The following is a 108199-nucleotide window of genomic DNA, read 5'->3' as shown; positions in this document are numbered from 1 at the left end:
TCATGCCGAACGCCGCCCTATGGGGTTGGCGACGACCGCATGGTGCAGTTCATCGATGCGGGTGTGGACACGGTCCAAGTTGGCGCTTTGGCGATCCTGTTTCGCCGCGATGGCATCCATGTCCTTGGTCAGGTCGGTGAGCCGCGCGGCGATCACCTTGATTTCCGCCAGGGCGTCCGCGACGGCCTGGCGACCCTGCTTATCGTTGGCGATGTCTCGTTCCGCGCGATCCATGCGCGCGACCAGCACGGCAAGGCCGCTGGCCAGCACCGCCACCTTGGCGGACGGCGTGCCCTCGGCCTCGTCGTCGTCCGGCGGCCGGCGGCGGCCCGCCTTGCGGTGGGCCAGGGCAGACACCGCCACGGCCAGCGTGGACACCAGCATGCTGACCACCGGGCCAGCACCCCCTACGCCCTCCATCTCCATTCAGTCCCCCATCTTTCGCCCCACGGGGCAGGCATGAAAAAGCCCGCCGGAGGGCGGGCGGTTGTCGCGAACGGCGTTCGTACCCCGCTTTTTTGGTCAGGCGGCCGGCGGCATGCCGGTCAGGATCCAGGCCATGCGGTCGGCTGTGATCAACCCCCGGTCCACCCAATCCTGCAGCTGCCCGGCGGTGCGGGCGCTGTCCAGGTCCACGTATTGGGTACCCGCCCCAATCAGCAGGTTGCCCAGAGCCGGGCCGCCGGCCGTGGGGTGGGCATCCTCCACGATGGCCGCCCACTCCGCCGGGGTCAGCAGCCGCACCACCAGGTCGCTGGCGGACATGCGGCGCGGGTATTTCACCGCCATGATAGCCCGCCAGGTCACCGCCTCATCCGCCGTCAGAGGGCGCACGGTCCAGGACGTGCCATTCCAATCCGCCGTTTCCGTGCCGAGGGCGAATGCCGGCGGGTCCGGCGGGTCGAACGCGAAGGCGCCGATGGGCGCGTCGAACTCATCCACGGGCAAGGTGCCGGCACGCGTGGACACCAGGTTCAGCAGATCGGCATCGGCGCCGGCCACCAGGGCGGAGGCGTCCACCCATGCGGCATGGGCGGGGTTGGGGGCCGCCTCATCATCCGGCCCCGCCGCAAGGGTGTCCGGCGGGCAGGGTGAGGCGATCAGCGCCACAGCCGCCTCATAGGCGTCCGCCGCCGCCACCAGGGACCGCGCCGCGGCGTTCACGGCCAAATGGCGGGCGATGGGGGCGCATTCCTCTTCCACGAGGGTCAGGGGGGCGGCGACGCAGCGGGGCCAGCCGTCGATGATCCCCCACCGGTGCAAGTACCGGCCGTTGGGGTACAGGTCGCGCATGTCGGTTGAGCGCAGCATGGGCAGCCTCCTTAAGCGTAGCGGGTGTAGCCGGCGCGGGTGGTGGTGGCGGCACAGCCCCAGCGGATGCGCTTGCCCGTCACCCCGATGCCCTGTAGGCAGATGTTGTTGAGGCCGTCCGCCACCCCCGTCACATCCATGGTGGTGGTATTTTCCACGTCGGTGGCGATGTGCTGGACATTCGCCACGGTCACACTGCCGTTGGGCAGGCGGCTGTAGCGCACGCGGATTTGATAGCCGGCGGTTTCCGTGGGTGCCGCGCTGTCCTCCACCGCCACCACGTCGAACGTCACCTGGCCCTGGTCGTATTCCGATACCGGGATCCTGGCCAGGATGGTGGGCGTGTTGTCGTTGGTGGGCGCCTCCGGGAACACGATGTGGTTGGGGTCGACGGGGCGCACCTTGTCACGGTTGTCCAGGATGGCGTCCCGCAGGACCAGCGCGGGTAGGCTGGCCACCACCTGGGCACTGGTGCCGACGGCGAAGGCGCCGGCCGCCGCCGCCACCTGTTGATGGTTGTCGCTCGTGCTGCCCGCCAGGGCCGCCTGATAGGCGGCGCGGACCAGGCCGCTGAACACCGCCGTCCCATCACCCTTGCTGAAATAGTACTGGCGGGTGTCGGGGTCCCAGGCCATGGCCTGGACGGATGACAGTGCGCCCCCCAGGGTGACCTTGGCGCCGCCTTGCATCATTTGCCGTTCGTCCCGGTACATGATGGCGATCTGTTCGGGCGAAATCTCGGTGGCGGACATGCGGGGCAACGTCAGGGCGCCGCTGGCGGGGCTGGTGCCCTGCGCCGTGACGCCGATGTACAGCGACGCGCTGGCGTTGTTGATGCTGCCCAGGCCGCTGATGTTGGCGACCGCGACGCGGACACCATCCTGCCACAGCTCCAAGGTGTTGTTGGCGCGCCGAACCCAGGCGAGCTGGGCCCAGACATTGGCCAGCAGGGCGCGGGAGGAACTGGCGCTGAAGGTGAGGGTGCCGTCTGACAACACCACATACGGTTGGCCCGCCGTATTGGCGCCCACGACGACGCGCGCGCTTTGGGCGGTGCTGTCCCGGCTGATCCAGACCTGTGTGTTGCCGATAACGCTGGGGCATACCCAGATCACGCCGCTGGTGGCGCCCGCGCCGTATTCGTCCGCCGATGTCCAGGGACGCGTCAGGTAGTTGCTGACACTGAACCCGGACCAGGCCGCCAGTTCCGCATTCTGCGGACTGGTGGCCACCAGCTGGCGGGTCAGGATGCCCTTGACCTGCAGGGCCACCGCCTTGGTCGACCGATCCGGTTCGGCCAATTGCACGGAGCAATTCTTGTACCCGATGGTGTGGCCGGAACCGTTATCCGCGACCAGGTTGATATAGGTAGTCGCCCCCTTGGCGGTGAACTGCAACCGGATAGCCCCGGTTGTCGTGCCCGTCAGGACCTGGCCCAGATCGTTGTTGTTGATGGATGATCCGGCGCTGACGACGGCCACCGTCGACGTGCCACCCACCGCGTCCACCGTCACCAGGTAGGTTTGGCCCGCCACCGTGGCGATGGTCTGATAGGCCAAGCCGTTGGTCGCCGTCGTGTTGGTGATGGTCAGGGTGTTGCTGGACGCCGCCAGCGTGGCGCCCTGATACGCCGTCCAGCCGGCGGTGGACGTGAACGTACCATTGGTCACCAGCTCCCCACTGGCGGTGATGCTGCCCGTGGCCGTGGTGGACAGGGCGAGGCGGCAGTCTCCCGGCATCCAGCCAGTATTGAACGCCCCACCGCCGGCGTAGGCGTTCCCACCGGCCGTGATCATGGCTTGCAGGCCGGCGGCCGGGTTCACCGCGTCCTCGATGAAGCGCCAGACACCAGCGGCGTTGCGCACCGCGCCGGGGATCACACCGGTCATGCCGCTGCTGTCGGGGCGGGACATAGCGCCCGCGGAACCGGATGTCCCGGACCCATACAGGTACTGGAACCATGCCGCGCGGGAGGCGGAAGCGTAGGGGACGGGACCGATATCAATGACGTTGCTGTTGCTCGCCAGGATCGCCGCTATCCGCTCACCTTCCAGCACCGCGATACCGACATAGCCGCCGGTCGCCGCGATATTGACCGTGCCGGCGGGATGGATGGCGGAAAACCCGTTGGTGTGGGCCACGATGACGCTGTGCTTGGCGCGCCCGGTGGCATCCAAGGCCGCGCCGGGCTGCACCGTGATCGCCAGGTCCGTGCATTGGGATGAGCCGATGGCCGGGCCGATGACGGTGCTGCCCCCGGCACCCGTGTTGCGGTCGATCACGCGATAGCGATCCGGCCGGAAGGTGCCGCCCACATGGGCGTACCAGCAGGCGTCAGCCACGAAATCCCAGACATACAGGTCGCCGTCCGTGCCTGTGTTGCTGGTCCGGTACAAAATCCCGTCGCGCATGATGACGCGATTGACGGCGCCATATCCCCGCAGGGACAGGCCCAAGGTGAACACCATCCACATGGCGGGCGCGGCCTGGTCACAGTCATAGATGACCAGGGTCCCGCTGGTGTAGACGACGATCAGCGACAGGTTGGGGAAGTCGCGCCGCGCCCCGCGTGTGCCGCTGGCGACCTCGCTCACCCAACTTTGCCAGGTGCAAGTTTTCGCCCAGGCGCCGCCGTCGCGGTCACGCGACCGGTCATAGACGAACATGCATAGGATGGCGCCGTCCGCGACCTTGCCGGCATAGGCCCCCAGGTTGGACAAGCCGCTGACGGCCACAGCCGCCTGCGCGGATGCCAGGGCCTGTGCGGCATATCCCTGGACGATGGCCACCAGGGCGTTGACCGACTGCATCACCAGGCTGGGGCTGCTGTTGCCGATCTCGATCAGCACGTCGGAAAAGAACTGGTCCCACAGGGCGGCGTATTGGTAGCCATCCGCGCCGCTGAACATGGCGGCGGTATAGGTGCGGCCGTTGAAAACGGACATCAGATCAACTCCCGGAATGTTGGGGACCAGGTCCAGCGCTTGAAGCTGGTATTGGCGACGCCATCGCCAGGCATGCTGGACAGCGCGCAATAGAACATCTGACGGGCAAGCACCCACGGCGGGGCATCCGGGTCCATGACCACGAACACCTCTTGTCCAATGCCCCGCATCATGAAGTCGTGATAGACCCCCATCGCGTCCCCCTGGGTCTGGAACTGCATCGGCAGCGTCAGCTCGCGATAGCGGGGGCGGACGTCGACCTGGCGGGCACTGGCCCGGGTGGTGCGGTCCTGCGACGGGTCGATAATCCGGATGCTGTTGCCGTAGGCGAAATTGACGGCGGGGCGGTTGGCGGCACCAAACATGACGCGTCCCGCCTGCCAGTAGCCGGCGGGGTTGGTGGGGTCCGCGATATCCACCCACAGATAGCGGCCAAACACCGGCGTATCGAACAGCAGGAACGTGATGGGCATGGTGGGATAGGCGGTCTTGTCCACCCCATCCCAGGGGAAGGCGCCCCAGGGCAAAGACCCCCAGGGAACGGTGGGTAGCCAGAACTTGGCCGGGGTGGGCGTGAGGACGGGGGACGACAGGTCCACGTTGTTGCTCATCCCCACCTGGTAGGTGGCCGCAGTCGTGGCATTATGGTTGACGATGGCAAGGCATGTGACGGCCTTCAACGCCCCCAGGTCCCATTTCAGGCGGGCATAGGCGCCCGCCGCCCCCATGCCGGTGAAGCGGGCGACCTCCGTCGGGTCCTGCGTCAGCAGATTTTGCACCGACAGGCCACCCGTCTCCACGGAGGCCGCCGTGCCGGCGCTGGTCAGGGTTCCGACCCGGGATTGGTCGTTCAGCAGCAGGACAGCGTTGCCCACGGGATCAGCCCCTTACCGTCAGTTTCATGGTTTCGTCGTTGCCGCCGCCGTCCACCGTTATGACGGTGAGGTTGTGGCCGGCGGACAGCATGTAGCGCGGGCTGGTGAGGCGGACGGTGCAGCCCACGTCCAGCCCCTGCGTCAGGGGCACGGTGACGATGAAGGGCATGGCGGCGTTGCCGTAGACGATAGACCTGCGGTCGCGCTCCGCCTCCGCATCCGCCTTGTTGACGAAATGCGTCTGCACATCGGCGTCGTAATACAGCAGGCAGGCGGCGGCGACGGACGCGTTGGTTTTGGGGTCGGTCCACAGCATGTCCGCCAACAGCCGGGGCTGGTCCGCCGCCGGGGTCGCCGCCGCGATAAGGGTGGCCGTGGTCAGGCGGGTGTAGTGATGCTCATAGCTCAGCCGGATGTTGCGCAGGCGCCGCGCCGCGGGCTGGGGCGTCAGCTCGACAATCTGCCGCTCGGTGAAGCTGTAATCCGCCACCATCTTGGGTGGGTCATACCGCCCCAACTGCATCAGGTTGTTCAGGCCGAAGCCCCAGAACGCCCCCACCGTGTCCGCAAGCTCATCAATGATGGCGCGCACCGTGACCTGGCTGCCGCCATCCGCCCAATACTCCAGGGGGGCCGGTTGCAAGGCGTTGAAGGCGGCAAAGCTGGCCAGGTCCAGGTCCGCCGTGGTGAGGCCGGCGGAGGTGGTCAGGAGGAACTTCACCAGGTCGGCAAAGCTGCTGATCCAGGTGCCGCCGGGGGCGACGCCCTGGCAGGACAAGGTGAAGTCGCTGGACGTGGCCACGCGCAGGCGGACCAGCCCCGCCGCCTTACACGTCGCATAGTCGAACCCAGTCAGGTCCGCCGCGATCAGGGCGGCATAAGTCGCGTAATCGCCCTTGCTGGACGGCAGCGGCTTGCCGCCATCGCGCAGGTCGAAGACGGAGGAATAGCCGTCCGCGTCGATCAGGTAGACCAGGTTGGCGGCATCCACCAGGATGGGCGTGAACTGCGGCGGCTGGCCCAGGCACCGGGGCTTGTACCGCCCCTTCATCTCCGCCGTGCCCTCCGCCCCGCCCGTGCCGGCGAACGTGTGGGGCAGGGCGGAGACGTCGAACAGGGCGGATCGGTCCAGCGTCTGGATCTGGCAGTCATTGCCCACCACCACCTGGTCAATGACCCCGGCGCGCAACTGCGCGAAGTCCGCCAGGGTCGGCTTGGCCTTGGTGGTCCACAGCAGGCGATAGGGGCGGCCTTCCCAGCTGTAGGCCGCCAGGCCGTCCAGCTGCCCATTGTCATTGGCCAGGGTGATGGTGCCGCTGGCGGGGGTGGAATAGCCGCCTATGGACGTGCCGGTGCCCAGGCTGCGGCTTTCCGCCAGAGGAATGTCCAGGAAACGGCGATAGTACGTGTTCGCGGGCGCATCCCCCGGTTCGGTCACAAAGCCCGTATCGCTGAAATACAGCGTGCGGGTGCCACCGATGGCTGGGTCATAGGGCTGGACCTCCAACAGGTAGGGCATGGCTTATCTCCGCCCGATGGTGACCATGCCGCCCACGCCGGCGGGGCTGCGAACGGCGTTCGCGACGGCCCGAACCTCCCCCGCCACGGCGGACAGGGCGCGGCTGTTGTCGTCATTGCCCTGTCCGGTTTGATCAACCAGCCGTTCCAGGGCCGCGACCACCCGATCAAGGCGAGCCTCGATCCCGGCCGTACCGCCACCGGTGGCGCCGAGGTTGGAGGCGGTGGGCATCACGCCGTTGGGCCAGACCTTGGTTCCCGTAGGCATCCACGCAATTTCCGGCCCACGCTCACCCACGATGGCCCACCCGCCGGGGTGGTAGTCGGTGCCGCCGGCATAGGCGTATGTACCGCCCATCGTCTGCGCCGTGCTGGCGGTGTTGTAGGTGATCTTGAGCGACCACCTGTTCAGGTCATCCAGGACGGCCCGGGTGAGGTTGTAGATGTTCAGTCTATCGACGTTGCCGCGATAGACTTGGGTGATCATGTCGCCGAGCGTGTTGCCGTTGGAACTGCTGCCGCTCAGATCGCTGACGTTGTCGGACACGGTGCCGGTGGACGCGTTGATCAGTTCCAGCTTGCTGATTTGGCCGTCGTTGTTGCTGTCCAGCTTCCTCCAGATGGAGTTCAGCACATCGTTGGTGGCAACGCCGGACAGCACGCCGTTGAACGTGTCCCGCGTCAGCAGGCCGCTGGTGTTCGCCGTCAGGGTGTTGAACCACCCGGACAACTGCCCCGCGATGGCCTGCGCGGAGGGCGGGGCGGTGCCGTTGACGCTGGCCACGATGGCGGCACGGGCCGCCTCCACCGCGCTCACCAAGTTGTCGCCGTTGGTGTCCAACGTCTTGAACCAGGCTGTCAGCGTGGCGTCGCTGGCCTTGCCCGACAACACCGTCTTGAAGGTGGCCTCGGTAAGGGTGCCGTTGGTGGCGCTGGTCAGGGTCGTGAAATAGGGCGCCAGCTGCTGCGCCACCTGGGCACCGGTCGGCGTGGCGACGCCCTGCAGGCCCGCCAGCAGGGCGATGCGCGTCTGTTCCACCTGGCTGATTGTGCCGTCGCCGTTCACGTCGATGGCGGCGTAGATGCTGGCCAGGTCGCCGCCACCCGGCAGGTTCAGCAGCCGGCCGATGGCCAGAAGCTGGCTGGTGTTCGCCGTGCCCCAGGTCTGGAATTCAGCCCAGGTGATCTGGCTGTCGCTGTTCGCGTCCGCCGCCGCCAGGTAGACGGCGGCTTGGTTGGTGTTGGCCGCGATCTGCCCCAGCAGGGCCAGGCTTTGGTCGTTATAGCTCTTGGTCGCGGGCAGAGCGGACAGTTGGGCCAGAACCGCATTGATGGTGGCCGTGGTGTCGGTGCCCGACCCCATCGTCTTGATTATGTCCTGGATGTAGGTATCCGCGTATTGGGTGATGTTGCCCAGGGCTGTGCTGTTGCCGGCCTGGGCAAGGCCCAATTGCGTCTGATAGGCCGTCTTTGCATTGCTCAGCTGGTCCGTGGGCGACAGGTAGCTGGCGACGCCGCCCGACTTCGTCTTGTCGATATAGGCCTGGATGTTGGCGCCCGCGCTATACAGCTGCGACGCGGCCTGGCTGGCGGCGGAGGCGCTGGACTTGTAGGCGTTGGTGACGACGCCGAGCGCGGATGTGTAGTCCGACGCGCTGATCTTGCCCCGGGTCAACAGGTCGGTCATCGCGTTGAACGCGTCGCTGAACGTGCCGGTGGCATCGGCGCCCGTGGACGCCGCGGCGTTCAGGGCGTCAATATCGCCCGCCACGGCGGTGATGATGGCGTCCAGCCCGCTGGAACCCGACAGCGCCGCCGTCAGGGCCTGGACACCCGTGGGCGTGATGCCCAGGGCATCGAGGTAGGTGGATTTGCCCTGCGCCAGGGCCTGCGCCTTGGCGGCCGCCGCCGTGGTGTCCGTGGCATCGGCCACGGCCGCGCTGTAGGCCTGAACCTGGCCCGTCAGCTCCGGCACCAGGGTGATCAGCTTGGCCACTTGATCAGCCGACAGGCCGGCACTGGTCACCACGTTCTGGAACAGGCGCGCGAACGTCTTGTTGACCTGGTCAATGGCGTCCTGACCACCGCCCTCCGCCTGGACGTCGGTGAGGTACTGCGCCCGTTGCGCGATCAGTTGCTTTTCGGCATAGGCCGCCTGTTCCGCCGCATCGCCTGCCTGCAGGTACATCCCCGCCAGGTCATTCAGCGTGCCGGACAGCAACTGCGCCTTGGCGTTCTTCGCCGCCGCCGTCACGTCATCGATGCTGATCCCGAATTCCGCCAGGTAGGGCAGGGCGCCCTGGACGGCGCCGTCGATCTTGGCGACGGCCTGCTGCGCCGCGTCCAGCGTAGCCGGAGCGGGAGTGATGCCCAGAATGGATTTCAGCCGGTCGCTGGTTGCCTTGTTCGCCGCGTCGGTATCCAGCCCCAGGGACTTGGTCGTCTCCCGGAAATCCTCCAGCGACTGGATGGTGCTGACGATGGTGGTCTGCGCCTGGACCTGGACGTCATCCGCCGCCGCCAGGCCCTTGGAGTATGAGGCCAGCGTGTCGCGGAAGCTCTTGGCGAAGGCGATATCGCTGTTCAGCTCATCGCTGGTGGTCGCCTTGGTGTTCTCCAGGGCCTTCTTGACGTCATCGGACAGGGTGCCGGTGTGATCGTCCTGCAAGAGGCGCTTGGCGAAGTCGGCAATGGCGGCGTCGCCATCGTCGAACACCTTCTTAACGCCGTCGACGAAGACGTTGATCTTACCGCCGATGGTTTCGATGTAGTTGCCGTTCAGGAACCCGCTGTTCTGGGTCAGCACCAGTTGCGACAGGCCCGCCGTCTGGGCCGCGCTGTTGATCGCGGTCACGGCCGTCTTGGCGTACTGTGTCGCCTGCGACTTGTCGGCGCCGTTGTCCACGCCAACGGGACCCACGCCCACCACCTGGCCCGCGCCCAGGTTGGCCTGTGTGATGCCAATCTGGCCCACGGGACCTACGCTTTTGCCGGGGCCGAAGATGCTGCCCAGGATGGAGCCGGGGATACCCCCAGGAAGGCGCCGAAGATGCTGCTGTTACGCTGCTGAATGTCCGATTGACCGAACAGGTTGCCCAGCAAGCCGGCAACGGCGGCGGACGCACCCGCGATGCCCAGCGTTCCCGCCCAATTGATGGACCCCAGGCCGGACAGCCAGCCCCCAGACTGCGCGGCGGAACCGGCGGCGGCCCCCGTTCCGTTGCTGGACGAACCACCGATGTCCAGGTACTTCAACAGGCCGGTGCCGGTGTTGATGGCGAGCGGGTTATCGTTCGCGGCGCTCCCGCTGGACGTGCCGGAACCGGCGCCGCCTTGGGTATTCCCCGTGAGCTTGGTCAGATCGCTGAGCGTGGGCAGCTTATTGTCGCCCGACAGCCAGTTCTTGAGCGGGTTCAAGGCCGCCAGCTTCAAGCCGGCCGTCTCGATCTCCGCCACAAGGCCATGGAACACGTCTTTCCATGAGGCCGTGGCATCCGACGCGGTCACCACCTTCTGGACGATGGCGTCGAAGGTGCTGTTGCCCAAGTCGCTGAACGTCTGATAGGCGGCGGTCAGGCGCTCTTGCTCCACCGTCAGGGCCGCCGTCTGGCCGGCGGCGTCGATCAAAGCCCGCGCCGTCGCGTTCGCGGCCCCGGTTTCTTTGTCGAACAGGACCGGCTGCTGTTCGCGGAGCTGTTGCTCCTCCTTCATACGGGCCAGGAGAACGGCGCGGGCAGCGCTGTCCATGCCGAGAGTGGCGATTTCAGTCTGGAGATACGCGTTGTTGTCGTTGGCGGAGCGCAGGGCCGCATTGGCGGCGGCCGTCTCCCTATCCAACTCCTGCTGCTGTAGGGATGCCTCGATTTTCTTGCGGCGCAGATCAATGTCCTGCGCCGTCAGGGGCATGCCGGCGGCGAGGGCGTCATTCCTCGCCTTTTCGACCATAGTTTCCGCCTGGATGGCGATGGTCAAATCCGTCACGGCACGGGCGCCGAGAGCGGACGCCCCCGCCAAGGCGGTCTGCTGCGCGGTCGATACCTGCAACTGCGCCATCTGCTGCGCCAGGGCAACATAACTTTCCCCGGCCGCCAGCTTCAGGCGCCGCTGGACCTCAGCCTCCTGATTTTCCGCGATGATCTTATTGGTCAGGGCCTCTTTGGCGACCTGCAACACCGTCGCCTCTTTCAGGCCGGCGGCGGTGGAGATGTCATAAGCCTGGGCGACAGCAAGGTTGCCGCTCAGCGTCAGCTTCTGAACCTGGTAATTGTCGTCATAGGCGGTACGCAGTTGCGCCACCACCCCCGCGGCGGCGATATCGCCCGCCGCCTTGGCGGCCGTGGCGGTGCGCCCCTTGTCCAGGGCTTCCTTTTCGGCGGTGATGCGCGCTATCGCGGCCTGCCGTTCGTTGGCATTGGCCGCCAGGGCCTGGGCATTCCGGGTGTAGTCCTCGGTCAGGCCCTGGAGATAGTCGCGATCCTCCTTCGTCAGATCGCCGTAGCTGTTGCCCAGATAGCTGGCGGTGTTGCCGTTGGCGGCAGGGGACAGGGGCGTCCAGGTGATGGTGGGGCCACCGGTGTTTTGGCGTCCCGCGTAGGCCTCCAACGCCCCCGTGACGCCGTCGACCATCTGGCTGAACAGCTTATCGGTGGAGACGCCGAAGATGCTGGGGCCGCCATTCGCGGCGTCCACCAGCAAGGCCTTTGAGGCATTGGCCGCCTTGGCGCCCGGGTCATTGGCCGCCCACTTCGCAATGTCGGTGAAGCTGTTCGCCACGGACCGCGCGGCCTTTTGCGCCCAATCCGTCTTGGCGATGTGGTCGACCATCTCATCCCAGGCGCGGGCCACATCGTGGAAAGCGTCCCCCAGGTCGGATTTGATGCTCTTGGCGGCCCCGCCGTACTGCCGTTGCAGGGCGGCAACCGCCGTCTGGATAACCTGCAGGCGCTGATTATGCTGGTCCATCACCAGCACGGACGCGTACTCATCCGGCGTCAGGAACTTCAGCTCCTGGTCCAGGGCGCGCACTCCGGCGGCGCCACCGGCCAGGCCTTCCGCCAGTTTCGTCGCCCAGCCGGCGATGTCCCCGCCCTTGGCCGCCGCGACATCGCCGGCCAAGGCCGCCTCTTGCTGGATCAGCGCGGCGGAACTGTTGTTGTTCCGCACCGCCACGATGGCGGACAGGGCGGAGTTGGCGTCGGTGCGCGAGATATGATCCTGGTCCGCAACGGCAAAGCCGATGTTGCGCAGCTGGTCCGCCGTCACCCCCGCCAGCGGGTTCAGGGTCTTCAGTTCAACCGCGAAGGCGCGCGTCTCGCTGTTCATGGAGGCGATGCGCGACCCGACGACGGCGGCGGCGGCACCGATGGCCAGCAAGGGACCGGCGACCAGCGCGGCCGTCGCCGCGACATTGGCGAAGGCCGGCGCGGTCTGCAGCGCCTGGGTCAGCGCGACCTGACCAAGGGGCAGGCCGGCACCCACGGACTGGAAGAAGTTGATGAAGCCGGATTGCAGGATCTGAACCTGCGTTTTGGAGAAGGCGGCACCATCCCCCAGGCGCCGCAACATGGCCGCCTGTTCCTCATCCGTGATCAGGCCATTGGCGTGGGCAGCGGTAAGCGTCTTGCGCGCCTCGGCAAGGCGCAGTTCCGCCGCATAAACGGGATCGATGCTGGCCTTAAGCGCGCTGAAATCCGCCGCTTCCTTTGCCTGGGCGGCGGCCAGGTCGCGCGCGGCCTTGATGGCGGGATCATACGCTTGGGCCACGCCCACCAGGATACGACTGCGGTTTTCCTCACTGGCCCCCACGGCGTCCAGAACCGCCTTGGCCTTGGCCATTTCATCGTCAAAGCGGGCCTGCGCCGCATAGGCGGGGTCAATGGACCGCTGCAACAGGTCATAATTCCGGGCCGCCGCCGCCTGCGCTTGCGCGGCAGCCGCAGCAGCAGCGGCAGAAGCGGCGGCTTCCTTGGCCTGCGCCGCCGCCAGGTCATTCGCCGCCTTGATCGCAGGGTCATAGGCCTGCGTCACGGCCGCCAGCACGCGGGCGCGGTCCGCTTCGCTAGCCCCCACGGCGTCCAAAACAGCCTTGGCCTTGGCCATTTCATCATCAAAGCGGGCCTGCGCCGCATAGGCGGGGTCAATGGACCGCTGCAGCAGGTCATAGTTCCGTGCCGCTTGCGCTTGCGCTTGGGCAGCAGCAGCAGCGGCGGCGGCGGATGCAGCGGCTTCCTTGGCCTGCGCCGCCGCCAGGTCATTCGCCGCCTTGATCGCAGGGTCATAGGCCTGCGTCACGGCCGCCAGCACGCGGGCGCGGTCGCTTCGCTAGCCCCCACGGCGTCCAGCACAGCCTTGGCGCGGGCCACCTCATCCGTGAAACGGGCTTGGGCGGCATAGGCCGGATCGATAGCGCGTTGCAGGGCATCGAAATCGCGCGCGGCCTGCGCTTGCGCCGCGGCGGCGGCGGCCTGCGCGGCGGCGGCCTCACGGGCTGCAGCGCCACCAACCCCGAACTTGGCCGCTACCTGGTCTTCCAACTCGGCACGGCGGGTGAGGCCGATCAAGCCTTGCTGGTTGGCTGCCTGGATCACATCCAGGGCGTCGGACATCTGACGGGCCTTGGCCACGGCGGGGTCAAGCGCACCCTCCAAGCGCGACAGGCTTTCCGACAGGGCGTCGGCCTTGGCGCGCTGTACCTTGGCGGGCAGCGTATCCAGCGCCGCTCCGGCCTTGCCGACGCTATCGACGAAGGCACCCCCCATCTTGGTGGCGCTTGCCGCCGTGCTGTCGATTTCCTGGCGTAGCTGGTCGAACCCCTCACCCTGATAGCGGAAGGTGTAGGTGGTACCGGCCACGGATCAGCCCCCCATCGCGTTGGCGATCAACGCAGGCAGTTGGGCGCCCCACGCCTGGTGCGCGCTGTCCAGGGCCAGCTTGCGCGGCATGTGCACGGCAGGGACCAGGATGAACATCACGGCGGAGGTAAGGCCCCGCCCGCTCTTCAGGCGCCGTGCGCCGGCATTGTTCAGGCGCCGTTTCCCGGCCGTCAGGTTGTCCATCACCAGCAGGCCGACGCGCCCGGACCTTCCCAGGGCGCTGACACCGGGCACGAAGCGCAAGCGCCGCCCGTAGAAGGCCTCGACATCCTTGGGCCGCATGCGCTTGCGGGGAACCGCGTCCGTGGGGATGGCCAGGAAGAAGCCGTTGGGCGACCGGATGGTCAGGCCCTCATTCAGGGCCTTGATCAGCCCCAGAACGCCGCCGTCCTGGGTCCCCTTCTTCGCCGCGATATAGACATAGCCCGCCGCGCGCGCGCTGGGGCCGGAGGGATAGACCTTGCTGCGAACGGCGTTCGCGACCCGGTCGGACAGCCCCGCCGCGCGGACCTGACGGCGCACTTCCTGTTTCATGCCGTCCGTCGCGGCCGCCACGCCGGCACGCACGGCGCGCCGCAGCTGGCGCTTGGCGTCCTCCATCGGCGCGGAGAAGGGATGGTCGGCGCGGGCCATTATGCGGACCATGGATCTTCCAACAAAAAAGGCCGCCGGAGGGCGACCTTGGTTGACGTGCTACGCGCGAAGATTGTTAACTTGCGAATTTCATCAATTGGAGGGGAATTATGATCAAACAGGCTTTCTTTGCAGCCACAGCTTTCACCATTTTTTCTACGCAAGCAGTGGCTGCCCCACCTACCGAGGTTTGTCAGAAATTCATGAGCGTTATTGACGGAAAAATGAGACTTGCCGCTTATGTTGCAGCATCTGCTGCCGGAGATAACAGTACCGCGCGCGCCACGACGGCCTACACGCTCGCCCAGAACCATATAACGGTTGCGCAAATTAATCTTACGGCAGCGCTTTCTTTGGGATGTCCAGCGCCGACCCGACCGATTACCGATGCAGCCTACCAAACGCAGGCCCTCAACTGCCATATCGCGATCATGCAAGGCGAGAAGAACCCCGCCGCATGCCGGATAGACACATGGCAGCCGGACCAATGAGCACTCGCTCATGCTGAACGAAGCCGAGCCGCAATCTCTTCTCCCGTCAGAGCAAAGCCCGACAGCAGAAGAGTAAGGATAGCGCCTTGCTGTTCATCCGTGCCGGCACACATGTGGCGGGCCTGGAAGGGGGCGATCTTACCGTCTTCCAGCGCCCGTTTCGCCGGCTCAATCAAACGTTCCAACATGCGCAGGTCGTACTGAACCGGACCGTGCGGTCACGCCCGTGGCCGACGCAATGGCGTCAGGCGACAGCCCCTGGGCTGCCAGGTGTCTATAGTGATGCGCGCGTCCGAGGGCGGCGGGGCCGGGCTGGGGTGGCAGGGAGACGGGTAGGCGCACCTCCGGCAAACCCAAGTCCCGCCAAAACTGTTGCGCCGCCTGAGGGCCGAAGGTGCAGCGCACCTCGCGTACCGCCAGCAGCTTGCGGTAGTCGGCATCGGTCAGGATGACGCGCGGCGGCTCGCGGGGCGCCTCCATCTCATACCGGCCGGTGCGGCGCAGGGCGGGAAGGACTTCGGCCGTCACCCATTTCTTGAAGCGCTTCGCCGCCGGCTTGCGGCTGGTGAGGATGAGGCTGTAGAGGCCGCTTTCATTAATGATAGTCGCGGCCTGGACACCACCAAGGGTGTCGGCATTACCGACACCCTTTTCATCTGCATCCAAGCGACCCGCCGCATCCCGAGGGTTCCCGATTTCGAGCACGCCGCAGACCTCATTGAGATACCACCACGGTGCCCCATTTCGGTCCAGTACACGAACGTTGGCACCCTCGAAGGTGAAGGGGATTACAGTGCTCATTATCGTTTCCATGGTTAAGCCGCGCGCGGGACGCCACCGAACAAGCGTTCGACGTCCGCCTGAACCAGCGCCAGCAGCTTGTCATTGATGTCATCGGAGAGCCCGGCCATGCATGGCTTCAGCGGATCGTGCATGGATTGGCCCAGTTGGGTGTGGACCATGAGGTACGCTTTGACGGCCCACGCCGCCGCCGTGGTGGCCGGCAGACGGAAGATGGCAAACAAGATTTCATCCGCCTCTTCCATCCAGGCGGTGAATTGACGGTTGTCTTCCTCGGTTTCGGCGGGCGCACGCTCTGTCCGGACTTGCAGGGCCTGCCAGCGGGATAGCAGGGACCACACTTGCGCATCGGCCGGTTCCGCAGCTACGACCGGAACGGCAACGGACGAAGCCGCAATAAGTCCAACGGCCGCCACCGATATGGCAGAACGCCGGTTCATTGAAATTGCAGGGAATGCGGCCATTTTGCAGCCTCTCGATTGCGTTTTAGTGCCAGATGTGGCACTTTTCCGCTCACAGATAAGCGGAAACGGACCAGTGCCGTCAAGCGCTTTCAGTTCAATAATGGGTGGAAAGTGATCACATCTGACCAGATACGCGCCGCTCGCGCCCTCATCCGCTGGTCTGCCGAAGACCTTGCGGCGCGCAGCGGCGTGGGACTTTCCACGATACGAAGGATGGAAACGGCTGAGGGAATACCCTCCGCGTCCGGAAAAAACCTTGCTGCGGTACAAAAGGCCCTGGAAGCTGCCGGCGTCCTCTTCATTCAAGAAAACGGCGAAGGACCTGGGGTGCGGTTGCGGAAAAACCTGACCCTGGACATGTTCGCCGGCTCCGGAAACGCCGCTCCGGAGTTCCAGAGGATAACAGCACGAGACGACGGGCTGGTGATCGTCACCAACCCGCCGTACCCGTCGCGCAAGAAGTGAAGCGATCACTCGCCACCCCCCAGTATTTCCGCCGCCGCCGCATCCATCACGTCGAACGCGTCCAGCATGACGGCCGCCTGTTCGGCCGCACCCCCGCGCTCCGGCAGATGCCCAATGACGGGGATGAGGCCGGCCGCCATGCCGGTGATACGCCCCGGCTGGGGGCGGGCCGCCTGCCACAGGCTCAGCATGGCGTAATCGTCCGGGGTAAGCAGCCGCTTGGGATTGCGCGCGTAGACATCCCCCAGGACATCCCAGCCATCGTCGCCCGCTACTTCTTCGAGGCCGTCTGCGAAGCCGCCGGGTCGGAGGCGGACGTAGACGGCGATGCGGAGTTTTTTTCCGCGTCCGGCCCCAGGTTGATCAGCGACAGGGCCTTCCAGCCGATGATGGCCACCTCATCATCGGTCAACACCTCCATCGTCGCCGGGGTGCACTGGTCATTGCGCCGGGCGAACAGCTCCGGCCGGGACCAGCCCACCAGCATGGCCTGGACGGTGTAATAGGGCGCCACCGTCAGGTAGTGGGATCGGGCGCCCATGGCGGCGGCGTATTCCCCGCCCATGCGGTTGACGATGGACAGGACGCGGCGCCACTCCGGCGCGTCCTCATCATCGTCGGGCAGGTCGAATTTCCCACCCGCCTTCACGCGGTCGACCAGCTCCACCAGCTCATCCAGGCTGTCCGGTTCCAGCGCCCGCAGGTCCGCCAGGACAGCCGCGAACAGGTCCGCATCCATCGGGTAGACCAGGCCGGCGGATCGCAGGTCGCGCGCCCACGCCGCCCGCTGGGGCAGGTTGGGCACGCGCAGGCGGTAGGTGGGCCGGGCGGGGTTGGGCGTGCCGTCATCCAGCATCAGGGGCGTGTCGGCCATGGCGGCGCGGGCGTCATCCAACGCCTTGCGCATCTCTTCCAGCCGGGTTTCCGGCATCTTGCCTTCCGTCTGCGCCCGGGTCAGGGCCTTGTCCAGGTTGATGACCTTTTCGGCCATGGGATCGAAGGTGTAGGGGGTACGCGATGCCACGGGGAGCATGTGGGGTCCTCTTTGGGTCGGGAGTTCGGGAGCGTCGGGAGGAAGTGGGGTGGCGCCGCTCCCGACAGCGCCACCCCCGCCCGCGCGGGCGTCTCGGGGTTCAGTAGAAGCAGAGGATGTGGGACGCGCTGTCCAAGCCGTTGGGGGCGAACGGTACGGTCACGGCGACCACGCCGGACTGGTCCGTGGGCGTCTCGTTCAGGAACTGCGCCTGGGGGACCGTCAGGGCCACACGGTTGCCCGGCGTCGCGCCCATGCGGGCGTGCAACGGCCATAGCGTCTGGTTGCGGAAGGCCTGGTACAGGTTCCGCGTCGCCGTCAGCACTTCCTGGGGGTCGATCTGGCCACGCTGCTTTCGGCCGGTGATGATGGCGGGGTCGAAGCCCTCCAGCCCGTTGGGGTTGGGGGGAACGACGACGTTGTTGCCCAGGTCCAGCGTCAGCTGGGTCACCGCCGCCGCCACGCTGTTCAACGTGTGGGCGCCGGCACGCCACACCGGCGGCCGGGTGGTGTTCAGCGTGGGGTTGGCCGGCACCGCCGCGTCCGTCTTGGCGATGCAGAAACCGGTGAACTTGAACTTGAGCTTGGCCGGCTTGCCCGCGTTCCATTCCATGCTGACGGCGGCGGCAACCCCCACCATCTGGTAATAAATGCCGTCGCGATAGATGCCGTGCGACATGGTCGGGATGGCGCCCGACCCTGGGTAGTAGGCGACATTGGCCGGCAAGGCCGCCGTGGTGGTGTTGTCCAGGACGGGGTTGAACGTGTCCGTCAGGCTGGCGACCTTGCCGACGGTGTAATCCCAGATGAAGGTGGTTGCGCCGGCGGCCGGGTTGGTGGCCAACGTCAGCGGCATGCCGCGATACAGCTGTGCCGTGGCGGCGAAGCCGGTACCCAGGGTCAGGGTCTTGGCCGTGCCGGCGGATGCGGCGGCGGCGGCGATGGGGGCGGCGGTGATGACCTCGGTATAGCCGGCCGCCTTCAGGAAGGGGCCGCAGTCCGGCGGGGTGCCGGCGGCGCCGCTGCCCTTCAGGTAAACGTCAACGGACCATTCCGCATACATGCCCGGGACGATGGGCGCCTGGGGGTCCAGGCTGCCCGTGCCTTCGTTCGTCTCGATCAGCTGAACGTTGGGGGTGGGGCCGGTCAGGCTTTCGCCCAGCAGGGCATTGGCCCCGGTCGGGCTGGCCCACATTCCGGACGTGGTTTCCACCACGCCACAGAGCAGGAAATTGCGAGTACGCAACGGCATGGCCTATTCCTCCAGGTGATCGGCCTGGACATCCACGGCCGGGGTTGCGGGTTGGGCTGACAGCGGCAGCTGCGGCGCGTCGTCGGGCGGCGGAGCGGGGATGACGACGACGCCATTGGCGTCGGTCACGCTCCCGTCCGGGTTGTGGTAGTAGGTCGCGGCATCCAGGCGCGGGGGCGCCGCCGCTGGCGTGGTGTCCATCGGTTGTTCCTCTCGGGTCAGGTCAGGCATGGGTCAGGGGGCCAGGGCCGTGGGGTCGCCCGGCTTGGTCCAGAATTCGACGTCGATTTCCACCAGGACGCCGACGATATAGGGGACATCCTCGGTACCCGCGTCGTCGGGACCCCCGGCGCGGACGGTGCTGTTCACCGCCAGGCCACCAAGGGTCCAATCCGTCTCGATCAGGCCGCGGACACCCTCGGCAAGGGCGATGGCGGCCCTATCCGCCGTTTCGTCGTCATCACCGACGACCAGCCCTTCGACGTGGAAGACCTGGCGGTTCACGACGTGGGCGGATGAGGCCTGCTCACTCTCGAAATCGCCCCGGTTGACGCGATAGGCGGGAAACCGCGCCGCATCGATGCCGTTGCGGCGCCCACGGAAGACGGCAGCCGTGCCATCGCCCACCGGAACGGTGGCGAGGCCGGCGCACAAGGCCTGCGTGATGCGCTCCAAGACGGTCGGGTCGGTCATTTCACGGCCACCACCCACATCAGCGGATCATCATCGGGTCGCGACGCCTTGGTGACGCGGTAGGCGACGCCGGAGACCTCCAACTGGTCCCCTTCGGCGATAACGGGCACCTCCGCCACGCGGATTTCATAGGTCTTGCCCCCCGCGATGACGCGGGCACTGCCGATGGTCAGTTCCCGGTCGGGGGTATGCGGAATGGGGCGGCATGGGACGCGAACGCCGTTCGCGCCGATGACGAAGGCGTTGTCGACGCCGAAGGTTTCCGCCACCGGTGCCAACAGCGCCGCGTCCCAGTCGATCATTCCGAGGCACCCGCGCGGGCGGAAAGGAAGGCCGCCACATCTTCCGGCAGGTCAGACAGCTCAACCTGCCAGCCCAGGAAGGCCGACAGCGCGGCGACGGGGTCGCCGGACATGCGCGTCAGCGCCGCCTTGACCATCTCACGCCGTGTCGCCACGTCGGCAGGGCCGGACGTGAAAGCGGTGGGGTAGGCCGCCAGGCCGCGCCTGACCAGGTCCGCCGCCTCGGCACGCGGCAGGGACGCACTGGAGCCGGCCGGCACCGTAATTCGGTTGGCCGGCGTGCCCAGGCGCAGCGTGGCGATGGCCTTGACGGTCACTTCATCGGAGGCAGCGGCGACGGCAGGCGCAGCGACCGTTTCGGGGGGCGCCACGTCGGGGGCGGCGTCGGGGGTTTTGGCCATGAAGGGCACTCCTTAAAGCCGAAGGGCACCACCAAGCGGGGCGCCCTTCCGGTTGAGACAAGACGGTTCGGTCAGAAAACGGTGGCGCAGCCCACGGCGTTGACGCGGTAGGGCACCGTCAGCGGCGCGGACTGCGTCAGCAGCCAGCGAACCGCCGGGTCCTTTTCCAGCCAGCTCTTGGGCGCGAATTTCAGCTCCGGGTAGCCCAGTTCCTCATCCTGGATGGCACCGAACTGCTGAACACCTTCCAGCTGGTCACTGCCGAAGATGACGGTGCCATCGGGCAGGATGGGCTTTTCGATGCCGTCGACGGGATCGATGTACCAATCGTTGTACAGGTACAGCTCGATGTTCCCCCAGTTGCCCATGTACTGGCCGCCGGTCTTCGGCTGAGGCCCGACCTCGATGGAAGTCTGGCCCGCGCGGGGGAAGAAGATGGCATCCTTGATGTTCTGGTCCGCCTTGAACAACTTCCAGGGGCCGGGGGTGAAGACCAGCTTCGTGACCACGGCACCGGACAGCTTCAAGGGCAGCAGTATCCATTCCTCCAGATCCTCGGTGGGATACACCCCCGCCTGGCCCCAGCGGTTGGCGCCGGTCAAGGCGATTGACAGGGAGGGGTCGCGCTGGAAGTCCACCAGGGTGGTGGGAAAGCCCTCACCCTGGACCAGAACCTTGCCGTCCAGCAGGGCGTCGGCCGCCATCACTTCCAGGCCACGCGTCAGCATGTCCAACTGGTCCTGCATCGCCAGGGCCAGGTTGGCCTTGGAGCGATCCGCCGGCTTCAGGTCGCCGCCGATGCGCTCCCCGCGCGTCCGCTTCAGGTTGGCACTGGGGTCGAAGCGACGCTTGTCCTTGATGTACGCCGGCTTGAACGTGTCGGTGTAGAAACCGTTGTTGTCCACCACCTTGCCCTGGACCAAGGGGCTGCAGAACGGGGCGATGCGACGCTTGCTCTTGACGACGTCAAAGCTGATGAACTCGGTGGGCGACGTCGCCTCAGAGGGGAAGAACATGTCCAACAGGAAGTTGGACGGGGTGATCAGGCTCTGAACCACACGGATCAGCACCTGGGTAGCGTAAATGTCCATGATGTCTACCTTGCTGTTGCCTACCCAGGCGGGTGGCGCGGTTGAGGATGGCCCGGTTGCGGCGATCAGGCCGGGATGGTGCCGGTCAGGAAGATGCCCTGGGTGCGCAGCCCCGCCGACACGCTGGCCACGGTATGGCCCGCGCCCAGGGTCACGGCGGCGGCGTTGAAATCACCCGTCAGATAGACGGGGGCCAGCGTGTCGCCGCCGGTGGCGTCCGCGTCCTCCGCCAGGACGCAGTTGGGAACCTGCGACCCGTCCGTGGCCGCCTTGGCGGACAGCTTGTACTTCTCAGTCGCGGTTGGAACGGTGATGGTGAAAGTGTCATTCACCGCGAAATCCGTGGCGCCATCGGCGATCACGAACTTGACCTGGTCCGCGAAGGTGGCACCCACCGCCACATCCCCCAGCACGTCGCCGGTGGGGTCAAAGACGCGGAAGGTGCCACCGTTGGCGGCGGCGGCGATGCAGCGGGCGACGTAGGCGCCCTGTTGCGCGTTGGCCAGCACGGGCGTGGTGGCGTCCAGGGTCAGGGTACCGTTGCCCACCATGCCGCCGTTCGCGGCGGAGGTGGCGGTGCCGAACATGACGGCGCCAAGCACCATGCCCCGCGTATAGGCGGTGCCGGCGACCAGGGTCACGGTTTTGGTCTTGCGCTGGATATCACCCGCCAACAGCTGGTCGGGGCTCCAACTGGTACGGCTGTAGCTCGGGGCGGAACTCATGGCCTTGTCTCCTTGGGCTCGGGATGGGTCGGGGATCAGCGGCGGCGCGGCTGAACCGGCGCGATGCCGGCCGCCGCCAGGACCTCGGCGGCCAGCTTGGCGGCTTCGTCACCGCCCTGGGCTCCCGGGGCCGGGGCGTCGTCACTGCCGACGGTGGGGCTGAATTGGCGCATCAGCTCACCGAAGCCCTTGGCGCTTCCGCCGCCCTGCTGCCGCCCCTTGGCGGCGGCGGACAGCAGGTTGACGGCCTGATCGGCCGTCAGGTCGGTGGTGAAGGCCAGGCTCGCGGCCATGTCGATGCGATCCGCCGCATGCTCACTGGCGAAGATGGCGCAGCAGCGCGCCCGCTCCGCCTTGACGGCGGCGGCGACGGCCTCCTGGTCGTCTTCCTCGTCGTCTTCGCGGTTCGGATCGTCTTCCTCGCCACCCCCCTCGCTATCGGCCTTGGCCTTCGCGGCTTTGGCGTCCGACAGGCGCTTGGCCAGGTCGGTGGCGGACATGCCGGCGGACGCAACCGCCGCGCTCATGGTCACGGCGTCATCGGCCGTGATTTCGCCCGCCGCCAGGGCGGCGCTGACGGTCGACAGGTCGGCCTTCTCCGGCCCGCCGCCCTTGTTGGACGCCAGGTGTTTGAACGGGTTCTTCATCGGGGTCACTCACGGTTTGAGGGGCGGGCCGCGCGCCCCGGGGGCTAGGTGCGGCCGGAACGGGAGGCGATCAGCGCCTTGAAGGCATCATCGGGCGACATCACGGCATCGGCCAAACCCTTGGACACCGCCTCCGCCGTGCCCAAGAGGCCGCTGAAACACAGGGCCTCGGTCGCCCATGCGTCATCCGATGTCAGGGTAGCCCCCGCCGCCGCACGGCCGGCGGCGACGCTGTCGCAGAACAGGCGGCGGGTGGCATCGATATTGGCCGTCCAACGGTCGCGGACGGCCTGGGGCAAGTCCTGGTAGGGGTTGCCGTCCACCTTATGGCTGCCTGAGAACACGAAATTCACGGCGATGCCCATCTTTTCCAGCATGCCGGCATAGCTGACATGGGCGATGACCACACCGATGGACCCGACGCCCCCGAGCTGGGGGACGGACAAGGAACTGGTGGAGCTGGCCAAGGCGTAGGCGGCGGAGTAGGCGTAATTGCCAACGATGGCCACCACGCGCTTGGTGCTGGCCTGCTGAGCCTCGCGCATCCAGGCCGCCAGCTCGAAACATCCGGCGGCTTCGCCGCCTGGGCTATCGACGTATAGCGCCACGTCCTGGACCGCTGGGTCCGATAGGGCCGCCTGGATCTGGACGCGCAGGCAATCATAGCCCGTCGCCCATGACGACCCGATATAGCCCAGGCTGCGCACCAGCACCCCCAGCACGCCGATGACGGCCACGCCCTCCATCACGTCATAGAGGCCAGCCCCAGGGGCGGCATCGCACAGGGCGACACAGCCTTCGGGGACCTTCGACGGCATGGCGGCGGACAGGAAGGACACAAGCTCCCCCTCATGGCCGGGGGCGATAGCCGCCTGGATGATCGCGGCACCGGGCAAGGTTTGCATCATTCCTCCACCTTCGCGGGGGCGGCGGCCCCACCGCTGGTCATGGTCGCCACGTCGGCCCAGCTGGGCTGGGGCAGGTTCAATTCCTCATAGAAGGCGCGTTCCCGCGCCCGCTGGTGCGCGACTTCCTGCCAATCCAGGCCCTGTTCAGCCGCCTCTTGCTCCAGGCTGGACAGGCCGGCAGCCATGCCCAGGATGGCGCCCTGCCGTTCCTTCACCGGATCGACCCACCCACGGCCGGGGCCGATCCAGCGGCAGGAAACCCACGCGGCGCGCGCCTCGTGGAAGCCGGGGGCGCCACGGGGCAAGTCGAATTCGCCCCTGGCGAATTCCTCTTCCAGCCATGCGCCGAAAAGGGGCGTGCAGAAGCCGGTGGCGAACGCCGCACGCCGGGTGCTGAACGTCTTCCACACCTCCAGCAGGGCCGCACGGGCACTGCTGTAGTTCACCTGTGACCAGTCGCCCGCCAGCTGTTCATAGCTCTGGCCCGTGCCCGCCGCGATGTTGCGCAGGGCCGCCGTCTCAAACGCGTTGAAGGCGGGGTTGGGGCGCGCGGCGGCGGAGAACGTCAGCTTCTCACCCGGGAACAGCGTCGGGATGCGCACGCCGCCCAGCTTGATTTGCCGCTGGTCATGGAATTCCTTGCGCGCGTCCTGATAGCCCCTGAGCTTTGAGCTATCGTCCATCGCTTCCTGCAACAGATCGTGGTCGAAGGGACTTTCCAGCACCGCCACCATGATGGCGTTCAGAACGGCCGCCTGCAGCTCGACCTTGTCGTACTTGTCCACCATCTTCAGGCGTTCCAGAACCGGGGCCAGGCGCGACACGCCGCGCGTCTGGCCCGGCTCTTCCACGTCGAAGAAATGGATGGTCATAGGCCGGCCCCAGGGGGTTTCCCTCGGGTGGCGATCCCAGGTGTAGGCGTCCGCCATGCCGGGACCGGGGATATCCCAGGGGTGACGCCGGCGGATGTGATAAGCCAGCGCGGCGCCGGTATCCGGGTCGATTTCCACCCCGCCGCGAATGGTGTCCTGATCCATCAGGTTGTTCGGGCTGGACACCCGGTCGCTGTGGATCACCTGCAACGCGGTCGCGTACAGGCCGCCCCGATCCGGCAGCCACCTGACAGCGGCGAAGGCATCCCCATCAACGCAGTACTGGCGGTAGGCCTGGCCAAAGAGCATCCCCAGGGCGGTATGCCGGGATGCATCGGCGTAGAAGCCGGGATCGTTGGCGTATAGATGAAACCGCCCCTCGATATAATTGGCGAAATCGAAGGCCCATTTGGGATCCACGCCCAGGGCGCGGTAGTGCGGCTTGTAGGACAGGCGGAAACCCGCGCCGATGACGTTATCCATCTCCCGGCGGATGGCGCTGGACGCCCACCCGCTGTTGCGGGCGATGTCCCGCACCCGGGAGACGATTTCATCCCGTTCCGGCAGGTAATTGGCGTCCGGCGACCCCATGGAAGCCACCCATCCCGCCAGTTCCTGGCTGAAACGGTCGGCCGCCTGGTAGGCCGTCGCCGCCTGGGCAGCAGAACGGGCCGGCAGCCGCTGCATCGGGGTGCCGTCCGGATTGATGATGATGGGCTTCATCGCGAGAACATGGGCCGCATGGGACCGGCGCGACCGCCGATGCCGAGTTTCGCCTTCAGTTCAGCGATGTGAATGCGCAGCGCGGTAATGTCGGCCGGGGTGTAGCGGGCAACCCGGCCGGAGCCGTCGCGCACTTCTTCCAGGGACGCGCCCATGGTGGCCTTGTGCAAAGCGGCTTCGGCCTCGCACAACTGCCGGCGCAGGGTATCAGGGTCGGTGGTCATGCCAGCCTGGAAACCTTCGTCTTGACGGCGGCCGTCGCCGTCGCCGGAGTTGGCGCGGACGCCGGGGTGCGAACGGCGTTCGCGGCAACGTCCGCGACAGCCATAACCGTAACCATGGGCCGTTCGGGGTCGAACAGGTCGCCCTGGCCAGCGGTGGGCGGTGCGACTTCCAGGGTGGCGGCAAGGACTTGCCAGTACACGTCGGTATGCGCCTTCCACTTCAGGCGTACCGCCGCCGCCTCGGCATAGACCTCGGTGTCCAGCACTTCGTTGCCGACAGCCTTTTCAACCTTGTGCCAACGCCAGACGGAAAAGCCGCGTTTCTTGTCGCGCTCTTCCACACGCCGTTCGTTGCAAAGCTGTTTCCAGAACTCATCCCCCATGCCGGACGGGTAGCCGCAGTAACCCCGTTCCTGGGGGTCATCCTTGCGCAGCTGCTTGTAAAGGCTGGTCTTGATGCGGGCGCCACCCACCAGCCACAGCCCCCGGTCGCGTTTGACCTTGCGGCCGGCCACGGTGATTTCCTCAGGCGCGGCCTTGGCAACGTCGGGGGCATCGTCCGACTTGGCGCCCTTAACCGCCATAACGCGGTCCCGCGGCGCGCTCTTGACCCAATCCTTGACGTCGTTCGTATAGGCGCCCGCATCGATGGCCAGCATGTCCAGCGTGCGGTGATTGCCGAAGCTGTCCGGCCACGTCTCTTGCAACAGGGCATCCAGCGCCTCGCGGGCGGCAGCCGTGCTGATGTGGCCCGGGATGACGCGATAGTCCACCGTCCAGCGTTGCAGGTTGCCGCCGAACGCCTTGATATGCACTTCCACCCGGTCACCCTGGCAATCCGCCCCCGCGATCAGCATCAGGCCACCAACGGGGATACGACCGCGCACCAGGCCGCTTTCCGGGCGCTCCGCACGGTCGCGCAGGACTTCCCATTCCGGGGCGTCACCGGCGGTTTCGTATGCCTGGCCTATCCAGTCGTTCAGGAACGTCTGTTCCGCATCTGGATTGCCGCGCGAGTTGAAATAAGCCTCGGAGATGCGGGCCCATGTGGTCAGGGGGCTGTAGGCGGACCAGATATAGAGGCCGACATTGGGACTGCCCGGGTTGTCCGCCGTCCAGACGCCCTGCCGCACCATCTCTGCCCTGTGATGCTGCAAGATTGGAAAGCCGCAGCTGGGGCAGGTGAAATGGGCATTCTCGGGGTGGTCCCTATCCAGGGACGGGAGCATGTTCTCGAATTCGAGCGGATGGCGGAATTGGCATTGGGGACAGGGGACGTGAAACTGTTCCTTGGTGCTGTGCTTGTACGATTTGCTGATTTTGCAGTTGTGCGCTTGGGTCGGCGTGGAAACCTTGAAGATCTTCGCATCCGCGAATGCGATGGATCGGCTGTCCGCCTGGGTTTCCGGGTCCCCCTGGTCGTTGGGCTGCCACTTGGAAAGATCATCCTGAACCTGCGCGCTTACCGAGTGCGAGGACAGCTGCGCGGACGAGTTGGCACCAGAGAAGATGATGGCACCCGCACCATCGCGCCGCTCCAGGATTTCGGCGCTATCGCCACCGTCCCGGCTCGCGTCCGTGGGGAACAGGTTCTTAAGCTTGTCGGTACGCCGCAGCATCGGCTTGAGCTTCAGGCGACGCCATTTCCGGACGTTGCCGTCATTCGGATGCGTCACCATCATGAACCGTGGGTCCAGGGCCATGGTCCCCAGGACGAAGACCTGGCCAATGATGGTGCCGCCCAACTGCGCGCTCTTCTTCAGGACCACCGTGCGGGCCGGGTGCTCGAACGACAGCACTTCCAGCAAGCGGGTGAAGAACGGGAAGCGGTCGGGATCGTACGGGCCGGGGAACTGGCTTTCCTTGCCGAAGGTGATGTTCTCGACCGCCCACTGTTCAAGGTTGACAGGCGGCGCAGGGCGAATGGCATCGGCCATCACGCTCAGAACAAGCCGTTCCGGATTGGCGAGCATGATGCTCATGGCGCTTCCACCAGTTCAGGCATCTTCATTGCCTGCCTTTCCAGGGCTTCTGCGAGGGTGTTCCGGGTTTTCCGCCAGGCCTTCTGCACCAGGATGCGCACCTTGGCGCGGTCTATGCCCAGTTCCTCAACCAGGGTGTCCACTATCGCCTGGTGGTGATTGTCCAGTTCGGTCATGAGGCCCGCAATTTGACGGCCGAAGGACATCTCGGTCTTTTCCCGGTCAACCCACCGGCCGGCTTCCTTGGCCAACTGGATGCGCCCAAGGGCGACCTGCTGTTCCTTGTGCTCAGCCGAGGCGGCGTCATAGCGCGCCTTGACAGGATCATCCTTCCCCGCGCCCCGAGGTTTGGACACCCCCGGTTCGCGCGGGCTCGACGGGATGTCGAAAAGGGAGGTGGGGGGCGCATCAATCGGGGCGTCCTGCCGCAGCTGCTGCCCCAGGTCCAGGTTGGACCCCAACTGACGCATGGCGACGGGGACGTTGATCCGGGCGGTACGGCCGATGCCAATCAGGGCGTCGTCAGTCAGCTTCCCACGGGCGATCCACTGCGACACGGCGGCAGGCGTGCGGTTGACGAAGGCGGCGAACTCGCCCTTCGTCATCTCCGTCCGTTCCATCGTGTCGATATCTCCAAGGCTAAGCTGTTGACGACTTTAGGCAATTAATTCACGCGCCTGACTTACGAACCCTCGGGGCTCTGTGCACCGTATTGGGTTTTGGCCAGGAGGGACCCGTTGGAAGGCCTCCGCTGCGCACGACAGGCCGGAAACGAGTGCGCCCGGTAACCTTTCGGCACCGGGCGCACTCGTAAACCGTGCATCACTTTCTTTTGGACCCAACCGCCAATGAAAACGCCCCGGGCCAAGGGCCTCGGGGCGTTCACAGCTACAGCGTAGCGTAAGTACCATGTCAAGAAATCTGCGCAGTGTCAAGCCGTGTCAACAAGATGTAGCGTCGCCACTTAACAGGGCCGCAACGGTTGGGGCATCGGCGCCGGCCTTGGCCCGGTAGCCCTTGGCGTGGAAGGCGTCCTCGAAGGCCTGCATCCACCGGGCTTCGGCCGCTTGGATCACCGGCATGTCGTCACCCCAGGGCCAGTGCGCCTTGGGGTTGGCCAGCCAGGGCTGGCGAGGCGAGCGGGCGCCCGTCAGGGTGTGGGTCTGGAGCTTGCCCACCAGAGCATCGGCCACACGGCCCACGGCATCCCACCAGCACAGGTACGCCGTGCGGGACACCCACACGTCCCAGGGGCGGTACGTGGCGTAGTCCAGAGCGCTCAGGTACTCATGCCCCCGCCGGTCCCGGATGACGATCCGGCGGTCGCGCCCCCCATCGGTGCGGCGGGTGGCGGGCACCAGGCGGCACAGGGGATTGGGCCGCCAGTCCGGCACGGTCGCCAGCTCAGCGTACCCCTGGACCAGGATGCGGTCGGAACGAGTGAGCACTGACGCCACGGCGGCATGCACGGCCCCAGCGTCTACCGGCTCATCCTCACCATCCCACAGCCAGCCGCCGCCACTGCCCGCGCCCTCATAGCTGGTGGTCTTGTAACCCAGCATGTGGTCCACGCTCCACCCGCCACGGCCTGCGTGCGCCCGTTCTTCGGCGTATGCCCAGCACAGAAGCGCCTCGATGCCAATGGGCTGCCCAAGGGGATGCATGCCGACAGCGGCCAAGGACAGCGATTTGGAGTGTTCCACCATGTTCCGCCTCTTGTTCCTCTATTTGTTCCGTATAAGGCATTGATTTGATTGAAGAGTATTGAGAACGGAACAACGGAACACAGCCGCTGACCCGACAAAGCGCACGCGCATCCACGCGCATGCGCGGCACGCTATATGGGCGGCGCCCGGCACATCTCGTTCCGGAACGCCATGTATCGTGTAATATCAACGCGTTGCGCGGAACATCCGCCGGAACATCCGGCAGAACATGGCGGAACAGGTCGCTTGGGGTGTTCCAGCCAAGCCGGCCGTGCGAACGTCATTCGCGGATCGCTCCCCCGGCCAAATCTGTCTCCGGCGGGGCCACGGGGGCCACGGATGGCGGCGGCAGGAAGCCCTCCGGAATGGCGACCCCGCGCCCGCGCGTGCCCGCGAACCACAGGGGCGAGGGCCACCTGGATATGTCGGGCAGCAGCCGGGAAAGGGAGCGCACCCACCCGCGCCCCTGCCACTTCTGGCCCACCCTGCCGCTGAATATGCGCTCCAGGCCCGAATGCCGGGGCGCGACCACCAGGTAAAACCTGTTGCTCTTGCCCAAGCGGCCCTCAACATCAACCTCCAGCCGCAGTCCGTGCCTGGCCAGCGCGGCGCGGTTCTTGTCCTCAGGGTCCGTCTCGCTGAACGCTTCGGATATCATGTTGCCAATGGTTGTTCGCTCACCCTGCCGCCAATCGGCGGTCTCATAGGTCATTAGATGAGACAGGCACTGCTGCGCGTCGCTGTCCTCGACATCCTCTTCCTGAGTGAACGCGATGTGCTCCGCCAGGTCCGCCACGGCTTGCTCCAGCGTGTCGCTGTCGGGCGGATAGTCGTGCAGCAACAGGTCGCGCCCCGCCAGCAGCCCCGCCAATAGGTCGGCTTGGCGCCCGTCACAGCCCGCCATGATCAGGGCTGGACGGTACAGCGCGACGGCCTTGGCGAAGATGTCCCACCGCGTTATGGCGCGGGCGCGCAGGCGGGCTGAATTGGCGTGCGCCCACGCGATGGCGGCGATCACCTTGGCCTCGCCGGTCGGGTCGCCCACGCGCTTGACGATTTCGAACGCGTGGATACGCGACCTGTCCTGGGGGGTCAGGGCCGGCGGATTGATGCCCGCCAGGATGGCGCAGCCTGTGACGGTGCTGGCGTTGGCGATTTGCCCTGGGCTGCCACGCACGATGGACGCGCCTTCACCGCCGGACATGCGGCGGATGAGGCCGATGGCCTTGGCCACGGGGCCTTCCGATCCGCCGTCGCCCTCCGCCTCATCCAGCAGGGCTACGCGCGCCTCACCGCCTAGCACGTTGCGCACGCCCGCTTCGGTGAAGTCATTGAACAGACTGCCCATGGGGCCAAGAATGGCCGCCGTCAGCTCCAACAGGCGGCTTTTGCCTGACCCATGGGCGGCGATGATCAGCCCATGCACGCGCCACCCGGGAAAGCCGCCTAGCAAGGCCATGCCGATTAGCCCCAGGTACAGCAGGCGGTCCCGACGGTTGGCCCAATTCCACAGGTCCAGATGGGCCGACAGGATGGTGCCGTCCTCGATCCCTGCCACCTTGTCGAAGGCGGGGCGACGCATCTTGGGCTTTGCCGGATAGACGGAATTGCCGTCCCGGAAGCCGGCGGAATGCCACTTCCCCTGCACCCCGGGTGGGGCCGCCCCTTTCGCCGCTGCGACCAAAGGCAAGTCGCTGTCCCGGGGGGCGACGGCGGCCGTATAGATCGCGTCGCCACAGTGCAGCACGGGCGCCCTACGGCCATCCCGCCCCGGCGCGCTGGCCCATACCCCCAGGCCGCGCAGCTGTACCGTGGGGTCATACAGCCCCACCGCCTCAGACGCGCGGATCAGGTGCCCGACCACGCCACGGATCACGAAATCCTCGGTCGGGTTGCCCTCCTTATCCAGGCGCCGATAGTTGCGCACCATCCAGCCCGGTTCGCCTGAGAACAGCGACAGCAAGCCGTTGGCGGACATGTCGCGCACGGTGAGCTTGCGCAGCTCACCGCTGGGGGACAGGAAGACGTACACGCCATCATGATGCCCCAGCGCCACCACCGGGCACGGGTCTTTCTCGGTCTGCGCTTCATCGGGCGGCGGCGCATCGGCCGGTGGCACCCACCCCGGTGGCGCTTCCCATACGGGGGCGCCCTCGATGGCGGCGGCGATGGGGTTGGTTTCAGTCATCAGGCAACCTGCAGGGCGGGGACATCGGCCCCGGCCGCATCGGCGGCGGGCCGGTTGATGGGGCCAAGGCTGTGCATCAGCTGGCGGCGGGCACGACGGCCGCGCGCGGCCCATGCCGGGCTGCTGAGGATCAGTTGGGCAAGCCGGTCATGCAGAAGGTCCAGCCGCCGGCCGGCGGGCCGCCGCAGGCCAAGCACGCGATGCACCTCGCAATGCAGGCGCCGCAGCATGCGCGGTTCGCGCGTCATCATGGCGAAGGCCATCAGGCGGGCATCATCCAGCGTCAGGGGCGGCGTCATGACACACCCCCGATGGGCATCGGGAAGGCGGCGATGCGCACCTGGCGTATACCCGCCGCCAGGCCGAAGGCCGCCCTATGCACCAGGTCGGCCCGGCCGGCGGCGGCCTCCGGCATGTCCCACAGGGCCAGCACCACGTTGGTGACGCCCTCGGGGATGATCAGATCGGCGGCGGCTTGCAGGGATCCGCATGTCCATACCGGCACGTTGGGCGCCATGGCGTGGGCGGTGAGCCCCACCTCCAGGGGCACACCCACCACCAGCGTGGGCCTGTCCGCCCTGGCCAGGCGCAGGGCTTGCTTCGGCGCCACGCCGATCAGCCGCCGGGGCGACAGTATTTCGCCCGTGGCGGGGTGGTGGATGTCCGCCGGCCGCTGGCCATCGGCCGCGATGAAGGTCAGGTGCACGGCGCGCACGTCGCCTGTGCCCACGGCCGCGATCAAGGCCGGGTATCGGCCCACCATCACCGGCGGGTCGTTGTCGGTGGCGCGGGCCCAATAGTCGCACAGGCCCGCGCGCAGGGTGGGCGGGGCGTTCGCGGGGTCCAGCCCCCACTTGGCCAGGTAGGCCTTGACCGCGTCCGGGCCGGCGGAGGGCGGACGCCCATCCCGCCAGATGCGCGCCGCCAGCTCCATCGCGCGGGCGTCGCCACGGCGCGGCTTACCGTGCGCGCCCTGGTCGCGGCCCCGCTGTTCCTGGTCCGGGATGGGGTCGCGCGGCTTGGCCTCGCCACCGTCCAGCCCATTCTTGAGCGTGCGGGCGATTTCCTTGACATCGAGCCCACAGGCCAAGGCGGCGGCGGTGAGCCGGCTTTCCACCAGGCCACGGGACAGCTCACCCCGTCCCACCAGCGTGCCCAGCTTGAAGGCCGCCGTGTGCAACGTCTCATTCCGCGCCCCGTTGGGGGCCGTGCGCACAATGGCCTCTTCCTGGTCCAGGGCGGCCCGAACATAGGGCTTCAGCCCCGAGGGCAGGGGAGCGGGCGCAGGCGCGGCCGGGGCCTTGGGCGGCTTGTCCCGCAGCGGTTCCATCAGCCAATCGGGCGCCTGCGGCAGCGGCCACACGTCATCCGGCATGCTGCCCTTATCCCAGGCATAGCGCCCGCCGTTGGGATGGCGCGACGGCGGGGCGACGATGTAGCCGCCTTCACCCCGCGTATCGATGCCGGCCCCCAGCTTCTTCTTGGCGCTGTTCTTCACCTTGAAGTCGGGCCACGCCCACAGCAGATGGCGGCCGCCGGATGGCGTGGTCTGCGTCGCCGTCAGCGGCAGGGGGCCATGCTGCTCACACAGGGCGCGCAGCGTCTCATGCCCGTCGTATTCCCCGGCCTTGACGTCCAGGTCCACCACCCACAGGCCGCTTTCCTTGCCCGTGGCGATGCCGATGTTCAGCAGGGGATTTGCCCCCCACCACAGCTTGATCTGGTCAGGATCGCACGTCGCGTCCAGGCAGCCATTGGGCGTCGCGGGCACCTTCTCCCCGCGCTTGCACGGGAAAACCCGCCATCCCCGCAGGGCGTATTCCAAGGCCGCATCCAGCATCATGTTGCCGGGTGGCTTGTCTTTCAGCGGCGCCGTCACAGCAGGCCATCCAGCAGGGCGTCATTCTCGTCATCGCCCCGCTGCGTCCGCTCGACGAAGCTAGTACGTCGGCCCGATCCGCCGCGCGGCGGTCGGGCACCAGGCGCGCGGCGCGTGGCCGTGGTGGCCGCCGGCTTGGGGTAGCGGGCGCAGAAGGCGGCGATGGCGTCGCGCAGTTCGTCCATGCGCTGGACGCGCTCGGGGGCGCGGGCGGTGTCCACCATGGCGCCCCAGGCCTCGCGGGCGGCTTCCGCCAGCGGCATGTCCGCCGGCTCCAGCACGGCGGGCAACGCGTTCAGCCGGTCGCGCAGTTCCGCCGCGAAGCGGCCGGGTTCGGCGGCGAACCTGTCCGCACTGACCAGCACTTTGATGATGGGGTCCAAATCCCGCTCTTGGCCGCTCATGACGGCACCCCCACGTCCAGGGTGGCGCACAACACGAAACGGCGCGCACCGATGGCCCCCTTCACTTCAGCGCAGACATCCGCCCACCCATGGCGCCCATCCTGTCGCCAGACATGAAGCGCGGCACCGACACTGATCAGCATCATAAGGTCGGAATACGAGAGAGAGCGGCCGCTGCCATAGGCGATGTGGTTGCCTTCATCGAAGGCATGTTCCGCTTCGGCCCGTACGCCGTGGGGATCAGCGATGAAACGTTCCGCCGCATCCGCCATTGCGTCCATAGCGGCGCGCAAGCGGCTCAGATCTTCATTGGCCATGGCCATGGATCACCCCCATTGCGATGGAAAACACCAGCAAAGCCGCGACGTAGAGGGCCGTGACGGCTGTGGCGAGGAAGATGGCGCCGCCCCAGCTTTCAGGGGTCAGGGCGCGGGACACGACATGGCGCAGGGTTGCGAACGCCGTTCGCGGACCCGCATCGTCGTTGGCGGGGGCGACCGGGGCGGTCATGGCGCGGCCGCCGGCAGCAGGGCGATGACATCGCGGCGCAGCTTGTCCATCTCGTCCTGCGCCCGGTCCAGTGCCGCCAAGATGCTGGACGCCTCCGCCGGGGTGATATGCTCACCCTCATCGCCCTCGGGGTGCGTCGCGGCGCGGATTTCGGTGGCCACGGCGCCGATGGGTTCCAGCGTGGCGATCAGGCGCAGGGCGGGCGACTGCACCGCGTGGGCCTCAACCCGGGCCGCATCTACGCGCATCTGGTGATGGCTGAGAAACGGGGCCGGCTGTCCGGCGCGAACCATGGCCTGGTCCAGAACGATGGCGGCGGATACCGGAATTTGCCGGTCGGGGCTGTCCGGGTCGGCCCATCGCCGCACCACGGCCGGGTCCCTATCCACCAAGGCCGCCACGGTGTCCATGCGCAACTGGCCCACAACCAGGTGCACCGTGTCTTCCAGCGACAGCGCCTGTCGACGCTTGGTCATGTCGGCCCCCATTGCCGGTGTCATTTTTCAATGCCGCGAAGTGATGCGGCGAACACGCGCATAAGTGGCAGGATCACCCCGTCAGCAACGGAGGGACCGATGGCGTGGAGTGAGGAGGGGTGGATGCGGCGCTTGCGCGCCGAGGGTGACGCGCTGGCCAGGGCCGCCGAAAGGCTGGCCGACGCCGCGCTAGCGACGGATGACCCGTTCCAGGCCCTGGCCTTCCGGCGGGCCGCCGTCCGGCTGTCCGACAGGGCGGAGGCCATCCCCTATGCCGGGCTGGGCTGATCCCGCCGGCACGGGGATGGACGCCAGCAACAGGCACAGCGGGTCGCGGGGGCAGTCCGGACGCACCACTCCGCCGGGCATGCCGGCGGCCCCAGGCACCTTGACCATGGACGCTCCCCCCGATCATTCGGCGGCCTCGCTGGGTGAGGGTCGGCGCTTTTCGGCCGCCAGTCCGGCCAGCCGTTCAAGCGTGACGCCGTCAATCCCGCGCCTGCTGGCACCGGCCACCAGGTCTTGCCAATACTCATCAGGGATGCGGCCACGAACCTTCATGACGCGAACAGCGCCATGGCTTGCCCGGATGTCCCGGGCCAGGTCGGCCATCGATGGCCACATGCTGATGATGTCTGCGAAGCTCATGGCGACGCAAGTTACATAACGTATCAGTCTAAGGCAATACGAAACGTCACATCATGTCGATTGCGAATGCGGGGGCCGTCGTTACAATTCGTAACGTCATGAGCGCCTCAAACGATCAAGCCCAAGAACCAGACCTTTCGACACCCGCGGGACGGCTGAGCTACGCTCGGGCCGCCGCCGGCTATCGGAACATGTCGGAATTCGCCATCGCCCACGAGGTGAGCGGGGTGAAGCTGAATACCTATCGCGCTCATGAGGCGGGCGACCGGGGGCTGGGGCGGATTGTGGGGCTGTATGCCCAGCTGCTGGACGTTGACGAAAGCTGGTTGCTGTTCGGAACCGGGCGTGGGCCCGCAATAAAAGATGCGATCCAGCCACCAATAGACCCCGGCAAGAAGGTCACACCCACCTCCTTTCAGCGCAGGATGCTCGACCTGTCTGAGGAAATCAGGGCGTCCATTATCGCCAATGACTTGAAGCGCGGCATTCGTCTAGCCAAATCCATGGTCGCGCAGATGGAGGTTGAGGAATTGGGCCGCTGAGCATGGCAATATCACCTTGTTGCCAAGGCTTGGCACAAGGAAGCCTTCAAGCGCCCGCTCCCTCCCGCACACTCCAAGAGTTGCGCGTCCACTCAAGGCTTTTAAACCACCGATACGCCATGTGTTGCCATCTTCCATAAAGATTGGACGGGCAATATCGCCAAATAAGACGTGCTTATAGTCATTTGTTAACCAAGCCTTGGTCTCAATATTCGCAACGAGAACAGGCACAAAATTAACCAGTGGTTCGCCAATCCAGACGGACAGGGCACGTATACTTTTATTCATGTTAAACAGCCACCCGAACAGCCAATATGATCACCTTGCCGCCCTGGCAGGGCGACTGAAGTATGCGGCTATGGTCGGTCAGGCTTTGCATCTGACTTGGTAACGCGCCTGCAAGCGCGGGACCTCCCTGCCAGTGGCGGTCCTATTCCTCGATCTAAGCGGAATTTCGGGCGACGCTCAAGATGCTTGCGCGGAAAAATGGCAAGAATGTCATTAACGCACGCGTAACGTGCTTACCAAGGTAGCGCAATTCGTTAATTTTCCCTGCCTGAGGGGCAGGGTTGGTTAATCGGCGAAACGCTTATGGGTGGCAGCCAATTCTTTCGCCAGGTCGCCCGCATAGGCTGATGCGGCCTTGAAGTGCCCATCCTTCACCAGGCGCTGCAGCTGGCCGACCTTCCCCAGCAACAGATCGCGCGCCGCCTCGGCCGTCCGTTCGCCCGGCGGGATCAGGTCGCGCGGGTCACAATGCAGCACCTCGGCTATGCGCAACATCCATTCCAGGGACAGCGTGCTTTTGCTGCGCTCCAGCTTGTGGATCTGCCCTGAGGATGTCTCCAGCAAGCCCGCCAGGTCTTCCTGAGACAGGTTACGGGCCATTCTCAGTTCGCGGATGCGGTTGGGCGGATACGTTTTCATGCCGCGCATGATGGGCAATGCTTCCGCCCGAACGCCATGCACCCCCAGGAAGGGAAGGGCCGGAACGCAAGCTAGCGGCGCGCTGGGCTGTTTTGCCGCGACACAAAACGTATCGAGAAGATACGAAACGTAACATTTAGTCGTTGCGCGAAATGTTACGTTATGTAATGTACGTGACGCCGGCATCACCTCCCTTGACCTCCGGCCCCGGGCTTTCCCCCGGGTGAACTCCCCGGGGCCGGGCGCCCCGGGGTCTTTCCCGACCCGCCGGAGGGCACGCATGTCCCGCCTTGAAACCGAAACTCTTGCCTATTGGGCCAACGCCCATGCTGCCCGCCATGCTGATGCATTCATGGTCGGCATCCGGGCCTTTGACGGCTTGATCGCGCTCGCCGCCATCGGCAGCACGCCGCGCCTGCGCGCCGCCATCGTGATGCACGTCGAAATCGCCACCAAGGCGCGGCACTACCCCAACGGCCTGGGCTTCACGCACAGCGCCATGATCGCGGCGGGGTGTGGGCTATGACCACCGAACGAATGATTATTGACCTGGCCATCCGCATGGGCTTCGAACGATTGCCGGACGGGCGCATTGCTGGCAGCCCGGAGATGCTGGACGAACTGATCGCCGTGTTCGAGCGCCAGGCGCTCGATATCACTCGCCAGCTTGCGCGGGACCTCATGTCCCGCAACGAAGCCATCAGGAAGGAGAGGGATTACACCAATTATCTGCTGTGCAGGCTGCATCCCTCCGAGCCGTCCAGCAACACCGACGGGAACGGGCACACCCATGCCGTCAGTGAGGACAACGCGTCCAATCCCGGTAACGAGCCCCCCGTATGGGACTTTGCAACCATCCACACGGCGGCTTGCCGCCTGGACAAAGATCGTGGCGGCGTGACGGCCGACGAGATGCTTGAGCACTTCGGCTTCGCGAAAAATCAGCACCACATCAACCTGATGCGAACCCTCATGCGGCAGTTCGGGATGATGAGTTTCGTCCGTCATCGCGATGGCATGAAACAGCGCGCGTACCGCTTCCAAGAGGGGGAAGCCGCATGACCACCGAACTATCCCCCCTGGGGCAGCGCGTCGCCGCCGCGATGGCGGTTCTGCCCGGCACCACCGTGCGCGGGCTGGCCCGCACCGCCGGGCTCAGCTCGCACTCCGAACTCAGCCGCCTGCTGAACGGCAAGCGGCAGGACCTGGAGCTGGACACCCTGCGCAAGCTGGCCCCGGTGCTGGGTGTCACGCTTGGCCACCTGACCGGGGATGCGGACTTGGACCGCCCGGGGGAGACGGGGGCCGATGAACCGCAAAGCGGCGTGCGGCTGATCCCCCTGGACAAGCTGATGGCCAGCCCGCTGAACCCGCGCAAGACGTTCGACCAGGCCGGCCTGGAAGAGCTGGCGGACGACATGGGTGAACAGGGGCTACTGCAAAACCTCACCGCGCGCCCGCATGCCGACAGCGTCGGCTTCTTCGAAGTCTACATCGGCGGCCGCCGCCTGCGCGCCGCCAACATCCTCGTGGAACGCGGCACCTGGCCGGACGATCACCCGATCAAGGTTGAGGTGCGCCCCGCCACGGACAAGGAAGTCCTGGCCCTGGCCACGGCGGAGAATGTCGTCCGCGAGGACATGCACCCCTTGGAAGAGGGGCAGGCCTTCCTGGCCATGATCGAGGCCGGCTGGACCAAGGAAGAGCTGGGGCGGATGTTCCGGGGCAAGACGCCCCGGTGGGTGGAACTGCGGATGCAGATGGCCCGCGACCTGGTGGGGGAGGCCCGCCACCTGTTCCAAACCGGGCGCATCAATGCCGAGATGGCGCGGGAGCTGGCGCGCCTGCCGCGCGCATCGCAGGACACGCACGCCCGCGCCATCACGGCCGGGGACCCCGGCTATGAGAACGCGGCCCAGCTGCATAAGCGGATCAAGGACGGCCTGCCCATGATCGGCAGCGCCATTTTCGACCCGGCGCTTTACACCGGGGAGCTGATCCCGGGGGAGAATGGCACCGCCTCCGACCTGTGCGCGGACCTGGACCAGTTCAAGCGCCTGCAACGCGCAGCCATCGCCGAGAAGAAGGCCGCGATGGAAAAGACGTACGCCTGGGTTGAGGTGCGGCACGGCAATTGGGCGACATTCGACCTAGCCGCCAACGGCATGGCGGATGCCCACGCGCACAGCGACAGTGCCAGCTGCCTCAAGGGCGCCCTGATCCTGGTGGGGGAGGCGCAGGAAGTCAGCACCATCCGCGACGTGGTTTCCCTGACGGAGCTGAAGCTCGCCCGGTTGAAGCGGGAGACGGAGGAACGCGAACAGAAGGCCCGCGACAAGGCCGCGTTGAAGGCCGGCAATGCCCCAGCCTCCGCGCCGTCGCAACTAGGCGGTTTTGCCCGTGGCGATGTTCAGATGGCGCCCACCCCGCCGTCCCGTCCGGTGGATGCGGTCGACCTGATCACCAGCACCCAGATCATGCACGCCGCCAGCACCCGCACCCAGGCGCTGCAGGCGCAGATCTGGGGCAACCTCACCGACGCGAACAGCGGCGACAGCCACATCCCCATGGTGCTGTCCGTCATCGGCATGCTGGCATCGGACCCCGCCTTGCTGATGCGCTCCGGGTCCGCCGGCCACCATCGCGCGGTGCATCCCACCATCGTGCAGGAGATAGACGCGGGCCTGCGCGCCCTGAGCGTCGACCGCCGCCTGGTCCTGCCCGCCAAGGCGGAGGCGGAGGACGGCCGCGCCGTCAGCGGCCCGGAGACGGCGGCGGCCCTCTACGCCGTGCTGGTCAAGGGCGATCCCCGGGCGGTGACGCGCCTGTTCAACGCCCTGGTGCTGGCCCGGCTCTATGGCGCCTCCACCACCGGCCTGGGCAACACCCCGCTGGGGCAGGCCGTGGCGGAGGATATGGAACTCCGCGATGCCGGCGACATGTGGGTGCCGGACCAGGCCTATCTGTCCCTGCTGTCCCTGGCGCAGCTGCGCCGGCTGGCCGTGACCCTCGGCATGGCGGAGGCCGGACCCCACCACACCCTGACGGCGCCGGTGAAGCCGGCGGACTTGATGGCGTGGGACGCCAACAAGCTCCGCACCGCCATCGCGGATTTCGGCGCGAACGGCGTTCGCACCATCCCCGCCGTGCTGCGCCACCTGCCCGCCGCCCAAATGATCGATGCCATCCGTGCCGAAGCCGATGCGGCGGATGCCGTGCTGAACGGGGGGAAGTCATGAGCAAAACCCCCGAGGACGTCGCGGCCGAGGGCAAGGCCAACCTGGCGGCGCAGCGCATGAGGGACGCCTTCTTTTCCGTTTACGGCGACCCGGAACAGATGACCCCGGATGAGGCGATGCAGACGGCCCACACCTTCGCCTGCCTCCATGTCGGGTGCTTGATCGAATGGGCAGTCCGCTTCGCCCCGGATCGCCCGATCCAAAAGACGGTGGCGTTTTTGGTCAAGGTCATGATCGGGACCAATAAGACAGCCCTCGCCACCGTCCGCCGCCAAGCCGACCCGCTGGCCTTCCTGAAGCCCAATGACCGCCCGAACTGATGGTGACCTCATGACAATTACTTTCATCAAAACGCCTTCGATTGGCAAAACCGAAACGGGGACACGTTTCGTTGGGCGGCCGCTTGATGAAATCGAGCCCTACGGCCCTGGCGATGCGGAGGCCGCCATGGTCGCCCGCATCGTCGGCATCTTGAGGGCGCACCGGGCCAGCTATGCGACCGGCCATCAGCTTGGCCTTCTTCAGGCCGCCCGCTACCACCGGGAATTCATGCAGGTAATCAAGTCAGAGATGCGCGCGGAGCTTGCCCTTCGGAAACGGATAGGCAAGCCGCTTGGTGAGCACATGCGGTTGCTTATGGGCGAATATCGACTGCACCGCGAGGCCGCTCAGAATTTCCACACATGGGCGGGCGGCCTCACGGTTGGGCACCAGTTGCGTGCGGCGGAGATACGCGCCCTGATTACCGTCTATGACCTGGACGGCGGCCTGGCCCCGGATCAGGACGAAGGGGTGCGGTCGGAATGAGCTTCCTCCTTCATCCCTTTGACGATGAAATCCGCCACTTCCACATCGCCTGTGGCGTCGGCTCCGGTGCCAAGGGCATGTCGAAGGCGCGCCCGCGCGTCGGCATGGTGCGCGGGCGCATGGCCTGCATCGGCGGCGTGGACGTGGACCCCGCCTGCATCCGCGATTTCTCCCGCCGCCTGGGCACGCCCGGCACGGTGATGGACCTGTTCCGCCGGGATGACTACACCGCGTTCCACGGCAAGGAACCGCCGAAGGGCTGGCGGGAGGCGACGGCGGTTGACCTGCGCATCGCCGCCGGGCGGAAGGCGCCGAACATCGTGTTCAGCTCCACCCCCTGCAAGGGCGCCTCGGGCCTGTTGCCCGAGGCCATGGCCGTGACGCCCAAGTACCAGGCGCTGAACCGGCTGGCGGAACACTCTATCGAACTGACCCTGGAGGCCTGGGCGGACGACCTGCCGGAGTTCATCCTGTTTGAGAACGTGCCGCGCATCCAGGTGCGGGGCCGCGCCATGATCGACCGCATCATCGAGCGGTTGGAGGCCCGGAACTACGCCTGCGCCGAAACGGTGCACGATTGTGGGGAGCTGGGGAACCTGGCCCAATCGCGCAAGCGCTTCCTGCTGGTGGCGCGGCAGCGGGACAAGATACCGCCCTTCCTGTACGAACCGCCGATGCGCGGCCTGCGCACCGTGGGCGACGTACTGGAGAAACTGCCGCCGCCGGGCGACATGTCCATGGGCCTGGGGCACCGGGTGCCGGCCCTGACGTGGATGACCTGGGTGCGCCTCGCGTTCGTGGAAGCGGGCAGCGATTGGCGCAGCCTGAACAAGCTGGCGGTGGAGGATGGGGTCCTGCGTGACTACCGCCTGGTGCCGGAGGGGCATTGGCGCGACGGCATCCTGGGGGTGAACCGCCTGACGGACAGCAGCGGCGCCGTGATCGGCAGCGCCTCCGCCCTGACGGGGGCGTTCAGCGTGGCGGACCCCATCACGCCTACGCTGCACGGCGGGGCGCTGGGGGTGCGGCCCTGGGACGGCCAGTCCGGCACCGTCCAGGGCCGCAGCTGGCCGTTCAACGGCAACTTCGCCATCGGGGACATCCGGCCGGGGCTGGCCAAGTTCTCGAACGTCTTCCGCGTCGTACCCACGAACCGGGAAAGCCCCACCATCTCCGGCGGGGCCACGCCATCCGCCGGCGGCCTGTGCGTGGCGGACCCGCACTACCTGGCCAAGGGCAGCTATCAGCAGTTCGGCGTGCGCCCGTGGGATGGCCAGTCCGGCACCATCACCGGGCAGAAGTCGCCCGGCCAGGGGGCGTTCAGCATCGCGGCACCCATGCCCGGCCACGCCCTGCGCAGTTGCGCCTACGGCGTCAACGCCTGGGGCGACAGCACCGGCACCATCGCCGGGGAGACGTGGCCCACCAACGGCAATTTCAGCGTGGGGGACCCGCGCTGTGACTGGCACCCCGCCGCCCACCGCAACAAGCTGAAAGTGGTGGGCACCGGCGGGGCCGCCCCGACCATCTCATGCTCGGTCCAGCCCGCCAGCGGCGGCCTGTGCGTGGCCGACCCCAAGGCGCACACCGCGCACAAGGGTGCCGGCAAGTACGCCGTGGTCGCCTGGGGCAAGGGCGCCGCCGGTACCGTGATCGCGGCCAGCACCACCGGCCACGGCGCGTTCGCCGCGGCCGACCCGCGCCCCCATTACCTGCGCGATGGGCGGGAAGCCTACATCACCGCCGGCATGTACGGCGTGCTGCCCATGACCGGCTATGCGGGCGCCGTGAACGCCCACGCCAAGCACGACAACGGCGCGTGGTCCGTGGCCGATGGCCGCGACGCGCAGGGCAATGCCCCCATCGGCCGCCTGCCGGACCCCAAGGAACGCCTGGTCTGCGTCATCCGCGCCCTGGACGGCACATGGCACCGCCCCTTCACCACGCTGGAGCTGGCGGCCCTGCAAAGCATGGTCGAACCAGGCGAACCGTTTGAGCTGGACGGCACCAGCGACAGCCGCTGGCGTGAGGCCATCGGCAACGCCGTGCCGGAGGACGCGGCCGAGGCCATCGGCAACGTCTTCGGCCAACTGATCCTGCTGGTCCGCAGCGGCCGGCAACAGCCCATCCGCCACACCCCCATCTGGGTCCGCCCCGTCGCCATCGGCGCGACCCTGGACGTTCCACCCCTGCTGATTTGAGAGGGCCCCATGAGCACCAGACTTACTTTGAGCTTCAGGGAGACGGTCGATATTTACCTGAGCGTCGATGAGATTGCCGCCGAAGTCGTGAACCAGGAAGAGGCGGGCGACCCCGCCATAGGGCACCTGATCAACACCTTGGGCGCCAAGGTCCAGCGCGGCAGCGTCGAGGTGTCAGACGTCGCGGTGCATCTGGACGACAAGGGCGCCACCTTCATCCGCGCCCTGGCGGCGGCCCTGGACGGGGAGTGACGGCCATGGCCACTCACGTTCTTAAGTGCGAGGAACCCCACTACAGCGACCTGGCGCACGGGGCAAAGACGGCAGAGTTGCGCCGGGATGACCGGGGCTTCGAGCGGGGGGACGTGCTGCATCTACATCAGATATGCGATGGCGTCGCCACCGGCCGGACGATGACACGCGTGGTCACACACATCCTGCGCGGCGGTCCATGGCTGGCGGATGGCCGGACGATGACACGCGTGGTCACACACATCCTGCGCGGCGGTCCATGGCTGGCGGATGGCTATGTCATGCTGTCCCTGGACCGGCCGCCGCCGCCCACAGCCCTGACAGGGCGACAGCTGATGCTGATGCAACTGATGACCCGCCATATGGATCGCACCGGCCGCATCCCCACGCTGCAAGCCATGGCCGGCACGATGGGGCTGGCCGCGAAAAGCCAGGTCGCCCGTATCCTGGACCAGCTTGAGCAGAGAGGTTGGATCACACGCCTCAGGGGCCATTCCTGCGGCATCACCATCCTACACCGCCCGGCTACGCCGGGCCCCCAGGCAGGGAGTGCGGCGCAATGATCCGCGTGACCATCGACCTCCTTCCTGGTGGGAACGAAGCCGGGAAGCGCACCATCGGCATGATGGAGATCGCCAACGTGGGCGGCGACCTCATCCAAGGCAACTACGCCGTCATCCTCACCAAGACCCCGCCCTTTGCCGGCGCCCTGCGCGCGGCCTGGCGACGGGGCGCCATGCAGCCTGGGCATGAGGACGAACAGGTGATGGCCGGGGAGGTGGTTGGTCATCACCGCACACAGCGGGGCGTCTATGACCTGCTGTACCGCGCCCTGATGGCTGTGGGCATGCATCAGCGTCTGCCCCGCCACGCCCGCCAGGAAGGGAGCGTGGCGCCATGACCCAAGGCAACTCCATCAACATCCGCGACGTCGAAGCCGCCATCGCGGATGTCAGCACCGCCTTGGCGCAGGCGACCCTCAAGCATCACTTGGACGAACGCGGCGTGAAAGTCCTACTGTCCGTCGTCGTGGGGGACGTGCTGGCGCAAACCTGCGGCGGCGATCCGGCAATCCTGACGGCGGCGGAAGTCAACTTCGCCAAGCTAGTGACGCTGGCGGCCGCGAACGCCGTTCGCGCGGGGGCATCAGCATGACCACCCTTACCAAAGAACAACTGCTGTTCGCGCTGCGTCGGCAACAGGTGATCGCCGGCCGGGGGGACCCCAAGGAACTGTCGGACCTGTACGGGCGGGAGGTTGAGGCGATGCGGCAGGCCATGGAAGCCCGCTACGCCCTGGGCACACCGCCCTTCGCCGTCCTGATGGCCATGGCCACGCTCTTGGGGGACGCAGCACAGTGCATGACCGGCAAGCCGGACATCTTCCTGGGGCACTGCATCAACATGGTGCGCGAGAGCTACGCGATTTCTGAGAAGATCAGGAACGGGCAGCCGTGAAAGCCCTCCCCCGATACACCGAACAGGACCCCGCCACCATGACGGGGGACCAGCTGCTGGACGCGCTGGCGGGGGTGCTTGCGCGCGCCCTGGCCAGGCGCCATGCTCGCGAGGCCGAACAGAAGGCCCCCGACCAAGGATTGACCCCCAAGGACTGACCATGCGCGTCGCCATCTACGCCCGCTATTCCTCCGACATGCAAGATGAGCGGTCGATTGAGGATCAGGTCCGGCTATGCCGCGACCGCGCCGCCACGCTGGGGCAGGTGGTGGAGGTCTATGCCGACTATGCCATTTCCGGCACATCCCTGAAGACGCGCCCCGCCGCCCTGAAGATGATGGCGGACGCCAAGCAGGGCCTGTTTGACGCCGTGGTCACCGAGAACCTGGACCGGATCAGCCGCGACCAGGAAGACACCGCCGGCATGTTCAAGCGGCTTGGCCACGCTGGCGTCCGCATCATCTCGGTGAATGAGGGCGAAATCACGGAGCTGCACGTGGGCCTCAAGGGCACCATGAACGCGCTCTATATCAAGGATTTGGGCAACCGCGTGCGACGGGGGCAGGGCAGCCGGGCCCTTGAAGGCAAGGTGCCGGCCGGCCTGGTGTACGGCTATCGCCTGGTGCGCAACCTGGACGCCCGGGGGGAACTGGTACGCGGTGAGCGCGAGATTGACCCCACTCACGCCGCCATCGTCCGCCGCATCTATGAGACCTACGCCGCCGGCAGGTCCCCGCGCATGATCGCGGCGGAGCTGAACGCGAAGGGCATCCCATCCCCCCGGGGCGGCTTGTGGGTGGGCACCACCATTTGCGGCGCGCGGGGCCGGGCGTCGGGCATCCTCCACAACCCCCTGTACGTTGGCCGTGTGATCTACGGCCGCCAGGCCTTCGTGAAAAACCCTGACACTGGACAGCGCGAGGCGCGCCGTGTCGCCGCGGACAAATGGCTGGAGGGCAGCGCGCCCCAGCTCCGCATCATTGATGACGCGCTGTGGAACGCGGTGCAGACCCGAAAGGCGACGCTCAGCAGCTACCCGCCCACCAGGCGCAAGTCCACCAGGCACCTGTTCTCGGGCCTGGTGCGCTGCGGATGCTGCGGCGGGAACTATGTCGTCAAGACGCGGGACTATTACGCCTGTTCGGTGCGCAAGGAACGGGGCCCGGCGGTGTGCTCCAACGACCGCAGCGTCAAGATCCGCGACCTGGAAAGCCGGGTGCTGTCCGGCATCCGCAAGGGCCTGCTGGACCCCGAGCGCATCGCCCACGCCGTGCGCACCTATCATGAGGAAAGCCGGCACACCCAATCCGAACTGCGCCGCCGCGCGACGGACCTGTCGAAGCGCCTGGCCAAGGTGGACGCCCAGATCACGCGCCTGGTGGACGCCCTGGCGGACGGCCTGATGGGCGCAGCCGCCATTGGCGACCGCCTGCGCCAGCTCGAAGCGGAGAAGGCGGCGGTGTCGGGTGAGATCGCGGCCATGGAGGCGGAAAGCAACGTCATCACCCTGCATCCGGCTGCGGCCGATGCCTACCGGCAGTTGGTGAACGACTTGCTGGTGGTGCTGAAGACAGACGATGAAGCCCGCGCCGAAGCCATGCCCATGCTGCACCGCCTGGTGCATTCGGTGGAGGTGCACCCCCGCAACGGCCGGGGCGAATACGACCTGGTGCTGAGGGGCCGCCTCGCAGAAATGCTAAACCTCCCCAGGCGGCAGCCTGGAGAGGTTTTGCAAAGGGCAGCATCGGTTGGTACTGCCAAGATGGTAGCAGCGGAGGGATTTGAACCCCCGACCAAGGGATTATGATTCCCCTGCTCTACCACTGAGCTACGCTGCCATAGACCGCCGCCGGACGGGCCGGCGTTGGTGAGGGCCGTCATGTAGGACACCTGACCCGGCGCTGTCAAGGCCCTCGCCAAAGCCACGGCGCATTTTTCGGCATGGGTCCGATGCACCGCCATTCGGGTCATCCAATGACCGCCACGACGAAGCCTTCAGGCGGTGAAGGAACGGTGGCGGGGCAACGATACCACCGATACAGTCACCGCCGCATCCTATCCGCCCGGACGCCGCCGAACCCGCATGCTGTCCCTGATCACGGCCCCCTTCCGCCTGCTGTTCCGCCTGGTGGGGTTCCTCATCCTCATGGCGGTTGTCCTGGTGGTGGTCTTCCCCTACGCGGTGGATTTGCCCGGCTGGGCCCAGACGGTCATGGCGCGCCTGAGCGACGATCCCGCCAGCGGCGTGGTGGTGCGGGCGGAGCCGGAGGTGCAGCGCGGCTTCCTTGCCCGCCTGGTGCTGCATGACCTCAGCCTGGCCAATCCCCTGACGCCGGACCGGCCGTCCATCACCGCCGCCCGCGCGGTGGTGGAGGTGGACCCGCTGGCTTCACTGACCAGCGGCCGGCTGGTGCTGCGCACCCGGGTGCTGGACCCGGTGATCTATGTCGACCGGCCCATCAATCTGCGCGGCCTGCTGGCGGGCGTGGATCGCACCCTGGGCGGCGCCGGGGTCAGCAACAGCGTCAGCCTGGTGGGCGGGAGCGTGAGGCTATCGAGCAAGGGTGGGGAGGGCATCGACCTGGGTGCTGTGACGGTGGAGGCGGCACCGCCCGCCAGTCACGCCGGCACGGGTCGCGGCCCGTCCTGATCGGCGACAAGCCCTTCCTCCGCCGGGCGATGATGGATGTCCGCCCGCCGCGCCAGCCAGGCCAGCAGCAACAGGCCCGGGATGCCCAGGCCGGCGCTGATGGTGAAGTACAGCGGCCAGGAATTCAGCTGGTCCGCCAGCCAGCCGGTGCCGCCCGACAGGATGTCCAGGGGCAGGGTGGCCAGGCTGGACAGCAAGGCGTACTGGGTGGCGGTGAAGCCCGCGTCGCACAGACGGGAGAGGAAGGCGGTGAAGGCCGCGGCGCTCATGCCGCCGGCGAAGAACTCCAGCCCCACCACCAGGCCCAGCAGGGTGACACTGTGCGGCCGCGTCGCCAGCACGGCGTACATCAGGTTGGTGACGATCATGAAGGTGCCGCACAGGAACAGGCCGCGCACAGGCCCGGTGCGTCCGGCCACCGTGCCGCCGGCGATGGCGCCGGCGATGGCGCAGGCCATGCCCAGCATCTTGGTGACGGCCGCGATCTCCACCTTGGTGTAGCCTTCGCTCAGGAAGAAATTGGTGGCCATGACGTTCACGTAGACGTCGCCCACCTTGTAGATGGCCACGAACACCAGGATGGCCAGCCAGCCGCGCCGGGTGGCGAAGCGGGTGAAGGGCGCCACCACCGCGTCCCGCACCCAGACGTCGAAGCGCTGGCGGGGCGGGACCGGCGGACGCGCGGGCTCCGGCGCCAGCAGCACCGCCACCATGCCCACAGCCACCAGGGCCGCCATGACCATGTAGACGGTGGACCAGGGCAGCAGGGTGGACAGATACAGGGCGCCGGCGCCGGCAACGATCATGCCCAGGCGGTAGCCCACCAGGTAGGCACCCGCGCCGGGCGCCTGCAGCGTGTCGGGCAGCAGTTCCACGCGCAGGGCGTCCAGCACGATGTCCTGGCTGGCCGAGGCGAAGGACGTGGCGACCGTGGCCACCGCCAGCCAATAGAGATTGGCGGCGGGGTCGCTGGACGCCATGGCCAGCAGGGCCAGCATCAGGGCGGCCTGCGTCACCAGGGCCCAGCCGCGCCGCTGGCCCAATAAGTGGGTCAGCCCCGGCAAGGGCAGCCGGTCGATCAACGGCGCCCACAGCGGTTTGAAGGTGAAAGGGCTGCGCACCATGGCGAACAGGCCGATGGCGGTGCGGCTGACGTGCACCTCCGTCAGCCAGGCCGACAGGGTGGAGAACAGCAGGAAATAGGGCAGGCCGCTGGCGAAGCCCAGGAACAGCACCGTCAGCACGCGGCGGTCCAGCCAGAGGGTCCATCCGGGGGCGGGCCCAGGGGGGGCGGGCGGAACGGTGGGTGCGGTCATGGAGGCGGCGCTGCCCTTGATGGGGACGTCTGGGACGGCGGCATCATCGCCTGCGCGGCACGCCGCCGTCCAGGCTTGACGCCATCACGACGGCAGCCCGGCCGCGAACAGGCCCGCCACCTGGCGCGCCAGGGCCTCGGGCGACGCGGTATCGGCCTCGCGATGCAGGCGGCCGTCCACCGTCAGGCAGGCCAGGCCGTGGACCAGCGACCAGGCGGCCACCACGGCGGCCTCGCGCTTCTCCTCCGGCACCAGGCCGACGACCCGGGCGGCCAGGATGTCGTAGGCGCTGTCGGCGGCCGGGGAGCTGGGCATCAGGCCGCTGACCGGCGCCCCGAACATGATGCGGAACAGGGCCGGCCGTTCCAGGGCGAACAGCACATAGGCCACACCTTGTTCCACCAGCGCCCGGCGCGGGTCCGCCGCCCTGTCGGCCTGGGCCAGGCGGTCGCGCAGGTCGGTGTAGCCTTGCTCCGCCACCGCCGCCAGCAGGTCGGCTTTGTCGGCGAAGTGGCGGTAGGGCGCCATGGCCGATACCCCCGCCCCCCGCGCCGCAGCCCGCAGGGTCAGGGCCTCCACCCCGCTTTCCTCCAGCAGGGCCAAGGCCGTGCGCACCAGGGCGTCGCGCAGGTTGCCGTGGTGATAGGCCGCCTTCTCTGTTGACACTGTAAACATTCCCTGCTTGGATGACGGTATGTTTACGCAGTAAACTTGAAAGGAAGGATGTTATGCAAGCGCGTCCTGAGGGGCCGGTCGCCGCGCGCCGCGCCTCGGTCGACCTGTCCGCCTATCCCGATCTGGTGGTGATCTACCTGGGTTTTCATGTGAACAGCCTGCGTGGGCTGCTGGGACTGTTCCGGGTGGGGCGCGGCCTGAGCCGCCTGTCCCGGGACTTTCCTGAAGGCCTGCTGGCGCATGAACAGCTGATCTACGGCCTGCGGCACATCGGCATGCGGCAGTACTGGCGCGACCTGGACAGCCTGGAACGCTTCACCCGCGGCGAGCCGCACAGGACCTGGTGGCGCGATTTCCTGGCCAAGGACAGCGGCGCCGGCTTCTGGCATGAGACCTACCGCCGCCAGGGCGGGATGGAGGCGGTGTATGTCAACATGCCCCGGCCCATCGGCTTCGGCGCCTTCGCCGCCGCCCGCACGCCCACCGGCCCGTTCATGAGCGCGCGGGAGCGCCTGGCCGCAGGCTGACGTTCCGGGCTGATGGGCCTTTATCCCTTATCCGTTCTGCGTGATGATCGGCGTCCGTCTTAGGGACGGTCAAGGATAACGGCGTTGAAGGGACAGGGGCATGGCGACGACCGGTGCGCGGATGCTGGTGGGTGTGGCTTTAGCATGGACGCTGCTGGGCGGCGCCGCGATGGCGGCCGAAAAGGCGCACCCCTGGGCGCTGGAGCTGCACGGCGGCGCCGGCACGGTCGATCCCGCCAAGCTGACGCCGGAAGCGGCGGCCGCGTACCAGGCCGGGATGACCGCGGCGCTGGAGGCTGGCACCGCCGTGCTGAAGTCCGGCGGTGCGGCGGTGGACGCGGTCGAGGCCGCGGTCAAGGTGCTGGAGGATGACCCCTTGTTCAACGCCGGACGGGGTGCCGTCTTCACCGCTGCCGGCCGCAATGAGATGGATGCCGCCATCATGGACGGCGCCACCCTGAAGGCCGGCTCCGTCGCCACCGTCACCCACACCCGCCACCCCGTCAGCCTGGCCCGCGCCGTCATGGAAAAGACGCCGCACGTCATGCTGGCGGGCGAAGGTGCTGACGCCTTCTCCAAGGAGGCGGGCCTGGAACAGGCCGACCCCGCCTGGTTCTTCACCGAGCGGCGCTGGCAGGCGCTGGTGAAGGAACTGACGGACAAGGGCGTGCCCGTGCCGCCGCGCCCGGCGGGCGCCCCGCCGGAACCGGACAAGCACACCCTGCTGGACCTCAGAAACTTCGAGCCGGCGGACGCCCATCGCTTCGGCACCGTGGGCGCCGTGGCCGTGGACGCCAAGGGCAACGTGGCCGCCGCCACCTCCACCGGTGGCATGACGGCCAAGCGGCCGGGCCGCATCGGCGACAGCCCCATCATCGGCGCCGGCACCTATGCCTCCAACCAATCCTGCGCCGTCTCCGCCACCGGGTCAGGTGAGTACTTCATCCGCCTGACGGTGGCCCGCGAGATTTGCGCGCTGGTGCAGTACCAGCATATGAAGCTGCAGGCGGCGGTGGATGAGGTCATCCAGCACCGCCTGACGGCCCTGGGCGGCGATGGCGGCGTCATCGCCGCCGCCCCCGACGGCACGCTGGCCTGGGGCTTCAACACCACCGGCATGTACCGCATCCGGGTGAAGCAGGGCGGGACGCCGGAATTCGGCATCTTCAAGGACGAGGGCGCCGCCAAGGCCCACCCGAAGAACGAGCCCTGATCCCATGCGCCGGTTGCTCGCGGCCTGCCTGGCGACGGTCCTGTCCCTGCTACCGCTGGCGGCACGGGCGGAGGATGCCCTGCTGCTGATCCGCCCGGCACGGGTGTGGACGGCGGAGGAGACGGCCCCCCACGCCGGCTGGGCTGTCCTAATCAGGGGCGACCACATCCAGGCCGTGGGGCCGGAGGCATCGCTGGGCGCGCCGGCCGGCACCGCAGTGCTGGACCTGCCCGGCGCCACGCTGCTGCCCGGCCTGATCGACCTGCACTCCCACCTGTTCCTGCACCCCTATAACGAGGCGTCGTGGGACGACCAGGTGCTGCGCGAAAGCCTGTCCTACCGCACCCTGCGGGCGGGGCGTCAGGCCACGGCCACCCTGCTGGCGGGTTTCACCACCCTGCGTGACCTGGGGACGGAGGGGGCGGGTTATGCCGACATCGGGCTGAAGAAGGCCATCGAGGATGGGCTGATCCCTGGACCGCGCCTGTTCGTCGCCACCCGTGCTATCGTGGCCAGCGGCGCCTACGGACCCTCCGTTGCCAAGTTCCGCGAGGATATGGACCTGCCCCAGGGGGCGGAAGAGGCGAGCGGTGAGGCGGCGGTGGCTGCGGCCGCCCGGGGTCAGGCGGCGCGCGGCGCGGATTGGATCAAGTTCTATGCCGACTACCGCACCGGGCCGGACGGCAGCACCCGTCCGACTTTCAGCCAGGCGGAGATGGCGGCCCTGATCGCCGCCGCGCACGACACCGGCCGCCCGGTGGCGGCGCACGCCGCGTCGGATGAGGGCATGCGCCGGGCGGTGCTGGCCGGCGTGGACACCATCGAGCATGGCTATGGCGGCACCGACACCACCTTCAAGGAAATGGCCAAGCGCGGCGTCGCCTACCTGCCCACCCTGACGGCGCCGGAGGCCACCAGCCGCTATTTCAAGGGCTACGTCCCCGGCCAGACCCCGCCCACGCCGGCCATGCAGGCGGCGGAGGCTGCCTTCCGCCGGGCGCTGAAGGCGGGGGTCACCATCGGCTGCGGCAGCGACGTGGGCGTCTTCGCCCATGGCGAGAACGCGCGTGAGCTGATGTGGATGGTGCGCTACGGCATGACCCCGGTCCAGGCGCTGACGGCGGCCACGGCCACCAATGCCCGCATCCTGGGCCAAGCCGACCATTTCGGCCGCATCCACGCCGGCCTGCTGGCCGACCTGGTGGCCGTGACCGGCGACCCCACCCAGGACATCGCCGCCGTGGCCAATGTCGTCTTCGTCATGAAGGGTGGCGCGGTGGTCCGCAAGCCGTGATGGGCGGTGGAGTGATTCTGGGTTTTCCGGTACAATCTGGTCAGCTAGTCAGATGGTGTCCCATGTCGCGTAAAGCCAAGTTTATCAACGTCTCCGGCACGACCTGGAAGCTGGAAGACGCCAAGGCGCGTTTCAGTGAAGTTGTGCGGCGTGCGCGCACAGAGGGGCCGCAGACGGTCACCACCCGGGGCCGCGACCCGGTGGTGGTCATCGCGGTGGAGGATCTTGCTCGGCTCACACCACCGCAGCCCCGCCGGCAGCCTCTCGTCCAGTACCTGGAAAGCCTGCATGGCGGAGATGATCTGGAACCTGTTCGCGATCGCGACCTTGGTCGGGATATTGACCTTTGACGGTCAGGGGCTGGCTGCTGGACACAAACGTCGTTGCGGCACTGATCAGCCCCAACGGCGCGCCATCCGTGAAGGACTGGGCGTCTGGGGTGGATGAGGATCGGCTTTTTCTCAGTGTTCTGACGTTGGGCGAATATGAGAGGGGCATACACAATCTGCCCGAAGATGATTGGCGCCGTTCCCGTATCAGTGCAATCCAGGAGGGGCTCGCCGCCCGTTTCGAGGGGCGGGTGCTGCCTGTCACCGAGGCGGTGGTGCGTCGATGGGGCATGGTGGCCGGCACGGTTAAACGCCTTACCGGCCATCCATCACCCGTGATTGATACGTTATTCGCCGCGACAGCGCTGGAACATGGTCTGACACTGGTTACGCGCAACGTGCAGGACGTGAGGCACAGCGGCGCTGTCGTCTTCAATCCATGGGGCTCGCCCTGATCACGCCGCCATGGCCTTGGCGAAGCGCTGGAAGGCCGGGCGTCCGGCCAGGCGGTTGAGGTAGGCGCGGAAGACGGGCTTGTCCTTGAACAGGCCCATGACGTCCAGGGCCCAGTACATCATGACGCCCCACTGGGTGTCGGCGGCGGTGAAGCGGTCACCGACGGCGTAGTCGTGGGCGCTCAAGGTGCGCTCCAGGTTGGCCACCATGTCCTCGAACTTGCCGTAGGCCGCCCCCTTGCCGTCGTAGGGCCACTGGTTCATGTGCGCCACCAGGCAGGGGTCGACCACGGAATCGATGTAGACCACGCTGGTCAGGTAAGGGCCGCGGCGCGGGTCGTCCAGGGCGGGGGCCAGGCCCGCCTCCGGAAAGGCGTCGGCCAGATAGAGGGTGATGGCCGCGCGCTCCGTCACCACCACGCCGTTATGCCGGACGGCCGGCACCTTCTTATGCGGTTGGATGGCGCGATAGCTTTCCGGCGCGCCGCCTTCGGCCCGGATGTCGATGTGTTCGCTCTCATAGGGCACGCCCAGTTCCTCCAGCAGGTAATGGATGCTGGACGAGCGGGTGCTGGGGCAGTGGAAGAAGGTGAGCATCGCGACGTCTCCCAAGGGTGTCGGTGGCTGGTCTTGGGGGTCACTTTACGATATACTGCTGACAGAATATGGCAGTGGCGCGCGCATGAAAGAGGCGGCGCCCCGAGGACGCCGCCTTCCGCACTGGTAAGACCCGGATGTCGCTTACGGACGGCCCAGGAAGTCCATCTTGCCCAACTCCACGCCATTGTGGCGCAGGATGTCGTAGGCGGTGGTGACGTGGAAAAAGAAGTTGGGGATGGCGAAGAACAGCAGGAAGGCCTGGCCGGGGAAAGGCACATCCTCGCCCCGGATCTTCAGGGTGATGGTGCGCTCTTCACTGCCGTCGATCTGGGCCGGGGTCACGCTCTTCAGGAAATCGACCGTCTTGGCGATGCGGGCCTGCAGGTCGGCGAAGGTGCTCTCGGTATCGGCGAAGCTGGGGATCTCGACGCCGGCCAGGCGGGCGGCGGCGCCCTTGGCGGCATCGCTGGCGATCTGGATCTGGCGGGCCAGCGGGTGCATGTCGGGGGCCAGGCGGGCATTCACGAGCACCGCCGGGTCGATCTTCTTGGCCTCGGCATGGGCGACGGCCTTGTCCAGGATGGCGGACAGATTGCCCAGCAGGCGCAGGAACACCGGCACGGACGCCTGGTACATGGAAAGCGACATCGGGTGCACTCCGATAGGGTTGGGATGGCGGCCAAGATACGGGCGCCCCAGGCGGCGGATGTGCGCGCGGTCACCCTTGCACCTGAATTTTACATGACCGATGTGGCGAACAGCTTTTAAAAGCGGAAGTTGAGGCCCACGCGCGCCACCTGATCGGTCAGGCCCCGGATGTTGCCGGCGTCCTGGCGCAGTTCCAGGCTGCCGGTCACGCTCAGCGCCTGGCCCCAGCGGCCGGTGGCGACGGGTGCGGCGCAGCTCAGCGCCATGTCCGTTTCCGCCCCGTCCGGCCGCAGCGACACCCGCGTGGGCGTGGTGGTGGCATAACCCTGGTCGTCCACGCTGGTCATCAGCAGGGTGGCGGTGCCGGCGACCACGCGCAGGGGACGGCGCCAGACGGCCGTCAGGCTGTCGCCTTCCGTCACCGCATCGCGCTGGGCCAGCGCCAGGCCATAGGATCGGGCCAGCAGGGGCCCGATGCCGCTGACGACGCCATGGGCACTGTCCGCCGCGCCGGTGCGGGCCAGGCTGGTGTCCAGCATCAGGCTGCCGCCCCGCCACAGGGTGACGGCGGTGGCCAGCCCCAGGGACACGGTGTCGTTATGGTCACCCAGGCTCAGTACCCCGCCGCCGCGATAGCGGCTGCCCAGCAGGCCGTCGCGCTCATCCAGCAGGCTGGCCGACAGGCTGGTGGTCCAGCCCGGCTGCAGGGTCCAGTTCAGACCGGCGGCCACGGCGTCGGCCTGGCGATCCAGCCCGCCGCCGGTCAGCACGGGGCCCCGCCAGGGGTTCCAGTCGCTGCCGGCCAGGTCGCGGCGGGACAGGGCGTCGGCCCCCGGGGCGCCGGACCAGCTCAGCGCCAGGCGGGCGCCGCCCAGGGCGCGCCCCACCCAGCCGCCCAAATCCGTGCCCAGCGCCGCGAATCCGCCCCCCTGGGCCAGCCCGGTCAGCGCGGTGGACACGCCCAGGGTACCGGCGGCGTCCGCCACCGGCGTGCCGTCGCCCCATAGCGCCTGGGCGAAGGAGGCGGATGCCGGGAAGCCCTGACCAGCAGCCAGCGTCAGGCCGCCCTGGCTGTAGGCCAGGGCCCAGCCGTCACGGCCGGCATAGCCGTCGCGCGGCGCCAGGGGCTGGGGCCGGCCGGCGGCATCCAGGCCCGGGCCGTCGGTGTAGGCCAGCGTCAGGCGGCCGCCATCGGCGAACTTGGTGCTGCTGGTGGTGACGGTGGGGGCGGGCAGCGCCGCGGTGATGGAGGAGGCGGAGACCGGCTGCTTGGCGATCAGGCCGCTGAGGTTGACGGTGAAGTTGCGCTGATAACCGTCGAAGGCGGTATAGCTGGCCAACTGGGCGCTGATGCTGCCCAGCGCGCCCAGGGCGCCGCCGGTGATCAGGCTACCCGTCAGGCTGGTGACGGGCAGGGACTTGCCGTTGGTCCCCACCACCGACAGGGTGCCCAGCGGCTTGAACGCCGCCGTCAGGTTCATCAGGCCGTTGCCATAGGTGTTGTCCACGCCCTTGGCACCCATGTCGGTGGCCGAGGCGAACAGCACGGCGGTGGCGGTGCCGTTGCGGTACAGCACGGGCCAGGTGGCCTCCAGCAGGGCCAGGGCGCCGGACACCATGGGGGCGGCCATGGACGTGCCACTCCAATAGGCGAGCGCGGTGCTGCCGTATTGGATGCCCGGGGCGACGATGCTTTCGCCCGGCGCCATCAGCCAGAGGGAGGCGTAGCTGACCCGCGTGGTCCCGGCAACGGCGGAACCGGCGCCCGGCGTGTTGGAAAAGCTGGACAGCTTATTGGCGCTGTTGACCGACCCGGCGAAAGCCAGATGGGTCAGCGCTGCGGCGGACAGGCCGTTGGTGTTGGCGCCGCCGTTCAGGACGGTGGCGGAATTGCCGCCGGCGAACACCAGCACGGCGCCCTTGCCCGCCGCGTAGTTGATAGCGGAGACGATGGCGGTGGTGGGCAGGTAGGTCAGCGACAGGTTGATGACCCGGGCGCCGGCGTCGGCGGCCTTGGTGATGCCGTTGGCGACGTCCACGTCGCTGCCGCTGCCGCCAGCGTTCAATGCCTTTTCCGCCAGGATGGTGGCCTTGGGCGCGATCCCGGCCATGCCGCCGCCCGAACTGGTGACGGCGCCAGCGGCGATGGCGGCTGTGGCGGTGCCATGGCCGTTGTCGTCGGTGTAGCCCTTGGGGCAGGTGAAGGTCCGGGCGGCGCAGGCGGAGGTGGTGGACACGCGGCCGGCGACGTCCGCCTGGGTCGCCACCACGCCGGTGTCGACCAGGCCGATGGTGACTCCGCTGCCGCCGGTTGCCGCCGCCTCGATGATGTTGGTCAGGCCCAGTTGCGACCACCAGCCGCTGGAATAACCGGGTGCGTAGGTCTGCGCCGCAGCGATGCCGGGCAGGGAGGCGCCCACCATCAGGCCCAGCCGAACCAAGCGGATCAGGGACGCGCGGGCGCGCGTGTTCTGGACCGTCATACCACATCTCCCGGTCGCCTTTGACGACCCATGGCCGGCCCGTTTTGGGCGCGTGAGGGGGAGCAGTCTAAGCCATTTTGCCTAGGCCCGGACTCGGCCATCTGGATAGGGTGGGTGCTTGTTCAAGGGGGATGCCGAGGGGCAACCGCGTTTGACGGGTAACAGTAATGCGCGAAGGGGTCTCAAGAAGACTGGAAAAGTATAAAACAGGGCAGTACATAACGAGACCGGCTTGCTGCCAGACTTGAAGGGGCGTTTCCGCCCGCGACCATGGGACTACCGCGTCGCACCTCTTAAAGTTCTGGAATCCCGGCCGGTTTTCGGGTTTCACGAGGTGGGGTCATGGCACTGGATAAGGCGGGGCGCTGGGCGCCCGATAGCTGGCGGTCTCGGGAAGTGCGGCAGATGCCGGCATATCCCGACACCCGGCGCCTGGAAGCTGTGGAGGCCCGCCTCGCCAATTATCCGCCGCTGGTCTTCGCTGGTGAGGCGCGGCGCCTGAAGGATCACCTGGCGCGCGTGGCCAGGGGCCAGGGCTTCCTGCTGCAAGGCGGCGACTGTGCCGAAAGCTTCGCCGAGTTCCATCCCAACAACATCCGCGACACCTTCCGCGTGATGCTGCAGATGGCTGTGGTGCTGACCTTCGGCGGTGCCACGCCGGTGGTCAAGGTCGGTCGCATGGCCGGCCAGTTCGCCAAGCCGCGCTCCGCCGACCTGGAGGATATCGGCGGCGTCTCGCTACCCTCCTACCGGGGCGACATCATCAACGGCTTCGACTTCACGGCCGACGCCCGCGTGCCGGATCCGGAGCGCATGGTGCAGGCCTATAACCAGGCCGCCAGCACGCTGAACCTGCTGCGCGCCTTCGCCCAGGGCGGCTATGCCGACCTGCACAAGGTGCACCAGTGGAACCTGGGCTTCGTCGACCGCAGCCCCCAGGGGGAGCGCTACCGCGACCTGGCCAACCGCCTGGATGAGGCGCTGGCCTTCATGGCCGCCTGCGGCATCACGGCGGAGACCACCGCCCAAATCCGCGAGACGGAGTTCTTTACCAGCCATGAGGCCCTGCTGCTGCCCTACGAGCAGGCGCTGACCCGCGTCGACAGCACCACGGGCGATTGGTACGACGTCTCCGCCCACATGCTGTGGATCGGCGACCGCACCCGCCAGCCCGATGGCGCGCACATGGAATTCCTGCGCGGCGTGAAGAACCCCATCGGCCTGAAGTGCGGCCCGACCACGGACCCGGATGAGCTGATCCGGCTGATCGACATCCTGAACCCGACGGACGAGGCCGGCCGCCTGACCCTGATTGCCCGCATGGGCCATGACAAGGTGTCGGACAAGCTGGCGCCGCTGCTGCGCCGGGTGCGCGACGAAGGCCGCACCGTGGTGTGGAGCTGCGACCCCATGCACGGCAACACCATCAAGTCGGCCACCGGCTACAAGACGCGGCCCTTCGAGCGCATCCTGGCCGAGGTGCGCGGCTTCTTCGAAGCCTGCCGGGCTGAAGGTGTGCATGCTGGCGGCGTGCATTTCGAGATGACGGGCCAGGACGTGACGGAGTGCACCGGCGGCGCCCAGGCCATCACCGAGCACGCGTTGGCCCAGCGCTACCATACCGCCTGCGACCCGCGCCTGAACGCCAACCAGGCGCTGGAATTGGCGTTCCTGGTGGCCGAAGGCCTGAAGGCCAGCCGATCCGGCCAGCCGCGCCGGACCGAGGCGGCCGAATAAAGGACTGTTTCGCAGTCGAAATAAAACGGGCGGGACCGTGGGGCTCCGCCCGTTTGCTTTTTGGCACTGGGCCCGTGTCGATCAGGCCAGGGCGGCGTCGAGCGTGATCTCGGCATTCAGCACGCGCGACACCGGGCAGTTGGCCTTGGCCTCGGCGGCCAAGTCCTGGAACTTGCCGGGCTCGATCCCCGGGATCTTGGCGCGCACCGTCAGCTTCACGGCGGAGATGCGCCAGCCGCCACCTTCGCCTTCCATGGTCAGCACCGCGTCGGACTTGATCTCTTCCGGGGTGAAGCCGGCGCCGGACAGCATGAAGGCCAGCGCCATGCTGAAGCAGCCGGCGTGGGCGGCGGCGATCAGCTCTTCGGGGTTGGTGCCTTTGCCGTCGCCGAAGCGGGCGATGTAGGAATAGGGCACGCTGGACAGCGTGGCGCTCTGCGTCGTCAGGGTGCCGTCGCCATCCTTGCCGGTCCCGTGCCAGACGGCGTTCGCGGTGCGCTTCAACTGGGCCATGACGATCCTCCTTGATGCAATGGAATACACCCTTGGCCGCTCTATCGGGGGCCTGGGCGCTGCGGGTACAGTAGCAAGCTATCGTGTCAGTTCCATGCGGCGACCCCCGTGATGCGCTGATCGCAACCATTCCAGGCCGTCCATGCACCATCTTCCGCGCCGCCCGCATTCTCCCCCGGCCACCCCGTGAGGTGCCGGCTCCTGTGGGCCGGCCTGCTGACCGTGGCCTTGCTGCACCCGATGGCGGTACGCGCCCAGGCCTATCAGGACCGGGCGTGGCGGCGGGTGGACGCCGCCACCTTGGCCTTCCATGGTGAAATCCTGCCCCGGCGCTTCCTGCCGGGCGAGCATCCGCTCGGCGACGCTGATCTGCTGGCGCGCAACTTGACGCCGGAGACGCGGACCCTGGTGCTGGAGTCCGGGGGCGGCGACGTGGCGGTGGCGCTGGAAATGGCGCGGCTGATCCATGAACGGCAGCTGGACGTGGTGGTGGAGGGGCGTTGCGCCTCCGCCTGCGCCCTGCTGCCCTTCCTGGCGGGGCGGCGCAAGACGGTGGCGCCGGGCGCGGTGGTGGAATTCCATTCCACCAACAGCCTGGACCCACGCGACACGGCCGACGCCCGCGCCCGGCTGACGGCGCAGATGGAAGCGATCCGCAGCCAGATCCCCAACCTGGCTCAGGACGGCGTGACGGTCACGCCACCGGATCTGGGTGGCGCGACGGTGGAGGCCATCCTGGCCGCCCGCCGCCAGAACGCCGCCCGGTTGCGCCAAGCCATCGCGGCACTTTATGCGGAATGGGGCGTCGCCCCCGTCCTGCTGGACGACATCGACCAGTCGGCCGACGGCTATCTGGCCGACCATCCCGGCGCGGCGCGTGATCAGGTGTGGTGGTGTCTGGCGCCGGGTTTGCTGATCGGCCGCTATGGCGTGACGGGGCTGGAGGCGCCGGCGGGGCCGCCCCCGCCGGACGTGCTGGCCCAGCTGGGGGAAGCGTCGGTGGCGTGCACCTGGCGCGCGACCGGTAGCGCTTCTCAAGAGGTGTGGGGGTCCATCCACCAGCGTCGGCTGAAGGTCAGCACGTCGTCCATCTGCCGGTCCAGCACGCCCAGCATGCCGCCGGTCCACGTCTCGAACGCGGCATTGCCGTCCAGGGTGCGCACGTTCTGCGGCAGGGTCCGAATCAGGGCGGTGGCATTCTCGCCTTGGCCGTAATCATGGCCCAGCTGCCGGAAGTAAAAGCCGGGCAGGGTGAAGCGGGGCCGGCCGCGATAGGCCAGGACCACGGTGTCATAGCTGCGCTCATCCAAGGTGGCGGCGGCTTGCAGCAGGACGCGCAGCACATCCAGCGGCGTGGCCGTTGGCGCCACGCCCCAAACATCCACCACCAGGGTGCCCGGCAGCACCAGGGCCCGGTGATAGGCGACGACATGAACGGCGGTGTTGCGCAAATCCTGATCCAGCGCGCGGGCCACGGGCAGGGTGACGCTGACCAGATTCCATCCGGCAACGACGATGGCCACGATGGCCAGGCCTAAGGCCCCCTTCACCCACTTGGACAACACCCATACCCCGCCAACCGACGCGCTGGCGCCATGCTAGCGTTCCTATGGAGGATTGCAATCCATAGGCGTAAAACATTCAAATATTAATCTGTTAACGCGAAGTCCATGGCCATTTCGGCATGCAGTCGCGTTGTATCGAATACTGGCAGATCACTGTCGTCCTGACCCATGATCATGCCGATTTCCGTGCAGCCCAGGATGACGCCATCGGCACCAGCCGCACGCAGGCGATCCACCTCCGCCAGGATGGCGGCCTTGGAGTTGGGCAGCACGATGCCCCGGCACAGTTCCTCGTAGATGACGCGGTGGACGGTGTCCCGGCCGGCGGCATCCGGCACCAGGGCATCCACGCCATAGTGCTGGGCCAGGTGGCCGCGGTAGAAGTCCTGCTCCATGGTATAACGCGTGGCCAATAGGGCCGGGCGGGTGCTGCCGGCGGCCTTCAGGGCGCGGCCGGTGGCGTCGGCGATGTGCAGCAGGGGGATGCTGGTCGCGGCGCGTACGGCGTCCGCCGACTTGTGCATGGTGTTGGTGCCGATCATCAGCGCCTCGGCACCCGCATCCTGCAGGCGGCGAGCGGCATCGGCCATCAGTGCCCCGGCGCCGGCCCAGTCGCCCGCATGCTGCTTGGCCGCCACCTCGGCGAAATCCACCGACCACAGCAGCACGCGGGCGGAATGCAGCCCGCCCAGCCGGTCACGGGCGATGGTGTTGAGATGCCGGTAATAGAGCGTGGTGCTTTCCCAGCTCATCCCGCCGATCAGGCCTAGCATACGCATGGTGGACGCCCCCTTCGCCTCGTGCAGGGGAAACGCTCTCACAGCACCATGGCGGCCGCCAGCTTGAACGGCGCACGGGTGCGTTGCACCCGGGCCAGCAGCCAGGCGCCCTCCAGCGCGATGAAAAAGCGTGCCGCCCGCTCGCGCGGGTCGCTGACGCCCAGGCGTTTGGCATGGCCTGCCGTGCGCACGGCCCAATCCTCCAGCACCTCCGCCACCACGGCGGACAGGCGGGTGAACTCGGGGATGGCGCCGATGACCAGGGCGGTGACGGGGCAGCCATCACGCCAGTCCGACGCCTCGAACCAATCCGCAATGGTGTCGGCCAGGGCGTGCACGCCATCGGCGAAGGTGGGCGCGTCGGTGAAGGCCTGGTCGATCATACGGGCGATGCGGTGGCCGGCCAGGCGGGCCGCCTCCTCCGCCAGCTCTTCCTTGCCGCCGGGGAAGTGGTGGTAGAACGAACCCTTGGGCGCGCCGCTGACGGCGATGATCTCGTTCAGGCCCACGCCATTGTAGCCCTTGCGCCGGAACAGGGTCACGGCGGTATCGACGAAATGCTTCTTGGCATCGGACAGGCGCGGCATGCCCCTTAATGCCAATTGTATGTCGGTCGGTCTAGTGATATCCCGTTCTATGGCGATTACCATAGAACGGGTCGCGGCGGACGGGGAAGGAAGGATGACGGACGATACGGGCGACCAGTCGGTACGCATCACCACCCCGGACGGCGCCCAACTGGCCGGGCGCCTGGCCCTGCCGCCGGACGGGCGTGAGCCCCGGCTGGCTGTGGTGCTGCATGGCGCCACCGGCGTGCCGCGCGACTACTACACGCGTTTCGCCGCCTGGCTGGCCCAGGCCCGGGACGCGGCGGTGCTGACCTATGACTACCGCGACTTCGGCGCCTCGGCCGCCGGGCCGGTCACCCGATCCGGCGCCACCATGGCGGTGTGGGGCGTGGTCGACCAGGCGGCGGCGCTGGATTGGCTGTGCGACCGCTATCCGGCGGCCGAGATCTGGGTGATTGGCCATTCCCTGGGCGGCATGTGCCTGCCTTTCCATGCCAATGCCGGGCGGGTGGCGCGGCTGATCGCCGTCGCCTCCGGCCCCGCGCACTGGACCAAGCACCCGCTGGGCTACATGCCCTCGGTCATCGCCTTCTGGTTCCTGCTGGGGCCGCTGGCCACCCTGCTGTGCGGCTATCTGCCGGGGCGGCTGCTGGGCCTGGGCGCGGATTTACCCAAGGGCGTGTTCTGGCAGTGGCGGCGCTGGTGCACCTCACGCACCTTCTACCGCGTGGATTGGGGGCGCTCCATGCCCCACCCCACGCCCGACCGCATGACGGGAGCCGTCACCCTGGTGGGCATCGCGGATGATGAGATGATGCCGCCGGAGCGGGTGCGCCGCCTGGCGGACTTCTACCCGGCGGCCACCATCAGCCATCGGGTCATCACCCCGGCGGAGGCCGGGTCCAAGGCCATCGGCCATCTGCGGCTGTTCACCGAGCGCAACGCCCGCGCCTGGCCCCTGCTGCTGGATGGCGTGGCTTAAGCTGCCACGGCCGCCGGGGCGGCCACCGCCCGCTCCAGCCGGCCCAGCAGGGTGCCGAACAGGGCGGTCTCCGCCCGGCACATGGCCACCAGGCGGGTGGGATCCCAGGCCCCCAAGGCGCCCAGCCGCTCCGCCATGTCGGACAGGTGGCCCTGTTCCTCGGCCAGCAGGCTTTTCAGCGAAATCTTGGACCCCACCTGGCGCAGCGCCGCCTCATACAGGTGATAGAACCACACGGCGCGGAACTCCACGATCAGCGACATGTGCAGGTACAGCACCTTGGAGCGCGGCGGTTCGCCGGCCAGGGCCTGTTCCACCGCGATGTCCAGCTTCTGGAAATACAGGCGGCCGGCGGCGGGCGACAGCAGGTCGGCCTGGACATAGTCCATTGGGCGACGGGCCACCCCCTCGGCATGGCGCTTGAAGAAGAAGGCGTGGCGTGCCTCTTCCGCCAGATGCTTCAGGGTGGGCAGGTCCATGCCGGCGCTGTGCTGGGTGGCCATGATCTTGTTGCTGCCCATATGCTCCATCAACGACAGCTCGTTCATGAAGCGGGCGTGGGACGCGGGTGTGCGCAGCACGTCGGCCAGGAAGGCCTGGACCCGGGGCACCAAGGGGGCGTTGTCGGCCTCGAAGGCGCCGCGCACGGTTTCCAACGACTGCTGCATGATCTTAAAATCCTTTCGCGACCCAGGTTTCCCTGACCGGGGCCGGCGCACTCTGCGCGCGGCGTTTGGCCCCGGGCAACAGGATTCGCCCCCCGTCCAAATAGGGGCCATCATTCGTCGCAGTTATGCCACCATCCGCGCGCAGCCTGACATGGATCGACGAGAACCAGGGTGGGACCTGCCATCATGCCCAGTTACGCGGTACCTGAACGCCCCATGGCCCGGCGCCTCGGTTTTCGCCACGGCGCCATGACCGCCCTGGCGCTGCTGATGACCATATCCCCGTTCATGGGCGATCTGGCGCGCGCCCAAGAGGGTGCGCCGGCTTACGACGATGGCGGCGACCAATACGCGGGTGATCCGCCGGCACGGGTGGGGCGGCTGGCGCGGGTGCAGGGTACCGTCTCCTTCCACACCGCCGACGGCACCCAGTGGGACCCCGCTACCCCCAACTACCCCCTTACCAGCGGCAACGCGCTGTGGACCGAGCCGGGGGCCAGCGCCACGGTCGATGTCTCCACCACCCGGCTGATCATGGACGGCACCACCGAACTGGATATCGACAGCCTGGACGACCGCGATTTCACTGCGGATCTGGCGCAGGGCCAAGTCTATGTGCGCATCCGGGGCCTGTTGCCCGGCGAACGCTACAGCCTGCGCACGCCGCGCGGCCTGGTCACGTTGGAGGGGCCCGGCAGGTACGAGGTTTCGGCCGGCGATACTGACACCCCCACCCGCGTCACCGTGCTGGAAGGGGCGGCGCAACTCAGCGGCCAGGGCCTGTCCCTGCGGATCAACGGCGGACAGACGGGGGAGATCACGGGCGACAACCCACCCAACGTCAATGTGCGGCCCGCCGAACACGACCCCTTCCTGACGGCCATGCTGCGCACCGACCGCGTCGGCTCTTCCACGCCCCCGCCTGACGTCATGGCCATGCCGGGCGCCGACGACCTGGGCGAATACGGCAGCTGGCAGGCGACGCCCGATTATGGCCAAGTCTGGTATCCGCAGGTCGAGCCGGACTGGGCGCCCTATCGCGACGGTCATTGGGCCTATGTCGCCCCCTGGGGATGGACCTGGATCGATGATGCGCCCTGGGGATTCGCCCCCTTCCACTACGGGCGCTGGGTGGATATCCGTGGCCGCTGGGCCTGGGCGCCGGGAGGCGCCGTCGTTGTCGGCGGGCCGCCGCCCCCGCCGGTCTACGCTCCAGCGCTGGTCGCCTTTTTCGGGGCTGGCGTGGCCATCGGCGTCGGCATCGGCGGCCCCCATTTCGACGACAGGGGGCACCCGCCCGTCGGCTGGTGTCCCCTGGGCTGGCAGGAGCCGTACCATCCCTGGTACCGAGCCAGCCCCCGCTATGTGGAGTATGTGAACCGGCCCGTGGTCCGCAACCTGACGGTCGTGAACAACGTGACCAACATCACCATCAACAATTACGCCAACCGCCGTGGCGCCTCGATGATGCCGGCCGACGCCATGGCTGCCGGCCGCTACGGCCGCTACAACGGCGGCGCCCGACCCTGGGACGAGCGACAGCTCGCCGACGCCCGCGCCGTGGTGGGCCGGCCGCCCTTGCAGCCCACCGCCGCCACCGCCGGCGTGACGCCGCAGGTGGCGCAGCGCCTGCGTCTGCCCGACGCGGGCGGCGGTCCCGCCCGGCACCCGCCCAGTCCCGGCCCCCGGTTCGAGCCTCGGCCGGAGGGCGCCACCCTCCGGCACCTGGATCTGCGCGGGCCCGACGGCATCCCTGGCGGGGGCCCGCAGGCCGGCGCCACGCGGCCGGATGATCCCCATCCCAGCGGCAACGGGCCCCAGCCGGACCACCCTGGCGGCTTCCGTCCGACGGACCGCCGGCCCGACGAACCCGGATTCCATCCGGGCCAGCCCGGACTGAGCCGGCCGGAGGAGGGCGCCGCCGCCTGGGCCAACCGGGGCCCCGGCGGGCTGCCGGCCCTGCGCGACCATAACCGGCCGCCCGGCCCGCCGCCGGTTCGACAGACAGCCCAGGAACGCCCGGGTCCCGCACCGGACCAGGCGTCTTCCCAGGGGCAACAGCCGGGCCATCCACCACAGCAGCCCCGCCAGCCGGATGGCAGGCCGGGCGATGCGCCGCGTCCGCAGGCCCAACCAGGCCCCGGCCAACAGGCCGGCCCCGAACGGTCTCAGCCCGGGTTCCCGGTCCCGCACGGGGAACGCCGCCGGCCGGATTTGCCGAACTTCGAGGAACGGCGGCAGCCGCCGGGTCCGCAGCCGCAACATGGGCCGCCGCAGCCTCAAGCCCGGCCGTCGGCGGCGGAAGCGCCGCGCCAGCCGGACCGGCCCCAGCCGCAACACGAATTCCGTCCGCCACCGCGGCCGGAGAACCCTCAAACGCGGCCTCAGTCACCGCCCGAGCCGAGGCCCCATATGGAAATGGCCCCTCGGCCGGAAATGCAGCACATGCCGCCGCCACAGGCGCGGCCCGAGGCGGCGCGTCCCCAGGCGCCGCAACACCCGCAGCCTCAGGGGCATCCAGAGCCGCATCCGCAGCCGCCGGGCCGGTCCAACGACACCAGCCAACCGCATCGCAACTGACGGCGGCGGTGCTCAGGCCTGTTCCGCCGTGCGGAAGCTGTCGTGATGACGGATGACTTCCTTGATGATGAAGTTCAGGAACTTGGCCGCGAAGTCCGGGTCCAGGTGCGCCCCTTCAGCCAGGCGGCGCAGGCGTTCAATCTGTGCCGCCTCCCGGCCCGGGTCGCTGCTGGGCAGGTCGATGCGGGCCTTCAGCGCCCCGACCTGCTGCGTGCATTTGAACCGTTCCGCCAGCATGTAGATCAGGGCGGCGTCGATGTTGTCGATGCTGTCGCGCAGGCGCTTCAGTTCGGGATGAATGGCGGGGGCAGGGTGCTCAGCGCCGGACATGGCCACTCCTTGGGATCGCAGTCGGGCCCGACAGTACAGCCCGCCGCCGACCGTCGTCAGTGAAAATTGTGAGGGCAGTTTATAACAAACGGTCTCGGGCGGGCTGGAAGTCGCAACGGCCGATGCATAAATCAGACGTTCTTGAACCAAATTCACGGGCCTGAACCGAACTCACGGGGAGGTGGTCATGGGGGGCGATGGGGAAGCGGACGATGCGGCGGTCGCGTCGGGCGGCTGGCAATTGGCGCAAATGAACGTCGGCACGGCGCTCTACGCCATGGACGATCCGCGCATCGCCGATTTCATGAACCAGCTGGATGAGATCAACGCCCTGGCCGAGGGCAGCCCCGGCTTCGTCTGGCGCCTGCAGTCCGACAGCGGCAACGCCACCGACATCCTGGTCAGCGACAACCCGCGCTTCCTGGTGAACATGTCGGTCTGGGCATCGGCCGAGGCGCTGTTCGACTATGTCTACAAGTCCGCGCACCGCACCGTCATGGCACGGCGGCGGGAATGGTTCGAACGGCCGGTGAACCTGTACCAGGTGCTGTGGTGGGTTCCGGCCGGTCATCGTCCCACCCCACAGGAAGGGCTGGAGCGCCTGGCCCACCTGGAACGGCACGGGGCCACACCCCACGCCTTCACCTTCAAGCAAAAGCATCCGCACCCGGCCGCCCCGCCGACGGCGCCGGAGGACATGGGACCGGAACCGCATTGCGTCGGCTGGGAGTGAGGGCGCCGGGGAAGGTCTCCCAGGGAAGGTCCCATTGAATCCCGCGGGGCGGCGTTTTTTCGCCACCTTTGCGCGGCCTCATGAAGGTGCCCGGCGAGGCCGGGACGTGTTCATGTCAGAAGGATCGAGACCATGCCTGTCCTGACCCGCTCCACCACCAGCGCCTCCCCGTCCGTCGATCAGGCGTCCGTCGGCCAGTCCTGGCGCCGTCGCGGGGTCGCTGCCCTGACCTTGGCCTTCGGCCTGGCGTTGGCGCCGCTCATGACGGCCGGCGGCGCGCAGGCGGAAGTCGTCCATCATCGCGCGGCGCACCATCGCCACCATCATCACCACCATCATCATGTGCACCATGTGGCGCATCACGTCCCGGTCCATCACCCCCATGGATGAGAGCGGGTAACGGCGGCCAGGGCCTGAGCCCACTTTTGCGGATTAACCCCCGCCGACTGGCCGGGCCCAAGGGCACGGACGGAACGCCCTGGCGGAACTTTACCGTTCCCCGGGCGTTTCCATATCCGTTCCGCCCCCCTTGTCTGGCCGCCCGGCCTACCGGAGCCGGCCCGATCCCAGGGGGCCTTTGGGGCAAAGGACATACCCCCGCCCGGACCACATTGTTTGCGGTGTCGCGACGTTTTTTCGCCACCTTTGGGCGGTCCCCTGATGTCACGCCTTTCTCATGAGGAATGGAGGACGACCCATGTTCACGAAGTTGACCACCGCGGGTTGGGCCCGCACGGCGACCGCGCTGACCCTGGCCGCCGGCCTGGCGTCCGCCCCCGTCCTGAGCGCCGCCGCCTGGGCGCAGACCGCGCCGCCGGAGGGCACGCCCATGCCGGGCACGCCGCAATCGGAAGACACCAGCCGCGGCGGCACGCCGTCGACCCTGCCGCCGGCGCCGGACGCCACCAGCCCCAGCCCGTCCAATTCCCACGGCCTGCCCGGCGATCGCGCCGGCATGGGGCAGCAGCCTGGCCAGCAGCCCGGTATGGACCAGCCGGATGTGTCGTCGCCGTCGGCCATGCCCCCGGCACCATCGGACCAGAGCGGTTCCATGCCCTCGTCCTCGTCCAGCCAGGCTGTGACGGAGAAGCCGCCGGTGGTGCAGCCGCTGCCGCCGCATGATCCCAACGACGACAAGGGCAAGGCCGCGAAGTCGTCCAAGGTCAGGAAGTCGGCCAAGCACACCGCCCAGAAGAAGACCGATCCGGGCCAGAACCAGGAAGAGGCGGCCCCGCCGCCGCCCGCGCCGTCCAGTCCGGACAGTGGCACCACCGGTTCCACCAGCCAACCGGATAACCCCCGCCTGTAAAGGTTCCTTCGGGACGCGCGCCTGCAAGGTACCCGTCCATCTCCCTTACAGGTGCGTTGTGCGAAGCCCCCGGGAACATTCCCCGGGGGCTTTGTCATATTCAGGCAACCAAATGATTTTCAAATTGGCTTATTTATCCTATAAATGCGGCCATGGCGGCACTGACCGCCCAACAAGACCCCCGGGCGATGGGGTCAGCCACTCGAGGAACGTCCCATGCGAAGAATGCTCCTGGCCCTGGCCGCCTTGCTTGTCGTGCCCCTGCTGATCTTGGCCCACCCGGCCCGGGCGGACGACCCCAAGGATATGGAACCGCCGCGCCCGGCCAACGGCTTGGCCCTGACCCCGCCCATGGGCTGGAACACGTGGAACAAGTTCGCCTGCGAGATCAATGAGGACGTCATCCGCAAGGCGGCCGATGCCCTGGTGTCCTCCGGCATGGCCGGCGCCGGCTATAAATATGTGGTGATCGACGACTGTTGGCATGGCGCCCGTGACGCCCACGGCGACATGCAGCCCGACCCCGTCCGCTTCCCCTCCGGTCTCAAGGCCCTGGGCGACTACATCCACTCCAAGGGCCTGAAGTTCGGCATCTATTCCGACGCCGGCAAGATGACCTGCGGCAAGCGACCCGGTAGCCTGGGGCATGAATACCAGGATGCCGCCCAATATGCCGCATGGGGGGTGGACTACCTGAAATATGACTGGTGCTATACCGGCACGCTGGACGCCAAGGCCGCCTACACGCTGATGAGCGATGCGCTCCGGGCGTCCGGTCGCGACATCGTCTTCAGCATGTGCGAATGGGGCACGGCCAAGCCCTGGCTGTGGGCCCAGACCGTGGGCAACCTGTGGCGCAGCACCGGCGATATCTATGACGGCTGGCAGGGCAAGAAGGACTATTCCCTGGGCATCATGGACATCCTGGATCTGGAGGCCGACCTCTACCCCTACGCCGGCCCGGGCCATTGGAATGACCCCGACATGCTGGAGGTCGGCAACGGCGGCATGACAGAGACGGAATACCGCTCCCACTTCAGCCTGTGGGCCCTGTTGGCCGCCCCGCTGATCGCCGGCAACGATCTGACCAGCATGAGCCCGGCCACCAGGGCCATCCTGACCAATGCCGAGGTCATCGCCGTGGACCAGGATCCCCTGGGCGCCCAGGGCCGCCGCGTGGCCAAGCAGGGTGAACTGGAGGTCTGGGCCCGCCCGCTGGCCAACGGCGACCGCGCCGTCATATTGTTGAACCGGGGCGCGGCACCGGCCAAGATCACTGTCAACTGGACGGACCTGGGTTATCCGGCCAAGCTGCCGGCCAAGGTGCGCGACCTGTGGCTGGCCAAGGACCAGGGTACCTCCAAGGGAGGCTACACGGCCGAGGTGGCGCCCCATGGCGTGGTCATGGTGACCGTGCGTCCGGCCGTTTAGTAAACCTGCGGGCGCCCTGACGGGGCGCCCGTTTCCCTTATGTGGATGCCTATCCCCTGCGGGCGCCGCTGCTGCCCGTTGAGGGGAAGCGCAATGATACGCGGCGATCGATGAGGGCGACGACGGCCATCCCGACCAGCATGGCCAGAACGAACAGGGGGGCACCCGTCAGATCAGTCCCCTCCGGGTCCGCCACCGCGACGCCCAGGGCGGCCAGGGCCGGTCCAGGGCAATAGCCCACCAGCCCCCAGCCGGCGCCGAACAGGATGGCCCCGACCACCAGCCGGCGATCGATGGCGCGGGCCGTCGGCGGCTGGAAGACGGATGCGGCCAGGGGGGTGGCGCGCCGGCGTGCCAGGGCGAAGCCGCTCCAGGCCATGGGCACCGCCGCCGCCATGACCAGGGCCAGGCTGGCGTCCCAATCACCGGCCACATCCAGGAAGGCCAGCACCTTGGCCGGGTTGATCATGGATGACACGGTCAGGCCCAGGCCGAACACCAGGCCGGCGGCCAAGGCCAAGATCAGGCGGCGCATGGGCTCAGCCTCCCAGGATATGATGGTGGAGGAAGACGGTCAGCGCCGCCGTGGCCATGAAGACCAGGGTGGCTGCCGCCGAGCGCCGTGACAGGCGGGCAAGGCCGCAAACACCGTGGCCGCTGGTGCAACCGCCGCCCAGCCGTGTGCCCAGCCCCACCAGCAGTCCGCCGCCGATGACCAGGGCTGGGCTGGCCGGCGGCGCGCCCGCCGGCACCGGGCCACCCGCCCAGCCGTACAGCGCCGGCGCCGCCATCAGTCCGGCCAGGAAGGCCAGGCGCCAGGCCCGGTCGCCCCGGGCGGCGGTCATCAGGCCACCCACGACGCCGCTGATGCCGGCGATACGGCCCAGGCCCAGCCATAGTAGCGCCGCCGCCCCGCCGATCAGGGCCCCGCCGGCCAGGGCGGGGATGGGGGTGAGTCCGCTCACGGTCGCCCCTCCGGCGCGCAGAACAGGTCGTACAACGCCTGTAACATGGGGCGTACCTTGTCCGACCCGATGCGGTAGTGGATAACCGTCCCCTCCCGCCGGGTGGCGACCAGCCCTTCATCCCGCAATTTGGCCAAGTGCTGCGACAGGTTGGACTGTGCCAGCCCCAACTGCTGGACCAAGGCGCCCACCGTCATTTCCCCCTGCATCAGGGTGCATAGGATCATCAGCCGGTGCCGGCTGGCCAGCGACCGCAGAAAGGCTTCCGCCTCAGCCGCGCGGACCTCCAAGGCCATGGGATCGGGAAGATACATGATATATTCCTAATGTCTAAATTAGACTTAACTAATATATTGGAAGACACCAGCTTCATGCAAGCGTTCCGGCAAGGCCGGACATCCCTTTTTGGAAGGAAAGCGCCATGGCCCCGGACGTGCAGGCCTTCTTCGACGATGCCACCAACACCGTGACCTATCTGGTCGCCGACCCCGCCAGCGGGGCGGCGGCCGTCATCGACAGCGTGCTGGACTTCGACCCCAAATCAGGACGCACCGCCACGGCTTCGGCCGACCGGATCATCGCCGCCGTGCGGGCCCGGGACCTGTCAGTCCAATGGATCCTGGAGAGCCATATCCATGCCGACCACCTGTCCGCCGCCCCCTATCTGCGGCGGGCGCTGGGCGGCCAGACCGGCATCGGGGCGGAGGTGCGGCGGACGCAAGCGATCTTCGGCCGGCTGTTCAACCTGGGGGACGATTTCGCGGCCGATGGGCGGCAGTTCGACCATCTGTTCCAGGATGGGGAGGTGGCGGCCCTGGGCGGGCTGACCTTGCGCGCGCTGCATACGCCCGGCCATACCCCGGCCGACGTCAGTTACTTGATCGGTGACGTCGCTTTCGTGGGCGACACGCTGTTCCAGCCGGATTACGGCAGCGCGCGGACGGATTTCCCGGGCGGCGATGCCGCCACGCTCTATCGCTCCGTCCGCCGCCTGCTGGATCTGCCGCCGGAGACGAGGCTGTTCACCGCGCACGATTACAAGGCGCCTGGCCGCGACCATTACGCCTGGGAAAGCACGGTGGCGGACCAGCGCGCCCACAACATCCACCTGCGCGACGGCGTGGATGAGGCGACCTTCGTCACCCTGCGGCGGCAGCGCGACGCTGGGTTGGCAACGCCGCGCCTGCTGCTGCCCTCGGTGCAGGTCAACGTCCGGGCGGGGAACCTGCCCCCGCCCGAAGGGAACGGCGTCCGCTACCTGAAAATCCCGCTGGACGCCCTTTAATCCCACCCTTTCAGTTCTTGGGCGCGGTCCGGGCCAGCAGGTCGGCCAGCTTGTCCTGCCACAGCACGGCCCAGGTATGGCTGCCGTGGCCGTGGGTCTGGTCGCTGGCCGGCATCAGGACGAACTGGCCCTGGGGGATGCGCGTCACCAGTTGCTCGGCCAGGCCCAGTTCCGGCGGGTTGATGAAATCGTCGCCGGAATTGATCCACAGCACCGGCGCCTTGATGGTCTCCAGCTTGGGCGACGGGTCGTAAGTGCGCGAGGCGTCCAGCTGGTAGATCAGGTCGTTGGCCTCCATTCCGCTGACGTCCAGGATTTTCTCCACCGCCGCGTCGGCGGCCTCGCGGGTGGGGTAGGTCTTCTGCATCTGGATGGGGGCGCTGCCGGCGATGGACAGCAGGGCGGCGGCGGTGCGCAGGCCTTCCTTGGGCTGGGTCTTGTACTCGCCCCCCTGCCAGGCGGGGTCGGCCTTGATGGCGGCGATGGACATCTGGCGCCACAGACGGTTGCGGCCTGCGATGGCCTGCGGCAGGCAGGCCAGGGGCATCAGCGCGTCCATGGCGTCGGGGTAGGTCTCGCCCCAGACGAAGGCGTGCATGCAGCCCATGGACGTGCCCATGACCAGGCGCAGATGGTTCACGCCCAGCCTGGTCACCAGCTGATGTTCCAGCGCCACCATGTCGTCGTAGTCATACTGCGGGAAATGGGCGTGCAGGCCGTCGCTGGGCTTGCTGGACTTACCGTGGCCCACATCGTCGGGCAGGATGATGTAGTAGCGCGCCGGGTCCAGCACGCCGCCCGGCTGGAACAGCACGTCGCTGAACTGCGGGCGCAGGAACTGGGCGCCCGTGCCGCCCGTGCCATGCATGATCAGGATGGCGTTGTCGACCCGGCCCTTGGCGTCGCGATGCGGCGTGCCCAGGGTGGTGTAGTGCAGCCGCACCTCGGGCAGTGTCTCGCCGGTCTTGAACTTGAACTCCCTCACCGTCACGTCACCTTCCGTGGTGACGGGCTTCACCGGCTCCGCAGCGAGGGCGGCGGCACTGGCCAGCAGGGCGGCGCCCAACAACAAGGGCGCACCGACAGCGCGGGCGAGGGATCGGATCATAGCGTGAAGGCTCCAGGCGGGGTTCTTATCGTATGCAATATACGACGGTGACCTCCGAACCCGGTATAGGCCGTTGGTCAGCCCTCGCCGGCCCCGCCATATTGGAACACCGCTTCCAGTGGCACGCCGAAGACGGCGGCGATGCGGAAGGCCGCTTCCAGCGAGGGGGAATAGCGGCCCTGCTCGATGGCGATGATGGTCTGGCGGGTGACGCCCACGCGGTCGGCCAGGGCCTGCTGGGTCATCTCGCCGTTCTGGAAGCGCAGGGCGCGGATGGTGTTGCGAATGGGGGTCTGGCCCATGGGCTCAGTATCCCCACCGGTAGAACACCGCCTGCGAGGCATAGCGGACGATTTCCGCCAGCACGACCGAGGCCAGCATGGCGTGGGCCACGGTCAGGCCGGGCTGGCCGCGCAGCGCCAGCCACAGCACGCCGATGGCCCCCGTCAGCAGGACGTAATAGGCGTTGCGTTGGCCGCGCAGGGCGGCGGCCTGGTCGCGCTCATCCGGCCGTTCGGGTCGGCGGTGGATGGCCAGCGCGATGTGGGCCACGGCCACGACGATGGCCTGGGCCAGGGCCACACCCACCATACCCGGCATCGCCGCCGCCGGCGGGCCCCCCACACCCCACACCCGCCAGGCATAGAACCCGTAGACCAGCGCCAGCGCGAGGGTGGTGGCCAGCGCGCTTTTCTCCCGGAACGTCATGCTGCATCTCCCTTCAAGGGTAAAGATTAGCGCACATGATGTTAAATATACCGGACATTACGCTGTGTCAAAGATAAGTTACACCATGTCATCCAAAGCTGACATAGGCAGGCGTGACGGGAAAAGGGGGTCAGCGGGCGGCGGACGGTCCCCGCGCGGCGATGGCCTTGTGCGCCCGGTCCAGGAAGCCGTGGGACAGGGCGTGGTAGACGGCCTCCGCCCCCATGACGCGGGCGGCGCCGCAGCCGATCAGGCTGCCGGCCATGATGGGCACGGCCATGGCGTGGTTGCCCGTCATCTCCAGCACGATGACGAAGGCGGTGATGGGCGCCTGCACCACGCCGGCGAAGTAGGCGACCATGCCCACCAGAACCGCGACCTCGGCGTTGGCGCCGGGCAGTAGGTGCCCCAGTTCTGCACCTAAACCGGCGCCTACGGCCAGTGAGGGGGAGAAGATGCCGCCGGGGATGCCGCTGATGGACGACAGGGCCGTGGCCAGCCACTTGGCCGGCCCGAACAGGGGGGAGACGGCGGCCGCGGCTTGCGGATGGGCCGTCGCCTCCAGCAAGGCCTTGGCCTGGGCGTAGCCGGTGCCGTAGGTGTCGCCGCCGGTGGCCAGGCCCAGCAGGGCCAGAGCCAGGCCGCACAGGGCGGCAAAGGGGATGGGATGGGCCTTGATCCATCGCCCCGCCCGGCCGGCATGGCCGGGCCAATGGCCCACGCCCTTGGCCATGCGCACCACCAGGCGGCTGAAGGCCCCACCGGCCAGGCCGCCGATGATGCCGCACAGGGGCACCAACGCCCAGTCCTGCCAGGTGGCCATGTGCGCCGTGCTCTGGCCGAAATAGAGATAATCGCCCTGGATGGCCAGCGGGGCGGCGCCGGCCACGGTCACGGCGGCCAGCACCAGGGCGCCTGTGCGCATGTCGAAGCCGCGCCCCATCTCCTCGATGGCGAAGACGATGCCGGCCAGGGGGGTGTTGAAGGCGGCGGCGACGCCGGCCGCGCCGCCGGCCAGCAGCAGGCCGGGGAAACGCCCGCCAAAGGTGGCGCCCACCCGGTGCATGAGGGAAGCGCCCACCTGCACCGTCGGCCCCTCGCGCCCGATGGAGGCGCCGACCGCCAGGCCCAGCAGGGTCAGCACGATCTTGCCCACCGCCAGGCGGATGGAGACCAGCGCCGTCCGTTCCCGCTGGTCGCGCAATTCCCGCGCGGCGATGGCTTGGGGGATGCCGCTGCCGCCGGCGTTGGGGAAATAGGCCCGAGTCAGCCAGGCCGACATCGCCAACCCGGCCGGGGTCAGCAGCAAGGGCAACCAGGGCCGGCCGGCGATGGCGCCGCTGAAAAGCTCCTGCGCCCTGTCGGCCAGGGTGGCGAAGATGACGGCCGCCAGGCCCACCAGAACACCGCCGCCCCAGAACACCAGCCGCCGCTGCCAGCCCTCGCGCGAAAGCCACAAACGGCGGGTGCGTCGGTATGCTGCCAATGCCATGGGAAACGGCCCCTTCTGGGGAAATGATGCACGGGAGGGACGATACGGACCAAGGCCACCCTAGACCATGATCCGGGCGGGAGCGACCCGGTCCTGCCCGCCATCGGGGCGACGCAGGGCCGCCGGTGGGGCATGCCTACCGCCCCTATTGGCCGCCCCTATTGGCCGAACCGTCGCTGGCGGGTGAGGTGGGTTGGGTTCGCATCCAGACCGACGACAGGCGGCGCGATTTGGCGGCGGTGGGCGCGGCCTGGCCGCCACCGCCGCCGTTCTGGCGCGGATGGATTTGGTGGTCCCGCTGGAGACGGGTGTCGCCCACCTGACGGGGGGCTCTGGGGCGCCCTTGTCTTGAAATGACGGCGGGGCGGCCGGCCCGCCCCGCCGCCGGAACGCTTACTTGCCTTCCTTGGGTGTGCCGGTGCCGTTGAACGGCTCCGTCTTGCCGCCCATGCCGCTGCAGGTGCCGGCCTTCACGGCCTTCCAGTCCTGGCCATCGTAATTCTTGGTCGACTGGCCCGCGCAGGAATGGCTGCCGGTGGCGTTGGCGCAGCTGTTCTGCCCGGCCTTGGAGATGCCGTAGCACTTCTCGGTGGCGTCGGCGGCGTGGGCCGAACCGGCGAATGCCGCCAGCGCCAGGGCGCCGGCCAGGGCGGCCGCGACGGTCACGGCCGTTTGCGGCGTGGCAGGAACGTCGGCGGCCTGCCGCACGGCGGATGAAACACGGGATTGAGACATGGGCCTTCCTCCTGTTGGGACCGGGTGACGGCCGCATCGCCGCCTCCGGCTAGGGGGAAGATACGAGCAGGCGGGGATACTTGCAAAACAGCCTTTAGCGCGGATCATGCGACAAAACGGATAGTACCGCCCGTGCAGGTCTCGAAAGACGGGAAAGCCTGAAGGAAAGCAACCGCCCATGACCGACACCTTCCAAACCGAGGACCTGGTGCGTTACGCCACCGGCCTGCACAAGGCTGGCAAGCATGAAGCGGCCGAGACGCTCTACCGCCAGGTGCTGGCGCGCGACCCCGGCCGGGGCGACGCCGCCCACCTGCTGGGCATGCTGCTGGCCCAGACCGGCCGCCTAAAGGAGGCGGAAGCCCACATCCGGCAGGCCCTGACACGCTTCGACACCATGGCCGACCTGCACGCCAGCCTGGGCTTGGTACTGGCGGACCTGGAACGGCTGGAGGATGCGGCCGCCAGCTGGCGGCGGGCCCTGGCGTTGGCGGCACCAGGCACCCCTTGGGTGGCGGACGTGGCGGCGCGGCTGGCCGCCGTGCCCGTGGTCACCACGGCGACGATGCCCAAGGGGGATGCCGTGGCCCTGCTGGCCCTGGCGCGGCAGCGGTTGCGGCTGGACGACCTGGGCGGGGCGGAAGCCCTGTGCCGGGAGGCGCTGGCGGAGGACGGGACCTACGCCGACGCCTGGAACATGCTGGGCGTGCTGGCTCTGCAGACACGGGATGAGGCCGCCATCGACCACTTCGCCGCAGCCGTGCGGCATGCGCCCCAAGTGCTGGCCCATCACAGCAACCACGCCGCCGCGCTGTATCAGCTGGGCCGGCCGGCCGATGCCGCCGAGGTGATCAACAACGCCCTGACGGTCATCGGCGCGTGCGCCAGCCTGCTGGCGCAGTTGGGTGACGCACGCTTCGCCCAAGGCGACAGTTTCGCCGCCGCCGCCGCCTATCGGCTGGCGCTGGAGTATCTGGCGCGGGAACGGGCCGGGGGCGCGGACCCCGGGGTCGATGCCCCCCGCGTCCAGGGTAACCTGGCCCGCGCGCTATGCGCCTGCGGCCTGGCCCGCGACGCGGTGGCCGTGGCGCGCGCGCGGGCGGAGGCGGCCCCCGGCGTGGATGCTTGGCGCGACCTGGCCATCGCCCTGGTGGCGGCCCATGATCCGGACGCCGCGCTGGCACCCATCCTGCGGGCGGTGGAAGCGGCGCCGGAACGGGCCGACCTGCGTGTGACCGCGGCGGCGGCCTGTATCGACGCCAGCCGCGTGGATGAGGCGGCGGTCCATGTGGCCACGGCCCTGGAACTGGACCCCCAGTCTCCCGAGGCGCACGCCAACCGGGGCTTCCTCGCGTTGCGGCGGGGGGACCCCGTGGCGGCGGAATCCTGTTTCCGCACGGCCCTGGCCAACCATCCACCCACCCGCGACGCCAACGTCGCCGTGCTGCACCAGGGACTGGGCATGGCCCTGCTGCAGCAAGGGGACGTGTTGGGCGGCGCCCCCCATTTCGCCTGGCGTCGGCATGTGCCCGGCATGACGCAAGGCCTGGCCGACGTGCCCCTGTGGAATGGCGTGGTCTCGCCCGGCGCCCACCTGGTCATCACGGCCAGCCGGGGCCATGGCGACGTGATGCATTTCATCCGCTACGCGCGGCCGCTGCGCCGGGCTGGCATGCGGGTGGTGTTCCGGGGCATGGACATCCTGCTGGACCTGCTGGCCGCCTCGGACCTGGTGGAGGATGTGGGCACCCTGCGCGATCCCTTGCCGTCGCCCCGGCCGGGGCACCATTGGACGCAGGCGGATTGCATGGACTTGCTGTCCCTGGCGGGGACGGGCTTGGGCTGGGCGGCGGACACGGTGCCCTACCTGGCGCCGCCGGCCGATGCCGTGGCGCGCTGGGCTGGCGTGCTGGACAGTCTGCCGCCGGTGCGCGTGGCGCTCAGTTGGGCGGGCTCGACCCTGTTTCCCTATCACCGCCATCGCGCGCCCCGCCTGGCGCCGCTTTTGCCGCTGCTGACCGACCCCCGCCTGGCCGGCCGGGTGGGCTGGGTGTCGGTGCAGACGGATGACGGTCGCCGGGATCTGGAAACGGTGGACCTGCCCCTGGCGGTGCGTGAGGATTTCCTGGACATGGGCGACGGTCTGCGCAGCTTCGCCGACACCGCCGCCGTCCTGGCCCAGGTGGACGTGGTCATCACCCTGGACACCGCTGTGGCCCATCTGGCCGGGGGCCTGGGCCGCCCCCTTTGGCTGATGCTGGACACAGGCTCCGAATGGCGATGGCTGACCCGGCCGGCGGACAGTCCCTGGTACCCCACCGCCACCCTGTTCCGCCAGGCGCGCCCCGGCGATTGGCCCGGCGTGGTCGCGTCCCTGGCGGATACCTTGGCCGCCCATGTGGGGATGGCTCCGCCGGCGATGGCATAACGCCAAGTCCTTTGGGTTAGGGGCCGTTGCGGCGCTTGACCCGTCCCACCTCACCGCCAATCGTTTCAAGGGTGAGGTGGCGATGCGGGATCTGACAGGCGTTTTCGACCGTACGGGGACGGTGGCACGTCCGCCCTACCGCGGCTTGTGGGGGGAGCTGTGGTCCCTGCCCAGCTATCGCCCCGCACCGCCACCGCCCGTGCCAGCGGGCGACCGCACCGTCCTGGTCATCCCCGCCTTCCTGACCGCCGACCCTTTCACCCGCCCCTTGCGCGCCTTCCTGGCCCGCTGCGGCCATGCGCCCCGGACCTGGGGCCTGGGCGTCAACTGGGGCCCCACGCCGGCGGCCCGCGCCGGCTTGCGGCGACGGTTGGATGAGATTTGCGCCACGACCGGCGCGCCCGTCGACGTGGTGGGCATCAGCCTGGGCGGCCTGCTGGCCCGTGACTTGGCCCGGGACCGGCCGGACCAGGTGCGCCGGGTGGTCACCATCGGCAGCCCCGTGCGCTTGCCCACGGCCACGCCCCTGGAACCCCTGATCCGCCTGATCGCCCGCCACTATGCCAAGGATTTGGAGCCTGGGCACCTGTCCCAGCCCCTGCCCATGCCCACCACCGCCATCTACAGCCGCGACGACGGCGTGGTCGCTTGGCAGAGCTGCTGGGTGCCGGAACCACAGGGCCGCGTGGTGGCCGTGGACGGTGCCCACGTCACCATGTGCCGCAATCCCGACGTGCTGCGCGCGCTGGCCGAGGCGCTGGCCTGAGAGTCCGCGCGGTTAGGTGGGGCACGTCGCGGCGCTGCCAGGATGCCGCGTTTCAAGACGCCACGTCGTCGCGAAAGATCATCTCGATGGGCAACCCGAACAGCCGCCCGATCCTGAAGGCCAGGGGCAGCGACGGGTCGTACCGTCCGGTCTCCAGCGCGTTGACCGTCTGGCGCGACACGTCCAGCCGGCGGGCCAGGTCGGCCTGGGTCCAGCCATATCGGGCGCGCATCTCACGCAGGCGGTTGTTCATGCCGGCAGCCCCTCGCTATGGCGGCCCTTCCCATGGTGGGGTGGGCCCTCATTCCTCGTCATTCTCATCCCCCTCCGGCGCCTGCAACCATCGGCCCAGGAACTGGCCCACGACCAGCAGCAACACCATCAGCGGCCACACCATGAACATGGACAAGCGCGGGAAACCCGCGACCTCCAGAAAACCATAGGTGAAGGTCAGCAGGGCGGTGCCGGCGAAGGCGAAGCCGATGGCGACCAGTTGCACCCGTCCCTCTTCCGTCCGCTGCGGCGCAGGTGGCGTACCACCGCCCACCAGATGCCGACGCAGGCCACCATGGGGGCGATGGCCACCACGGTGCGGGTGCCGCCCTGGACCCAGCCGTTGTTCAAGGCCATCAGGGCAAGGGTCATCAGCAGGCCGTAGGCCAACAGGGCGACGACGAATTCGATGAGATAGCGTTTGCCGGGCATGGAGGGATCCGTTGGGCGGGCGGGGGCTATCCCCTGGACAATACAGACAGGTCGCGCACCTAGACAAGTACGCCCGACACGGCGGTATCATTGCCCTGGCGGCGCGTCATGTGTCGGTGATCAGGGTGTTCAAGGCCTCCAGCCGGCCGGCCAGGGGACCGTCGCGGCGGATCAGCATGCGGATTTGCACAGGCGCCAGCGCGAAGGGCAGGGGCGCCAGTTCCCCCGCCAGGCGCAACGTCTCCAGCAGGTGCAACCCGTTGCGGTGCACCAGGACGCAGAAGTCCGCCCGGCCATAGCGCACGCGCTGCAACATGCCCTCCGTCGTGCCGCTGCGTTCCAGGTTCAGCCCCCGGGCCTCCAGCGCGTCCATGTCGGCGCCATAGGCGCTGCCCAGCGGCGCGACGCCCGCGCGGCCGAACAGATCGGCGACGGCGCGGTAGCGCCCCACATCCGCGCGGCGGACGAAGGCGCGCACGTCATCGTTGGCATAAGGGGCGGTGTAGAGCATGCGGTCCGTCCGCTCCGCGTTCCACAGGGCGGACACCAGCAGGTCAACCAGGCCATGCTCCAGCGCCGCCAACGCCCGCTGCCAGCGGCCGAACGCCAGGGGCGCGGCCGCCAGGCCCAGATGGCCCAGGGCGGCCCGCGCCTTGTCGACGCCCATGCCGCGCAGCCGGTCGCCCTCCTCCCAGCTATAGGGGAACCAGGCGGGGTTGCCACCGATACGGATGGCGGGCGTCTGCGCCCTGGCCCGGTGTCCGCCTGCGGCCCACAGCGCGGCGCTGCCCAGGGTGCCGCACAGGATCCCGCGTCGTGTGATCACGCCGGCGGCGGTGCCGTTCGCACCGGTTGCCGTCATCCTGATCCGCCCCATCTCGCCCCGCCGTTCCGGCCCGGCCCTCCGTCGGCCGCGCCGTTGGGGGCGTCACCCGTTCCCGTGCAGGATGGCAAAGGACGGCCGGGCTGTCGCCAGCGTTCTATCGCCGTCAGCAATCTTTCATGTGGCTGTTTTGTAATGCGGATCGGGCGGATTGGGGACCGGCCCCAAAAGCGAACCCCCGGATGCGGGGCATCCGGGGGCGTTGGTCTTACGGGAACATGTCGTCCACGGCGCTTTGGCTCAACTTGCCGTCGCTGCTGGGCGGCTCTGGCGCCTTAGCAGGCTTGGGCGGCGGGGGTGGCGGCGGCGCCACCGGCGGCGGGGCCGCGACGGGGGCGGGGGCGGGTGGTGGGGGCGGCGGCGCGGCCACCGGGGCGAAGCCGCCGCCATCCATCAGGGCATCGACCATGTTCTGGTCGATGCCACCGCGCAGGGCGGGGCCGTGCATCAGGTGGCTGTCGGGCCGGACGTCCTGCGGATCGTCCATGATGGCCTCGGCCGCCTCGGTCTCCAGGCCCCAGATCTCGATCATGGTGTGCACCCGGCGCTCGATATAGCGCATGGTGTTCACGACCTTGGTCATGCGCTGGCCGGTGATGTCCTGGAAGCTGCACGCGGTCATGATCTCCATGACCTCGTTATCCAGCTCGCTGGCCACGGCCGGCGACTCGCCGCGCAGGCGGTCGGCCACGGACTGGATGCGCTCGGCGCCGTTCAGGATCTCGGTGGTGGCGTGCTCTGTCGCCTGCAGGATGGCGTCCAGTTCCTCGGTCGCCAGCATGATGCGGTTGGCCGAGGGATCGTCCGGCTTCAGGGCCGCGATCTCACGCCGGGTCTGGGCGATGTGCGACGCCATCTCCTGCAACTCCCGCCGCAGGATGCGGATGTGGGCGCCGGAGCTGTCGACCTCACCCCCCGTCTTGGCTTCCTTCAACAGGCGGCGCACGTCGTCTATGGCGACGACACGGCCCCGGCGATCCCGCATGCGCAGAAAGGCACGCCCGCGCGCCGTGGACTGCAGCGCGTCCTCGATACGGGCGTATTCCTCGTCAGACAGGTCGGAAAAGAAATCCGACACAGGCATCACCCCAGCGCGCCGATGACGCTCTCGATCTTTTTCTTCAGCGTGTCGGCGTTAAAAGGTTTCACGATGTAGTTGTTGACGCCGGCTTCCTTGGCGGCAACGACGTTCTCGGTCTTGGACTCCGCGGTCACCATGATGAAGGGCGTACCCTTCAGGCGAACGTCCGCGCGCACTTCCTTAAGGAGTTGAAGGCCGGTCATCGGTTCCATGTTCCAGTCCGAGATGACCAGGCCAAAGGTGGACGCGCGCAGCTTGGCCAACGCCTCGGCGCCGTCGGCGGCCTCGTCGATCTTGGTGAAGCCGATCTGCGTGAGCAGGTTCCTGATGATGCGCCGCATCGTCGCGTAGTCGTCGACGACGAGGACCTGGATATTCAAGGACACGCAAACCCCCAAGTGCCAAAAGTTGAGCGGAGGATGGAAACAGGGCGCGGGAGAGTGCCCCCTCCGATCCGGTGGCCGGTCAGGAAATCCTGCCGGGTGGGCGTTCTGCCCGTTCCGGGACATGAAAACACTTCCCGGCGCGTCCCTTCTGAACGGCGCCGCGCGGCACTTTGGAAGGCGCCCAAACGGTTGTCAAGCATCGCCCCGGGATAGCTTGTCTCTTTGCCGGAATCGCCAATAGCGGCCCCCAAGGGCTTGAGCGTCCTGCAACTCTTGGGCGGTTTCAGGGACGCTCCACCAAGGCCAGGATGCAATCGCACGCCTCGGCGGTCTCGGTGTTGGCGGGGAGGTGGGAGGTCCCCTCGGCGTAGCGCCGTTTCAGCGCCGCGTCGTTGGTCAGGCGGTCCAGCGCTGCCGCCACGGTGACGGGGCGGTAGCGGCGCATGGACACCTGCGCGCCAGTGTTCCTTGTCCGCCGGCGTATAAGGACGGCTGGCCGTTGCCTGGACTCCGCCTGGGCGCTAGGGTCCCAGCCCACCCTGTTCCTGTTGAAAGGGCTCCCCGCCCCATGCGACGCGCCGTCCTTTTCGCCATCCTGATGCTGCTGCCCCCCGCCGCCCTGGCCCAGTCGGGTCCCACGCCCAAACCGGCGCCGGCCAAGCCCGCCGCTGACCTGCCGGCGGGCGGCCTGCCCAAGATGGGTGGGGATTATCAGGCGGTGGAGGCCCTGACGGTCAACGGCGTGCGCCAGGACCTGCGCGTTTTCCATGACCAGGGGCGGGAGCGGCGCGAGATGAAGGAGGGCGGGCTGAGCACCGTCCTCATCGTGCGCCCCGATCGTGACAGCGCCTTCGTGCTGCAGCCGGAGTCGCACATGGCGGCCCCCCTGTCGCCCCAGGATCCGGAGGCGGCCCCCGACCTGACCCGCCTTTCACAGCTGGACGCCGAGGCGCTGGGCCGGGACACGCTGGGGGGTGAGGCCGTGGTCCGCTACCGTGTCGTCGGCACTTATGAACAGGGCGGCGGGTTCGAAGGCCAGGTCTGGTCCACGGCGGATGGCATCTATATGCGGGTGGAGGGCACGGCCAACGACGGCAACGGTCCCGTGACCATGCGCCTGGACCTGGGCGACCTGAAGCGCGGCCGGCAGGAGGGCGGCCTCTTCGAACTGCCCAAGGGCTACACCATGATGAATTTCGGCCCGATCGACGCGCCCGTTCCGGAAGGCTTGCGCGGGGATACGCCCAAGCCGTAATCCTTATCCCCGCGGGTGGGGCCCGTGGGGTGGGGGAAGCCACCGTCCAGGACAAAACAACCGGCACCGTTCGGCGCCCCCCTGATTTCAGGGACGGCGGGATGGGATGACCGGCTTCGCAGGAGCGGCTTGATGCGCGGGCACAGCTTTATGTACTCCACCCTGCTGGCGGCGACGCTGGCCCTTCCGTTCGCGGCAGGCACCGCCCAGGCGCAGGTGCCGCTGAACGCCCGCCCCGCCATCGGCGGCCAGGTCGACGCCCAGCACCAGTTCATCCTGGATTACGCCAAGCAGCCGGGCGTGGAGATGTCGACCAACGGCGTCGCCTATCGCTTCCTGCGGAAGAAGGAACCGGCCGTCGGCCAGCAACCCAACCCCAGCAACCGGATCCGTGTTCATTACGAGGGCAGGCTGACCGACGGCACCGTCTTCGACAGCTCCTACCAGCGGGATGAGACGGCCGTCATGTCGCTGGAAAAGGTGGTGAAGGGCTGGGTCGAGGTGATCCCCCGCATGCATGTCGGCGACAAGATCGAAATGGTCATCCCGGCGGAGATGGGCTACGGCCAGAAGGGCTCGGGCGACGGCGTCATTCCTCCCGGCGCCACCCTGATCTTCAAGGTCGAGCTGTTCGAGGTCATGCCGGGCGAACTGCGCAGCAAGGGCGCCGGCTGATCGGCCGCGGGCGATCGTTCCGGGGCTTGTCCGCCGGGCGCCGCCCCCTAAAGACTCTTGCGTTGTTGCGCCCAACCCCGTCACATCATGGGACGTATGCCGTTCGGGGAAGACAACGGGCGGCATCCAGGGAACTGGTACGGGCAACGTTTTGGAATCAGCCGCCGTCGTGAGCGCGGGAACGACCGCCATGAGGTTGGGGCGAGGGCAGCGCCGGCTGGCGGACGCCCTGCCATGGGTCCTGGTCTGGCTCGGTCTCTTGCTGGCGCCAGCGGGGGCGCAGGAATACGCCTTCCGCTCCTACACCCAGGAAGACGGCCTCGCCAATCTGTCCATCACCGCCCTGGCGCAGGACGCCATGGGCTTCCTGTGGGTGGGCACGGAGAACGGACTTTATCGTTTCGATGGCGGAAAGTTCCAGCGTTTCGGCCCGGCTGAAGGCCTAAAGGAACCCTATGTCAGCGCCGTCCATGTGACCCCGTCGGGTGTGCTGTGGGTGGGTACCACCGGCGGCCTTTACCGCTGGGACGGCCGCACCTTCGCATCCGTGATCCAGGAAGGCCGGCCTGTGCCGGTGTGGCAGGGCCAGAAGCTGGCGTCGCTGGACGCCGGCCACCTGCTGGTGGTGGGCCGCGAGGAGTTGCTGGTGGTCGAGGCGCAGAGGGCCGCCGCCCCCGGCGCGTCGACCGCCGCCGTCAGCTGGGTCGCCCGGCCTTACTTCACCCCGGACCAGAAGGCCGCCCAGCCGGCGCTCAACCGAATCCAGAGCGTGCGGGTGTTCGGCGTGGGCGAACAGGGCGGCGGGGATATCTGGCTGGGCTGCGGCCAGGCGCTGTGCGCGGTGCGCCAGGGGCAGCTTAAGCTGTGGGGCCCCGACCAGGGAGTACCCCCCGACCGCTGGGGCAACGTGCTGCGCGACGTCGACGGCACGCTGTGGGCGCGCGGCGAACACCAGGTGCTGGCGCTGCCGCCCGCGGCCGAGCGGTTCACGGCGCAACTGCCGCAGCCCTCGACCCGCACCAACGTCCGGGTGTACCTGCCCCTGCTGCAGGATATGGACCGCACCATCGTCACCTTCGGCGACCAGGGCCTGCTGCGCCTGGCGCGTCCAGGCAAGGGGCTGGCGCCCGACACCGTGCCTCAATGGGAACAGCTGGGCGACGCCAACGGCCTGCCGGCGCGCGAGGTCAGCGCCCTGCTGGTCGACCATGACGGCGACCTGTGGGTGGGTTCGGCCGGCTTGGGCCTGACCCATTGGGTGGGCTATCGCAGCTGGGCCAACTGGACGGCGCGCCAGGGGCTGGTACACGAATTGGTCTGGTCCTTCCGCCGTGATGGCGCCGGCCGCCTGGTCATCGGCACCGATGGGGGCTTGGCCCGGCTGGAGGAACGGGGCGATGCCCCTCCGCGCATCATTCCGGCGCCGGGTGGCCAGCCGATCCTGAACCATCAGGTCGGCAGCCTGGCGTTGGACAGGTCCGGCCGCCTGTGGGGCGGAACCTTCTCGGGCCTGCTGTTCTATCAGGATCCGGGGAAGGACGGCGGCGAGCCGCCGCCGGCGGTGGTCGTGGCGCATCTGCCCCTGATCTTCCAGGTCTTCATCGATGCGCAGGGCCGACTCTGGGTCATGACCCGCAAGAAGGGCCTATACGTCATCGACAAGCCGGAGGCGGCCAATCCCCAAGTGGCGCCCCTGGGCGCCGCCCTGCCCGTCCCGTCCGACAGTTCCGTCTCCAGCGGTTGCCAGGCGCCGTCCGGCACCCTGTGGTTCGCGACGGAGGCCGGCTTGTTGCGCTTTGGCGAGGGCAAGTGGACGGCGCCCACCATCACCGGCGTGCCGCCGGTCACCCGCTTCAACGTCATCGCCTGTGCCCGCGACGGCAGCCTGTGGTTGGGGGGCGAGACGGTGCGTCTGGCACATGTGCAGGAACCGCTGGGCATTGCGCCGGGGGCCGGCACCGGCGTGCTGCAGCCGGTGGGCGACGTGACGGAGGACTTGGTGGGCGACCGCCAGGTGCTGGGCCTGCTGGAGGACCGGCGCGGCTGGATGTGGCTGTCCACCGACAGCGGCGTGCTGGTGTGGAACGCAGGCGCCCTGCGCCAGTACAGCCATGATACCGGCCTGGTGTGGAATGACTGCAACCAGAGCGCCCTGATCGAGGATGACGATGGCACCCTGTGGGTGGGCACCAGCAAGGGCCTGACCCATATCACGCGACCGGACCTGCTGTTCAACCGGCCGGCCCTGGTCACCCGCGTGACGGGCATCGAACGCAACGGCGTGGCGTTGCCCACGGACGGCAACTTCGAATTGCCCTGGGACACGGCCCCCCTGACCTTCCATCTGACCACGCCCAGCTTCCGCAGCCGCGGCGGGCAGATCTACCGCTATCGCCTGAACGGCCTGGAAGGGGATTGGAACATCACCGCGGCGGAGGAAATCCGCTATTCCGCCCTGCCGTCCGGCACGTATGAGCTGGAGATCGTGGCCCGCAACACGGCGCTGCAGGCCATGGCCCCCTCCATCCTGGTGCCCTTCAGCATTCGGCCGCCCTGGTGGCAGACCAAGCTGTTCTTCGCCGGCTGCGCCCTGTCCGTCGTGGTGGTGGGCGTCGCCATCTACCGCTGGCGCACCCATGCCGACATGGACCGGCGCCGCACCCTGGAAATCCTGGTGGAGGCGCGGACGCGCGAGCTGGAAGCCTCGCGTGAGCAGCTGCGCCAGCTGGCCATGTACGACAGCCTGACCCATCTGTGGAACCGGCGCGCCATCCTGGATCTGCTGGAACTGGAGCTGGCCCGGCGGCGCGACGATGGCTCGCTGACCGTGGTGTTGGCCGACGTTGACCACTTCAAGCGCATCAATGACACCCACGGCCATCCCGCGGGCGACGCCGTGCTGGTGGAGGTGTCGCGCAGACTGTCCGCCGCCGTGCGCAGCTACGATGCCGTTGGCCGCTATGGCGGGGAGGAGTTCCTGATCCTGCTGCCCGGCCTGGGGCGGGATGACTGTGGCGATGTGCTCAGCCGCCTGCACGGCGCCATCTCCCTCACCCCCATCGCCTTGGGCGATGTGCCCACAGGCGCGGTCCATGCCCATGAGGGGCGGCCGGAAGCGGCGCCGGACGTGCATGTCGACGCCTTCGGTGTCAGCGTGACCGTGACCTGCAGCTTCGGCGTCATCTCCATTGGGCCAACGTCCGGCCATGGATCGGCGGGCGCGCCGCCGCTGGAGGAGATCATCAAGCGGGCGGATCAGGCCCTGTACCGGGCCAAGCACCTGGGGCGCAACCGGGTGGAGTACGCGGCCGGCACATGACCGGCCAGGCTGGGTATCGGCGGGGAAGGTGGGTGTCAGGTGAATTCCGTTCACCCGGAAGTGCGAAAGGCCCGTTTGTCCGGCGGGGCGCGGCAGGGAACAGTGGGGCCTCTTCCATCGTAAAGGTGCCCCATGACCGCCCCTGTCCTGCTGCGCGCCGTCGATGACGACGGCATCGCCACCCTGACCCTGAACCGCCCGGAAAAACTCAACGCCCTCAGCTACGCCCTGGTCGACGCCCTGCTGAAGGCGTTGGAGGAGATGGAGGGGGACGACGCCATCCGCGTCGTCATCCTGACCGGGGCGGGCGACCGCGCCTTCTGCGCCGGCGGCGACATCCCGGAATTCGCCGGCAGCGTGCGCCTGGGTGCCACGGTGGCGGTGCGCGACTTCGTGCGCCGGGGCCAGGCCCTGACCAGCCGTATCGAAGCGTACTGCAAGCCCATCATCGTCGCCGTCAACGGCCTGGCCTATGGCGGCGGGTGCGAGATCACGGAGGCCGCCCCCCTGGCCGTGGCCAGCGACCGGGCGCTGTTCGCCAAGCCGGAGATCAAGCTGGCCATGCCGCCCACCTTCGGCGGAACCCAGCGCCTGCCTCGTCTGGCGGGGCGCAAGCGGGCGTTGGACTTGCTGTTGACCGGTGACAGCTTCACGCCGGCGCGGGCGCTGGAACTGGGCCTTGTCAATCGCGTGGTGCCGCATGATCAGCTGATGCCGGCCGCGCGCGACTTGGCCCATCGCATCATCCGCCACGCGCCGGGTGCGGTGGCCGCCATCCTGGCCGCCGTGACGCGCGGGGTGAATTTGCCCATCGCCGAAGGCCTGGCGGTGGAAAGCGCGGCCTTCGCCACCCTGGTGCCGGGCCACGACCTGGAGGAAGGGCTGGACGCCTGGATCGCCCGGCGCCCCGCCGCCTACACCGGCAACTGAGAACCCAGCTCCGCCTGGATCCAGGTCCGGAAGGCCGCCACCTCTGGGCGGTTGCGGCCGGCGCGGCTGGTGATCAGCCAATAGCCGGTGCTGATGGGGCGGGGCGGGCCCAGCACGGCCGCCAATCGGCCGGCGCTCAGGTCGGCGGCCACCAGGGGCAGGCGGCCCATGGCGATGCCCAGGCCGCTGACCGCGGCTTCCAGCGCCATGTGCACGGTGTCGAACCGGACGCCCCGGCGCGGCAGGCCCAACTCCACGCCGGTGGCCGCTTCCCACGCCGCCCATTCCTCCGTCACGCTGTCCACATGCAGCAGCGGCAGGTCCGCCAGATCGGCCGGGCTCGTCACACGCGCCGCCAGGGCGGGGGCGCAGACCGGCACCAGGACCTCCCTCACCAGGCGGATGGCGTGCAGGTCGGCCCTCTCGGCGGGCCGCCAGTCGTCCTGGCGCATGCGAATGGCCACATCCACGCCATCACGCGGCAGATCCGCCGGCCGGTGGCTGGTGTCCAGGGTCAGGGTGATGTCCGGATACAGGTCGCTGAAGCGGGGCAGGCGGGGGACCAGCCAGCGCAGGCCGAAGGTGGGTGCCACGCTGACGGCCAGCCGGCCGCTGGGCGCGCGGCCTGGCAAGGCGGCGGTGACGGTGGCCAGCCGCTCCAGCATGCCGCGCACCTCGGGCAGATAGGCTTCCCCCGCCGCAGTCAGGGACAGGCTGCGGTGGCCCCGCGTGAACAGCGGCGTGCCGAGCCAATCCTCCAGCGTCTGCAGGGCATGGCTGACGGCGCTGGGCGTCAGGTTCAGCTCCTCCGCCGCCCGCTTGAAACTGAGATGGCGGCCCGCCGCCTCGAACGGGCGCAAGGTGGTCAGCGGCGGCAGGCGATAGGGCATGGGGGCAGGCTCATCCATTTCGGATGAGCATAGTTCATCCCGGGGACCGCCTGCCATGCCCCCGGGATCCTCGTCAGGTTCAATCGCCCTTCACGCGTTCCATCTGGGCGCCGCAGGCGTTCAGCTTGTCCTCGATGCGCTCATAGCCGCGATCCAAGTGATAGATGCGGTTGACCGTCGTCTCGCCCTGCGCGGCCAGCCCGGCCAGCACCAGCGAGACCGAGGCGCGCAGGTCCGTCGCCATCACGGGCGCGCCCGTTAGACGCGGCACTCCGCGCACCAGGGCGGACGAGCCGTGGACCGTGATGTTGGCGCCCATGCGCGCCAGTTCCGGCACGTGCATGAAGCGGTTCTCGAAGATGGTCTCGGTGATCATCGAGGCGCCCTTGGCCGTGCACATCAGCGCCATCATCTGCGCCTGCAGGTCGGTGGGGAAGCCGGGGAAGGGCTCCGTCATCACATCCACGCCCAGCACCTCGCCATTGGCGCGGCGCACCTTGAAGCCGGTGTCGGTGGGGGTGAACACCACCTCCGCCCCGGTCAGGGCCGTGGCCACGGCCTGGATATGCTCCAGGTTGCCGCCCACCAGCTCCAGCTCACCACCGGTGATGGCGGCGGCCATGACGTAGGTGCCGGTCTCGATGCGGTCTGAAACGATGCGGTGGCGGGCGCCGTGCAGCGCCGCCTTGCCCACGATGTGCAGGCGGTCGGTGCCGATGCCGTGGATCTCGGCGCCCATGGCGATCAGGCAGTGCGCCAGGTCGGTGATCTCCGGCTCGCGCGCGGCGTTGATCAAGACGGTTTCGCCCTTGGCCAGGCAGGCGGCCATCAGCAGATTCTCGGTGGCGCCCACCGACACCTGGGGGAAAACGAACTCCGCACCGCGCAGCCCCTCGGGCGCCGAGGCGTGGATGTAACCGGCCTCCAGCTCGATCTTGGCCCCCATCGCCTGCAGGCCCTTGATGTGCAGATCGACAGGGCGGGTTCCGATGGCGCAGCCGCCGGGCAGAGACACCTTGGCCTGGCCGAAGCGCGCCACGAGGGGCCCGAGCACCAGCACACTGGCGCGCATCTTGCGGACCAGATCGTAGGGCGCCTCGGTCGAGGTGATGTTGGCGGCGGACAGGTTGACGGCCCGCTGGGCGCAGGAAGTGGCGCCCCCTTCGTACACCATGTCCACGCCGTGCTGGGCCAGCAGATTGGCCATGGTGGTGATGTCGGCCAGGTGCGGCAGGTTGTCGAGCGTCAGCGTCCCCTCGGTCAGGAGACAGGCGGCCATCAGCGGCAGGGCCGCGTTCTTGGCGCCGCTGATGCGGATGCTGCCGTTCAGCGGCGAACCGCCGCGTATGCGTAACTTGTCCATGGGGAAGGGCCGATCGGTTCAGACATGCCGGTCTTGGGCAATGCCGGCTGTAATGGCGGGAAGGTAATGGCGAAGAGGTATGGCGGAATTTGGGCGGCGGCGGCCCGCCGCCCGAACATCAACGCCGGCCGCGGCTCACAGGCGGGGCAGGGTCACGCCGCGCTGGCCCATGTACTTGCCGGACCGGTCGGCGTAGGAGGTCTCGCAAACGGTGTCGCCCTTCAGGAACAGGAACTGGCACAGGCCCTCATTGGCATAGACCTTGGCGGGCAGGGGCGTGGTGTTGCTGATTTCCAGGGTCACATGACCCTCCCATTCCGGCTCCAGCGGCGTGACGTTCACGATCAGGCCGCAGCGGGCGTAGGTGCTTTTTCCCAGGCAGATCACCAGCACGTCGCGGGGCACGCGGAAATATTCCACCGTGCGGGCCAGCGCGAAGCTGTTGGGCGGGATGACGCAGACATCGGTTTTGCGATCCACGAAGCTGGCATCGTCGAAGCGCTTGGGGTCGACGATGGCGCTGTCGACGTTGGTGAAAATCTTGAATTCGTCCGCCACCCGCGCGTCATAGCCGTAGGAGGACAGGCCGTAGGAGATGACACCCTCGCGCTTCTGCGCCTCCACGAACGGTTCGATCATGCCCCGGTTCTGCGCCATGTCGCGGATCCAGGTGTCGGGCATGATGGCCATGGGTGTCGCTCCTAGGGTCGGATGAAGGAATGCGTTTCAGCGTTCATCCTTCTTAGACCCTCCCGTCACGCGGCTCAAGGTGACTCTGACACCATGTCTGGTGGGGATAAGCCCCAGGAATGGGCGGCTGCCGCGGTCCAGACCCACCACATCTGGTTAAACCGCTGAACTCACTCGGTCCCGCCCGCTGGCTCGCCGGCCGGGGCTTCGGCGGCATCCTCCCGCTCGCGCGACTGCGCCTTGCGGCGGCGCAGGTTTTCGCGCAGGGCGGCGGCCAGGCGCTCTTCCCGGGTCATGGTTTTGTCGGCGCCGGTTTTCGCGGGCGGCTTGTCGGTCATGGGGCGGTGTTACTCCTAAGGGGTGGCCGGCGACGGGCGCCCTGGCTTTTGCCCAGTCGCGGCGCTCCGAAAATAGGTGCAGAATGGCGGCGCGCCAAGGGTTTCAACCCCTGGGACGGGCACGTAGGGAATGCGCCGATCAAAATTCTTTCATTTCCTTCGCTCAAAAGGCTTGCATCCCCACCGCCCCTGTGGCAATTACCCCGCCCACCGGACGGGCGCTGCCGTAGCTCAGTGGTAGAGCACTCCCTTGGTAAGGGAGAGGTCGAGAGTTCAATCCTCTCTGGCAGCACCATCCGAACACCCATTAAAATCAGATAGTTAAGTCCGCATCGCCCGCTGGGGCGCGGGTGCGGCGAATTGTCGTTTCCCCTGAACAATCGTGGAACGGCACCGGTATACTGGTGAAAATCCATGCACCTGTGAGTTTTCCGCCCATCAGCGTCGGGGGATTCACATCCGTGCCATAATCGCTTCCGACAATCGGATAGCCCACGGCGGCCCGCGCCGCCCGCCCGAGCCCTCGCCAGCCCGGAGACAGCCATGCCCGATCTCGCCGCGCCCAATCTTGCGGGCCTGCGCGCCCTGCCCGCCGACAAGCGCAAGGAGGCCGGCAAGGCTCTGCGCGACGCCGCTCCCCGTTCCGGCAACGCGGCCCTGCCGCCGTTGAAGGGCCGGGCCGATCCCATTGCCCTGTTGGTGACGACCTCGGCCTCGCGCATCCAGTCGCTGCTGCCCGTGCGTTGGGCCCGCATGGCGGCCAGCCCGTTCACCTTCCTGCGCGGGTCGGCGGCTGTCATGGCCCGCGATCTGGGCCAGCTGCCCGTCAGCGGCATCCGCGTCCAGGCCTCCGGCGATTGCCACCTGATGAATTTCGGCGTCTACGCCAGCCCGGAGGGCCGCCCCGTCTTCGACCTCAACGACTTCGACGAGACGCTGTCGGCGCCCTTCGAATGGGACGTGAAGCGCTTGGCGGCCTCCCTGGTGCTGGCGGCCCGGGACGCGGGGCATGCGCCGGGCGCGGCCAAGGACATGGCGCGCGCCGCCGTCACCGCCTATCGCCTGCGCATGGCGGAACTGGCGGCGCTGGACCCCCTGACCGCCTGGTCCAGCCGGGTGGACATCGCCGCCATGGCCCAGTGCATCAAGGATGAGGCCGCGCGCGAGAAGGAGATGGACCTGTTGGCCAAGGCGGCCGCCACGCCGTCCGCCGGCGACGACTTCCCCCGCCTGGCCCAGGGCGGCGGACGTGAGGCCCGCATCCGTGACGCCCCGCCTCTGATCTACCATTTCGATGAGGAGACGGACCGCCAGGGCCAGGCGGCGTTGCGCGCCCGCGCGCTGTTCACCCGTTACCGCGACACCCTGCCGGAGGAACGGCGTTTCCTTATCGACCGCTACCAACTGGCCGATGTGGCCTTCAAGGTGGTGGGGGTGGGCTCCGTCGGCACCTTCTGCGCCATCGGCCTGTTCGTCGATCCCGACGGCCATCCCTTGTTCCTGCAGGTGAAGGAAGCGACGGCGTCCGTGCTGGCGCCGTACGCCGGCGCCTCGCCCTACGCCAACCAGGGCCAGCGGGTGGTGGTGGGCCAGCGCACCCTGCAAACAGTCAGTGACGGCTTCCTGGGCTGGGCGGCGGATGATGCGGGCCGCCATTTCTATATTCGCCAGCTGAAGGACCGGCGCCTGGCATCGGCCGGCACGCTGATGGAAGGCGATAGGCTGGACTTTTACGCCACCCTGTGCGGCGCCACGCTGGCGCGTGCCCACGCCCGCTCCGGCGACGCGGCCTTGATCGCGGGTTATCTGGGCAATTCCAGTACCTTTGACGACGCGGTGGCGGACTTCGCCGCCGGTTACGCCGGAATCAGCGCGGCCGACCACGCCCTGCTGAAGCAAGCCATCACCGACGGTCGGCTGGCGGTGGCCGACCTGCCGTCCAAGGGCAAGGGCAAAGGGAAGAAGACCGGCTGACGATCCGCTTGTCCCGTCCACTTCGGCAATCATCGCGATTTTGTTCCGATTCGCCTTTTCCGTGCGGCGGGCGGGCGTCGGTGGTGCGACAATTTGTCTGACCTGACGGTCAGAAAACAGTCACAAAACCTGACCATTTGATCAAGTTCTGGGCGAATTCGCGACCGCGAGGCGCAAAGGACGCGCCGCAACCGAGCTTTTCTTCCAACGCCTTGAAACCGCAACATTCCAATGTTAGTGCAGGTGCACCAACATTGGTTGGCGGCCTCTTGGGAAGCGGGACGCCGGTAAGATAAGGATCGGGGGATTCTCATGACGACTTTCACGCGGGGCGGCGTCGCCGTCCGCGAACGCTCGCGCCTGCGCCGCACCCTGCTGGCGGGTGTTGCCCTCAACGTGGTGGTGTGCGCGGGCGCCATGGCGCAGGAGGCCTCCTCGGCCGGCGACGTGGAAACCATCCTCATCACCGGCGGCCGCCCGGTGAGCGCCACCGGCCAGATCACGATGCAGGAGGCGCCGAAGTCCGCCTCCGCCGTCACGCAGAAGTTCATCCAGGACCAGCCTGCCGCGGCCAACCCCTTTCAGCTGATCAACCTGGCGCCGGGCGTGAACTCCAACGGCCGTGACGCCACCGGCACCGGCCGTGGCGCCATTTCCGTCCGCGGCTTCCAGTCCAACCAGATCGGCCTGATCCTGGACGGCGTGCCGGTCAACGACAGTGGCACTTTCAACGTCTATCCGCAGGAATACATCGACGCCGAGAACCTGTCCCAGGTCTACATCATGCAGGGGGCCGGCGACGCCGACACGCCCAACGTGGGTGAGACGGGCGGCAACATCGGCATGGTCATCCAGAAGCCGTCCGACGACTTCCATGTGACGCTGCAGCAGGCGCTGGGCGACAACAGCCTGCGCCGTGAGTTCGTGCGCGTGGATACGGGCGACATCGGTTTCCGCACCAAGGCCTTCATCTCCTACTCCAACGCCGCCGTGGACGTGTGGCGTGGCGAGGGCACGACCAAGCGCCAGCATGTCGACGCCTCCATCGCGCACGACATCGGTGACAGCAGCCGCATCGCCCTCAGCGCCTTCTACAACACGGCGGAGACCTATTCGTACCAGGCGCTGACCAAGGCGCAGATCGCCCAGTACGGCTATGACTTCAACTTCGCCACCGCCTTCGCTCCCACGGCCCCGGCGGCGACCGGCACGGCGCAGAACGACAACAACGGCCCCCTGCTGACCCAGCGCTCCAACTACTACAAGCTGGCCACCAACCCGTTCGAAAACCTGGTGGTGTCGGTGAAGGGCAACTTCGCCCTGACCGACAGCCTGCGCCTCGACGTCCAGCCCTACCTCTGGTACGGCTTCGGCGGCGGTGGCACCGCGGGCTATTTCTCCGAAACCAACGCGGCGCAGTTCGGCGTTCCGGGCCAGGCGTTCAAGGGCATCGACCTGAACGGTGACCACGACACGCTGGACAACAAGTTGTTCTACAACCTGTTCGCCCAGCAGCAGATGCGCCCGGGCTTCGTCACCCGTGGCAAGTGGACCTACGGCCACAACGAACTGGTGGCGGGCTTCCAGTACGAAATCGGCAAGCTGCGGGAGTGGAAGCCGCTGCTGTCGGTGGATGCCAACGGCAACCCCGTCAGCCTGTGGCCGGACCTCTACAATGAACATGTGTTCCGCGCCGACGGCAGCGTGGTCCGCACCCAGGACCAGAAGACGACGACGGAAGTGGTGCGGCCCTTCGTGGTCGACACCCTGAACCTGTTCGATGACAAGCTGGCGCTCAGCGTCGGTCTGCAGCATTCGCAGATCAACCGCAGCGGCATCAATTACCTGCCGCTCAGCCTGCGCACCGCGAACGCCAACGCCATCGCGCCGACCCATCCGGAACTGGATCAGGGCAAGTTCGTGCCCAGCGCCGGCGTCGTCTATCACATCGACGACAGCAACCAGGTCTTCGCCTCGGCCACGCAGACGTTCCGCGCCACGGATAACTCGGCCCTGTACACGCCCGGCGTGAACCTCTCCACCATCCAGCCGGAAACGACGGTGGACCTTGAGGCGGGCTACCGCTACGCCGGTGAGTGGTTCATCAGCTCCGTCACCGTCTTCAACACCAACTACACCAATCGCCAGCAGTCGCTGTTCGACGTCACCGCCAACACCACGGTGTCCAAGAACATCGGCGGTGTCATCATCAAGGGCCTGGAGGCCGAGGTCGGCACCAAGCCCATCGACGGCTTCTCCGCCTATATGTCGACCGCCTATACCCAAAGCCACCTGAAGAACGACCTGTACGTCGGCCTGGCGAACGGCACCACCGTGCCCCTGCCCACGGCAGGCAAGCAGCTGACCGATACACCGGAATGGCTGGTTTCCGGGCTGCTTCGGTATGAGCGGGACAGCTACTTCGCCCAGATCCAGGGCAAGTACACGGCCCACCGCTTCAGCAGCTTGACCAACGATGAAGAGGTGCCATCCTTCTACACCTTCGACGTCGCGGCCGGATACACCCTGCCGGAAGCGCTGACCGGCCGGTTCGCGACCAAGCTGGTGCTGTCGGTCACCAACCTGTTCGACAAGCGCTACCTGGGTGGCATCAATTTCGGCAACAACGCCCAGCCCTACAACGGCGTCGCGGCCAACCTGCCCAGCTATCAGCCGGCGCCGCCGCGCTTCATCTCCGCCAAGATGACCGTCACCTATTGATCGTGGGCGCATAAGTCTGGAAGGGGCACCGGTGGAGACGCCGGTGCCTTTTTCTTTTCAGCCGCTCCCATAGCGGCGGTGCAGCTCCGCCGCCATCTCGCCCATGTGGGCACGCAGTTCGGGCGGGCCCAGGACCTCCACCGTCAGGCCCAGGCCCAGCAATTGGCGGCCGGTCCATTCCACCGCCTCCAGGGGGATGTCGGCTTCCGCCCAGCCATCAGCGTCTGGTGGCTGCAAGGTGGCGGTGATGCGCTCATTGAAGGCCGGGCCCAGATTGCGCAGGGATTTCAGGCCGGCCGCCGTGGCCCTCACCCGCGCCGTGCCTGTGTAAAGGCCGGCCTCGAAGCTTTGCAGCGATTCCTGCCAATGGGCCGGCAGGTTGAAATCCGCCGGCCGGGTGAAGCGCCGGTCCAGCACCGTGTGGGCCAGGATGTTGGAAACGCGGTAAGTGCGGGGACCGCCCGGCGGCTTCCCTGCCTCCGCCTGTGATTGGGCCACCAGGTACCAGATGCCCCCCTTCAGGACCAGGCCGAGTGGTTCCACCGTGCGGTCAACGACGCCCGTCCAGCGCTCATAGCGCATGCGGATGAGCTGCTCGTTCCATACCGCTCGGGCTATGTCGGGCAGGATATCGACTTTGCCCGGTTCCTGGAACCAGCCCACCGGGTCCAGATGGATGCGGGCGTTCAGGCGCGAGGCCGTCTGGCGCCCCTGCTCGGGCAGGGCCGCCAGCAGCTTCAGCTGGGCGGCGGCCAAGGTGTCGCCCAGGCCCAGCTCCGCCGCCGGCCCGGGCAAGCCCGCCAGGAACAGGCTTTCCGCTTCCTGCGCGGTCATGCCGGTCAGCCGGGTGCGATAGCCGTCCAGCAGCTGGAAGCCGCCGGCGCGGCCGCGGTCGCCATAGACGGGAACGCCGGCGGCGCTGAGGTCATCGATATCGCGGTAGATGGTGCGGACCGTGACCTCAAGCTCATCGGCCAGGGCCTGGGCCGTCTGGCGACCCCGGGTCTGAAGCAGCATGAGCAGGGAAAGAAGACGGCTGGCGCGCATGGATTTCAAACTAGCAGATTATACCTGACATAGGATGTCAGGTTTTGTCCGGTAAAGTGCGTTCACCGGACAAAACGCCCGGTTTTCCCATCGCGGAGGACCGTTTCCATGTATGCCGCCGATACCCAATTCCCCGTCCCCACCCGCCGGACCGCCCTGTTGGGCGCCGGTCTCCTGGCCTTTGCCGGCCCGGCGCGGGCGGAACATTTGCCTGCCGCCGATCGCCGCCCGCCGGATCCGGACCAACCCGACCTGCTGACCGGCGGACCGGGGCCGGGTGACTTCGACTTCCTGGCCGGCCGCTGGTCGGTGCTGAGCCGCCGGCGCTTGAACCGCTGGACGGACGACGACCGCTGGGACCAGGCGCAGGCCACCGCCCACGGCCAGGTCATGCTGGGTGGCCTGGCCTGCCTGGATGAGCTGGAATTGCCGGCCGCCACCGATCGCCCGGCCGCCGCCGTCACCTTTCGCTTGTACGACCCGGCCGCCCGGCGATGGGCCCTGCACCGGGTGGATGGACGCACCGGATCGCTACAGGCGCCCCTGACCGGGCGCTTCACCGGCGGCCTCTTCGCCAGCCGGCGAGGGGAGTTCCGTGGTCAGGATTTCGATCCGATGTTGGGCCGTCTGGTTCAGGTGCGGGTGGTGTGGTCACGCATCACCGCCACCGCCGCCCAATGGGAACAGGCCTGGTCGGACGACGGGGGCCGCAGCTGGGAAACCAACTGGACGCTGGCCTTCACCCGCGTCTGAAGCCGCTTGACCTCAACTAAACATGAGATTCTAGCGTGACCAACAGCTCAAACGACAAGAACAAGGAATGCCGCCATGAGACTGCCGACCACCGCTTTGCTGGCCATGACCCTGTTGACCGCTGCGGGCTTGGCCGACCGGGCCCTCGCCTGGCCGCCCGACCTGCTGCCGGCTGACGCCCTGCCCCTAAAGGCGGCACCGCGGGCCGGGGCCCCGGCGCTGAGGGTCACGCCGGATCCCCCGGCGGCGCCTTGCTGCGCCATCCTGGAACTGCGCCAGTACACGCTGAAGCCCGGTCAGCGGGACACGCTGGTCGCGCTGTTCGACCGCTATTTCCTGGCGGGACAGGAGGCGGCGGGCTCGCGCGTGGTGGGCCAGTTCCGCGACCTGGATGATCCCGACCGCTTCGTCTGGTTGCGGGGCTTCGCCGACATGCCGGCGCGCGCCACCGGCTTGGCGGCCTTCTACGGCGGGCCGGTATGGCTGGCGCATCGTGAGGCGGCAAACGCCACCATGCTGGATTCCGACAATGTCCTGCTGCTGCGGCCGGCGGTGGCGGGGGCGGGGTTCGCCGACGCCACGCCGGTACCGCCGCCGGTGACGCCCAGCCCGGCCCCCCTGCCGCCCGCGCCGCTTTCCCCCGGTGCGCCGCCGGCCGGCCATGGCATTCTGGTCGCGACACTTTATTACCCCTTTCCGGCGCAGGACGTGGCGGCGGCCCAGGATCTGGCCGACGCCTTCGCCCGTGACGGGGCGTCGGTACTGGCGACGGCGGGTGGCCCCGTCCTGGCGGCTTTTGTCACCAATCCCCAGCCCAACAACTTCCCCCGCTTGCCAGTACGGGAAGGGGAAGCTGTGTTCGTCACCTTCCAGGCCTTCGCCGATGCGGCGGCCTATGAGCGCTATCGCGCCCGCGTGGCCACGCCCTGGTGGCGGGGGCATGTGTTGAAAGGCCCGCCGGAGGTCCACCGTTTGGCCCCGACTTCGGGATCGCGGTGGCGGGGGCCCTTCTGACCAACGTCTATGGCCCTGGGCGGCCTTTTGGGGGCCTTGGCCTCGGGCCTCGGCGCCCGGACAGTGGCTGGGACAGTGTTCTTTGCCCGGGAGGCCGAGATGGAACAGTCCACAACCCAGTCCGCATCATCCCCTGCGACCCCTCAGCGCCGTCGCCGCTGGCTGAAACCCTTGCTGATGGGGGCCGGCATCCTGGGCGCGGGGCTACTGCTCAGCGCCTGCGCCACCCAGCCGCCGCCCATGGCCGGCCGGGAACTGCCCGGCTTCCTCTACGGCCTGCTGCACGGGCTCATCGCGCCCTTCAGCTTCCTATACAGCCTGATTTCCGATACCCGGGTCTACGCCTATCCCAACCCCGGTCGCTGGTACGACTTCGGCTTCCTTCTGGGCGTCAGCGCCTGGGGCAGCGGCGGCACCACCGTGGTGCGTCGCTGAGTCCACCACCCGCCCGCTTCAGGGGCGGGCCGTCCCGATCCCGGCCGTGGCCGGGTAGCTGGGCGGCAACGCGCGGATGGGAACGTCCGCCGCCGGCGCTGGGCTGAAGGGCGGCACCAGGGCCAAGCCCCGTTCCAGGGTCCACAGCGCCGCCTCGCGGCTGTCGCCCGCCTCTTCCGTCAGACCGGCCCGGGCCAGCACGTCGGCCTGTTTCAGCAGGCTGGCCGCCGCCTCCATGCGTACGCGCAGGGTGGCGGCCGGGCGCAAGTCCGCTTCCCGCACCTGGCCGTGGGTCTCCAGCGCCGTTTCCAGCCGGCCGATGCCCTCCAGCGTCCGCTCCAGGGCGGGGGTCGCCGTTTCCATCAGCTCGTCCAGGGCCGCCTGGCCTTGCCCCCGGTCCAGCCGCCGGCCCGCCAGGCGGACGCTGAGTGCCGCGTGTGCCACCAACCGGGCCAGCGCCGGGACTTGCGATGCCAGCCCTGGCATGGACGGGGTGGCGATGAGGGGAACAGGCGGCGCGGATGACAAGGACGACATGGGGGCGGGCTCCGTCATTGGCTTTTTAAAAGGAACCCCGGGGCGGTGGCGGCCGATCGGCGCCTGTCCGCCCCGGGGAAGGGGCGACCCGCCCAGGGAGGGGCAGGGGGCGGGTCGCCGACGCCGGGCGGCGCCGATGGGGGAGGCGCCGGCCGGTGAGGATTACCCTGCCAGGAGATAAATGCCCCGTCAAGAGAAATGGGGGTAAAAATACCCCGTAGAGGAAATATCTCCTGCCTGGCCCAGCACCGGCTCATCGGCCATCGCTTGACCCTTCCGCGCCAAAATGAGAACGTATAGGGAACATGCGCCCAGAACGCCGCAGGGCGTTTTGCGCATCGCATCGCACGTTAACCGGGAGATTCAAGGCTGGGCTTATCGATATCGCGTTGATTTGCGCGGATTGGCGCCCGGATTGCCTTTATGGGAACCAGCGCCGTCAGGGAACGGCATCCGGAACGGGACCGGGGCCATTGCGGGTAGAGGAGTGGAATGTCGGGTCGCGTGTCGCAGCGGCGTTTGCCCCTGGCCGGGGAGGTTTATCCCGGCACGCCTGAGGTGCCGCCAGCGGGGCGACGCCTGCGGGTCACCGTGGGCGGCGTGCCGGTGGTGGCGTTGGTCAGCGACGCCTGGCCGTGGACCCTGTTGTCGCTCACCCGGCACCGGCAGGTGGACATGGTGCCGTCCTTGCACCAGGTGGCCGGAGGCGCGGCCATAGCCGCCGACGCCTGGATCGCGTTGGAGGGCGCCATGGCTTCTGGCGACGGGTGGAACGGCCTGCGCGTTCGCCTCTATCTGGTGGATGCCTTGCCGGCCGATCCGACGGCGACGGCGCGCGCGAACGACGGCCCGGCGGATATGCTGCTCAGCCGGGACCTAGCGGCCTGCTTGGGATGGGCGTCATGCTGACGGCTGTTGAAAAGGCCTGTGCCGGTGGGGCCTCAGCGCTGGGCGATCTCGCGTTCGATCTTCAGCTTTTCCAGGTCCAGCTGGAAAAGGCGGACCAACTGGGCGGCCAGGTCCAGATCGCCCTGGCGGTAGGCCGCGCGCACCTTGTCCAGCACGGCGTCCAGCACCGCATGTTCTGGCAGCGGCGGCGGTTCCTGACCGGCATAGGGGACGGGGGGCGGGGCGGCGAGGTGGCCGGCATCCTCATGCGAGTCGCCGCCCAATCGGCTCTCACCGATCAGGTCCTCAATTCGGCAGCCCAGACCGCGGGCGATTTTGTAGATGGTGTCGGCCCGGGGGGAGGCGGACTTGCCGTACATGATGCCCTTGATGGTGCCTTCGTTCAGGCCGGCCGCCCGTTCAAACTCCGCATATCCCAGGTTCAGCGCCGACAGCCGACGGCCCAGCCGCTCAGCCAGCGGGCTGGGCGCGGGGGCGTGCGGGGGAGCTTTGGCGGCGGTCATCATGTGGGGAAATTTACCCTGAGGCGGAAGCGGCGTCGCGGGGGAATTATACCCTGGATATCGGGGGAAATTTACCCTATCCTTTGCGGTATGACCAGAGGGCTCATCCCTTTTCATAGAAATCCAGATTGATCAAGGAAAGGCAGACTGGTTGCAGATTGCGTCAACAAATTCGCGTGCGAGAAAATATTGATCTATTTCCAGTAAGTTATCAAGAATCTCCAGGTTTCCGACCCGAGTTCGGCATCGGGTTGCGCAAGGGACAGCTGCCCGCCGGTTCCGGGGAAGGCCAGGGCATGCCCGGCCGGACGAAGGGGACGTCCATCATCGCACCTCGGGTCTTTGTGCCGGAGAAATTTATGTCCGAATTCGAGGTCGGCGGCCGATACATCGTGTTTGGGACCTGGAAGGCTAACCAGAATGCTTGGACCTCGGAGGACGGGAAGTCATCCATCCTGTTTCGAAACTTAAAAATGATAGCGTATCAGAAGGCCCAATTCTGTCGTATCGATTTGCCAGTTGAAGGTGAGGACGAGGAAGTTTAAATGCGGGGTGAATGCAATCCATTATCCAACGATTAAGGGCCCTATATGTCTGACGTGATCCAATTTTTCCTCAAGATGGCCGCTGGCTTCGACGAGAGGGCCGTTGAGCCCCCGTATCTCGTTCAATTTGGTATCGAGCGAGCAAGACTTTCTGATGCTCGCAAAAAGGCTGAAGGACTAGTCACCCAGCTGTATAAGCATCGGAATTTCAAGAATGGTTCCCATGCAGCTCAATTCTCGATCGCGGATGCAGTCCTGGCCAATGGGCACACGGACCAACGTATTCAGCAGATGCTCGCCCTGCTGATTGTCCACCTCGCCACGGACTCCCAGCAGAAGCTGGACACCATCGCTGCTGGGGCCGACAAAGTTGGGTACGTCATGTCGCTGTCTGACAATTCTCTGCGGGCCATGGAGCAGACCGACGGAACGGACGAAGATTTTGAGAGTGTCGCCAGTGGAATGCTGGCTGAGGGTAACTCGCCCTTCAAATTCAAATTTGTCGCTCTGTCGTCAGCCATTTCGTGATTGGCGAGCCGCTGTCCCTCGGTGCCTTCAGATTGTACAGAGACGGTTATCCCCTGACAGTCGCCCCGTCTGGTGAGGTTATCAGGCGGCGGGTTTGAGGTTTGCTTCGGGCGCCTCCTTCTGTGGCTTGGGGATACCGTCGCGGAAGGCCTGGAGGTGCATGCGGCCCTTCACGCCGCGCCCTTGCTGGGGTCATGTCGCTCTCCGGTCTCTGGGTTGATGTTGCTAGCAACTCCATCAAACCCCACCAGAGATAGCATGGCCACACCGGCCACCGCGGGGGCCGGTGTGGCCGGGACTGTCAGGTCAATACTCTCTCAGCACAAACTGGTCATCAGCACCGGCGCTTATGCCGTGCCGCCTGGCACACGTTCGAGATCGCCAGAGATTTCATTAATAAACTCACTCAGAATCCTTTCGCGCCCTTCTGCCTGTCGATTGCGGCCTTGTCCTTCTTGATTTTGGCCTCAACTGTCGGATTGATGAATTCAATCCGTGACATGTGCATATCCAGATAATAGAGCGACAATCTAAGGGTTCCCTGAGGGAAACTCCAATCACATTGCCTATTGTTAAAAATTAGACCGTATCCGCCATGCGTATTTACGTATTCATCCCGATTTGGCTTGCCATACTTTCCTTCCATCATGTTTCTGATCGTTTCAAATTTTACGATGCTAAATCCGACATCGATGGAAGCTAATTTTCCATCATAATAATCATAATTAATGCGATCTATTTCAACGTCGCCAATTTTATATGACCGAGAGAACTTCTTGGATCTCCGGCTTCCCGTTTCTCAGGGCATGCCAAGTAGCCGGATACTACTTCGTCATGGCAGCCTCTGATCCCGTAAGGGTCTTTGTTTCGCCAATCGGGAAATGACAACTCAATCGGCTCTCCCAACGTATGGCCTCGGAATTCGAAGGTCTTGGCCATGGCGCCGTGGGTAAGCGCTAGGCCCGCGGCAAGGATTCCGATCCGGAGCACATTCTGAGCTGACATGGTTGTCCTGAATTTCGTCGCGGAATTGAGATAAGCGCCGCCTTGCATCTGGCAGGCTGCTGTTATCCTCAATGCGGATTGTTGTCGATCAACGGCTTCAGACGAGCGAAGCCATCAATGCCCTTCAGCTGTAGTAGCCGTCCTTGGTGGTGCCGTAGTAGCGGTTGCCGGGCATGTGATAGAGGCCGGAGTTGGGGTTAACCCACACCACGGGCGACTTGCAGACCTTGGCTGCGGCGGCCGGGGCGGAATAGTGCTTGCCCTCTGCGGCCAGCGTGGCCGGTGACGCGAGCAGGGAGGTGGCGAAAAGGCCTGAGATCAGGCGACGCATTTCGGAAATCCTTTTGGAAGAGTTGAAATCCTTACAGGATCGTATGAGGTGCTCCTATGGAAGCCAAGTAGAGAATCCGTTGCTATAATTCGCGCAAAACGGCCTGAGTGCATTTGGAGATTGAGAAAGGCAATCGGTTGCCCAGGCGCGAAGCTGCGGCGAGCAGCATTGGGTTGATGTTGTGTTTTTTCCCAAGCAGTCAGAACCCTGCCCAGATCGGTGGGTGCGGGCTGGCTAAGGGAAGCATTAGCGACGAGATCGTTATGCTCGATCAAGCTATTCCATCCCTGCTTGCATCGCGGGAAGGGGCGAATCCTTGAGATCGTGGTGAAGGATATCGGATAAAAGGGTTCGGCCCTGGGTGGTGTCCGCGCAATTTCTCAAATATAAATTTTATATGTTCTGTCTATTTTTTTAGTGAGAAAATATCCACCAGGTATTTCTGAATGAAATTTCCTTCTGTGGATATCTGAAAATTATTATCTACCGCTTTTATAATTATTGGGCGATAGCTTTTTCCAAAATAATGTGTAGATATGTTTGATTTTACATCGCTATTCGAAAGCAAGACGGAAGAATGTATTACAAGCCATTTATATTCTAAGTTTGGTATTTTAATATCTTTAGGTTGTTCTTTCGCTTGCATGGGGGATATTGCATATAGCCGTTCTGTTGGGGGGTCTTCTAGATTACTCACCACGTAATTCATGAAATATTCGCCGTCATAGTAGGACTTTACGAAAAATGGCAATATTTTAAAATCTATATATTCAGTGGTTTGGCGTATGCTCGCGAATATGTATAGTATATCACCTAATTTCTTAAACTCTCCTTTGTGAAGATAAGAAATTTCAAATGCACCTCCCCATCCCTCCTCGATTCCAGTTCCAGAAATAATTTGCTGTGCGAAGGCAGATGCGGAAAATGAAAGCGCTGTCGAAATAGTTCGTTCTAGCGGATTAAAATTCCTACTCGCTGTGAATTTAGAAAAATTTTCAATTTCTCTAAGAAAGGCATCAGATCCACTACCGTATACCTGAATATTTCGGACTTCGTCGAACTCAAATATAGGTGATTTTACGGTTCTTGTTAACAATGCCTGACCATTGAAGAAGCTTATTATGAACTTACAGTCGTGCAACTCATTTGGTTCATAATTTCTCAAAATATTTTCAAATTTCTCGACGGAGTATCCAATATTATCCGCATTTTCTGACACGTAATTAATGAAGGATGTCGCTGTTTTCCGTCTTCCGGCCCAGCATATACATATATTCTTGCCTATTATATTGATTTTCTGGACTAATCCAGATATCGACAGGCCAAAATCTTTATCAATTTTGCTATTTGGATCGTGCATCGAAGGAATTGACAGCAATTCATCCGATATTGTGTCTCTTGATAAGACTGAATCACCAATAAATACCTGAAATCCATCGATCGAAAACGTCGCAATTAGAGTCAAGATGTTGCCCTCATTCTATCTAAATGGGAAGATATTAGGAAATATTCCGGGATGTATTATGTGCTTCCGGCGTGCGTAGAACTTTCCTATCGGTGTTGCTTTGATGGCTATCGCTCTATAGGCCGTAGTGCCAAATTTTCAGACCTTCGCGGCGGCAGCGGGATCGGCGCAGTGCTTGCCCTCGGCGGCCAAGGCGACCGGTGACGCGAGCGGGGCGGCGGCGCATTCGGAAATCCTTGCGAGACGAGGAATTCTTGCGGAATTGTAGGGCGCGCGCCTATAGCGGGCAATATGGTTTTGCTTATTCCCTTTTAGGATGTTTGGCTGGTGGATGAGGGCCGAAATATGGAAAACTGTAATGTTTGAGGCTAAGTGGGTGGTGGCGTCCCTGTTGTTGATTACCGGCTGCTGTTCGGTGGCGCCACGGGACCGGCGGCATCCGCCGAGATGTAGCAGTCAGCCCAGGCTCACTGCCCCAGGGACGTGGTGGCGTGGGTGAACAGGGCCACCGGTGTTTTCTTTGCGACCAATCGGGGCGCCTTCGTGTGCGAGACTGAGGCTCTGCAAGGGCATGCGCGCGACCAGAAACGGCCAATAGAACAGGCTCTCGGTAGCAGCGGGCGTCGAGAAGCGACACTTCAGCCCTTCCGCTAACCTCGATATGGTGCCTTCCGCCAAGTGACCGTAGACGGAATACATTGGGGCTTGGAACGGAAGAGGGCGGACTGCACCTTGCGCATCCTACACACCGCTGACTGGCATATCGGGCAGACGCTGAACGGTTGGACCCGCGAGGTGGAACACCAGGCGTTCCTCGGCCACTTGGCCGAAGTCATCGAGGAAGAAGCGGTCGATGCGCTGGTCATCGCCGGGGACGTGTTCGATAGTATCAATCCCTCGGGCGACGCGCAGCGCATGCTGTATTCGGCTCTGGCCAAGTTCAGGCAGCGGCGCCCGCACCTGACGACAGTGATGATCGCCGGGAACCATGATCCGGCTGGTCGCCTGGAAGCGCCCGATGCAGTGCTCCAGGTAATCGGTGTGCATGCTCTGGGCACCTTGCGCTGGAAGGATGGCCAGGTCGACATGGACCGCCACCTCATCCCGGTCGCTGATGCCGATGGGCAGGTGCGGGCGATGGTGTTGGCCATCCCCTTCCTGCGTGCCGCCGATCTGCCCGGCCTGACGCTGGGTGCTGAAGTCACCGCCGGTTCTCCCGTCGTCGCGGCGACCCGGGCGTTCCATCAGCAGTTGGCTGCCCAGGCGCAGGCCCGCGCGAGCGGCTTGCCGATCATTGCCACCGGGCATCTCCATTGTGCCGGTGGAACCGAATCCGAAGGCGTGGAGCGGCGCATCCTGATCGGTGGCGAGCACGCGGTGCCCCCTGAAATCTATGATCCGGCGTTCGCCTATGTGGCTCTTGGCCATCTCCACCGGCCGCAGAACCTTGGTGGTGGGCGGGTGAGATATTCCGGTTCGCCCTTCCCTCTGTCGGCGGCGGAGATCGGCTACGACCACGGCGTCACTTTGGTCGACATCGGGGAAGATGGGGTGACGGCCACTCACCGCCCGCTCCCGCGTCCCATCCCCTGTCTGCAATTGCCGGAGCGGGGTGGGATGAGTGTGGGGGAACTAGATGCGGTCCTGACGGCGCTCAACCTTGATTCGTCGGCTCCACGGGATCGTCACCCCTTCGTTTGGCTCAGGTTCCTGGCGAACCGCCCCGTGCCCAACCTGCTGGCTGAAATCGAGACGGTGCTTGAACGCCATGCCGTCCGGCGCGCGGGCGTCAGGATTGAGCAGGCGGTCCGCGCTCCATCGGAAGCTGCCCCGCCGGTGTCTTTGGCCGAGACCTCCCCCGAGGAACTGTTCGTGAGTGTGTTCCAGGACATGCACGGCTTGCCGCCAGATGCCCGCCACCTCGCGGCTTTTCGCGATGCCCAGGTGGGGGAATAAGCGATGCGGATTCTCGCTATCGAGGGCCAGAACATCGCCAGCTTGGCCGACAAGTTCGAGATCGATTTCACCGCTGAGCCACTGAAGTCGGCGGGCCTGTTCGCCATCACGGGTGAAACGGGAGCGGGCAAGTCGTCTATCCTGGACGCCCTTTGCCTCGCGCTCTATGGGGAGTGCCCCCGTTTCAGCCAGACCGGCGGTAACGAAGATGTGCCTGACGCCAGTGGCGAATTGATTAAGGCTCGTGACGCACGTGGTGTCCTGCGCCGAGGGGCGTCACAGGGCTATGCGACGGTGGACTTTGTCGGGCTCGACGATGAAGCCTATCGCGCAACCTGGACAGCCCGACGAGCGCGCGGGCGGGCAGCCGGGCGTCTACAGAGCATCGAGCGCAGTGTTCAGCGCCTGTCCGATGGCCAGGTGCTGGATAGCCAGATCAAGGCGGTCGAAACCAGGATCCTTGCGCTGACGGGGCTCACGTACGATGAGTTCCGCCGCACTGTGCTGTTGGCCCAGGGTGACTTCGACGCCTTCCTCCGTGCCGACACCAAAGACCGTGGTGCCCTGCTTGAGAAGGTGACGGGCACAGAGATTTACCGCGACATCTCGATTCGCGTTTTCGAC

Annotated in this window: 119 protein-coding genes and 2 tRNA genes (2 of these 121 only partly in view); 49 read left to right on the top strand and 72 right to left on the bottom strand. The window is 67.2% G+C overall.

Translation table 11 applies throughout. The features are described from left to right. A protein-coding gene (locus UAA55_RS12005; protein WP_322952994.1) for a hypothetical protein crosses the window boundary here: on the bottom strand, nt 1–4 show its 5' portion. 209 nt of this gene lie to the left of the window's left edge; 4 of the gene's 213 nt are visible here — the first part of the coding sequence; the start codon lies at nt 2–4; its stop codon lies off the left edge, out of view. Further along, nucleotides 1–384: a hypothetical protein gene (locus UAA55_RS12000; RefSeq protein WP_322952993.1), complete on the bottom strand. Its 384-nt coding sequence runs from the start codon at nt 382–384 to the stop codon at nt 1–3. The genes UAA55_RS12005 and UAA55_RS12000 overlap by 4 nt, the downstream gene beginning before the upstream one ends. Nucleotides 385–522: 138 nt before the next feature. Next, a complete protein-coding gene (locus tag UAA55_RS11995; RefSeq protein WP_322952991.1) occupies nt 523–1311 on the bottom strand; it encodes a hypothetical protein in 789 nt (262 codons plus the stop codon). 11 nt (nt 1312–1322) lie between these two features. Further along, the gene (locus UAA55_RS11990) at nt 1323–4256 is read right to left on the bottom strand and encodes a hypothetical protein (RefSeq protein ID WP_322952990.1); all 2934 of its coding nucleotides are present in this window, start codon (nt 4254–4256) and stop codon (nt 1323–1325) included. Then, nucleotides 4256–5131 carry a hypothetical protein gene (locus UAA55_RS11985; RefSeq protein WP_322952988.1) on the bottom strand — a complete coding sequence of 292 codons (876 nt, stop codon included), beginning with the start codon at nt 5129–5131 and terminating at the stop codon, nt 4256–4258. The genes UAA55_RS11990 and UAA55_RS11985 overlap by 1 nt, the downstream gene beginning before the upstream one ends. Before the next feature lie 4 nt (nt 5132–5135). Next, nucleotides 5136–6650 carry a hypothetical protein gene (locus tag UAA55_RS11980; protein ID WP_322952986.1) on the bottom strand — a complete coding sequence of 505 codons (1515 nt, stop codon included), beginning with the start codon at nt 6648–6650 and terminating at the stop codon, nt 5136–5138. 3 nt (nt 6651–6653) lie between these two features. Then, nucleotides 6654–9623 carry a hypothetical protein gene (locus UAA55_RS11975; RefSeq protein WP_322952984.1) on the bottom strand — a complete coding sequence of 990 codons (2970 nt, stop codon included), beginning with the start codon at nt 9621–9623 and terminating at the stop codon, nt 6654–6656. 5 nt (nt 9624–9628) lie between these two features. Continuing rightward, on the bottom strand, nt 9629–12952 hold the full coding sequence (locus tag UAA55_RS11970; RefSeq protein ID WP_322952983.1) for a hypothetical protein: 3324 nt from the start codon (nt 12950–12952) through the stop codon (nt 9629–9631). Further along, a complete protein-coding gene (locus UAA55_RS11965; protein ID WP_322952982.1) occupies nt 12937–13500 on the bottom strand; it encodes a hypothetical protein in 564 nt (187 codons plus the stop codon). Before UAA55_RS11965 ends, UAA55_RS11970 begins: the two co-directional genes overlap by 16 nt. 3 nt (nt 13501–13503) lie before the next feature. After that, on the bottom strand, nt 13504–14166 hold the full coding sequence (locus UAA55_RS11960) for a DUF6441 family protein (protein ID WP_322952980.1): 663 nt from the start codon (nt 14164–14166) through the stop codon (nt 13504–13506). Nucleotides 14167–14264: 98 nt separating this feature from the next. Between UAA55_RS11960 and UAA55_RS11955 the strand changes: the two genes are divergently transcribed. After that, nucleotides 14265–14645: a hypothetical protein gene (locus tag UAA55_RS11955; RefSeq protein ID WP_322952978.1), complete on the top strand. Its 381-nt coding sequence runs from the start codon at nt 14265–14267 to the stop codon at nt 14643–14645. Nucleotides 14646–14813: 168 nt separating this feature from the next. On the opposite strand, the gene UAA55_RS11950 is transcribed toward UAA55_RS11955, so the two are convergent. Beyond that, on the bottom strand, nt 14814–15446 hold the full coding sequence (locus UAA55_RS11950) for a BRO-N domain-containing protein (protein WP_322952977.1): 633 nt from the start codon (nt 15444–15446) through the stop codon (nt 14814–14816). 14 nt (nt 15447–15460) lie between these two features. After that, a complete protein-coding gene (locus tag UAA55_RS11945; RefSeq protein WP_322952975.1) occupies nt 15461–15910 on the bottom strand; it encodes a hypothetical protein in 450 nt (149 codons plus the stop codon). Between the two features lie 111 nt (nt 15911–16021). On the opposite strand from UAA55_RS11945, the gene UAA55_RS11940 reads away from it, so the two are divergent. Continuing rightward, a complete protein-coding gene (locus tag UAA55_RS11940; RefSeq protein WP_322952974.1) occupies nt 16022–16375 on the top strand; it encodes a helix-turn-helix domain-containing protein in 354 nt (117 codons plus the stop codon). Between the two features lie 5 nt (nt 16376–16380). Here UAA55_RS11940 and UAA55_RS11935 read toward each other — a convergent pair whose 3' ends face one another. The 23 genes from UAA55_RS11935 to UAA55_RS11825 all read right to left on the bottom strand — a co-directional run bounded on the left by UAA55_RS11935 (nt 16381) and on the right by UAA55_RS11825 (nt 34391). Continuing rightward, a complete protein-coding gene (locus tag UAA55_RS11935; protein ID WP_322952972.1) occupies nt 16381–16566 on the bottom strand; it encodes a hypothetical protein in 186 nt (61 codons plus the stop codon). Nucleotides 16567–16646: 80 nt separating this feature from the next. Beyond that, a complete protein-coding gene (locus UAA55_RS11930) occupies nt 16647–17408 on the bottom strand; it encodes a hypothetical protein (protein ID WP_322952970.1) in 762 nt (253 codons plus the stop codon). Nucleotides 17409–17508: 100 nt separating this feature from the next. Next, entirely contained in the window at nt 17509–18660 is a 1152-nt protein-coding gene (locus UAA55_RS11925; protein WP_322952969.1) for a phage tail tube protein, read from the bottom strand. 3 nt (nt 18661–18663) lie between these two features. Continuing rightward, a complete protein-coding gene (locus UAA55_RS11920) occupies nt 18664–18861 on the bottom strand; it encodes a hypothetical protein (protein WP_322952968.1) in 198 nt (65 codons plus the stop codon). Between the two features lie 33 nt (nt 18862–18894). After that, nucleotides 18895–19353: a hypothetical protein gene (locus UAA55_RS11915; RefSeq protein WP_322952967.1), complete on the bottom strand. Its 459-nt coding sequence runs from the start codon at nt 19351–19353 to the stop codon at nt 18895–18897. Further along, on the bottom strand, nt 19350–19655 hold the full coding sequence (locus UAA55_RS11910; protein WP_322952965.1) for a head-tail joining protein: 306 nt from the start codon (nt 19653–19655) through the stop codon (nt 19350–19352). Before UAA55_RS11910 ends, UAA55_RS11915 begins: the two co-directional genes overlap by 4 nt. Continuing rightward, nucleotides 19652–20056: a hypothetical protein gene (locus tag UAA55_RS11905; RefSeq protein WP_322952964.1), complete on the bottom strand. Its 405-nt coding sequence runs from the start codon at nt 20054–20056 to the stop codon at nt 19652–19654. Before UAA55_RS11905 ends, UAA55_RS11910 begins: the two co-directional genes overlap by 4 nt. Nucleotides 20057–20127: 71 nt before the next feature. Next, nucleotides 20128–21147: a major capsid protein gene (locus UAA55_RS11900; RefSeq protein WP_322952963.1), complete on the bottom strand. Its 1020-nt coding sequence runs from the start codon at nt 21145–21147 to the stop codon at nt 20128–20130. 65 nt (nt 21148–21212) lie between these two features. Next, nucleotides 21213–21872, bottom strand: coding sequence for a head decoration protein (locus tag UAA55_RS11895; RefSeq protein WP_322952962.1), 660 nt, complete (start codon nt 21870–21872; stop codon nt 21213–21215). A 35-nt stretch (nt 21873–21907) separates the two neighbouring features. After that, nucleotides 21908–22519, bottom strand: a complete 612-nt coding sequence (locus tag UAA55_RS11890; RefSeq protein ID WP_322952960.1) for a hypothetical protein — start codon at nt 22517–22519, stop codon at nt 21908–21910. A gap of 44 nt (nt 22520–22563) precedes the next feature. Continuing rightward, a complete protein-coding gene (locus UAA55_RS11885) occupies nt 22564–23427 on the bottom strand; it encodes a S49 family peptidase (RefSeq protein ID WP_322952959.1) in 864 nt (287 codons plus the stop codon). Continuing rightward, on the bottom strand, nt 23424–25022 hold the full coding sequence (locus UAA55_RS11880; RefSeq protein WP_322952957.1) for a phage portal protein: 1599 nt from the start codon (nt 25020–25022) through the stop codon (nt 23424–23426). The genes UAA55_RS11885 and UAA55_RS11880 overlap by 4 nt, the downstream gene beginning before the upstream one ends. Further along, on the bottom strand, nt 25019–25246 hold the full coding sequence (gpW, locus tag UAA55_RS11875; RefSeq protein WP_322952956.1) for a gpW family head-tail joining protein: 228 nt from the start codon (nt 25244–25246) through the stop codon (nt 25019–25021). The genes UAA55_RS11880 and gpW overlap by 4 nt, the downstream gene beginning before the upstream one ends. Next, nucleotides 25243–27228: a phage terminase large subunit family protein gene (locus UAA55_RS11870; RefSeq protein ID WP_322952955.1), complete on the bottom strand. Its 1986-nt coding sequence runs from the start codon at nt 27226–27228 to the stop codon at nt 25243–25245. The genes gpW and UAA55_RS11870 overlap by 4 nt, the downstream gene beginning before the upstream one ends. Beyond that, nucleotides 27225–27833, bottom strand: coding sequence for a hypothetical protein (locus UAA55_RS11865; RefSeq protein ID WP_322952954.1), 609 nt, complete (start codon nt 27831–27833; stop codon nt 27225–27227). Before UAA55_RS11865 ends, UAA55_RS11870 begins: the two co-directional genes overlap by 4 nt. 336 nt (nt 27834–28169) lie before the next feature. Further along, a complete protein-coding gene (locus tag UAA55_RS11860; protein WP_322952953.1) occupies nt 28170–28790 on the bottom strand; it encodes a hypothetical protein in 621 nt (206 codons plus the stop codon). 424 nt (nt 28791–29214) lie between these two features. Then, nucleotides 29215–31122 (bottom strand): hypothetical protein, encoded by a 1908-nt coding sequence (locus tag UAA55_RS11855; RefSeq protein ID WP_322952952.1) that lies wholly within the window; start codon nt 31120–31122, stop codon nt 29215–29217. Further along, the gene (locus UAA55_RS11850; protein ID WP_322952950.1) at nt 31122–31421 is read right to left on the bottom strand and encodes a hypothetical protein; all 300 of its coding nucleotides are present in this window, start codon (nt 31419–31421) and stop codon (nt 31122–31124) included. The genes UAA55_RS11855 and UAA55_RS11850 overlap by 1 nt, the downstream gene beginning before the upstream one ends. After that, nucleotides 31418–33001 (bottom strand): bifunctional DNA primase/polymerase, encoded by a 1584-nt coding sequence (locus UAA55_RS11845; RefSeq protein WP_322952949.1) that lies wholly within the window; start codon nt 32999–33001, stop codon nt 31418–31420. Before UAA55_RS11845 ends, UAA55_RS11850 begins: the two co-directional genes overlap by 4 nt. After that, nucleotides 32998–33405 carry a hypothetical protein gene (locus tag UAA55_RS11840; RefSeq protein ID WP_322952948.1) on the bottom strand — a complete coding sequence of 136 codons (408 nt, stop codon included), beginning with the start codon at nt 33403–33405 and terminating at the stop codon, nt 32998–33000. Before UAA55_RS11840 ends, UAA55_RS11845 begins: the two co-directional genes overlap by 4 nt. Then, the gene (locus UAA55_RS11835; RefSeq protein ID WP_322952947.1) at nt 33402–33728 is read right to left on the bottom strand and encodes a hypothetical protein; all 327 of its coding nucleotides are present in this window, start codon (nt 33726–33728) and stop codon (nt 33402–33404) included. Before UAA55_RS11835 ends, UAA55_RS11840 begins: the two co-directional genes overlap by 4 nt. Continuing rightward, complete coding sequence (locus UAA55_RS11830) at nt 33712–33915, bottom strand: hypothetical protein (protein ID WP_322952945.1); 204 nt, start codon at nt 33913–33915, stop codon at nt 33712–33714. Before UAA55_RS11830 ends, UAA55_RS11835 begins: the two co-directional genes overlap by 17 nt. Next, complete coding sequence (locus UAA55_RS11825; RefSeq protein ID WP_322952944.1) at nt 33912–34391, bottom strand: hypothetical protein; 480 nt, start codon at nt 34389–34391, stop codon at nt 33912–33914. The genes UAA55_RS11830 and UAA55_RS11825 overlap by 4 nt, the downstream gene beginning before the upstream one ends. Nucleotides 34392–34514: 123 nt before the next feature. Here UAA55_RS11825 and UAA55_RS11820 point away from each other — a divergent pair, with 123 nt between their 5' ends. After that, entirely contained in the window at nt 34515–34679 is a 165-nt protein-coding gene (locus UAA55_RS11820; RefSeq protein ID WP_322952943.1) for a hypothetical protein, read from the top strand. 123 nt (nt 34680–34802) lie between these two features. On the opposite strand, the gene UAA55_RS11815 is transcribed toward UAA55_RS11820, so the two are convergent. Next, on the bottom strand, nt 34803–35039 hold the full coding sequence (locus UAA55_RS11815; protein ID WP_322952942.1) for a hypothetical protein: 237 nt from the start codon (nt 35037–35039) through the stop codon (nt 34803–34805). 53 nt (nt 35040–35092) lie between these two features. Here UAA55_RS11815 and UAA55_RS11810 point away from each other — a divergent pair, with 53 nt between their 5' ends. Further along, nucleotides 35093–35581: a hypothetical protein gene (locus UAA55_RS11810; RefSeq protein ID WP_322952941.1), complete on the top strand. Its 489-nt coding sequence runs from the start codon at nt 35093–35095 to the stop codon at nt 35579–35581. 573 nt (nt 35582–36154) lie between these two features. Here UAA55_RS11810 and UAA55_RS11805 read toward each other — a convergent pair. Further along, nucleotides 36155–36517: a helix-turn-helix transcriptional regulator gene (locus UAA55_RS11805; RefSeq protein WP_322952940.1), complete on the bottom strand. Its 363-nt coding sequence runs from the start codon at nt 36515–36517 to the stop codon at nt 36155–36157. A gap of 271 nt (nt 36518–36788) precedes the next feature. On the opposite strand from UAA55_RS11805, the gene UAA55_RS11800 reads away from it, so the two are divergent. The 13 genes from UAA55_RS11800 to UAA55_RS11740 are packed head-to-tail and all read left to right on the top strand — an operon-like array spanning nt 36789 to nt 46271. Then, nucleotides 36789–37034 (top strand): hypothetical protein, encoded by a 246-nt coding sequence (locus UAA55_RS11800; protein WP_322952939.1) that lies wholly within the window; start codon nt 36789–36791, stop codon nt 37032–37034. Continuing rightward, nucleotides 37031–37570: a hypothetical protein gene (locus UAA55_RS11795; protein ID WP_322952938.1), complete on the top strand. Its 540-nt coding sequence runs from the start codon at nt 37031–37033 to the stop codon at nt 37568–37570. Before UAA55_RS11800 ends, UAA55_RS11795 begins: the two co-directional genes overlap by 4 nt. Beyond that, nucleotides 37567–39747, top strand: a complete 2181-nt coding sequence (locus UAA55_RS11790) for a ParB N-terminal domain-containing protein (protein ID WP_322952937.1) — start codon at nt 37567–37569, stop codon at nt 39745–39747. The genes UAA55_RS11795 and UAA55_RS11790 overlap by 4 nt, the downstream gene beginning before the upstream one ends. After that, on the top strand, nt 39744–40067 hold the full coding sequence (locus UAA55_RS11785; protein ID WP_322952936.1) for a hypothetical protein: 324 nt from the start codon (nt 39744–39746) through the stop codon (nt 40065–40067). Before UAA55_RS11790 ends, UAA55_RS11785 begins: the two co-directional genes overlap by 4 nt. Nucleotides 40068–40077: 10 nt before the next feature. Next, nucleotides 40078–40554 carry a hypothetical protein gene (locus UAA55_RS11780; RefSeq protein WP_322952935.1) on the top strand — a complete coding sequence of 159 codons (477 nt, stop codon included), beginning with the start codon at nt 40078–40080 and terminating at the stop codon, nt 40552–40554. Then, the gene (locus UAA55_RS11775; RefSeq protein WP_322952934.1) at nt 40551–42755 is read left to right on the top strand and encodes a DNA cytosine methyltransferase; all 2205 of its coding nucleotides are present in this window, start codon (nt 40551–40553) and stop codon (nt 42753–42755) included. The genes UAA55_RS11780 and UAA55_RS11775 overlap by 4 nt, the downstream gene beginning before the upstream one ends. A gap of 9 nt (nt 42756–42764) precedes the next feature. After that, nucleotides 42765–43007 (top strand): hypothetical protein, encoded by a 243-nt coding sequence (locus tag UAA55_RS11770; RefSeq protein ID WP_322952933.1) that lies wholly within the window; start codon nt 42765–42767, stop codon nt 43005–43007. 5 nt (nt 43008–43012) lie between these two features. Further along, entirely contained in the window at nt 43013–43570 is a 558-nt protein-coding gene (locus tag UAA55_RS11765) for a DUF3850 domain-containing protein (protein WP_322952932.1), read from the top strand. Beyond that, complete coding sequence (locus UAA55_RS11760) at nt 43567–43908, top strand: hypothetical protein (protein ID WP_322952931.1); 342 nt, start codon at nt 43567–43569, stop codon at nt 43906–43908. Before UAA55_RS11765 ends, UAA55_RS11760 begins: the two co-directional genes overlap by 4 nt. Continuing rightward, nucleotides 43905–44162: a hypothetical protein gene (locus UAA55_RS11755; RefSeq protein WP_322952930.1), complete on the top strand. Its 258-nt coding sequence runs from the start codon at nt 43905–43907 to the stop codon at nt 44160–44162. Before UAA55_RS11760 ends, UAA55_RS11755 begins: the two co-directional genes overlap by 4 nt. Next, nucleotides 44159–44464 carry a hypothetical protein gene (locus UAA55_RS11750; RefSeq protein ID WP_322952929.1) on the top strand — a complete coding sequence of 102 codons (306 nt, stop codon included), beginning with the start codon at nt 44159–44161 and terminating at the stop codon, nt 44462–44464. Before UAA55_RS11755 ends, UAA55_RS11750 begins: the two co-directional genes overlap by 4 nt. Further along, nucleotides 44461–44622: a hypothetical protein gene (locus UAA55_RS11745; protein ID WP_322952928.1), complete on the top strand. Its 162-nt coding sequence runs from the start codon at nt 44461–44463 to the stop codon at nt 44620–44622. Before UAA55_RS11750 ends, UAA55_RS11745 begins: the two co-directional genes overlap by 4 nt. A gap of 2 nt (nt 44623–44624) precedes the next feature. Further along, complete coding sequence (locus UAA55_RS11740) at nt 44625–46271, top strand: recombinase family protein (protein WP_322954444.1); 1647 nt, start codon at nt 44625–44627, stop codon at nt 46269–46271. Here the strand turns inward: UAA55_RS11740 and UAA55_RS11735 are convergent. Continuing rightward, nucleotides 46228–46302 (bottom strand) — tRNA-Met (locus tag UAA55_RS11735). The genes UAA55_RS11740 and UAA55_RS11735 overlap by 44 nt on opposite strands. 245 nt (nt 46303–46547) lie before the next feature. Between UAA55_RS11735 and UAA55_RS11730 the strand changes: the two genes are divergently transcribed. Beyond that, nucleotides 46548–47114 (top strand): hypothetical protein, encoded by a 567-nt coding sequence (locus tag UAA55_RS11730; RefSeq protein WP_322952927.1) that lies wholly within the window; start codon nt 46548–46550, stop codon nt 47112–47114. Here the strand turns inward: UAA55_RS11730 and UAA55_RS11725 are convergent. Both UAA55_RS11725 and UAA55_RS11720 read right to left on the bottom strand, forming a co-directional pair. Next, on the bottom strand, nt 47084–48430 hold the full coding sequence (locus tag UAA55_RS11725) for an AmpG family muropeptide MFS transporter (RefSeq protein ID WP_322952925.1): 1347 nt from the start codon (nt 48428–48430) through the stop codon (nt 47084–47086). The two genes, UAA55_RS11730 and UAA55_RS11725, sit on opposite strands and share 31 nt — an antisense overlap. A gap of 84 nt (nt 48431–48514) precedes the next feature. After that, nucleotides 48515–49096 (bottom strand): TetR/AcrR family transcriptional regulator, encoded by a 582-nt coding sequence (locus tag UAA55_RS11720; protein WP_322952924.1) that lies wholly within the window; start codon nt 49094–49096, stop codon nt 48515–48517. A 62-nt stretch (nt 49097–49158) separates the two neighbouring features. Between UAA55_RS11720 and UAA55_RS11715 the strand changes: the two genes are divergently transcribed. The 5 genes from UAA55_RS11715 to UAA55_RS11695 all read left to right on the top strand — a co-directional run bounded on the left by UAA55_RS11715 (nt 49159) and on the right by UAA55_RS11695 (nt 52923). Further along, nucleotides 49159–49632 carry a DUF4188 domain-containing protein gene (locus UAA55_RS11715; protein WP_322952923.1) on the top strand — a complete coding sequence of 158 codons (474 nt, stop codon included), beginning with the start codon at nt 49159–49161 and terminating at the stop codon, nt 49630–49632. 100 nt (nt 49633–49732) lie between these two features. Continuing rightward, complete coding sequence (locus tag UAA55_RS11710; RefSeq protein WP_322952922.1) at nt 49733–50845, top strand: isoaspartyl peptidase/L-asparaginase family protein; 1113 nt, start codon at nt 49733–49735, stop codon at nt 50843–50845. Between the two features lie 4 nt (nt 50846–50849). Continuing rightward, on the top strand, nt 50850–52139 hold the full coding sequence (locus UAA55_RS11705; protein ID WP_322952921.1) for a metal-dependent hydrolase family protein: 1290 nt from the start codon (nt 50850–50852) through the stop codon (nt 52137–52139). 62 nt (nt 52140–52201) lie between these two features. Continuing rightward, the gene (locus UAA55_RS11700) at nt 52202–52489 is read left to right on the top strand and encodes a type II toxin-antitoxin system Phd/YefM family antitoxin (protein ID WP_322952920.1); all 288 of its coding nucleotides are present in this window, start codon (nt 52202–52204) and stop codon (nt 52487–52489) included. Then, nucleotides 52486–52923, top strand: a complete 438-nt coding sequence (locus UAA55_RS11695; RefSeq protein ID WP_322952919.1) for a type II toxin-antitoxin system VapC family toxin — start codon at nt 52486–52488, stop codon at nt 52921–52923. Before UAA55_RS11700 ends, UAA55_RS11695 begins: the two co-directional genes overlap by 4 nt. Here UAA55_RS11695 and UAA55_RS11690 read toward each other — a convergent pair whose 3' ends face one another. The 3 genes from UAA55_RS11690 to UAA55_RS11680 all read right to left on the bottom strand — a co-directional run bounded on the left by UAA55_RS11690 (nt 52924) and on the right by UAA55_RS11680 (nt 56654). Next, nucleotides 52924–53520 (bottom strand): glutathione S-transferase family protein, encoded by a 597-nt coding sequence (locus tag UAA55_RS11690; protein WP_322952918.1) that lies wholly within the window; start codon nt 53518–53520, stop codon nt 52924–52926. A 144-nt stretch (nt 53521–53664) separates the two neighbouring features. Next, nucleotides 53665–54171 (bottom strand): DUF1993 domain-containing protein, encoded by a 507-nt coding sequence (locus UAA55_RS11685; protein WP_322952917.1) that lies wholly within the window; start codon nt 54169–54171, stop codon nt 53665–53667. A 116-nt stretch (nt 54172–54287) separates the two neighbouring features. Continuing rightward, nucleotides 54288–56654, bottom strand: a complete 2367-nt coding sequence (locus UAA55_RS11680) for a S8 family serine peptidase (protein ID WP_322952915.1) — start codon at nt 56652–56654, stop codon at nt 54288–54290. Nucleotides 56655–57059: 405 nt separating this feature from the next. Between UAA55_RS11680 and UAA55_RS11675 the strand changes: the two genes are divergently transcribed. After that, nucleotides 57060–58391 (top strand): class II 3-deoxy-7-phosphoheptulonate synthase, encoded by a 1332-nt coding sequence (locus tag UAA55_RS11675; RefSeq protein ID WP_322952914.1) that lies wholly within the window; start codon nt 57060–57062, stop codon nt 58389–58391. Nucleotides 58392–58472: 81 nt separating this feature from the next. On the opposite strand, the gene UAA55_RS11670 is transcribed toward UAA55_RS11675, so the two are convergent. Then, nucleotides 58473–58904, bottom strand: coding sequence for an OsmC family protein (locus UAA55_RS11670; protein WP_004272298.1), 432 nt, complete (start codon nt 58902–58904; stop codon nt 58473–58475). A gap of 186 nt (nt 58905–59090) precedes the next feature. On the opposite strand from UAA55_RS11670, the gene UAA55_RS11665 reads away from it, so the two are divergent. Next, entirely contained in the window at nt 59091–60119 is a 1029-nt protein-coding gene (locus UAA55_RS11665) for a hypothetical protein (RefSeq protein WP_322952913.1), read from the top strand. A 433-nt stretch (nt 60120–60552) separates the two neighbouring features. On the opposite strand, the gene UAA55_RS11660 is transcribed toward UAA55_RS11665, so the two are convergent. Together UAA55_RS11660 and UAA55_RS11655 are read right to left on the bottom strand one after the other, a co-directional pair. Beyond that, a complete protein-coding gene (locus UAA55_RS11660) occupies nt 60553–61248 on the bottom strand; it encodes an aspartate/glutamate racemase family protein (protein ID WP_322952911.1) in 696 nt (231 codons plus the stop codon). Between the two features lie 38 nt (nt 61249–61286). Further along, nucleotides 61287–61835: a TetR/AcrR family transcriptional regulator gene (locus UAA55_RS11655; protein ID WP_322952910.1), complete on the bottom strand. Its 549-nt coding sequence runs from the start codon at nt 61833–61835 to the stop codon at nt 61287–61289. A gap of 94 nt (nt 61836–61929) precedes the next feature. Between UAA55_RS11655 and UAA55_RS11650 the strand changes: the two genes are divergently transcribed. Then, nucleotides 61930–62799, top strand: coding sequence for an alpha/beta hydrolase family protein (locus tag UAA55_RS11650; RefSeq protein WP_322952908.1), 870 nt, complete (start codon nt 61930–61932; stop codon nt 62797–62799). Here UAA55_RS11650 and UAA55_RS11645 read toward each other — a convergent pair. After that, entirely contained in the window at nt 62796–63467 is a 672-nt protein-coding gene (locus tag UAA55_RS11645; RefSeq protein ID WP_322952906.1) for a hypothetical protein, read from the bottom strand. The two genes, UAA55_RS11650 and UAA55_RS11645, sit on opposite strands and share 4 nt — an antisense overlap. A 186-nt stretch (nt 63468–63653) precedes the next feature. Between UAA55_RS11645 and UAA55_RS11640 the strand changes: the two genes are divergently transcribed. Further along, nucleotides 63654–66047, top strand: a complete 2394-nt coding sequence (locus UAA55_RS11640) for a DUF6600 domain-containing protein (protein WP_322952904.1) — start codon at nt 63654–63656, stop codon at nt 66045–66047. Nucleotides 66048–66059: 12 nt separating this feature from the next. On the opposite strand, the gene UAA55_RS11635 is transcribed toward UAA55_RS11640, so the two are convergent. After that, complete coding sequence (locus UAA55_RS11635) at nt 66060–66377, bottom strand: chorismate mutase (protein WP_322952903.1); 318 nt, start codon at nt 66375–66377, stop codon at nt 66060–66062. A 187-nt stretch (nt 66378–66564) separates the two neighbouring features. Here UAA55_RS11635 and UAA55_RS11630 point away from each other — a divergent pair, with 187 nt between their 5' ends. From UAA55_RS11630 to UAA55_RS11615, 4 genes are all read left to right on the top strand, one after another. After that, on the top strand, nt 66565–67110 hold the full coding sequence (locus tag UAA55_RS11630) for a DUF3291 domain-containing protein (protein ID WP_322952902.1): 546 nt from the start codon (nt 66565–66567) through the stop codon (nt 67108–67110). A gap of 132 nt (nt 67111–67242) precedes the next feature. After that, nucleotides 67243–67500, top strand: coding sequence for a hypothetical protein (locus UAA55_RS11625; RefSeq protein WP_322952901.1), 258 nt, complete (start codon nt 67243–67245; stop codon nt 67498–67500). Nucleotides 67501–67807: 307 nt separating this feature from the next. Beyond that, the gene (locus tag UAA55_RS11620; RefSeq protein WP_322952900.1) at nt 67808–68419 is read left to right on the top strand and encodes a hypothetical protein; all 612 of its coding nucleotides are present in this window, start codon (nt 67808–67810) and stop codon (nt 68417–68419) included. A gap of 216 nt (nt 68420–68635) precedes the next feature. Then, complete coding sequence (locus tag UAA55_RS11615) at nt 68636–69850, top strand: glycoside hydrolase family 27 protein (protein ID WP_322952899.1); 1215 nt, start codon at nt 68636–68638, stop codon at nt 69848–69850. A 49-nt stretch (nt 69851–69899) separates the two neighbouring features. On the opposite strand, the gene UAA55_RS11610 is transcribed toward UAA55_RS11615, so the two are convergent. From UAA55_RS11610 to UAA55_RS11600, 3 genes are read right to left on the bottom strand one after another with little or no spacing between them, the layout of a single operon-like run. After that, nucleotides 69900–70385 (bottom strand): DUF6691 family protein, encoded by a 486-nt coding sequence (locus UAA55_RS11610; protein WP_322952897.1) that lies wholly within the window; start codon nt 70383–70385, stop codon nt 69900–69902. A 4-nt stretch (nt 70386–70389) separates the two neighbouring features. Beyond that, nucleotides 70390–70815 (bottom strand): YeeE/YedE family protein, encoded by a 426-nt coding sequence (locus UAA55_RS11605; protein WP_322952896.1) that lies wholly within the window; start codon nt 70813–70815, stop codon nt 70390–70392. Beyond that, entirely contained in the window at nt 70812–71129 is a 318-nt protein-coding gene (locus tag UAA55_RS11600; protein WP_322952895.1) for an ArsR/SmtB family transcription factor, read from the bottom strand. Before UAA55_RS11600 ends, UAA55_RS11605 begins: the two co-directional genes overlap by 4 nt. Nucleotides 71130–71236: 107 nt before the next feature. On the opposite strand from UAA55_RS11600, the gene UAA55_RS11595 reads away from it, so the two are divergent. Then, the gene (locus tag UAA55_RS11595; RefSeq protein WP_322952894.1) at nt 71237–72100 is read left to right on the top strand and encodes an MBL fold metallo-hydrolase; all 864 of its coding nucleotides are present in this window, start codon (nt 71237–71239) and stop codon (nt 72098–72100) included. 10 nt (nt 72101–72110) lie between these two features. On the opposite strand, the gene UAA55_RS11590 is transcribed toward UAA55_RS11595, so the two are convergent. The 5 genes from UAA55_RS11590 to UAA55_RS11570 all read right to left on the bottom strand — a co-directional run bounded on the left by UAA55_RS11590 (nt 72111) and on the right by UAA55_RS11570 (nt 76143). After that, nucleotides 72111–73208: an alpha/beta fold hydrolase gene (locus tag UAA55_RS11590; RefSeq protein WP_322952893.1), complete on the bottom strand. Its 1098-nt coding sequence runs from the start codon at nt 73206–73208 to the stop codon at nt 72111–72113. 77 nt (nt 73209–73285) lie between these two features. Continuing rightward, nucleotides 73286–73510: a helix-turn-helix transcriptional regulator gene (locus UAA55_RS11585; RefSeq protein ID WP_416235184.1), complete on the bottom strand. Its 225-nt coding sequence runs from the start codon at nt 73508–73510 to the stop codon at nt 73286–73288. A 4-nt stretch (nt 73511–73514) separates the two neighbouring features. Next, nucleotides 73515–73916: a hypothetical protein gene (locus tag UAA55_RS11580; RefSeq protein WP_322952892.1), complete on the bottom strand. Its 402-nt coding sequence runs from the start codon at nt 73914–73916 to the stop codon at nt 73515–73517. Nucleotides 73917–74046: 130 nt separating this feature from the next. Further along, on the bottom strand, nt 74047–75408 hold the full coding sequence (locus UAA55_RS11575; protein ID WP_322952891.1) for a chloride channel protein: 1362 nt from the start codon (nt 75406–75408) through the stop codon (nt 74047–74049). Between the two features lie 393 nt (nt 75409–75801). Beyond that, entirely contained in the window at nt 75802–76143 is a 342-nt protein-coding gene (locus tag UAA55_RS11570; protein WP_322952890.1) for a BufA1 family periplasmic bufferin-type metallophore, read from the bottom strand. 178 nt (nt 76144–76321) lie between these two features. Between UAA55_RS11570 and UAA55_RS11565 the strand changes: the two genes are divergently transcribed. Beyond that, complete coding sequence (locus UAA55_RS11565; protein WP_322952888.1) at nt 76322–78571, top strand: tetratricopeptide repeat protein; 2250 nt, start codon at nt 76322–76324, stop codon at nt 78569–78571. Nucleotides 78572–78653: 82 nt separating this feature from the next. After that, nucleotides 78654–79337, top strand: coding sequence for a hypothetical protein (locus UAA55_RS11560; RefSeq protein WP_322952887.1), 684 nt, complete (start codon nt 78654–78656; stop codon nt 79335–79337). Between the two features lie 52 nt (nt 79338–79389). Here the strand turns inward: UAA55_RS11560 and UAA55_RS11555 are convergent, their stop codons facing one another. The 7 genes from UAA55_RS11555 to UAA55_RS11525 form a co-directional block, all read right to left on the bottom strand. Further along, the gene (locus UAA55_RS11555; RefSeq protein ID WP_322952886.1) at nt 79390–79590 is read right to left on the bottom strand and encodes a helix-turn-helix transcriptional regulator; all 201 of its coding nucleotides are present in this window, start codon (nt 79588–79590) and stop codon (nt 79390–79392) included. Nucleotides 79591–79638: 48 nt separating this feature from the next. After that, nucleotides 79639–79836, bottom strand: a complete 198-nt coding sequence (locus UAA55_RS11550) for a hypothetical protein (protein WP_322952885.1) — start codon at nt 79834–79836, stop codon at nt 79639–79641. Beyond that, on the bottom strand, nt 79788–80042 hold the full coding sequence (locus UAA55_RS11545; protein ID WP_322952884.1) for a hypothetical protein: 255 nt from the start codon (nt 80040–80042) through the stop codon (nt 79788–79790). The genes UAA55_RS11550 and UAA55_RS11545 overlap by 49 nt, the downstream gene beginning before the upstream one ends. Nucleotides 80043–80148: 106 nt before the next feature. Then, a complete protein-coding gene (locus UAA55_RS11540) occupies nt 80149–80904 on the bottom strand; it encodes a substrate-binding periplasmic protein (RefSeq protein WP_322952883.1) in 756 nt (251 codons plus the stop codon). Between the two features lie 229 nt (nt 80905–81133). Then, nucleotides 81134–82009, bottom strand: a complete 876-nt coding sequence (locus UAA55_RS11535; RefSeq protein ID WP_322952882.1) for a protein phosphatase CheZ — start codon at nt 82007–82009, stop codon at nt 81134–81136. After that, complete coding sequence (locus UAA55_RS11530) at nt 82009–82392, bottom strand: response regulator (protein WP_004271341.1); 384 nt, start codon at nt 82390–82392, stop codon at nt 82009–82011. The genes UAA55_RS11535 and UAA55_RS11530 overlap by 1 nt, the downstream gene beginning before the upstream one ends. Nucleotides 82393–82675: 283 nt before the next feature. Further along, entirely contained in the window at nt 82676–82837 is a 162-nt protein-coding gene (locus UAA55_RS11525) for a hypothetical protein (protein ID WP_322952881.1), read from the bottom strand. A 123-nt stretch (nt 82838–82960) separates the two neighbouring features. Here UAA55_RS11525 and UAA55_RS11520 point away from each other — a divergent pair, with 123 nt between their 5' ends. From UAA55_RS11520 to UAA55_RS11505, 4 genes are all read left to right on the top strand, one after another. Next, a complete protein-coding gene (locus UAA55_RS11520; RefSeq protein WP_322952880.1) occupies nt 82961–83647 on the top strand; it encodes a hypothetical protein in 687 nt (228 codons plus the stop codon). A gap of 132 nt (nt 83648–83779) precedes the next feature. After that, entirely contained in the window at nt 83780–84322 is a 543-nt protein-coding gene (locus tag UAA55_RS11515; protein WP_322952879.1) for an FKBP-type peptidyl-prolyl cis-trans isomerase, read from the top strand. 190 nt (nt 84323–84512) lie between these two features. After that, nucleotides 84513–87641: a ligand-binding sensor domain-containing diguanylate cyclase gene (locus tag UAA55_RS11510; RefSeq protein ID WP_322952877.1), complete on the top strand. Its 3129-nt coding sequence runs from the start codon at nt 84513–84515 to the stop codon at nt 87639–87641. 132 nt (nt 87642–87773) lie between these two features. After that, nucleotides 87774–88571 (top strand): crotonase/enoyl-CoA hydratase family protein, encoded by a 798-nt coding sequence (locus UAA55_RS11505; RefSeq protein ID WP_322952876.1) that lies wholly within the window; start codon nt 87774–87776, stop codon nt 88569–88571. On the opposite strand, the gene gcvA is transcribed toward UAA55_RS11505, so the two are convergent. From gcvA to UAA55_RS11485, 4 genes are all read right to left on the bottom strand, one after another. Beyond that, entirely contained in the window at nt 88556–89461 is a 906-nt protein-coding gene (gene gcvA, locus UAA55_RS11500; protein WP_322952875.1) for a transcriptional regulator GcvA, read from the bottom strand. The two genes, UAA55_RS11505 and gcvA, sit on opposite strands and share 16 nt — an antisense overlap. Nucleotides 89462–89540: 79 nt before the next feature. Continuing rightward, nucleotides 89541–90824, bottom strand: a complete 1284-nt coding sequence (gene murA / locus UAA55_RS11495) for a UDP-N-acetylglucosamine 1-carboxyvinyltransferase (RefSeq protein ID WP_322952874.1) — start codon at nt 90822–90824, stop codon at nt 89541–89543. A 135-nt stretch (nt 90825–90959) separates the two neighbouring features. Further along, nucleotides 90960–91514, bottom strand: a complete 555-nt coding sequence (gene dcd, locus UAA55_RS11490; protein ID WP_322952873.1) for a dCTP deaminase — start codon at nt 91512–91514, stop codon at nt 90960–90962. A 170-nt stretch (nt 91515–91684) separates the two neighbouring features. Next, nucleotides 91685–91852 carry a hypothetical protein gene (locus tag UAA55_RS11485; protein ID WP_322952872.1) on the bottom strand — a complete coding sequence of 56 codons (168 nt, stop codon included), beginning with the start codon at nt 91850–91852 and terminating at the stop codon, nt 91685–91687. A 220-nt stretch (nt 91853–92072) separates the two neighbouring features. Here UAA55_RS11485 and UAA55_RS11480 point away from each other — a divergent pair. The 3 genes from UAA55_RS11480 (at nt 92073) to UAA55_RS11470 (ending at nt 96547) form a co-directional block, all read left to right on the top strand. Then, a tRNA-Thr gene (locus tag UAA55_RS11480) sits at nt 92073–92147 on the top strand. A gap of 248 nt (nt 92148–92395) precedes the next feature. Then, the gene (locus UAA55_RS11475; RefSeq protein ID WP_322952871.1) at nt 92396–93826 is read left to right on the top strand and encodes a DUF2252 domain-containing protein; all 1431 of its coding nucleotides are present in this window, start codon (nt 92396–92398) and stop codon (nt 93824–93826) included. A 312-nt stretch (nt 93827–94138) separates the two neighbouring features. Next, entirely contained in the window at nt 94139–96547 is a 2409-nt protein-coding gene (locus tag UAA55_RS11470; protein ID WP_322952869.1) for a TonB-dependent receptor, read from the top strand. Between the two features lie 57 nt (nt 96548–96604). On the opposite strand, the gene UAA55_RS11465 is transcribed toward UAA55_RS11470, so the two are convergent. Continuing rightward, the gene (locus tag UAA55_RS11465; RefSeq protein ID WP_322952868.1) at nt 96605–97594 is read right to left on the bottom strand and encodes a helix-turn-helix transcriptional regulator; all 990 of its coding nucleotides are present in this window, start codon (nt 97592–97594) and stop codon (nt 96605–96607) included. Between the two features lie 108 nt (nt 97595–97702). Between UAA55_RS11465 and UAA55_RS11460 the strand changes: the two genes are divergently transcribed. The 3 genes from UAA55_RS11460 to UAA55_RS11450 all read left to right on the top strand — a co-directional run bounded on the left by UAA55_RS11460 (nt 97703) and on the right by UAA55_RS11450 (nt 99796). Beyond that, entirely contained in the window at nt 97703–98347 is a 645-nt protein-coding gene (locus UAA55_RS11460) for a hypothetical protein (protein WP_322952867.1), read from the top strand. A 75-nt stretch (nt 98348–98422) separates the two neighbouring features. Further along, entirely contained in the window at nt 98423–99361 is a 939-nt protein-coding gene (locus UAA55_RS11455; protein WP_322952865.1) for an NIPSNAP family protein, read from the top strand. Between the two features lie 99 nt (nt 99362–99460). Then, nucleotides 99461–99796 (top strand): hypothetical protein, encoded by a 336-nt coding sequence (locus UAA55_RS11450; RefSeq protein ID WP_322952863.1) that lies wholly within the window; start codon nt 99461–99463, stop codon nt 99794–99796. Between the two features lie 18 nt (nt 99797–99814). Here the strand turns inward: UAA55_RS11450 and UAA55_RS11445 are convergent, their stop codons facing one another. Continuing rightward, entirely contained in the window at nt 99815–100333 is a 519-nt protein-coding gene (locus tag UAA55_RS11445) for a hypothetical protein (RefSeq protein ID WP_322952860.1), read from the bottom strand. A 492-nt stretch (nt 100334–100825) separates the two neighbouring features. Between UAA55_RS11445 and UAA55_RS11440 the strand changes: the two genes are divergently transcribed. Then, nucleotides 100826–101242: a hypothetical protein gene (locus UAA55_RS11440; RefSeq protein ID WP_322952859.1), complete on the top strand. Its 417-nt coding sequence runs from the start codon at nt 100826–100828 to the stop codon at nt 101240–101242. 32 nt (nt 101243–101274) lie between these two features. On the opposite strand, the gene UAA55_RS11435 is transcribed toward UAA55_RS11440, so the two are convergent. Further along, nucleotides 101275–101748 (bottom strand): helix-turn-helix domain-containing protein, encoded by a 474-nt coding sequence (locus UAA55_RS11435; protein WP_322952858.1) that lies wholly within the window; start codon nt 101746–101748, stop codon nt 101275–101277. 125 nt (nt 101749–101873) lie between these two features. On the opposite strand from UAA55_RS11435, the gene UAA55_RS11430 reads away from it, so the two are divergent. After that, entirely contained in the window at nt 101874–102290 is a 417-nt protein-coding gene (locus UAA55_RS11430) for a hypothetical protein (RefSeq protein ID WP_322952857.1), read from the top strand. Nucleotides 102291–102335: 45 nt separating this feature from the next. Continuing rightward, nucleotides 102336–102818: a hypothetical protein gene (locus UAA55_RS11425; RefSeq protein ID WP_322952856.1), complete on the top strand. Its 483-nt coding sequence runs from the start codon at nt 102336–102338 to the stop codon at nt 102816–102818. Between the two features lie 1129 nt (nt 102819–103947). Here UAA55_RS11425 and UAA55_RS11420 read toward each other — a convergent pair. Both UAA55_RS11420 and UAA55_RS11415 read right to left on the bottom strand, forming a co-directional pair. After that, nucleotides 103948–104154, bottom strand: coding sequence for a hypothetical protein (locus tag UAA55_RS11420; RefSeq protein ID WP_322952855.1), 207 nt, complete (start codon nt 104152–104154; stop codon nt 103948–103950). A 406-nt stretch (nt 104155–104560) separates the two neighbouring features. Continuing rightward, nucleotides 104561–105619 (bottom strand): hypothetical protein, encoded by a 1059-nt coding sequence (locus UAA55_RS11415; RefSeq protein ID WP_322952853.1) that lies wholly within the window; start codon nt 105617–105619, stop codon nt 104561–104563. Nucleotides 105620–106351: 732 nt separating this feature from the next. On the opposite strand from UAA55_RS11415, the gene UAA55_RS11410 reads away from it, so the two are divergent. Further along, nucleotides 106352–107575 carry an exonuclease SbcCD subunit D gene (locus UAA55_RS11410; protein WP_322952852.1) on the top strand — a complete coding sequence of 408 codons (1224 nt, stop codon included), beginning with the start codon at nt 106352–106354 and terminating at the stop codon, nt 107573–107575. 3 nt (nt 107576–107578) lie between these two features. After that, nucleotides 107579–108199: the start of an AAA family ATPase gene (locus UAA55_RS11405; protein WP_322952850.1), read on the top strand. It continues 3120 nt past the right edge of the window; only the first 621 of its 3741 coding nucleotides appear in the window; it begins with the start codon at nt 107579–107581; its stop codon lies off the right edge, out of view.

The sequence above is a fragment of the Nitrospirillum guanabarense genome, assembly GCF_034653355.1.
Lineage (GTDB): Bacteria > Pseudomonadota > Alphaproteobacteria > Azospirillales > Azospirillaceae > Nitrospirillum.
Note: the sequence above shows the minus strand (reverse complement) of the source record. Positions and strands in the feature narration are given on the sequence as shown.

Bases quoted from the DNA above. Each gene is read 5' to 3' on its own strand.
- UAA55_RS12000 (WP_322952993.1), bottom strand. From the start codon at position 384: ATGCTGGTGTCCACGCTGGCCGTGGCGGTGTCTGCCCTGGCCCACCGC.
- UAA55_RS11995 (WP_322952991.1), bottom strand. From the start codon at position 1,311: ATGCTGCGCTCAACCGACATGCGCGACCTGTACCCCAACGGCCGGTAC.
- UAA55_RS11990 (WP_322952990.1), bottom strand. From the start codon at position 4,256: ATGTCCGTTTTCAACGGCCGCACCTATACCGCCGCCATGTTCAGCGGC.
- UAA55_RS11980 (WP_322952986.1), bottom strand. From the start codon at position 6,650: ATGCCCTACCTGTTGGAGGTCCAGCCCTATGACCCAGCCATCGGTGGC.
- UAA55_RS11960 (WP_322952980.1), bottom strand. From the start codon at position 14,166: ATGGTCCGCATAATGGCCCGCGCCGACCATCCCTTCTCCGCGCCGATG.
- UAA55_RS11955 (WP_322952978.1), top strand. From the start codon at position 14,265: ATGATCAAACAGGCTTTCTTTGCAGCCACAGCTTTCACCATTTTTTCT.
- UAA55_RS11950 (WP_322952977.1), bottom strand. From the start codon at position 15,446: ATGAGCACTGTAATCCCCTTCACCTTCGAGGGTGCCAACGTTCGTGTA.
- UAA55_RS11945 (WP_322952975.1), bottom strand. From the start codon at position 15,910: ATGGCCGCATTCCCTGCAATTTCAATGAACCGGCGTTCTGCCATATCG.
- UAA55_RS11935 (WP_322952972.1), bottom strand. From the start codon at position 16,566: ATGCTGAGCCTGTGGCAGGCGGCCCGCCCCCAGCCGGGGCGTATCACC.
- UAA55_RS11930 (WP_322952970.1), bottom strand. From the start codon at position 17,408: ATGCTCCCCGTGGCATCGCGTACCCCCTACACCTTCGATCCCATGGCC.
- UAA55_RS11925 (WP_322952969.1), bottom strand. From the start codon at position 18,660: ATGCCGTTGCGTACTCGCAATTTCCTGCTCTGTGGCGTGGTGGAAACC.
- UAA55_RS11920 (WP_322952968.1), bottom strand. From the start codon at position 18,861: ATGGACACCACGCCAGCGGCGGCGCCCCCGCGCCTGGATGCCGCGACC.
- UAA55_RS11915 (WP_322952967.1), bottom strand. From the start codon at position 19,353: ATGACCGACCCGACCGTCTTGGAGCGCATCACGCAGGCCTTGTGCGCC.
- UAA55_RS11910 (WP_322952965.1), bottom strand. From the start codon at position 19,655: ATGATCGACTGGGACGCGGCGCTGTTGGCACCGGTGGCGGAAACCTTC.
- UAA55_RS11905 (WP_322952964.1), bottom strand. From the start codon at position 20,056: ATGGCCAAAACCCCCGACGCCGCCCCCGACGTGGCGCCCCCCGAAACG.
- UAA55_RS11900 (WP_322952963.1), bottom strand. From the start codon at position 21,147: ATGGACATTTACGCTACCCAGGTGCTGATCCGTGTGGTTCAGAGCCTG.
- UAA55_RS11895 (WP_322952962.1), bottom strand. From the start codon at position 21,872: ATGAGTTCCGCCCCGAGCTACAGCCGTACCAGTTGGAGCCCCGACCAG.
- UAA55_RS11890 (WP_322952960.1), bottom strand. From the start codon at position 22,519: ATGAAGAACCCGTTCAAACACCTGGCGTCCAACAAGGGCGGCGGGCCG.
- UAA55_RS11885 (WP_322952959.1), bottom strand. From the start codon at position 23,427: ATGATGCAAACCTTGCCCGGTGCCGCGATCATCCAGGCGGCTATCGCC.
- UAA55_RS11880 (WP_322952957.1), bottom strand. From the start codon at position 25,022: ATGAAGCCCATCATCATCAATCCGGACGGCACCCCGATGCAGCGGCTG.
- gpW (WP_322952956.1), bottom strand. From the start codon at position 25,246: ATGACCACCGACCCTGATACCCTGCGCCGGCAGTTGTGCGAGGCCGAA.
- UAA55_RS11870 (WP_322952955.1), bottom strand. From the start codon at position 27,228: ATGAGCATCATGCTCGCCAATCCGGAACGGCTTGTTCTGAGCGTGATG.
- UAA55_RS11865 (WP_322952954.1), bottom strand. From the start codon at position 27,833: ATGACGAAGGGCGAGTTCGCCGCCTTCGTCAACCGCACGCCTGCCGCC.
- UAA55_RS11860 (WP_322952953.1), bottom strand. From the start codon at position 28,790: ATGCTGGGTTACAAGACCACCAGCTATGAGGGCGCGGGCAGTGGCGGC.
- UAA55_RS11855 (WP_322952952.1), bottom strand. From the start codon at position 31,122: ATGACTGAAACCAACCCCATCGCCGCCGCCATCGAGGGCGCCCCCGTA.
- UAA55_RS11850 (WP_322952950.1), bottom strand. From the start codon at position 31,421: ATGACGCCGCCCCTGACGCTGGATGATGCCCGCCTGATGGCCTTCGCC.
- UAA55_RS11840 (WP_322952948.1), bottom strand. From the start codon at position 33,405: ATGAGCGGCCAAGAGCGGGATTTGGACCCCATCATCAAAGTGCTGGTC.
- UAA55_RS11835 (WP_322952947.1), bottom strand. From the start codon at position 33,728: ATGGCCATGGCCAATGAAGATCTGAGCCGCTTGCGCGCCGCTATGGAC.
- UAA55_RS11830 (WP_322952945.1), bottom strand. From the start codon at position 33,915: ATGACCGCCCCGGTCGCCCCCGCCAACGACGATGCGGGTCCGCGAACG.
- UAA55_RS11825 (WP_322952944.1), bottom strand. From the start codon at position 34,391: ATGACCAAGCGTCGACAGGCGCTGTCGCTGGAAGACACGGTGCACCTG.
- UAA55_RS11820 (WP_322952943.1), top strand. From the start codon at position 34,515: ATGCGGCGCTTGCGCGCCGAGGGTGACGCGCTGGCCAGGGCCGCCGAA.
- UAA55_RS11815 (WP_322952942.1), bottom strand. From the start codon at position 35,039: ATGAGCTTCGCAGACATCATCAGCATGTGGCCATCGATGGCCGACCTG.
- UAA55_RS11810 (WP_322952941.1), top strand. From the start codon at position 35,093: ATGTCGATTGCGAATGCGGGGGCCGTCGTTACAATTCGTAACGTCATG.
- UAA55_RS11805 (WP_322952940.1), bottom strand. From the start codon at position 36,517: ATGCGCGGCATGAAAACGTATCCGCCCAACCGCATCCGCGAACTGAGA.
- UAA55_RS11800 (WP_322952939.1), top strand. From the start codon at position 36,789: ATGTCCCGCCTTGAAACCGAAACTCTTGCCTATTGGGCCAACGCCCAT.
- UAA55_RS11795 (WP_322952938.1), top strand. From the start codon at position 37,031: ATGACCACCGAACGAATGATTATTGACCTGGCCATCCGCATGGGCTTC.
- UAA55_RS11790 (WP_322952937.1), top strand. From the start codon at position 37,567: ATGACCACCGAACTATCCCCCCTGGGGCAGCGCGTCGCCGCCGCGATG.
- UAA55_RS11785 (WP_322952936.1), top strand. From the start codon at position 39,744: ATGAGCAAAACCCCCGAGGACGTCGCGGCCGAGGGCAAGGCCAACCTG.
- UAA55_RS11780 (WP_322952935.1), top strand. From the start codon at position 40,078: ATGACAATTACTTTCATCAAAACGCCTTCGATTGGCAAAACCGAAACG.
- UAA55_RS11775 (WP_322952934.1), top strand. From the start codon at position 40,551: ATGAGCTTCCTCCTTCATCCCTTTGACGATGAAATCCGCCACTTCCAC.
- UAA55_RS11770 (WP_322952933.1), top strand. From the start codon at position 42,765: ATGAGCACCAGACTTACTTTGAGCTTCAGGGAGACGGTCGATATTTAC.
- UAA55_RS11765 (WP_322952932.1), top strand. From the start codon at position 43,013: ATGGCCACTCACGTTCTTAAGTGCGAGGAACCCCACTACAGCGACCTG.
- UAA55_RS11760 (WP_322952931.1), top strand. From the start codon at position 43,567: ATGATCCGCGTGACCATCGACCTCCTTCCTGGTGGGAACGAAGCCGGG.
- UAA55_RS11755 (WP_322952930.1), top strand. From the start codon at position 43,905: ATGACCCAAGGCAACTCCATCAACATCCGCGACGTCGAAGCCGCCATC.
- UAA55_RS11750 (WP_322952929.1), top strand. From the start codon at position 44,159: ATGACCACCCTTACCAAAGAACAACTGCTGTTCGCGCTGCGTCGGCAA.
- UAA55_RS11740 (WP_322954444.1), top strand. From the start codon at position 44,625: ATGCGCGTCGCCATCTACGCCCGCTATTCCTCCGACATGCAAGATGAG.
- UAA55_RS11730 (WP_322952927.1), top strand. From the start codon at position 46,548: ATGCTGTCCCTGATCACGGCCCCCTTCCGCCTGCTGTTCCGCCTGGTG.
- UAA55_RS11725 (WP_322952925.1), bottom strand. From the start codon at position 48,430: ATGACCGCACCCACCGTTCCGCCCGCCCCCCCTGGGCCCGCCCCCGGA.
- UAA55_RS11715 (WP_322952923.1), top strand. From the start codon at position 49,159: ATGCAAGCGCGTCCTGAGGGGCCGGTCGCCGCGCGCCGCGCCTCGGTC.
- UAA55_RS11710 (WP_322952922.1), top strand. From the start codon at position 49,733: ATGGCGACGACCGGTGCGCGGATGCTGGTGGGTGTGGCTTTAGCATGG.
- UAA55_RS11705 (WP_322952921.1), top strand. From the start codon at position 50,850: ATGCGCCGGTTGCTCGCGGCCTGCCTGGCGACGGTCCTGTCCCTGCTA.
- UAA55_RS11700 (WP_322952920.1), top strand. From the start codon at position 52,202: ATGTCGCGTAAAGCCAAGTTTATCAACGTCTCCGGCACGACCTGGAAG.
- UAA55_RS11690 (WP_322952918.1), bottom strand. From the start codon at position 53,520: ATGCTCACCTTCTTCCACTGCCCCAGCACCCGCTCGTCCAGCATCCAT.
- UAA55_RS11685 (WP_322952917.1), bottom strand. From the start codon at position 54,171: ATGTCGCTTTCCATGTACCAGGCGTCCGTGCCGGTGTTCCTGCGCCTG.
- UAA55_RS11680 (WP_322952915.1), bottom strand. From the start codon at position 56,654: ATGACGGTCCAGAACACGCGCGCCCGCGCGTCCCTGATCCGCTTGGTT.
- UAA55_RS11675 (WP_322952914.1), top strand. From the start codon at position 57,060: ATGCCGGCATATCCCGACACCCGGCGCCTGGAAGCTGTGGAGGCCCGC.
- UAA55_RS11670 (WP_004272298.1), bottom strand. From the start codon at position 58,904: ATGGCCCAGTTGAAGCGCACCGCGAACGCCGTCTGGCACGGGACCGGC.
- UAA55_RS11660 (WP_322952911.1), bottom strand. From the start codon at position 61,248: ATGCGTATGCTAGGCCTGATCGGCGGGATGAGCTGGGAAAGCACCACG.
- UAA55_RS11655 (WP_322952910.1), bottom strand. From the start codon at position 61,835: ATGCCGCGCCTGTCCGATGCCAAGAAGCATTTCGTCGATACCGCCGTG.
- UAA55_RS11650 (WP_322952908.1), top strand. From the start codon at position 61,930: ATGACGGACGATACGGGCGACCAGTCGGTACGCATCACCACCCCGGAC.
- UAA55_RS11645 (WP_322952906.1), bottom strand. From the start codon at position 63,467: ATGCAGCAGTCGTTGGAAACCGTGCGCGGCGCCTTCGAGGCCGACAAC.
- UAA55_RS11640 (WP_322952904.1), top strand. From the start codon at position 63,654: ATGCCCAGTTACGCGGTACCTGAACGCCCCATGGCCCGGCGCCTCGGT.
- UAA55_RS11635 (WP_322952903.1), bottom strand. From the start codon at position 66,377: ATGTCCGGCGCTGAGCACCCTGCCCCCGCCATTCATCCCGAACTGAAG.
- UAA55_RS11630 (WP_322952902.1), top strand. From the start codon at position 66,565: ATGGGGGGCGATGGGGAAGCGGACGATGCGGCGGTCGCGTCGGGCGGC.
- UAA55_RS11625 (WP_322952901.1), top strand. From the start codon at position 67,243: ATGCCTGTCCTGACCCGCTCCACCACCAGCGCCTCCCCGTCCGTCGAT.
- UAA55_RS11620 (WP_322952900.1), top strand. From the start codon at position 67,808: ATGTTCACGAAGTTGACCACCGCGGGTTGGGCCCGCACGGCGACCGCG.
- UAA55_RS11615 (WP_322952899.1), top strand. From the start codon at position 68,636: ATGCGAAGAATGCTCCTGGCCCTGGCCGCCTTGCTTGTCGTGCCCCTG.
- UAA55_RS11610 (WP_322952897.1), bottom strand. From the start codon at position 70,385: ATGCGCCGCCTGATCTTGGCCTTGGCCGCCGGCCTGGTGTTCGGCCTG.
- UAA55_RS11600 (WP_322952895.1), bottom strand. From the start codon at position 71,129: ATGTATCTTCCCGATCCCATGGCCTTGGAGGTCCGCGCGGCTGAGGCG.
- UAA55_RS11595 (WP_322952894.1), top strand. From the start codon at position 71,237: ATGGCCCCGGACGTGCAGGCCTTCTTCGACGATGCCACCAACACCGTG.
- UAA55_RS11590 (WP_322952893.1), bottom strand. From the start codon at position 73,208: ATGATCCGATCCCTCGCCCGCGCTGTCGGTGCGCCCTTGTTGTTGGGC.
- UAA55_RS11585 (WP_416235184.1), bottom strand. From the start codon at position 73,510: ATGGGCCAGACCCCCATTCGCAACACCATCCGCGCCCTGCGCTTCCAG.
- UAA55_RS11580 (WP_322952892.1), bottom strand. From the start codon at position 73,916: ATGACGTTCCGGGAGAAAAGCGCGCTGGCCACCACCCTCGCGCTGGCG.
- UAA55_RS11575 (WP_322952891.1), bottom strand. From the start codon at position 75,408: ATGGCATTGGCAGCATACCGACGCACCCGCCGTTTGTGGCTTTCGCGC.
- UAA55_RS11570 (WP_322952890.1), bottom strand. From the start codon at position 76,143: ATGTCTCAATCCCGTGTTTCATCCGCCGTGCGGCAGGCCGCCGACGTT.
- UAA55_RS11565 (WP_322952888.1), top strand. From the start codon at position 76,322: ATGACCGACACCTTCCAAACCGAGGACCTGGTGCGTTACGCCACCGGC.
- UAA55_RS11560 (WP_322952887.1), top strand. From the start codon at position 78,654: ATGCGGGATCTGACAGGCGTTTTCGACCGTACGGGGACGGTGGCACGT.
- UAA55_RS11555 (WP_322952886.1), bottom strand. From the start codon at position 79,590: ATGAACAACCGCCTGCGTGAGATGCGCGCCCGATATGGCTGGACCCAG.
- UAA55_RS11545 (WP_322952884.1), bottom strand. From the start codon at position 80,042: ATGCCCGGCAAACGCTATCTCATCGAATTCGTCGTCGCCCTGTTGGCC.
- UAA55_RS11540 (WP_322952883.1), bottom strand. From the start codon at position 80,904: ATGACGGCAACCGGTGCGAACGGCACCGCCGCCGGCGTGATCACACGA.
- UAA55_RS11535 (WP_322952882.1), bottom strand. From the start codon at position 82,009: ATGCCTGTGTCGGATTTCTTTTCCGACCTGTCTGACGAGGAATACGCC.
- UAA55_RS11525 (WP_322952881.1), bottom strand. From the start codon at position 82,837: ATGCGCCGCTACCGCCCCGTCACCGTGGCGGCAGCGCTGGACCGCCTG.
- UAA55_RS11520 (WP_322952880.1), top strand. From the start codon at position 82,961: ATGCGACGCGCCGTCCTTTTCGCCATCCTGATGCTGCTGCCCCCCGCC.
- UAA55_RS11515 (WP_322952879.1), top strand. From the start codon at position 83,780: ATGCGCGGGCACAGCTTTATGTACTCCACCCTGCTGGCGGCGACGCTG.
- UAA55_RS11510 (WP_322952877.1), top strand. From the start codon at position 84,513: ATGAGGTTGGGGCGAGGGCAGCGCCGGCTGGCGGACGCCCTGCCATGG.
- UAA55_RS11505 (WP_322952876.1), top strand. From the start codon at position 87,774: ATGACCGCCCCTGTCCTGCTGCGCGCCGTCGATGACGACGGCATCGCC.
- gcvA (WP_322952875.1), bottom strand. From the start codon at position 89,461: ATGCCCTATCGCCTGCCGCCGCTGACCACCTTGCGCCCGTTCGAGGCG.
- murA (WP_322952874.1), bottom strand. From the start codon at position 90,824: ATGGACAAGTTACGCATACGCGGCGGTTCGCCGCTGAACGGCAGCATC.
- dcd (WP_322952873.1), bottom strand. From the start codon at position 91,514: ATGGCCATCATGCCCGACACCTGGATCCGCGACATGGCGCAGAACCGG.
- UAA55_RS11485 (WP_322952872.1), bottom strand. From the start codon at position 91,852: ATGACCGACAAGCCGCCCGCGAAAACCGGCGCCGACAAAACCATGACC.
- UAA55_RS11475 (WP_322952871.1), top strand. From the start codon at position 92,396: ATGCCCGATCTCGCCGCGCCCAATCTTGCGGGCCTGCGCGCCCTGCCC.
- UAA55_RS11470 (WP_322952869.1), top strand. From the start codon at position 94,139: ATGACGACTTTCACGCGGGGCGGCGTCGCCGTCCGCGAACGCTCGCGC.
- UAA55_RS11465 (WP_322952868.1), bottom strand. From the start codon at position 97,594: ATGCGCGCCAGCCGTCTTCTTTCCCTGCTCATGCTGCTTCAGACCCGG.
- UAA55_RS11460 (WP_322952867.1), top strand. From the start codon at position 97,703: ATGTATGCCGCCGATACCCAATTCCCCGTCCCCACCCGCCGGACCGCC.
- UAA55_RS11455 (WP_322952865.1), top strand. From the start codon at position 98,423: ATGAGACTGCCGACCACCGCTTTGCTGGCCATGACCCTGTTGACCGCT.
- UAA55_RS11450 (WP_322952863.1), top strand. From the start codon at position 99,461: ATGGAACAGTCCACAACCCAGTCCGCATCATCCCCTGCGACCCCTCAG.
- UAA55_RS11445 (WP_322952860.1), bottom strand. From the start codon at position 100,333: ATGTCGTCCTTGTCATCCGCGCCGCCTGTTCCCCTCATCGCCACCCCG.
- UAA55_RS11440 (WP_322952859.1), top strand. From the start codon at position 100,826: ATGTCGGGTCGCGTGTCGCAGCGGCGTTTGCCCCTGGCCGGGGAGGTT.
- UAA55_RS11435 (WP_322952858.1), bottom strand. From the start codon at position 101,748: ATGATGACCGCCGCCAAAGCTCCCCCGCACGCCCCCGCGCCCAGCCCG.
- UAA55_RS11425 (WP_322952856.1), top strand. From the start codon at position 102,336: ATGTCTGACGTGATCCAATTTTTCCTCAAGATGGCCGCTGGCTTCGAC.
- UAA55_RS11420 (WP_322952855.1), bottom strand. From the start codon at position 104,154: ATGCGTCGCCTGATCTCAGGCCTTTTCGCCACCTCCCTGCTCGCGTCA.